Here is a 115,343-nt window from a genome sequence, read left to right as displayed (position 1 = left end):
GATCCTTCGCTGTTGACAAGGGCATTACTGTTCCTTCGATTGGCGAAGAAACATTTTCTTTGCGTGTGCTCATCATCGGCTCTTCTTCTTTGATGTCTTCTACGACCGTATCGTCTTTCCAGAAGACCATCGTGACTACAAAACTAAAGATCATTGCAATCCCAACTGCAACAAATTGACCGATCATGTGGCTGATGTCATTGGTTTCTGTATTGATATGGTTCACGAAGCCAAAGACACCAAGTCCACCCATTACATATCCTTGCGCACCAAACAATGCTGTCACCAATCCACCAATTGCCGCACCAATCATTGAGATCACGAACGGTTTCTTTTTCGGCAAGGTCAATCCATAGATCGCTGGTTCTGTTACACCGAAAAAACCGGAGATAACTGCTGGAATCGCTAATTGTTTCAGCTTCTTGTCTTTCAGCTTGAAGTACATAGCAATTACCACGGCTGTTTGAGCAAAGCTTGCTGAGAATGAAGCTGCCAAGATCGGATCTGCTCCTAAAGTCGACAAATTGATCATTGCCAATGGAATCAAGCTCCAGTGCAGCCCGAAAATAACCAACGGCTGCCAAACAAAACCAACTACCACACTCATCAGGATTGGGGAGAACTCATATAAAGATGTAAAGCCAGCACCGAGAATGTTTGTTGCAAACGTGATAATCGGGCCAATCAATAAGAAGCCGAAAAACATCGAGATCAAAATCGTAAAGAAAGGCACCAAGAAAGTTTGTACGATCTCTGGGATCACTTTCTTTGCAAAGCGCTGCACATATTTGGCAAACCAAATGACCAAAATGACGGGAACCACACTGCTGGTGTAGTTATTCGCAATGATCGGCAAGCCCAACACGCGGATAAAGACAGGGCTTTCAATAATTGTCCCCTGGAATAATGTCATTAACGGCTCACCAGCACCTAAAGCTGTTGCTTGGATCGAAGGGTACACCAAAGCTGCACCGATCGCAATTCCAGTAAATTCGCTGACCTTAAACTTGCGAGCAGCAGTCAAACCAATCAAGATCGGCATGAAATAGAAAATGCTGTCGCCGACCGCCGTCAAGAATACATCGGTCCCCGATCCTGCCTCATATAACTTCAAATACAAGAATAACGCATTGAAGCCTTTCAGCATCCCGCAGGCAGACAAAGCTCCCAAGAACGGCTGGAAACAACCGCTGATCACATCGATCAGTTTATTGAAGACCCCTTGGGTTTCTCCGCCTTCCTCATTGCTGTGTGCACTGATTCCAGCAACTTCTACAACATCCTCATAAACGACCGGTACATGATTTCCAATCACGACCTGATATTGTCCGCCGCTCTTCATGACCGTTACGACGCCTTCCATTTTTTTAAGTACTTCATCGTTGGCTTTTGATTCATCTTTCAATTTGAAACGCAGCCGAGTGATACAGTGGGTCAAGCTATTGATATTTTCTTTGCCGCCGACATTTGCGACAATTTTTTCTGCTAAATCGTGGTATTTTCCCATTAGGGGTTCCTCCTTATTCGTTGCGCGGCCCCGCCTTGTTGACAAGCCGTGCGATATGGATAGTTAAGTACAGCTTTTCATCATTAGACATTTCATAAAGATATTTCTTTTGGATAAATGCAGCAATTTTTTCGACACAATCGTATGCATTTTTGTACTTTCTTTGAATGATCAACAGAAGCTCATCATCCGTCTCATCCTCGTGTTGTTTGTTGCTCATGATTCGTGAAGCGAAAAAACGGAGGTGAGTCGTAAAACGATAAAAATAAACAGAGTCTTCTTCAAATTGAACTTTAAAATAATAACTGGTGATTTGAATGATCTCTTGCATCAGCTCTGTCAATTCATAGACATTATCGTTTTCCGCTTCTGTTTGAGCGTTCACTAAATGCAGTGCAATATTGCCGGCTTCATCTTCGCCTAGATCCAATCGGTACTTCTTGTAGATTTTTTCAACGGCTTTTTTTCCAATTGCAAACTCATCGGGAAAGAATCGTTTGATATCCCACAACAATAAATTGCGGATTCGCACGCCTTCTTTCACCCGTTGAATCGCCGAATACAGGTGATCGGTGATGGAGATATACAGTGAGTCATTCAACGGATTACTCAAGGTTTCCTTGGCGTATTCGATGATCTCACTGGCCAATTCCACATAGGTGATCGGCATCTCTTCTAACAGTTCCTGAAACTTTTGTGATAGATCGCTGTTGGCAAGTCGATATTTCTTATCGATCTTTTCTTCAGAGATCGCATCACCAACTTTTTTTTGAAAGGCTAGACCTCGCCCCATCACTACGATTTCATTGTTTTTTTCATCCGTAGTGATCACAACGTTGTTATTAAGAATTTTTTGAATCTGCATGCAGTGGTTCCTCCGTTCCGCGCGAAACGCTGAAGAAAATAAATTTTCTCTCAGTTAAAATGATAGATGGTTATTGCAACGGCTGTCAACGCTTCTTTAATTCCTCCTTCTTTCAGCACGCAAAAAAACCCGACGAACGCACGACAAATAAAACTTGTCTTACGTCATCAGGTTTAGCTTGTATTGAAACAATCACTATCCATCAGTGGTCTATTGAATTCAAAATAATCTTAACAAATGAAGAAAACGCTGTCAACGCTTTTTTGTAAAATTCATTTACAACTTTTTCAAATTCTCTTCAAAAAAGGAGAAGTCCGAGCTTCGGCTTCTCCTTACAACACTATCCTACAACAGAACCATTCGGCATATCCGCAGGAGCTTCGATCACCTTTAGACTGCCGTCTGGCGCCTCGGCAGACAAAATCATCCCTTGGCTGATTTCACCGCGCATCTTGCGTGGTTTTAAGTTGGCAACGATCACCAGTTTTTTTCCGATCAATGAATCCGGGTTAGCATAAAACTCAGCGATTCCTGACAGAATTTGTCGATCCTGTTTGTCACCAGCATCCAAACGGAATTGCAAAAGTTTATCTGCTCCTTCGACTTTCTTACAGTCGATCACTTCAGCAACTTTTAATTCTACTTTGTCGAACACATCAAATTTGATTTCTTTGTCTTTGACCGATACCAGTTCTGTTTCTTCTGGATTCCAATCAAGGGCTTTTTCTTGCGGTTGACTGCCCTCTGACATTTTTTGCTGGATATAGGCGACTTCCTCATCTAACTCCAGGCGTGGGAAGATCGGTTTGCCTTTTGGAATCACCTTGGTATTTTCTGGAAACTCGCCAAAGTGGATCTTTTCCAATTGCATCAACTCAGGATTCAATCCTAATTGTTCGAAGATTTTTTTCGGTGTTTGTGTCATCACCGGCTGCAGCAGGATCGCAACGATTCGCAGACTTTCAGCCAGATGAACCATTACACTGTCCAACTCTTCTTTTTTCTCTTCGTCTTTTGCCAAGATCCAAGGCTCAGTCTCGTCAATGTATTTATTTGCTCGAGAAATCAAGGCCCACACTTCGCTTAGCGCTGTATTGAATTCCATTTTTTCCATCGCATCACGGTAACGGCTGACAACATTTGCGGCCGTAGTAGACAATTCGCTGTCAAATGGGGTAACTAGCGATTTATATTTTGGCACGACACCATTGCAGTATTTATTGATCATGGCAACGGTCCGATTCAAAAGGTTTCCTAAATCATTGGCCAGATCATAATTCAAGCGGGAGACAAAATCCTCTGGTGTAAAGACGCCGTCAGAACCGAATGGCACAGCCCGCAGCAAATAGTAGCGCAACGCGTCTAAGCCGTACCGTTCGACCAGCATCTCAGGATAAACGACATTTCCCTTAGATTTAGACATTTTCCCGTCCTTCATCATCAGCCAACCATGTCCAAAAATCTTCTTAGGCAGCGGCAAGTCCAGCGCCATCAACATAATCGGCCAATAAATCGTGTGGAAACGCACGATTTCTTTTCCTACCATGTGCACATCTGCCGGCCAATATTTTTGGAACATTGTATCGTCTTCGGACCCATAGCCTAACGCAGTAATATAGTTCGACAATGCATCGATCCACACGTAGACAACGTGTTTCGGATTGGCGTTGACTGGGATCCCCCATGAGAAGGTCGTTCGCGAAACTGCTAAATCTTCTAAGCCTGGTTTGATGAAATTATTGATCATTTCATTCTTGCGGGATTCCGGCTGAATGAATTCTGGATGCTCCTCGTAATAGTTCAATAGACGATCTGCATATTTACTCATCCGGAAGAAGTAAGATTCCTCCCGCACCAATTCGACTTCATGTCCACTAGGAGCCTTTCCGCCGACGACATTGCCCTCTTCGTCGCGATAGACTTCAGCCAACTGTGTTTCCGTGAAGTATTCCTCATCAGAAACCGAATACCAGCCTTCATACTCGCCTAGATAAATATCGCCTTGTTCTAATAATTGGTCAAAAATCTTTTTGACCCCTTCTTGATGGTACTTGTCGGTCGTACGAATGAATTTATCATAACTGATATCCAGTGTTTTCCAAAGTTTCGTGATGTCTGATGCCATCGCATCCACATATTTTTGCGGCTCCACACCTAATTCAGCGGCTTTTTTTTCAATCTTTTGGCCGTGTTCATCGACACCAGTCAGATAAAAGACATCGAATCCCATCAACCGTTTATAGCGAGCGATCGCATCGCAGGCAATCGTTGTGTAAGAATTTCCGATGTGCAGCTTGCCGCTTGGATAGTAGATTGGCGTTGTGATATAAAATGTTTCTTTTTCTGCCATGAGGCTCCTCCTTTTTTTCCCATCGAGTGCTGATTTCCAGCACTTCTTGTTCCAAAATGATTCCTAGCTAGTATACCACAATTTTATATAACGGTAGGAGATTTTTGCAGGTTTCCTTAACGGATTACACCTTCTTTTCTGGCCATTTCTGCTACCTTTAAAGTGATCGCGTCAACGACCGCTTTGTCAAAGACTGAAGGGATGATATAGTCTGATGCCAGCCGTTCTTCTGGCACAGCATCTGCGATCGCGTGAGCAGCAGTTAACTGCATCGCCGGTGTGATCTTCGTTGCCTTTGCAGTTAAGGCTCCTCGAAAGATTCCTGGAAAAGCCAATACATTGTTGATTTGATTAGGAAAGTCGGAACGTCCCGTTCCAACCACTGCAGCACCGCCGGCCAAAGCGTCATGGTAGTTGATTTCCGGCTCTGGATTTGCCATTGAAAAGACAATGCTTTGTGCATTCATTGAAGCAACCATCTCTTTGGTCACTAGATTAGGCGCAGACACGCCAATAAAGACGTCTGCTCCCTCAAAAGCTTCTGCCATCGTCCCTGTAAAGTTTTTGGGCTCGATCATTGACAGAATCTCCTTTTCTACAAACGTTGCATCCTCCATCGACGCATGAAGAGACCCGTGTTTATTAAAGGCAAAAATCGTTTTGATTCCTAAGTCCACCAGCATATGGATGATTGCACTGCCTGCCGCGCCTGTCCCTGAAATGACCACCTTTAATTCTTCTGGCGTTTTCTTCACTAGCTTTAGCGCGTTGATCAGTGCTGCTGTTACAGTGACTGCTGTACCATGCTGATCGTCATGAAAGACTGGGATGTCCAACGCTTCAATCAACGCACGTTCAATTTCGACACAGCGCGGTGCACTGATATCCTCCAAGTTGATGCCGCCAAACGTTGGTGCCAATGCTTTAACGATCTGAACGATTTCTTTCGGATCCTTGGTATCCAAACAGATCGGAACAGCATCAATCCCTGCAAATTCTTTGAACAATAATGCTTTGCCTTCCATGACTGGCAAAGCTGCTTCAGGTCCAATGTCTCCTAGCCCTAATACAGCCGTTCCGTCAGTGACTACAGCCACACTATTGCCTTTCCACGTGTACTTATATGCATTCTCTTTATCCTTCTGGATTTCTCGGCATGGTTCTGCAACACCTGGTGTATAAGCAAGAGATAGATCATGGCGATCATGGACTCTGGCTTTGGATTCTACACCGATTTTCCCCTTCCACTGTTCATGTGCTTGTAACGCCTCTTGATAAATCGTCATGCCTTCTTTCCTCCAATCATTTTTTCAGGTCGTACCCATCGCTCATAGTCATCCTCTGTGACATATCCTAAATTTAATGCGGCTTCTTTTAACGTAGTTCCCTCATTGAACGCCTTCTTGGCAATTTCAGCTCCTTTGTCATATCCGATATGGGTATTTAAAGCCGTCACCAGCATCAATGAGCGTGAAAGTAATTCAGCCATCCGTTCTTCATTCACCTTCAATCCCTTCAAGCATTTCTCTGTAAAGGAATCTAAACTATCGCTTAACAACCGAATGCTTTGTAAAAGATCAAAAGCAATTAACGGCAGGTAGACGTTCAATTCAAAATTTCCTTGTGAAGCCGCGATCCCGATTGCTGTATCATTGCCCATTACCTGTACAGCGACCATCGATAAAGCCTCGCATTGAGTAGGATTCACCTTTCCAGGCATGATTGAGCTTCCCGGTTCATTGGCAGGAATCGTAATCTCTCCTAATCCACTGCGAGGACCGCTAGCTAACCAGCGAATATCATTCGCCATTTTCATACAGTTCGCGGCTAATGCCTTCAACGCCCCGCTGACAAAAACCACTGCATCCCGATTAGCCAACGCATGGAATTTATTGGGATCTCCGATAAAATGGACCCCTGTTTCTTTTTGTAATGCGGACAAAAAGGTTTGCTCATAAGCTTCTGTGGCATTCAACCCGGTGCCAACAGCTGTTCCGCCAATGGCCAATTGCTTCAGCTCTGCCAAGCTGTCAATCAACATACGTTTGTTGTGTTCCAAACCTGCACGCCATCCGCTGATTTCCTGTGAAAAAGTCACTGGTGTGGCATCCTGCAGGTGTGTTCGTCCGATCTTAATGATCGATTGATTCGCCTCTTCCAGTTGCTTCAACGCCACGATCATCTTGTCCAGTTGCGGCAGTAGGTTTTTTTCGATCGCTAAGGTACTGGCAATATGGATTGCCGTTGGAAATACATCGTTTGAGCTTTGCGACATGTTCACATCATCATTGGGATGGATATCGATCCTCTCATTGCTGGCTAAATGGGCAATAACCTCATTGGTATTCATATTGCTTTGTGTCCCGCTGCCGGTTTGCCAAACAACCAAGGGAAACGCTTCCCATTGTGGTTCATCCAGCAATTGCTGGGCAGCACTTTTGATAGCATTGGCCTTTTCTTTCGACAGCTTTCCAGTCTCCTGATTGGCGATTGCCGCCATTTTTTTGACCAAAACCAGCGCTTCCACCAATTCTGGAGGCATCTTCTCCCCGCCAATTTTAAAATTTTGACGACTGCGCTCGGTTTGTGCGCCCCACAAAGCATTGACAGGTACCTCGATCTCCCCCATCGAATCCTTTTCAATTCTAGTTTCTGCCTGATTTTTCTGTTCTTCCAAAATGTCACATCCGTTTCTTGACTATTATGTCCAATTATCGCTCATTTTTCCCCATTTGGGTAGGTTTCTCTTCAAACCCATAAAAAATAGAGGAGAATCGTTCGGATTCTCCTCTATTTCAGGTCAATTAAGAGACGTTTCTTTTACGGCGAATAAACCAAACTGTAAAGGATCCGGCAATTAATAGTAATCCCGCTGAACCATAACTGGTGATTTTTTCACCTGTATTTGGAAAACTCTTTGCTGATGAGGTTGTTCCCTGTTGAACTGTTCTCGTCGTTCCATTAGAGGTTTGACTGTTTCCCCCAGCAGTTCCAGCAGCTCCTGTATTTCCTGTATTTCCTGTGTTTCCTGTATTTCCCTGATCACCCTTATCTCCTTTATCACCTTTGTCTCCATCTTGACCGTCTTTTCCGTCCTCACCATCTTTTCCGTCCTCACCATCTTGACCGTCTTTACCTGGTTCAGGAGTTGGTTTGTTCATTTCGTTAAATTTGGCTTCTGAAATCGGAATGATCCGATCTTGAGGCAGTTCCTCTTTATAATCATTTAAATCCAATTCACCTGGATGAAGTACACGAAGTTTGGTGGCACTCTGTAAATAATTAATCAACACACTGTCCAGAGAAGGCCCTTCTTCACGAGCTCCACCGAGCATGTCATATCCATCACCGCCAGCAGCCAAGAAATCGTTGGTAGCCATATTGTAGGTACGATCCAAGTCAATTTTTTCGAATTTTTCTGTTTCTCGATTATAGATTTCAATTTGCAATACCCGATCACCAACTTGTTCTTCTGTGGACCCTCGTTTATTGGAATCATAATAAAATTTTACAGATTTAGAAATGTGGAGGAATCCTCCATTTGCCCCCAACAAGGGTTGTCCATTTTCATCGGTAATGATTGTTCCATCTTCATTTTTTTGTGCATCAGAACGAACTGAATACTCAAACATCTCTTTAACTTGCGAACCTTTTACTTTGATTTGAGAGATGCTATTTCCAAATGGTAGTACTGCAATAATGTGTCCACGGGTAATCGGTCCCGCTTCTATATCCGCACGAATCCCGCCCCCGTTCATCATTGCGAAATCAGTCGGTTCACTGAATCCTTCTTGTCCGTATGACCACATCGCATCACCAATCAGATTTCCTAAATTGGTCTCTCGAGTACGAACATGTTCTCGTTTTCCATTGAAAAAGACGGAATTGTTCGGTACGACAACTTCGCTATTTGCTTCATCAAATTCATCCTTCGCCATTTGAACAAGCGCTGCAACATTTGGATCTGCCGCATATCCACTGAGACTTGCGTAGGTGTGCAAAACACCTTCATTTTTACTAGGATCAGTAAAATCAATGGTTATTTCTCCTACATTATTTAAATAATTTCCAGTTTGTGCATACAGCACATTCCCGAATTTCTTTTCACTCTCTGTATGAGAATGTCCATCCAAAAAGACAATATTTTTATCTGTATAAGCCTTGTCCAGCTCTTGGGCAACATAGTCCCCACGCCATTTTTCTGGAGTCGTTTCATCGATCCCTAAATGTCCTGCAACCACATATAGGTCAATTCCTTGACTGCTCAACCGATCAATTTCTGATTTTGCAGATTCAAGCGGCTCCTCAAAGGTCACACCCGCTACATTTTTAGGATGGGTCTTGGTTGCTGTTTCCGGAGTAGTCAGCCCAATAATAGCTATCCTTTTTCCGTTTTTATCAACGACTGCAGAAGGTTCAAAGGAACGCTCTCCATCTTTATACGTATTGGCAGATAAAATCGGGAAATCTAATAGTTCTTTATACTCCATTGCGACATCATAACCAAAATCAAATTCATGATTCCCTACAACCATCGCATCATAACCAACTTCGTTCAAAATCTTTGCCATTTGACGTCCTTCAGAATGATTCGAGATCGGTAATCCTTGGAATACATCGCCAACATCAATCGTCAATACTGGAGAAAGCGCCTCTTTTACCGTCTTCAATTTTGCCATCCCTAGCGAACTGTTTCCTGCATTTTCTTCTAATCGACCGTGAATGTCGTTTGTATGCATAATCGTAAATGGCTGTTCATCAACATCCAAAAATTGTCGAATAGCCGTCTTCGTAATTGGAACAACATTCGGGGTTCTTCCATCCGCTGAGGATTGAATAGTTAATTTCCCCTCTTCGACCAGCCTTTTCGCCAAATTGCGCCAAGTTGGATCAAAATTAGTGCCTACAACTTCCCAATTGTCTTCCAATTCCTTTGCCGGATCGAGTGTTCCTTTTTCTCGAATATAATCAACAATCAGTCCGCGCAGCGTTTGCGGATCTGAATTAAATAGCAAACTATCCCCACTCAAAATCCCGGCAGTAACTAACCCTTCATAACGATAATTGTTAATCGCAATCGAATACTCTTTGGTTAGATCTACGGGTTGACCATCGATTGTCGCAGTCACACGTTCACCAATGGGTTTTGAAACATCGATTGAATAGTTTACTCCTGAAAAAATGTCATAGTTGTAAACTCGAATGTCCGGATTGAAGCTCAGTGTTACATCATCTGGTTTGGGAGTATTGTAATAGGCTGCCTGATTCTCCATATATTCAAGCAGTTTTTCTCCTGTGATCTTCGCTTTCACCAAAGTATTTGGATATTTGTATATGTCAAAGACATTCGAATAAGTCAGATTTCCAGCCGGCAATCGACTATCCGCTTTAAATAGAGCAGAAGCAGATAAATCCGCGCCCGTAACTGAACGCTGAACGTTATTGATTAGCGATATCATCGCTGTCGGTTGTAATTGAGCTTCCGGAATGCCTTTAATCTCTTCTTCAGGTAAAAAATCTCCAGTCGCTACACCAATTTTTTCTCCGATAAATGACCGTGTTGTCTCATGATACTCCGCTGTTAGTTCTTTTAAGTCTTGATCTGCTTCATATTGGGTTGTATCTACAATTTTAGAGGCAGCATTTTTCACCACCCAATCATTATTGACTTCTTCTATCTCTAAATCAATTTGCATCATTTCAGTCCCAGTATCTTTCGGACCAGCGATTGGAATCATTTTTCCGTCAGGTCCCTGAACCGTTTCCGCAAATGATCGGTGATCATGGCCTAAAAGATAGGCATCAATTCCCGGCACATTATGAATCACAGTGTCAGCTGCGGCTGCAGGATCAGCATCCTCTCTACCTGCATGAATAGATGCAACGACAAGGTCTGCTCCTTGACTCTCTAATTCCTTCACCGCTTTTTCGGCACCATTTTTTAGGGATTCAAAGGTTAAAGCCGCGACCTTGTCCCCATCCCAATTTGGAATATGGGGTGTTGTCAACCCGATTATCCCTACCTTGATATCCGCAGATCCATCATTGTTAAAATCTAATTCTTTAAGCTTTACGCTATCTACAAAATTATCATTGGTTTCTTTTTTATAGGTATTGGCTGACAAAATCGGGAAGTCTGCCTCGGACCTTATCTTTTCAATCAACGGCAAACCAAAATTAAATTCATGATTGCCTAATACCATCGCATCGTATTTCATATAGTTCATCGCAGCAATCATCGGATGCTTTTGCTCTTTTAACCCTTCTTTTGTGTTATAGAGATCATCCGTCAATATTGTCCCCTGAACCATGTCACCGTTATCAATCAGCACTGTTCCTTGAGGGTTCGCCTTTCTGGCTTCTTTGACTGCAGTACTTACCTGAGCCAATCCAACTTTGGCTTCTTTGTCATCTTCGTAAGAATAGTTCCACAATTGCCCATGAACATCAGACGTACCTAAAACGGTTACTTTATGTGTCGCACGATCGCCGTTTCTAGAACTCTGATTGTTTTCTTCTAATTCTTCTGAAGAGGTTTGACTAATTTCGTTTTTTTCAACCTCCGATGACAGATTCCCTTCCACCGCGTACGTCACCAATGGACCAGTTGTACCCAACAACAACCCAGCAATCATAATCGTTTTACACGCTTTAGATAAGCGCTTCCAAATTTGCTTTTTCACTTTTTACCCTCCTATTTTTAAATATATCAATAGTTTATCAATTTGATGGATAAACAGCTAGTTATTTCAGCTGAAAAATGTCATTATTTTAATTTGAGAACATTATTTTGAATTAAATATATGTTTTTCGTCAAAAAAAAAGAAGAATCGCGAGGATTCTTCTCTAACTATCTCTAATTTATTTCTCACGTGTATCAAAAATAATCGTTACCGGACCATCATTTACCAGAGCGACTGCCATGTCACCGCCAAATTCACCCGTTTCTACGACGACTCCTTGTTCACGGAGCTTTTCATTAAAATATTCATATAACGGAATAGCTGTTTCTGGTCGGGCAGCTTTAATGAAGCTTGGCCGATTGCCCTTTTTTGTATCGGCATACAGAGTAAACTGCGAAACACTTAAAATACTGCCGCCAACATCTTGGATGCTTTGGTTCATCTTTCCATCTGCATCTTCGAATACACGCAGCAAAGGAATCTTCCGAACCAAATAGTCCGCATCCTCTTTCGTGTCGTCTTCATGGATCCCCAACAAGATCATAAACCCTTTGCCGATCTTACCGATAACCGTTTCTTCGATCGTCACTGAAGCTTGACTAACTCGTTGAATCACAGCTCGCATGTCATTATCTCCTTTTACCCTTTTGTTCGTTTTACACTATAGACATCAGGAACCGATTTGATTTTATCTACGATCGAATAGAGATGGTCCAAATTTTGAATTTTTAAGGTCAAACGAATCATGGCCAGCTTGTCTTTGGTCGGCTTAGCTTCAACACTGACTAACTGTTTGGTCATTCCACTCACGATGTTTAGTACATCGTTTAACAGCCCATCGCGATTGAAGCCATAGATTTCCAGATCCGCATTGTAATCCTGCTTTACATTGGAGGTATCTTCCCATTCCACTTCGATCAATCGGTCCTGAATCTCTCTTTGCTTGGTGATATTTGGACAATCGCTTCGGTGGATCGAGATACCGCGACCTTTCGTGATATACCCGACGATGTCATCGCCAGGTACAGGGTTGCAGCAGTGACTGATTCGAATCAGCAGGTTTTCGATCCCTTGAATCACGATACCGCCTTCGTGGCGTACCTTGATCTTTTCTGGTTCTTTCTTTGGCGGATGATTGACTAACTCATCGACAGCTTCTTGCTTTTTCTGCTTCATCTGTTCACGGCGTTCTTTTTCCGTCAATCGATTTGAAAAAGTCAAGGCACTGATTTCTCCAAAACCAATCGAAGCATACAGGTCGTCTTCGTTATGGTAATTGAACTTGTCCAATGCTTTTTGCATATTCTCTTTGGTCAGCACATCTTTTGGTGTAAAGCCCATATCAGAAAGACACTTCAACACCATATCGTGGCCTTTTGTAACGTTCTCTTCACGATCCTGCGTTTTAAAGAAACGTTTGATTTTATTCCGAGCCTTGCTGGTTTTGACCATTTTCAACCAGTCGCGGCTTGGCCCAAATGAATTGGGCGAGGTCATGATTTCAATGATGTCCCCATTTTTCAACTTATAATCCAATTGAACCATCTTGCCGTTTACTTTTGCGCCGGTAGTTTTATTTCCGATATCAGTATGGATACTGTAAGCAAAATCCAATGGACCAGAGCCTTTTGGCAGTTCTGTCACATCGCCTTTTGGCGTGAAGACATAAACCTTATCGCTAAAGATGTCGCCTTTAACACTTTCCATAAATTCAGAAGCGTCGTAGCTTTCATCCTGCAGCTCCAAAATCTCGCGGAACCAGTCCAATTGACGGTTGTCATTGGATTCTTCGGTTTTCTCCGTTTTGCCTTCTTTGTACGCCCAGTGTGCTGCGACCCCGAATTCAGCAATCTGATGCATCTCATGTGTTCGGATCTGAACTTCTACCGGATTGCCGCTAGGTCCGATGATGGTCGTATGCAAAGACTGATACATATTGGCCTTAGGCATAGCGATGTAATCTTTGAAACGTCCCGGCATCGGTTTCCATTTTGTGTGGATCGCTCCTAAAACCGCATAGCAATCCTTGATCGAATCAACGATCACTCGAATCGCCAACAGGTCATAAATCTCGTCAAATTGTTTCTTTTGATCCCGCATTTTTCGATAGATCGAGTAAATGTGTTTCGGACGCCCATAAATGTCGCCTTCGATTTCTAACTCTTTCGTCGCTTTTTTGATTTCTTCCACTGCCTCATTGACATAGGCCACTCGTTGTTCCCGTTTGCTTTGCATCAGGTGCACGATTCGATAATACTGCTTCGGATTCAAATAGCGTAAAGAAGTATCCTCCAGCTCCCATTTGATCCGGCTCATCCCTAAGCGATCTGCCAAAGGTGCATAGATTTCCAAGGTTTCCCGTGCAATTCGACGCTGCTTGTCGTCTCGTAAAAATTTCAATGTCCGCATGTTGTGGAGACGGTCGGCTAATTTAACCATGATCACCCGCAGATCTTGTGCCATGGCTAAAAGCATTTTGCGATGGTTTTCGGCTAACTGCTCTTCATGGGACTTGTATTTGATTTTCCCTAGTTTGGTGACTCCATCAACCAGTGAAGCAACATCATCTCCGAAATCTCGTCTTAACTCTTCCAAAGTGACAGGGGTATCCTCCACTACGTCATGTAAAAATCCTGTTGCTACCGTATGAGGATCCATATGCAGATCTGCCAGAATGCCAGCAACTTGAATTGGGTGGATAATATAAGGCTCTTTTGATTTTCTGATCTGATCCTTGTGGGCTTCAAAAGCATATTCGTAGGCCTTTTTTACAAATGCGACATGCTCATCGCTCATGTATTCAGTTACCAATTTGATCACGTCTGGCCCTGTCAATTCTACCTCTCGTGCCATCTGCATCCTCCTTTATCTAACTTCAACCATAACTTGTTTTTCTGCATTCCTGCTGAACACTCACTTGCTTGCGTGACACAGGGAGTATTGTTTCACTTGTAAAAAAGATGATTGTTTCTATTATACAGACATGTTTAGGGCTTTTCAATGACCGATTTATTCAGCAAATCGTAATAAAATCCTAATGCGCTCATGACATAAAGCGGTGCTGTCTCGGTCCGTAAAATTCGCGGTCCCAACCCGCAAAGAACAGCCCCGGCTTGCTGAAAAGCCGTCACTTCTCGTGGCGACAACCCACCTTCAGGACCAAATAGCACCAGCACTCTGCTGTTTGACTTCATTTTGTGAAGACTCTGGATGAATTGGGCTTGTTCACCCTGTTTGGCTGACTCCTCATAAGCTACTAGGACAGTGTCGTAGGCGGCAAAAAGGTGAATCAGCTCTTTTTCCTTGTCGACAAACTGAATGTCCGGCAGATACTGTCGGTGGGATTGCTCAGCAGCTTCTTGAATGATTTTTTGCAGCCGCTGCTGCTTTTTTTTCTGCTTTTTTCCGTCCCATTTGACGACGGAGGCCTCCGCAGGAAACGCAATAAAATGCTGTGCCCCAAGTTCTGTGGCTTTTTGTACGATCAGTTCGAGTTTTTCACCCTTGGGAAACCCGCTGGCAATGGTCACTTCGATCGGAAGCTCTCTGGCAATCGTTTCTTTTTCCAGTTCTTTTAGTTGGACGGATTCTCCACCAATATTTGTAATTTCGGCTTTGATTGCCACCTGATCTCTGAACACAAGAAAGGCTTGATCTCCAGGGACCATTCGCATTACTCGCACGATGTGATGATGCGCTTCGCCAGTCAACTCCACTACTGGCTGATAGTCTTGATCAATAAAATAGCGCTGCATATTACGCTTCCTCTGGTTTCTTCAATATCATGGCATACCAGTCCTTTTGTTGAAAAATACGATCGATTTCAAATCCTTGTGTCAGGATCTCCTCTAAGATCATGTCCTTTTTATCTTCAATGATGCCTGAAATAATGAAGGTCCCTTTCTGCTTCAACAGGCGCCAGGCATCTGGGATCATCAATGAAATAATATCGGCGAGAATATTGGCAACGATGATATCCGCTTTCGTAGTAACATCCGTCAATAGATTATTGGCAGCTACTTGGATATTTTCCGTTCCTTGATTCATATCCACATTTTCCTGTGCGGAGCGAACAGCGACTTCATCTAAGTCATACGCATAGATTTTTCCGGCACCCATCAGTGAACAAGCAATACTTAAAACACCAGAACCGGTACCGACATCCAGTACCGTCTCTCCGCCGCGAACGACGGTCTCCAATGCTTGCAGAGTTAAGCTGGTCGTCGGATGGGTCCCTGTCCCGAAGGCCATTCCCGGATCTAAGGTGATGATTTTTTCATCTGAATGCTGTGTCTGGTAGTTTTCCCAGCTTGGAACAATCGTTAGATAACGTGTGACACGAACGGGATGATAATACTTTTTCCAAGCCGTCGCCCAATCGCTTTCCTCTACTTCGCTGATAAGAATCTGATTTTCACCAATTTCCAATCCATATTCCGGCAGGCGATCAATTTTGTCTGTGATCGAAGGCAGAATCTCTGGTAAAAAAATCGTTTCAGGGAAGTAGGCCATAACTACTGCCCCTTCCTTAAGCTCAGTAAACATTTCTGGGTCTACTATTTCGCCAAAAGGGTCCTTCTGATAATTTTGAATGTCCAATGCATCCTCGATCGCTACACCTGTCGCTCCGGCCTCCATTAAAATATTGGATACTGCCTCAACGGCTTCACTGGAGGTTATCACCTTTACTTCGTTCCATTTCATTCTTTGGTACTCCTTTTTGCCTAATATTTGGGATAAGGGAAATAGCTTGTTTCTGTCGTATCGATTTTCTTTTTAAATGCGTCATCGAACCAATGCAATTCAAAAACAGCTTCGTCGCTGTCCTCTGCTAAAAAGTCCAGCAGATCACTCTGTCCTTCTTCGATTACTTCACGCAAATAATCTACGACCGCGGTCAATTCCGCTTTCTTCATCCCCTTTTTTCCTTCATAAGGGATCACTGCCAAGTACTCTTCGGTATCGACAACCGATTTTTCTGGATCGTAAAGTAAAATGGCGTCTTCAAATTCGATGATCTCCTCCTCCGAAGCCGTTCCATCAACATCATCTAACTCAATCTGCTGCTTGTTTTCAGCATACAAGCGAAAAGCAATCTCAAAGGTTCGGTTGCGGGTATCCCAAGCGATATTTAGTTCATAATCAGGGATTCTCTTGTTTAAGTACTGGTCTAAATAGTCAATCATGCTTTCTTTTGCCATTTTATTTCCTCCATCCGTGATCGGGATCGATCGCGCTTCTTCGTTGTTTTGAGAGATAGGGATTGCCCTTGACCGTAAATCGCAAGGGGATATCCGTCCAGATTCCTTTATTCGGAATGCCGATTCGGGGTAATTTTTCGACTGTTTTCGGAAGCCTTCGTCGTTCGGGAACGAGGTGTAGTACGCTGGTAAAGATCGAATCCCCGTACAACGCTTTGGAAATTCTTAATGCCTGCACAAGTTTTCCCGGTCCATCACTCAGGGCTGAGCCGGTCTGGCCGTTGCGATTTTGGATCATTTCATCTATGCCCTCCGCTGGTTCCAGCCCCCGGATCATCACACCTTGTGGAATCCCTTCTGGCTGAGTGATGATATTTAAAATCAAATGCGTATGCATCGTATAAAGATAAATCGTCCCAGGTTTTTGATACATAGCTTGGACCCTAGGCGTATTGCGCATTCCAAAGCTGTGGGCAGCCTCATCCTCTGGCCCTAAATAAGCCTCGCAGTCTACGATATAGCCTCCAAGTGTTTGTCCATTGATTTCATGCTCAAGGTACATTCCTAGAAGAAACTCTGCCACTTCCTCAGTCGTATGTTTACTAAAAAAATCGATCACTTCATTCATTTTATTCACCTTTCCTATCATACACAATTATCTGTCCAGATACCACGTTCATCCACCCAGATTCCTATAAATACCTAGAAAAAAATGCTATACTAGAACGTATATTCCCAAAACAATTGCCATGAAGGAGAGGAAAACATGCAGCAACCTTTAGCCTATCGTATGCGTCCCCGCAATTTAGAGGAAGTCGTCGGACAGCAACATTTAGTCGGCCCTGGAAAAATTATTCGCCGAATGGTCGACGCCCGCATGCTTTCTTCGATGATTTTATATGGACCGCCGGGTACAGGCAAAACCAGTATTGCGAGTGCGATCGCCGGTTCGACCAACTATGCGTTTCGTATGCTGAATGCAGCAACTGATACGAAAAAAGACCTGCAGATCGTAGCAGAAGAAGCCAAAATGAGCGGGACAGTGATCCTCCTGCTGGATGAAGTCCATCGTTTAGATAAAACCAAACAGGATTTTCTGCTGCCGCATCTTGAAAGCGGCCGGATCATTATGATCGGGGCAACAACAGAGAATCCTTATATTACGATTAATCCCGCGATCCGCAGCAGGACACAAATTTTTGAAGTAAAGCCATTGACCGAAGAAGATATCCAAGCAGCCGTTGAATCTGCACTGAAAGATCCAGAACGCGGACTAGGGAATTTTCCGATCAAGATCGATGAGGAAGCTTTACGTTTTCTTTCTCAGGCGACAAACGGTGATTTGCGCAGCGCCTTGAATGGCTTGGAGCTGGCTGCTAGATCAACGCCTGAAAATGAGGGGGGCAAGATTCATTTGACCCTTTCGATCATTGAAGAGTGTGTGCAGCGAAAAGCATTGACCCATGATAAAGATGGGGATGCCCATTACGATGTCATCTCTGCGTTTCAAAAATCTGTACGAGGCAGCGACGTGGATGCGGCGTTGCATTATCTAGGTCGGCTGGTGGAGGCTGGAGATCTGCCGATCATTTGCCGGCGGTTGATGGTCATGGGCTATGAAGACATTGGGTTGGCCAATCCGCAAGCGGCCGCTCGAACGGTGCAGGCGGTCCAAGCAGCGGAGAAACTAGGATTTCCGGAGGCCCGTATGCCTTTAGCCAATGCGGTGGTCGATCTTTGCCTGTCGCCAAAATCCAATTCTGCCTATGTAGCACTGGATGCGGCAATCGCAGATATTCGCTTAGGCAAAGCCGGCGAAGTCCCCGATCATTTACGAGACAGTCATTACAAAGGCGCCAAAGAATTGAATCGCGGTATTGGCTATCAGTATCCTCATGATTCAGAGATCGCATGGGTCGATCAGCAGTATTTGCCAGACAAACTAAAAAATGCCCACTACTACGAACCTAAAAAAACCGGAAAATACGAAGAAGCCCTAGGCCAGCAGTATTACCGAATTTTGAAATGGAAAAAGAAAAAATAGGAGCAATTTTTTTTGACAATCGCCCCATTCATCAACTACAATAGTAATACAAGAAAGATGAAATCACTCATCGAACAGAAATGACATACCAGTTCGATTGATTGCGTCTTAATTATGACTATGCTATGATTGAAATGGAAATTCTGTGATGTGCGAGTTGCCTATTACAGTGTTGACCGAACATTTTTATTGATATTTCGGGATCCGTCTTGTGTCAAAGTTGGTAACATGCCTTTTCCTTTGGTAGTTCGATACTTAGACCATGGAACCCACCTGCTTGAATTTGCGGGATCAATACTATCGGGCGAATAACGGCATCGACGGAGTTTTCCATTCTTTTGGATGAAAGCAATTTGCTTATGGCAAATTGCTTTTTATTGTATGGAGGGAAAAAGATGATTCAGATTTTAATGATTGTTATGGCTGTCCTTTTGTTCTTGTGCAGCTATTATTTGCTGCAACGATCAGAGAGCCTGTTTGTGTTGATTGCGAAAACAAAAGACAACCAACGCTTCTTGCGTTACTTTGGTCTATTGTATGCAGCATTTGGTGTGATTGGTCTTTTTATTGCGATCATTGATCACTCGACACCATCCATGATTTATTTGATCATCGTCATCTTGTTTTCCGCTGTCTTCAGCATTCAATTAGCGAAAAAAGCAAAATCTTCTTTATGATAGGATTTTAGGAAAAAATGTTTTAAAATAGAAGTAGAAAAGGAGCTGATACAGATGGAACAACAATATAAAAAAATCATGGTCGCCGTGGACGGATCAAGCGAAGCTGAACTGGCATTTAAAAAAGCAGTCAACGTCGCAAAGCGAAATGATGCAGAATTACTGCTGGCACATGTTATCGACACGCGTGCCTTTCAAACGGTTTCTTCCTTTGACAATGTTCTTGCGGAACAGGCAACAGAAATGGCCAAACAAACGCTTGCAGATTATGAAAACTATGCAAAAGAATCTGGTTGTGCTCACGTTTCAAAAGTGATCGAATATGGCGCACCAAAAATGATGATCGCAATGCAGATCCCAGAAGAAAACAAAATTGATTTGATCATGTTGGGTGCTACTGGGCTGAATGCGGTAGAGCGTCTGTTCATCGGGTCAGTCTCCGAATACGTGATTCGCAATGCCAGCTGCGATGTTTTGATCGTACGTACTGATTTAGACAATCAGCTGCCTGAAGAAAACGAATAACTAAAAAGACCTTGATCTCTAAGGCAATTACTCAACCCAATCGGTATTGAGTAACTTGCTTGGAAATCAAGGCTTTTTTTATTGTCTATTTCATCTTGCTGTTGCATTAGTATCCTATTTTACCTGCAAAATCGTTATGAATGATTGCTGCGCCACTCCACGACAAATCCTAATAAAATACTGCAAATGCATGAGAAAAGAAGAATGTCAAACGTCGGATCCTTGTGAACATATATCCGAACAAGCAGCAGTCCCACAATCAGGAATGCGATGATTCCAATGAGGAACAACGATACATATCGACCCTTCATTTTACTTCGCCTCCCTTTAATTTTATGAACAAAGGGTAAGAGTCATTCTCATTTTAATGATCCACAGCCAACTTTACAAGGCGATCTCGGCCCATATTTTCTTTGTTCGTTAAACTTTTCGGGAAATCGCAGCATGAATGAGTTACAGACTTGTGCCAACAAGGATGCCCAGAAAACTGCACAGCAGCCCAAAGCCATATGTGCCCACCAAATACCGATAAAACATCGCTCGATCTTCTTGAAACAACACAAAAAGTTCAAAATTGTACGTTGAAAAAGTTGTGTATCCTCCCATTACACCCGTGCCTAAAAATAGATAGACATTCTGCGAGAGGTGCACCCCGAAAAAAAGGCCTAAAAGAAAGCTGCCGGTCAAATTGATCAGAAAGGTCGCTTTCGGCAGCCGCTTGGTCCGTGGTTCAAAATAAGTATTCAAAGTAAAACGCAGCATGGCACCTAATGCTGCACCCGTGCCAACTAAAATCGTATTAATCATCCGTCTGCCCTCACTCCACGATGATAAATAACTTCACCTAAGTAGGTCATGGCAATTCCTCCAATAAATGATCCCAGCAAATAAAAAGCAGCAAGCCCCAGCCTGCCATGTTGGATTAATTGCATCGTATCCAAAGCAAAAGAAGAAAAGGTTGTCAGTGCCCCGCAAAAACCCACTCCTATTCCTAAAACAAGGCGGCCGGAAACATCCATATCACTAAGGATATGTTTCACGATCCAGCTGAAAATAAAACAACCGATCAGATTTACGATCATCGTGCCCAGTGGAAAACCGCCAACCTTTGGAATCAGCTCTCCGATCCAGTACCTGGCCGATCCTCCTAAAAAGGCAAAAAGACCGATCACTACATAATCCAACATTTTCGCCATCTCCATCTCATAAATTCTCGTTTACTATAGCTTGTTGCTGCGATTTTCGCAACTGATTACACACAAAACCATCCAATGTATGTTAAACACAGGATGGTCAGTTACAGCTATTTTAACTTTTGATTGATTTGTTCGACATCACGCCGGTATTTTATATAGTATCCACTCCAAATAGCAAAGAAAATCAAAAGAAAGAATAAAGAAGCAAACAGCACTACAATAAATTTTAGCGTAAACCACTGATTGATCACCGCAATCGCCATGAAGGCAAGAAAGCTTCCCCCTAAATGAATCATGGTTCGCAGCAATAATGGAATTTTTTCATATTCATAGATAAGGCTCAATAGCCCGATCACGATAGAAAGCCCGATGAAACTAAATGCCATTGTTCTTATCTCCTGATTAACATACACCATCGAAAAGAAGGTAAATATCCCACAACCGATCCCAATGGATTGGATGATTGTTTTTCCAGCTTTGCCCATTTTTATTCCTCCTAAATGCTCAATCTCTTTTTTAATTCCTCAACAAATCGTCTGGATACGACCACTTTCATTCCGTTTGACAAATGTGCATACAAGTTCCCAGAAAAGGCGATCTCCAGTTTACTGATTTTTCTGATGTTGACCATCGCCGATTTTGAAATCTGTAAAAATTGATCTGCTGACAATTCTTCCTTCAGCGAAGTTAAGGATTGGCGAAAGGTATGCGTATGAGTTGTCGTGTGAAGTGTCAGCATCTTATTGAAAACCTCCGCATAAACGATCTCGTCCTTTTTCAATAAGAGAATCTCGTCCTTTATTTTAACAATCAGTTTCTCTGATTGTTGTGCCGTATCCAATTTTGCTACCACTGCATCAATGGTTTGCTGTTCAGAGGCCCGAATCCAAATTTCAGGTTCCACCCATTTTTCCGCAATTTCTGTTACTATTTTCAATCCCTTCATTTTCCACCTCCACACAGTTATCATAAGGGATTTATTTTCTCTTTGATAGTCATTTTGCCTTTCCGGTCTACAAAATGGCGCATGCGGTAAAAAAAGAGAAGTACTTCTCGTACTCCCCTCCGCTGTGCTTAAATGATTTTGGCACCTAACGTATTCTCAAAGTGTCTCAATGCCCATTCATGACCAGAAGCATCAAAGCTGGCGACTGCAGCCTTCGGAATCACTAAGCGATACCCTAAATTGTATGCATCTACCGCCGTATGCAGAACACAAATGTCTGTGCACACCCCAGTCAAACAAAGCTCCGTGATGCCGCGTTCTCGCAAGCGAATATCCAGATCGGTTCCGCTGAACGCCGAGTAATGCCGCTTATCGATCCAATAAACCGTTTTGTCAGCCTGATTTTCACGGTAGAAATCTGCTAATGCTCCGTACAATTCCCTGCCTGAAGTACCGATCACATTGTGTGGCGGAAACAATCGGTTCTCAGGATGAAATTGATCGCTGGGATCATGACCATCAATAGCAAAAACAACATAGTCGCCTTGTTGAAAATATTGGGTGGTCACTGCGAATAGGGCTTCCTCAATCGCTTGACCCGCTTCACCAGTTGTTAGTTTTCCATCAGTTGCCACAAAGTCATTGGTATAATCAATCGAAATCAATGCACGCATTTCGTTTGAATCTCCTCTCTTAAAAAAATGATCTATTTCAAGACCTTTACAAATTCCATCACCATTTCTGCAGATCGCTTGCCCGCATCATCAATAAACTCGTCAAAGCTTTGAGTGGCCTGATGATCTGCAGTATCGCTGATTGCCCGAACCACTAAGAAAGGAATGTCAAATTGCTGTGCTGTTTGAGCAATCGCAGCTCCCTCCATTTCGCAGGCTAATGCCTCAGGAAAATTAGTTAAGATACTGCGAATTTTTTCTGGATCGTCGATAAAACTGTCCCCTGTCACGATCAGGCCTTTTTTGATCGGCTGATCCGTACGTTCGGCAGCTTTGGCCATCGTATCTACCAAATAACGGCTTGCTTCAAAATACAGTGGCATTCCTCCTGGAAGCTGACCTGGGTGATAGCCAAATCCGGTAGCATCCACATCAAAATAAGCCAACTTCTCTGAAATGACGACATCCCCAACATGAAGACCGTCGCCAATACCGCCGGCAGAACCTGTATTGATCACCATATTTACTCCATATTGCTGGATCAATAAGCTGGTGGTCAACGATGCTGCTACTTTGCCGATCCCAGAACGCACAACGATGACTTCATGTCTTCCCATCGAACCGGAAATAAACAAAGCGCCTGCTCGTTCCCAAGAAAGCGGGGCTTCCAGCTGTTCTCGCAGCATTTTTATTTCCTGGTCCATGGCACCGATAATCCCAATTTTCATGATTGTTTGCTCCTTGTTTTCTTGATTTTTCTTCTTGATTATACCTGCTAAAAAGGCGAGGTACCAGTATGCTTATAGGAAGAAAACCGCCAGCATGACGATCACTAACAATATCCCTACAATCAAAATCGCTTTGTTCAGGAAGGTGTTGCGTTCTCTTTGGCGTTCTTTTTCTCCGCTGCGTGTCTTGCTGATGGGTTTGCTCTTTTTCAGTTCTTTGCGGTACACGTTGCTGATTTCTTTTTGGCGTTGCGCATAGGCCTTGTCAGCATCCAATTTCCGCTGCTGTGCCTCTCGCTCCTGCTCTTCTTTTCGCCTTCTTAATTCGCTTCTTGTCACAAGCGGCGATCGACTCATGTATGATCCTCTCCTTGTTTTGCTTGCATCAGTTCCCAATATTGTACAGCAAAAATCGTTTTTGCATCACAAATTAGACCGTCTAGGATGGCTTGTTTTGCTTCTGCTAATGTCAATTCATACAATTCCAACACTTCATCCTCATCCTGAGGAAGTGGGTGTTCCACTTTTTCTAAATCAGCAGCTGCATAAATGTAAAGTTTTTCATTGGAGAAACCTGGTGATAAATACATTTCGTTGACGTATGTCAAGGTCTCGGCATGGTATCCCGTTTCTTCTTCTAATTCTCTGACCGCTGTTTTGATAGGCTCCTTGCCCTCGCCAGGATCAATTTTTCCTGCAGGGATCTCTAATACAACTTTTTCTAAAGGCTTGCGGAATTGTTTGACCATCACAAGTTTGTTCTCTTTTGTGATTGGAATAATTCCTACGCCCCCATTATGTAAAACTAATTCTCTTTTGGCTGTGCCGCCCATCGGCAAAGCAACATCATCAAGATAAACGTCGATGATTTTTCCTTTGAAAATTTCTGTTCGCTTGATTGTTTTTTCTTCAAAATCACGATATTCCAGCATCTTCTCACCCTTTATTTTTGATGATAACGCGTTGACCGAATAACTTCAACGGACTCAGGACCTATTGTATCATAGAAAATTATTATGTTTTTTCTAAATCTGAAAAATCCATCTTTAGTCCGATACTAAAACTATAGAATTTCATGCTATTATGAGCGTGTAAGGTAATACGTGAATAAATAATGCATTAAAATAAACCCGCTTTACTTACTAGATTAGGAGGATCAACATGCGAAGAAAAATATTCCCAGTAGTGATGGTGCTGATTGGGATCATCTGCTTTTTTGAAGGAGATTTTGGTGACTATCTTGTTTTCTTGCTCCTTGCACTTGGGGTTCGACTTATATACCAAGGAATCAAAGGCCGTCCTCGTACACCACGAAAGGACGTCATGCCTGCTCTAACAAAGGAGAAGGAAGAGTACTATACTGGTTTGGGAATGAGCGAAAGCGAGATCGAACTCTTCCGCGAAACTATGAATATCTCGAAAAAACAGATTACACAGCTACAAACCAACATGAAGCAAAACGCCAAGCTCAAAGCAATCGATTTGCGCCACGACACATTAAAAGCTGCGAAAGCTTTGTTTAAAGAATTGGTGAAAGAACCGACCCGTTTACCTGAAGCGAGTCAATTCTTATACACCCACTTGCCAAATATTGTCGACTTAACAAATAATTATGTGGAAATCAACAATCACGAGGTCAAGTCGAAGGAAGTTTATGGTAAACTGGAGGAAAGTGCACAGATCATTGATCAAATGGCAGCCTTGATTGTAAAGGACTATCAACAATTTGTTTCGAATGACTTGGAAGAGATGGATGTCGAACTTTCCATCGCCCGTCGAAACTTAGACAGTGATCCTGATCTGGCAGAACAATTTAGCGAACAAGAAATCTAGCTTAGCTAGATTTTTTTGAATCAGCACCGATCGCCTTTCCTGTGCTGAGCGGTTCGCGAAACAATCAATACCCTAGAGATGAATTAGGAGGAACAGTGATGGAACCTGAAAAGAAAACTGCAGTCAGTTCAGTCAATGATACGTTGGATGATCTATTAAGCAATCCCTTCGGCACAGACAGCCTGACTCCTGTCCAACAACAAGAGCTCTCTAGCTTGCAGGAGCAAGAGCAAGCCGATCGTCTTGTTGATAAATTGCCAGAAGAACGCCAAGCACAAGCAAGAGAGCTCGCAAAAAAAATTGATGTGAATGATTCACAGGCGGTGATCACCTATGGTGCTACCGCACAAACAAAATTGAGCGAATTTTCTCAATCTATGCTGAATACAGTGTCCGCTCAAGATATCGGACCGATCGGCGATTCATTGAATCAATTGATGTATCGTCTGCAAGAAGCCAACCCGGACGAGTTGCGTGTCGGTGAAGGAAATCTTTTCCAGCGAGTCTTCGGAAAAGTAAAACAATCTATTTATGAAATCACGACGAAATACCAAAAAATCGGTGCTCAAATCGACAAAATCGCTATGAAACTGAACACGGAAAAAGACGGTTTATTGCGTGACAACCAAATGTTGGAGCAGTTGTACACGAAGAACAAGGATTATTTCGATGCCTTGAACATTTACATTGCTGCAGCCGAGCTTAAAATGGAAGAACTGCGCATTGAAACAATTCCGGCGGCAAGTGAAAAGGCCCAAGAAACCGGAGACCAAATGGATGTGCAGATCGTCAACGACTACACACAATTCTTGGATCGTTTGGACAAACGGACTTACGACTTGAAATTGGCGCGTCAAATTACGATCCAGCAAGCACCGCAAATTCGGTTGATTCAAAATACTAATCAGGCATTGGCAGAAAAAATCCAAGCTTCGATCAACACGGCGATTCCATTATGGAAAAACCAAGTGGCGATTGCGTTGACTTTGCTTCGTCAAAAGGATGCTGCGACTGCACAGCGGCAAGTTTCTGAAACGACCAATGATCTATTGAAGAAAAATTCAGAAATGCTGAAGATCTCGACGATCGAAACAGCAAAAGAAAACGAACGCGGCATCGTCGACATCGAAACCTTGCAGCAAACCCAAAACGACCTAGTCGAAACCTTGGAAGAAACGATTCGGATCCAAAAAGAAGGAAAAGAACGTCGCCAAGCAGCAGAGATCGAGATCAATCATATGGAAAACCAATTAAAACAAAAACTGATGGAATTAACGACCAAACGCTAAAATCTGGGAGATTTACTCCCAGGTTTTTTTATTTTTATCGTATGAGTGTATTTTTTGACGATTCACTCTCCTTCTTTTTACAATTAGGTAAAAAGGAGGGTGGCTCTCATGAATCTTAAACCGGATTTTTTAACGAAAGACACACTGATCAACAAGGTCTATAGCAACATGGATCAAACCATTCTTGTTTATGGCGTACTGATTTTTGCGACGCTGATGGCTTCAATCGGGTTAAATTATAATTCTACGACCACCATCATTGGGGCTATGCTGATTTCTCCATTGATGTCAGGTATCAGCGGAATTGGTGTTGGTCTGGGGTTGTCCCTTTCAAAAATGGTCAGAAAGGGAATCGGGATCTTTTTCATTCAATTTGCGATCATTTTAAGTGTTTCTTTCTTATTCTTTTGGCTGACACCGATTAAGGAGCCCACTCCCGAAATCACTTCCCGTACTTCTGCAACGATCTGGGATATTTTGGTAGCAAGTATTGCAGGAGGGGCGCTTACCTTTGCTACTATCCGCGGCAAGGACAACAACGTGATCATCGGAGTCTCAATCGGAACCTCCTTGATTCTGCCTTTGTGTGTCACTGGTTATGGTCTTGCAGGCGGTGATTTTTCGATTGCTGCAGAAGCTGCAAAACTCTTTTTTATCAACGTCTTTCTAATCTTTTTAGTTGTTTCCTTGATCATTTATTTCTTGCACTATGAAAAAGGGACGCGAAAGAAAAAATTACTGGCAATTTTTCTGCTCTCCGTTGTGCTTGCTGGGACACTCGTTTTTTCAACCGTTCAGTCAACTGTGACCGAATATCGAGCAAAGCAATTTGCCGAACATGCGTTGGCAGATTATTACATTTTGTCTCAAGAGATCGAACGAAACCAACGCACCATCCAGCTTACCGTAGTAGGAACACCCCTTCACGACAATCAAGTCCAGCAATTGGAAAATCAATTGACTGATTATCATTTGAACAATTTTGAGTTACGTATTACCGTGCGGTCAAACGAAGATGGTTCGATTGATGCCGCGGAGTTGGCAAAGATCTTGAATCAGCAAAACAAAGGAACCTCTAAATTTTTAGGATTGGAATAATCAAATCAATACCTTCAAAATTGGAGGTATTTTTTTGTTGACTCTCCCCTAACAGCAGGCTCTATTCTTGGTATCGTAAGGGAGGAGAATCAATGAGTATGATTACAGTGAAACAGTTGAATAAACGTTTTGGAGATCAGCAAGTCCTGCAAAATGTAAGCTTGGAAGTAAAGAAAGGGACCGTGTTTGGGTTACTTGGACCGAACGGGGCTGGAAAAACGACACTGATCGAATGCATACTGGGCTTACAACAAGCAGACAGCGGGGAAGCACTGCTCTTTGGGGAATCTGTTCGGAAAAACCGGCAGCGATTATTTGAGCGGATCGGAGTCCAGCTTCAAGCTTCTCACTATCAACCCAATATCAATGTTTATGAGATTTGCCAAGAAATGACGGCCTTGTATCAAGCCCCTTTGGATTACAACGAGTTGCTGGATCGTTTCAACTTGTCCGCGATCAAAAAACAGCGGGTCAACAGCTTATCTGGAGGGCAAAAACAACGTTTGTCCTTGATCTTAGCACTGCTTCCCAATCCGGAAATCGTTTTTTTAGATGAACTAACGACAGGATTGGATACGGAAGCTAGACGAGAGGTTTGGGCCATTTTAAGAGAATTGAAAAAGTCGGGCCTGACGATTTTTCTAACTTCACACTACATGGAAGAGGCCGAACAGCTTTGCGATGAACTTTTATTTCTGAGAAAAGGAAAAGTACTCGAACAGCGACCGCTGAAAATAATTCAACAGGAAAAGAATTTCGTCACACTAGAGGAGTATTACTTAGAAAAGATGGAGGAAACTGCATGAAGAAGTATTGGATTTTTTTAAAAGTGGAGGGCAAATTGGCCATTCGATCAATGGAGGGCATCATTTTCGGGATCGGCATGCCCATCGGGGTCTTGCTGTTGATCACTATGATCTCAGGCACTCAAACCGCCAGTAATAACGGTCATACCTTCTTGCAAAACAGCTTCCCAGCTCTGGCAACTGTCGGCATCTGCGCAACAGCGTTCATGGGTCTGCCGATCACCATCAGTGACTATCGTGACAAAAAGATACTGCGCCACTTCTTTACAACCCCCAGCAGTCCGAGCTTCTTTTTAAGTATTCAATTTATGATTTGCACCATACTTGCTTTTAGTTCCACCTTGGGAGTGACTCTAGTGGCTACCTTGGTTCTAAACTATCAAATGACTGGTTCTTGGGTAGGGTTTATTCTGGTATATCTTTTTGTTTTAATTGCGATGTACAGTATCGGTATGATGATGGCCAGCCTCTGCAAATCAAGTCAACGCGCCCATCTGGTCAGTACGTTGGTTTACTTTCCAATGCTGTTTTTCTCAGGCGCAGTGATTCCTTATGAGATTTTTCCAGATGGACTGCAAAAGGTTGCACAGGTGTTGCCGTTGACCCAAGGCATTCGGCTGTTGAAAATCGTTTCCTTTGAAGACATCCAAGCCGTACCATTACTGCCCTTGATTTATCTGTGTGTCTTGGCATTTATTGGTATACTAGTATCTATCAAAACCTTCAGATGGGAGTAAGGAAATGGAAGAAACGAACGAAACCCTCTATCGCGTGGGATTGTTTTCTCAAATGAATCAGGTGACGATCAAAGCATTGCGGCACTATGATGAAAAAAATCTGTTGAAGCCAAGCTACGTCGATTCTTTGAACGGCTACCGCTACTACAGCTCCAGCCAGTTGCCGGTCCTCCATCAAATCATCGCTCTGCGAAAAATCGGATTCTCTTTGGATGAGATTAAACGAGTTCAAGCGGGGACTGAAAAAAAGACTCTTCTGTCTCAAAAAAAGACCCGAGTGCTGGAAGAAATCTCAGAAAAAATGAAGGAACTGTCAGTGATCGAAAGCTACCTATCAGATAGCGAACAGTTGGTTGATTACGACATTATCGAAAAGTCATTGCCGGAGGTCCTCGTCGTTTCCATGCAAAAAACGTTGAAATCCTATGCTGAACTGGCTGACTACATGCCAGAAATGAGTCAGGAGATGGAACGACTTGGATACGAAACTTTGCATCCAGAATATTGCTTCAATGTTTATTTAGATGGCGAATACAAAGAAGAAGATATCCATGTAGAAATCTGCGAAGCAGTAGTAAAGGAATGTCCTAATGATGATTCGTTTTTGACCTTAAAGAAACTGCCTATGGTCAAGAAGGCGATTTGTACCCTGCACAAGGGCCCTTATGATAAGCTTCCTCTCAGCTATCAGGCGTTGATCCGCTTTGTTGAACAGAACGATTATGAGATTTGCGACATGCCGCGAGAATCTTACATCAACGGAACTTGGAATTGCGATTCCGAAAAAGACTGGCTGACTGAGATCCAGATACCCGTCCGTGCGAAATAAAAAGAAGAGAGGAACGATGCAGAGTCGTCCTCTCTTCTTTATGCTTTCATATAGCCTAAAACGATCCCGCCGAAAATAATCAGCAGACACCCTATCACCACAGAGTACATTTCTTTTTTCGTTTTGCGTTCGCCTAGAATAAAAATGCCACCTAAGGTCGAAATGATAATGCCCATTTGAGACAACGAGAAGCCGATAGCTAGACCGACTTGTTGAACCGTCAGAAGCATACAAATATTTCCAATTCCCCATAGCAATCCAGACAGCATATTGCGCCATACATACCGATCAATTGTTGTTTTCTTAAAAGCAAACAGAGTCGCAGCTCCAACCATTCCAATACTTTGAGGCAAGATAATCGCCAAAGGGTCGAGTCCCGCCCAAGTAATAATGATCGTATATGAAGCATAACCGATCGTAGAAACCAGCAAGGCTCGCAAGCCTTTGCCAAAATCCAGCATTTTATTTTCCGTTGCCACACCCGTCTCATCGTCTTGGCGAGCGGTTAAATAAGCCCCAAAGACCAGCAAGGCGAGTGCGATCAGTCCCAATATAAAATCTCTGGTTTTCGTCCATTCATGGAAAAAAACTGCTCCAGCTATCGTATTAAGCATCAACTGAAAGCCTGTTGACAGTGGAAGCCCGACGGAAACGCCGACTGCCTTCATGCCGTGAAACTGGCCATTTTGTCCCACTGTCCAAAAGACACCTGAAAGAAAACCAATCAGAACAATCCAGCTGTTGATTGTCGGCTGCACCATCAGATACGTTGCCAAAGCAAAAAGAAAAGCCCCCATCGTCATACCTAACGTTTGTTGATTCGCATCTCCGCCAAGCTTGCCGCTGACCAAGGCAATGCTCCCCCAGGCAAACATTGGGACTAGAGCGATTAAAATCGTCATACCGTTCCTTCCTTTCGCTTTATCTGTGCTAGAGTAGCAGAAAAATCACCCGCTTGACAAGTGATTTCTCATGCATTATCGATTTTCTTGGTAATAGCTTAATTGCGGAAAAAAGAGCGTCATCGTCGTTCCCTGTCCTGGTTCAGAAGATGCCGCAATGTCCACACCGAGCTTTTCCGCCAATTTTTTTGCTAGGTACAGCCCTAGTCCTGTGGCATGCTGTTCTGTCAAACGCCCATTTTCTCCAGTGAACCCCTTATCAAAGATACGCCCCATGTCTTCGGCAGGAATGCCTACCCCTTCATCCGTGACAGATAGTGAAATACCCTTGCTTTGTTTTTCGATACCGACATGAATTTCTTTGCCGTCTGGCGTGTATTTGATGGCATTGCTCAACAGTTGACGAAAAATGAACGCAACCCATTTTTCATCTGTCAAAACTTGGGCATCTTCTTCCGAGAGAGACATCTTAAGATTTTTTTGGATAAAATAATTCGCCTGACTTTTGATTACGGGCTGGACAATTTTTTTCAGTGAGACTTCTTGAATCATATAATCATTTACAAATTCGTCTAATCGTGAGTAGTAAAGTACTTGTTCAACATATTCATCGATCTTTTGCAACTCATTCTGCAATAGGATAAACTTCTCATCCTCAATGTCGTATTCGATGGAATGCAAAATCAGATCTACTGCTGCCAGAGGAACCTTGATCTCATGGATCCATGAATCGACATAATCCTTTTGGTCCTTTTGATTGCTGATTACTTGCTGCATCATTTGATGGTGGTCTTGCACCTGCTGATTGATATACATCTGTACCAGCTTTTCTTCTTCACTGTCCGCCTGATCGAGATACTGCTGCAAATGATTCTCTTCCTGCAGCTGAAGCTGCTGGTACCACTCTCTTTTGCGGTAATAATCCAATCCAATAAAAAGCAATAAAAAGAAAAATTGCAGCAGCAGCAAATAAGCAACGTTATCCATAAAGTGACTTAAATCTGGTGTCAGCCAAATCATAAAGACCATTAATCCGCTCAAAACCAGCCATCCAAAAAAGAGAAACAGTTTGTCCTTTAGAAAATTTTTGATCGTCATGGTTCCCTCCTAAGGTACGATATAGCCCTGACCGACTTTGGTTTGAATGAAATCCTCCACACCAGCCTGCTCGATTTTTCTGCGGAGACGGTTGATATTGACTGTCAATGTATTGTCATCGACAAATCGTTCATCATCCCATAAAGCCCGCAATAGTTTTTCACGACTCAAGATTTTTCCGTGCTGTTTCATCAAAATGTACAACAGCCGGTATTCATTTTTGCTTAAATCAATGACTTCTCCGTGGATCTCCATACTGCTATTGTCTAGATTTAATGTCAAATCACCGTGAGTCAATGTTTCGCCACCCTCAATATAGTCGTAAGAGCGACGCAACAGCGCATTGATTTTCGCAACCAGCACATCGACTTGAAACGGTTTAGTAATGTAGTCATCCGCCCCCATGTTCATCGCCATGATCTGATCCATATTGGTATTGCGAGAGGAAATAAATACAATCGGTACTTTGGAGACCTCCCGAATCTGCTGACACCAGTAATAGCCATCAAAAACAGGAAGATTGATGTCCAATAAAACAAGCTGTGGATTTTCTCGTTCAAAATCAGCAAATACTTCATTAAAATCCGTTGTCTGAAAAACGTCAAATTTCCATTTGGCCAGCTCTTCACCAATCAACTGACGAATTACTGCTTCATCTTCAACGATCATAATTTTTGCCAAGGCTATTCCTCCTTTTCCTACAATTAAGTATAAAAATGTCATTTGTCATTCACTTAGTCTTATCCTCTAGTTTATCAAACAAATGCTAAAAAAAGAAAAAGGAGCTCAGGCATCCCTTTTCTTCGTAAAATCAATAAATGATACATTGTCGTCGATGATGCCGCCTTCACCTGCCAAAACGTACGTACTCAAGCGTTCATTCCATCTCAACGTCATCTCTTCTTGCAAGTCTTCTTTGGAGTAGCCCTTGATCCAAAAATCAACTGTGTTCGTTTTGATTTTTTCATCATACCCCTCTTTTGGCATCGCCTCTTCAATGATGTTGATCGAAAACTGAGTTTGCATATGGATCATCGCATGCTGAGAGTACTCTCCTACACCATCTTCAAATGTCAGCAAGACAATCTTATGGCTGTCCAAATGCTGCTCGATTTGATGTTTGGCCCTATCATCTAATTGAATGTACATAAAAAAACCTCCTTGTTGTCCCTATCTTGGAACGAAGGAGGTTAAAAATCAAGCAGTTGCACTTATTGTATCAATGCTTCCAGTTTGGACAAATCAATCCGTCCATCCTGTGCCAATAGCGCATGGAAAACAGGTAGCTGTTTTTGAATTTGCCCTTCCTGATCGTTTTCAACCTGCATCACCAGCAACGGTTCATGCAGACTTAAACGCAGCAACATCCAGCCTTTTCCGTAAGGTTCCGTAACAGAAAAACGGACGCCTTCTTGATTCTCAGGATTTTCAGCAAAACCAGCTTGCTTAGGAAGCGCTGTTCGGAAAGCTTCGATCATGTTGCGCCCGGTTTCTTTGTAATCCTCGCCAGAAATTTCATAACGAACTTCCAACGTCTCGACAGGCTGTGCCAATTCAGCCATCAAATCAGTCAATTCACGGCCTTCTTTTTGCAGTTTTGGCAACAGCATCAAGATTTTGGCAATCACATAAGCCCCATCATCCAAGAAGTAATTTTCTTTGAAAGCCGCGTGACTACTGGTTTCGATCGCCAATTGGCAATCGATTCCTTCTTGATTCAATTCGATCGCCTTGTTGATGACATTACGATACCCGGAAATATAGCGATACTGCTTGCCGCCTTTTTCCTCGATAAATCGTTTCAGATGATCAGAGGTCGGTGAATTGGTTACGATCGTGCTGCCAGGATGCTCCGCAAAGACGATCGCGGCTAAAACAGCAATCAAATTATTACGATTGATGATTTGTCCATCCTTGGACACAATCGCTGAGCGGTCCACATCTGTATCAAAAATCACACCAAGATCCGCATGGTTATCCAGCACGGCCTTTTTGATGCTGGCCATGGCTTCTTTGTTATCTGGATTTGGAATATGGTTCGGGAAATGACCATCTGGCTCTAAAAATTGGGAACCTGTGGTATCAGCGCCCAGCACATCCAAAACTTTGCTGGCGAAATAACCTCCGGCACCGTTTCCTGCATCCACAACGATCTTCATACCGCTTAATGGTTTTTCCTCAGCAGAACCGATTCCTTTTTTGATTTTTTCTACCATGTCTTTGGCGTAAGCAGAGAGTAAATCGGCTTTTTCGACACTTCCCTCTGCTGAGACCTGGGGTTCAGTATGAGATAAAATGTAGGCGATATCTTCTTTTTCAGCACCGCCAGTTTTGCTGAAGATTTTGATGCCATTGAAGTAGTAAGGCAGATGACTCGCTGTCAGCATGATTCCTGCATCACAATTGAACTCTTCAAATTGAGTGGCCATAAACAATGCTGGCGTGGTCGCAATCTCAAAATCCAATACACTGACACCCGCAGCTTGAAACACCTCAATCATCGCTTGCTTCAGCTCAGGACCTGTTAAGCGACTATCGTAGCCGATCCCAATTTTGAAAGGTTTAGCGGTTTCATTTTTTTCCAGCCAATTCATAATTCCATTTGCAATCAGGGCGGCTTCCTCTACACCTAAATTTTTCGTCTTCCCCTCTGCTGTGATAGCGATACCACGAATATCTGAACCATTTTGTAATGTTGTTAATGCCATCGATACGCCTCCTTGAATTTACTTTTAGTTTATTATACCAAAAAAAGAAAGAAAAGGTTTCCCTTTCTCTCTTTTTTCTATCATTATTCCTTCACTTTTTTCGCTGCTTCAACATATTTCTTCGTGATCACTTGTGGACGGGTGATGATCGAACCTACCACTACCGCAAAGCATCCCAAGCGAAAGGCCTGCGTCACCTGCTCTGGCCGATCCGTGTGACCTTCCATGATTACAGGTGTTTTCACCTCATTGATAATCCTTTGCAATAACTCGAAGTCAGGGGTTTCCGTTTTATGAGAATAGTCAGTGTAGCCAGCCAATGTCGTTGAGAGGAGATCAAAGCCCAATTTTTCAGCCTCAAGTGCTTCCTCAATTGTTGATATATCTGCCATAGCCAACCGACCTGCTTTGTGTACAAGTTCCAGTAAATCAGATAATCGTTCATTATTGGGCCGAGTCTGCTTTGTCGCATCCATCGCAATGATCTCAGCTTCCGTCGTCAACAGTTCCTCTACTTCTTTGGCAGTCGCCGTGATATAGACCTTTGAATCCTCATAGTCTCTTTTGACAATTCCTATCACCGGAAGATCAATTTCAGATTTGATCGCCTGAATATCTGCGACCGAATTGGCTCTGATCCCAGCCGCACCTCCCTGTTTAGCTGCCAAAGCCATCTTCGACATAATATACGAACTATGCAGCGGCTCATTTTCTAGTGCCTGACAAGAAACGATAACATTTCCTCTTAATTGTTCTAAATCCATGAGGCAAACCTCCTTCATTTTCATCTCCATGATAACAGAAAAATGTTAGACCAACTTTAACTTTTTAAGATCAAATAACATTAACAGAATATCGTCTCACATAAATCGTTTTACACTATCATCATAGGGATTTACAATGAAAATACGCATTCAGCAGTTCTCGGTTTTTCTAACAGATCCCCCTTCTTCGTGAAGTAGAAAGATTCTATCTCGTTCGAATATGGTCAGATGATGGTACTGGGTCATCATTGTCTTCCTCCTAGTAGTGTTTCTCGACAAACCGATTCTAGTCGGATATTGATTAGGAGTCATTTTTTATGTGTTGCACTTAAAGTGTAAATTCAAGCTCTTAAAAACAGGCAAAGCAACCATGATTCGCTTTAATACCTTAGAAAAAATTTGTTCTGTTTTGAACTGCCATCCCGGAGATATTCTTGGATACGTCAATGAACCATAAATAAAAGAGGCCCTTAAGTTCAACACTTAAAGACCTCTTTTTTCTTTTCATTTAGCTTTTCCCCATTTTTGCTTGAACACCAAGTTTATTCAAAGTTGTTATGATATAATTAAGAAAATTTAAAAAACCCGTTTTATTGATAATAACCAATATAAACTTTTTCTTTAGATCTGTATTCGTAATATAATCTCGTCATGCCATTAAATTTTTTAGGAGGCACAGAAGAAAAGAAATACGTATAAACACTCCTGGGGAAAATTCCATTTTCTTGAATAGTTTGAATGTCTTGCGTATTAGCACCTGGGGAAGTTGCTGCCTGACCTACAATGGGTGAACCAAAAGCTATTATTGTACCCACCAATAGAATCATTTTTTTCATACTATCGCCTCCTATTTCATTAGTTTAAATCATAAAACATAAAATAGGGAAAAAATATCATAATCGACCCGTTTTTTGTCATAATCGGACTTTTTTACATAAGGAGGTAATAATTTATGGGTAGACTACTTATCATATTGGGAATTCTCCCATTATTGTTCTCTACGTTTTTTTTTAAATCAAAGAAAACCATACTCGATTTATTGATTAGTGGAGTATTGATACTTGGTATTTCAATAATTGCTCCCGTTTCAAGCGGAACATTGAAATCAATTATTTTATTCATCGTACTATTTTTTTCTTTTTATCACTCAGAACAAGAACCCCTTACTGCAGGAATATACTCTTGTCTTATTTTTATCAATGATTCCTTAGGTCCGTTCTTTACTAATTTAATCTATCGACATAACCCAGACTCCTTAATACTCTCTTTTTTTATCAGCAGTATGATTACATTAGTTATTGTATTATCTTTTGTAATAGTAGAAAAAAATCTTTTAATAATGTTTCAAAAAAGATATTCAAAATTTCGCATAGTGCCATTGATAATATGTCTTTTTCTTTTTTTCGAAATTCTAAAAGACAAATATTTGATAGAACTAACCACCTCTATTAATGCAAGTGTTTTAGAGAAATTATTATCCGACATTCTCCTAGCTGTCTTTCTTTTCTTAATTGTGATCGTCCTCATGGCGCAGCGCAGTGAACGAATGAAACTCGAAGCCGAAACAAAGAAAGCGCTCTATGAGAGTCAGTTGACTTATTTGCAGTCTATCGAAAAAAATGCTGAGGATGTTCGTAAGTTTAAACATGATTACCAAAATATTCTGCTGAGTATGGAGACTTTTTTGCAGGAAAATCGTTATGAAGAGTTGAAAGACTATTACTACACACAAATTCAGCATAGTTCTCAAAATCTGTTAAAAATGAATACACAGCTCTCTAAATTATCATTGATCCAAAATCTCGCTTTACGCAGTATTTTCTATGTTAAGCTCGGAACGATCGATACCGATAAAATTCGTTTTACCTTAGAGATCGACGAGCAGCTGCATATTGAAAAAACGGAAGAAATTCCGTTGGTTCGTGCTGTTGGAATCATTTTAGACAATGCTTTAGAAGCGTTGCGTGTTTTGGAAGAGGGTGCACTTCAGGTTGCCTTGATTGAAAATCAGGGAAGTCGATTGATCGTTGTTCAGAATACGTGCGCTAAGGATCTTCCGCCTTTGTATAAATTGGAAGAACAAGGTTTTTCAACGAAAGGCAACAATCGAGGCCTTGGCTTGACTAATTTGCGTGAAATCACCACGAATGCTGGTTTCATGGTGGAGACAGAGGTTCTAAATAGCCGATTTAGTCAAAAAATTATTTTTTAGAAAGGATAGGTCCATGCTGAAAGTATTCATATGTGAAGATGAAACGCCATTAAGAGAAACGTACGAAGACTATATTGAAAACCAATTGGTGATCAAAGAGCTGGATGCTCATTTAGTGCTGTCGACAGGAGAACCCAAAAAAATTCTCGATTACTTGCTGAATCATCCTGATACAACCGGCATTTACTTTTTAGACATTGAATTGAATGCGGAAATGGATGGCCTTAGCCTAGCTCGCGAAATCCGAAATTACGACGTATTGGGAAAAATCATTTTCCTAACCACCCATGATGAGCTGGCACCCATTACGTTTCAATACAAAGTGGAGGCCCTTGACTATATCATTAAAGGAGAACTAGAGAAGGTCAAAACATCGATCACTGAGTGTCTAGATACGATTTTTGCCCAGCAAAAGGTTCAGCCGGAAAAAAGAAAGCAGTTCATTATTAAAAATGGCAAGCATGAACGTTATATCGATCATCAAGACATGCTTTTTTTCCAAACCAGTACAGTGCCTCATATGCTCTATCTGCACACGTTGACTGGACGTATTCAATTTTATGGGACAGTCAAAGATTTGATCTCCATCGGCGATAATTTTGTGCGCGTTCATAAATCCGTAGTGGCGAACATGGACAATGTCCGTTCCATCGATAAAGAAAAGCTGAAACTGCTTTTTGTCAACGGTCAAAAATGTGCTTTTTCAAAGAAAAAAATCAAGCTGGTTCGTGATTATTTGGATCAAAAAAAGGAAACATGAGAGACGACTTCATCTCTCATATTTCCTTTTTTTGCATTACATTCACCAAGTGCATATCTTAAAATCCTAACCACTCAACAACACTATTCTCCGAAAAATCAATAAACTCCTCATCTTCTTTGTCATTTGTTTCGTGCAATCGAGTTGTGACAACCTCCTTGATCCTTTCCTCATCCATTGAATGTTCAACAACTTGTGAGACAAGACCTAAACTAACTACTACTCCTGCTGCTATGATTAATTTTTTCATTTTTCTTTTCCTCCTATTGATTAAAATCTTCGTCTTCTGGATCGTTCGTTTCATGCAAATAGGTCGTCACCGTCTCCTTCACAGCTTCTTTATCGATCGAGTGTTCCACGATTTGCGACACCACTCCGAAGCTCAACAAAATTCCCAATCCAATTAATCCTTTTTTCATGCTATTTTCCTCCTACCAATCGGTTTAAAAATGGGATCTTCGCCGTCCGTTCATCAATCAGATTGAATAATTCTGTTAAGACGGCCTTGCAGGTTTGCTTATCTCCAGTCGAAGCAGCTATTGCTTCAGCGATCTGATCCAAATGCTTTCTGCCGGCTTCTTTTAAGTGATTCTCTGCATATTTTTCATAACACTTTAAAACATTCTCACAAGTCTGTTGGCTTTCCCCACTACGCTGCGCAATTCTTTCAATTGTTTTCTGATGATTCATGTTCATTTCAATTTCCTCCTCTTAGTTGTTATCGTCGTTGTAATCTTCGTCTTCTGGATCATTCGTTTCGTGTAAATAAGTTGTCACTGTCTCTTTTACAGCCTCTTTATCCATTGATGACTCTAAAATTTGTGATACGATTCCTAGGCTAAAGATCAATCCCGCTGTTATTAGTAGTTTTTTCATTTTCTTCTCTCCTTAATGAGTAAAATCGATAAACGCTTCGTCTTCTTTGTCTTCAGATTCATGCAAATGTGTTGTAACCCTATGCTTCACAGCTTCTTTATCAATTGACTGCTCTACTAGCTGAGAAACGCATCCCAACCCAATGACTACACTTGCTAAAACGATAATTTTTTTCATGTTGCTTCTCCTTTTCTAGACCGACCGTCAGTCTATAAACATTTATTTTTTAACTCAATCGGGATGATTGAGTTAGTTTATGAATACTTGGATCAGTTGTTCGGTGGTTATTTGTTTGTTCGTCATTTCTTCATTGATTCCTAAGATGCGAAAGATAAACTCCACAAAGGAGATCAATTTCCTTTGGATCATTTCTGGATCATCTTCCAGCATTCGTTCATCTGACAGGGATTGAATGCCAGCAATCAAAAATTGAATACTTTCCAGCGGATACTCCGTTGAGAACTCCCCTGTTTGATTGCCCTCTTCGATCATTTGAGCTAGAACTGGACAAACATATTTGAGTGTTCCCTCTAAAGCCCGTTGTTTCATCAGCGCATTTTCGGTTTGGTGAAACTGTTCCAGCATCTCGCTTTTGCGTTGATTGCCAGCAGCCGATTGCTTATTTAAAAACAGCAATACTTTTTCCAAACTTCCTAAATCTGTTTTTAGCACCTCTTGCGCAATCGATCGATCCTGATCGACTACCCGCATGATAACAGCATCCATCACTTCTTCTTTTGACTTAAAGTAATGATAAAAAGTTCCTTTTGCTATTCCAATTTTCTTTAGAATATCGTTGATGGTTGTCTTTTCATACCCTTTTGTCAAAAAGAATTCTTCAGCAGTATCGATAATTTCAGTTCTTCTTGTTTCATGTTCCTTGACGACGCGCATTTATTTGCCCTTTCTAGACCGACGGTCGGTTTATTTATGAGTTAAGTATATTCCCTGTCGCTTTTAATGTCAACACTTTTTTCAAAAAAGTTTTTATTCACTTTTTCTGTTGTGATTTTAGAGAGAGCCTATCCTTTTGAAGAAAAACATATAGACAATTTTTTCACGTTTTTATATGCTTTTTTGATTTTTATATGATTTTTTCTATTTATCAGCTTCTTTTTATGTATAATAGAATCATATAAAACGTTTTCCGAAACATCTTTATTACACATAAACTTCTCAATGGAGGCATTTCCTTGAAAAACTCATTAGCAAATATTGATAAACGACATCGAGATATTTTAGATATTCTTGAAAAGAAGGAACAAATGACAACGCTTGAATTGGCAGAAGCACTAGATGTTTCCTTGAGTACCATCCGTAGGGATTTGCATTTGTTGGAAGAACAAAATGACATTATTCGCAGGTACGGGTATTGTATCTTTAATTATGAAAATAAAGCGGATGTTGATCATTCTGGTCCTGTCCGAATCAAGCAAGCGATCGCCCGCGAAGCCAGTACCTATGTTCACGACTGCGACACGCTATTTATCAATTCCAGCTCAACCGCACTTAAAACCATCGATTTTTTGCATGCAGAACACTTAACGATCATTACAAACAATTTGAAAATCCATTACTCTCCTCATAAAGCGAATTGCGATTATATTTTAACTGGCGGTGAGATGCGCTTTCCAAAAGAAGCATTGGTAGGAGATGTGGCCATAAACATGGTCAGTTCGATCAATGCAGATGTTTGCATCATCGGCTGCGGCGGGGTCAGCTTGGAAAGTGGTGTGACAACGAATATCATCAATGAGGCTAACATCAATCAATTAATGCTTGAACAAACGCTGAGATGCAAGATTCTTGTAGCCGATCATCGAAAAATCGGTACGACCTCAAAATGTAAAATTGCGGATATCTCGGCCTTTGATTACTTGATCACGGATCGTTTCAGCTCAATTGAAACATTAGAGGAAATACACAAGCTAGGAGTAAAAGTAATTCAAACCAATTAAAGGAGTGTGATTCTTTGGCAAACAAAAAACATCATTTTTTATCAACAACTACCGTTTTTAATTTTTTACTGGTGTATGGACTATCACTCACGATCATTCCCTTTCTCATGGATACTCCACAGGCATTGTTGGTTGGCATGTACAAAATCATTACCTCCTCCAGCAACTTGATCAGTGACTATGTTCATATCGCAGATGCACCAGCCGCTTTTTTGAACAGCGGCTTGCTGACCCTTAGCAGCTTGTTTCTTTTAAGAAAGCATAAGCATCATTTCTGCGGCCTAACTGTTTCTGTCATTATGATGCTTTCTGGCTTTTCCTTTTTCGGTAAAAACATTGTAAACTCGGCACCCATTCTTTTAGGATGTTTGCTGTACTTAAAAATTCACCATTCTGGCAGACAAGATTTGCTAGTGATGGGATTGTTAAGTACCTGTTTGTCTCCAATCGTTAGTATTATCTATACGTCACCGAATCACTTTTTTATTTCCAATCCACTCATCGCGCTTATTGCCGGATCATTGATCGGTTATACGATCCTGCCGATTTTCGATTATTTGAAGGTTCATACGAAAGAACTTAATCTCTACAATATGGGTTTTTCTGCTGGGTTTATTGGAGTGTTGGGCAATTTTGCCACTCGAAACATTTTGTCGATACAAGTGGTTCCTCATGCGCCTTCTTTTGATCATCACCGTGTCTTGCTGTATTTTTTACTTAGTTTATTCACTGTTCCAATCCTGGTCTTTTTGTATACATATAAGAAAAACTACTTTCATCAAAAAGGTCTATTGTTGGATCTGAAAAAAATTGTTCGTTTTTCTTTGTACGGCTATTTAGGAATCGCCTTTACCTTAGTCCTGAGAGTTCCGTTAAGCGGCATTTTGGTCGGATCGATTTTGACGTTTGCCGGATTCAGTATGTACAATTTCAAATTTCGCTACTACTTTTTTCCTGCTGCCGGCGTCCTTTTGAGTGCTCTTCTTTTTTATAGGGATGCTGCTACAACCAATAACATTGTGGTCATGTTGTTTGCCAGCACACTTTCGCCTATGACGCGCAAGTATGGCATGATCACTGGCACTTTTTCAGGAGGACTGTTCTCTTTGATCACACGAAATACACACCATCTGACTGCAGGAATCAACTTATATAATTGCGGGTTCGCAGGGGGAATCACTGTTCTTTTTATGGATTTTATCCGCTTATTATTCTTAAAACATGCAGGACTCAACGCTTATTCACAAAATTTTTATGCTCGTATCATTGCCTTTGAAAAGAGAGTATTGCTTAAATTTTCTCTCATGTTCCAGTCATTTTCTAAGGCAGATTGATCCTTTATCCAAAATAAAAAAGTCATTCAAAGCATTTTGTGCTCTGAATGACTTTTTTACATAAACGAACGCAGCATGGCAATCACATACCTTAACAAACGAAACAGGATGAATAGAATAAACAGATTCCCAAAAATGAAACTGAACAGGTTACCGATTCCTGCTTTTAGGTTGCCTAAACTAAAACGTCTTAGAAAACGCGGCATGCTGCTATACCCATTTCGTCTCAAGCGATACTTTTCTTCATACGTAAGATCCAGCATATCGTAATAAATGATTTGCAGCGGCTGTTGTGCGAAGAAGGTTTTTTCAAAGCCGACCATCATCGTGTATTGCTTGTTGTTTGAGGGTAGATTACGCACGCCATTCTTGTTCACGCGTACATCGTCCTCTTTTGCTAAATAGCTGTATTCATCCTCTTCGATTCGATCGATTTTTACTTCCGGCAGGTTCGCCTGTAGAAAGCGGTCATAAATTTCCGGAAATTTTCCTCGTTGATTGATTAGAAAGCCGATAATTGCTGCCAAAGCGATGATCAAAACGATATTTAAGAAAACAAATTCTTGTGAGAAAAAAGTGTAGAAAGCAATAATCAGCAATGCAAGCCCGACAATCAAAATTCGTTTGTTGTAGTATTTTTGATACATACCTTCTATTGTTCGCCGGTAATAATCAAAATCGTTTTTTACAAAATCCACTGGCAAATGCCTCCTTACTGGATAGAAAAGGCGATTCCTCTGACTGCAGCTGCAGGAGATTCCTCGCCTTGATCTTAAATGTTTTTTGGTACATAAAAGCTGCGGTTATCCATGCCAAAGATGCGTTCAGTGTAGGTTCCTGGTTCTGCATTTTTGACTGCACTGGAGAGCATCTGCATCGAGGCATCGATATTATCGATCTGATGCAGGATTTCTGCTTCCATGATTCGTGGACGAACAGGTGACCCGTATTCTAACAACCCATGATGAGACAAAACCATATGGCGCAAGATGACTACATCTTCATCCGCATCACTGATTTTCAATTCCGCACATGCCTTATTGATCTCTTCATCTACCAACACCAAATGCCCCACTAGATTTCCTACCACTGTGTATTCTGTCGAAGACGGCCCGGTCAATTCCAATACTTTGCCTAAGTCATGTAGAATAATCCCTGCATACAATAATGAAGCATTCAATTGTGGGTATTCCTTTACTAAGGCCTTGCCTAGACGCAGCATCGTCAAAGTATGAAAAGCCAATCCTCCGGCGAAAGCATGATGGTTTCGTTTCGCCGCCGGAAATTCGAAAAATTCTTTTTGGTATTTGTTCAGCAAGAAACGCACAATTCGATTCCAATGTGCATTGGTGATCTCAAACAAGGTTTGATTGATCTCTTCTTCCATGTCTTCCCGGCGAATAGGTGCTCGTTCCATGTAAAGACTAGGATCACTTGGTTCCTCAGGCTTTGTCACCCGCAGATGCAAAATTTTTACTTGCGGATTGCCTTGATAGACTTCGCGTTTGCCGTTCAATGCAACGACCTGACCCGCCTTGAACCTTTTGATTTCTTCTTCAGAGGCATCCCAAAATTTGCCATCAACAGTGCCAGAGGTATCTTGAAATGTAAAGGCAATGAATTTTTTACCGTTTTTGGCCAAACGCACATCTGCATTTTTGATCAGCACGAACATTTCAAACTGTTCATCGACAGTCAATTCTTTAATTTTCTTCATCGTGAAACTCCCTTCAATTCCCAAACTGGTTGGTGAAGCTCTTGGTAATAGCTTACCATTTCTTGGTCAGATGACAAACAGATGATTTGATAATCTTTACTAAATTTTGCAAATAATTCTGCCAGCTGTCTTTTCCGCTGGTGGTCATAATGCAGCCAGCCGTCATCGATCATGATCGGGCACCACGGGTGATTTTTTTGCAGGCTCAAGTAAGCAAACCTGACCGCCATGATTACTTGATCCTTTGTTCCAGTAGATAGACTATAAATGGGTCGTTGATTGACCGTTACGATCCCTTCTGAAAAATCCAGTTGAGCCGCTTCGTGATCCGTTAAAAGCTGAAAATAGCTGCTCGCTTGCCTCATTAATTCTGGTAATTGCTGCTCCGACATTTCAGTGGCGATGTCTTGCAGCAGTTGGCTCTCTAATTTTGCTGCGGTATACTCCTTCAATAACTGATTGATCTCAGCCCGTTGCTGACTCGCCTGCTGATACAAAGCATCTAGGGTTCCATCTGCTTGCATTTGATCGATCTGCAGGCGCAGGCGCTGTTCCTGCTCCTGCAGATGACGCAATTGTCCTAGATGCTCTTGCTGCTGCTCTTTTAACATACGCAATTGTTCGTCGATGGTTCCTAGGGTAGTGTTCTCTGGAAACAACGGCGCAACACTTTCTTCCAAATCTCGTAAGCGCTGCTGCTGCTGAACCAATTTTTGTTGCGCCTGCAAGAAAGCTGGTATTTCTGCCGGATAGCGTATCCCTAAATGTTCATATAATGCTCGATGGTCTGAGATCAGAACCTGCTGCTGTTTTTTCGTTTCATTCATTCGCTGTTGCAAAACGGTATTTTCTTGATACGTTTGAGCGAAGCGGATTTGCTCCATTTCTTTGACGAAACTATCCAAGGCAGCAAATTTGTCATTCAAATTCTTTTCTTGCAGCGGCAGCCATTCATACAAAAATGTAAAAGCTTGCTCTTGTTTTAGCAGTCTTTGCTGGACCTCCTGCTGAGTGTTGCGCCAAGTTTCCCGCTGCTGCAGCTGCTGAAGGTACTGCTGTGCCAATTGGTTATCCTGCTGGACCTCTATTTCCGTCTCTTGCAGCGGAAAATTACGTCGTTGCAATTCTTGCTGGATTTGCTGAAGAGCTCGTTGCTGCTGGTGTTCCAACTGGCTTATTTTAGTCTGCAGCTCCGCAAGCTGCCCTTCGTGAAGATCCAGCAGCCCCAGTTTTTCCTGCCACGTCTCTTTGCTGGTCGCTGGATTTTTTTTTCGCATGCCTACAAATACACTTCCGAGTGCAGCAACAACCGAAAGATAACGCCAAGGAGTCGGCAAGAAAAAGGCTGCCAATAAAGCTGTGATCGTTCCGACTAACCACCAAGGTTTTTGTGTTTGCGTCTGAAAAAGTTCAGGATGCTGCTTTTCATACTGGTTTAATCCCTGTTCGGCTTGATCTCGCTGCTCTTGAATCAGCTGCAGACGAATCAATTGCTCATCCAGCTGTTTACGCACTTGTTTAAGCGGAGCAAACAATGTTTGAATCGCTGATTCTTCAACAAATGGACGCGGCAGATGCTCCGCGCTCCAGATTTTATTCCCAGATTCCTGTTGAGCTAACTGCACAGACAACTGCTGATACTCGTCCAGCAAGCGAATGACAGCAACCTTTTGATCCACTATTCGTTGAATCTGCTCCTGGTTTTCCAAATAAAAATAATATTTGGCGGAATGCTGATCCATTCCACTGTGGCGTTGCAATGCCTGCTGTAATTTTTCCAGCTCTTTGTTCAGCTGCAGGTATTCCTGATAAAATTCCTGCAGTTGTTCTCGCTCCTTCGCGGTTCCCTGCAGGCTCAGATCCGTCTTCTGCAAGGTTTGGTATTCTACATAATTGTTCCAATTCAGGCGTTGCTGCTCCAGTCTTAATTGTTTCTGCTGCGCTTTTTGACTAGCGTCTTCTTGCTGTCGCACTTGCTGCTGCATATTATCTGCCTGACGGACCAACGCTTGAAAATCCGATTCCTGTGCTTCTTTTTGCTGAATTTTTTGCTGCAGGTTTTGCCAGCTTTGCAGGGCAAGATTCAAGGATTGTTTTCTTCCACGCGGTTTATAGATCGTTTCATATTTTTTTTGCAGAATGTTTTTCTTTTCAAATAATTGATTGCTGCCTGACAGTCCCAGAGAGACTAACGCCTCGTGCAGCGCATCTTCTTGTAAAGATTCTAGTTGCTGCAGCTGTTCCTGTTGAAAGGTGAAGACCTGTTGAAACAATTCTTGATTCAATGGATACAAGATGCTTTCCAATAATTCTTCGCCGCCTTGCTGTCCATCCTCTAATTGAACAGCCGCCTTGCCTTTGAGTTTATTTTTGAAACGCTCGACTGTGACCATGCCAAATTTTTCAGTCATCAGTGTTAGTCTTCCTCCGTAGCCGCTGCCGTCCTCCGGAGTATAATCTTGACCCTTTTTTCGTTTGCTTGGAAACCCAAACAGGATCGCTTGGATAAATTGGTAGAGGGTTGATTTTCCAGCTTCATTTAAGCCATAGACAAGTTGATTTCTAGGTTCAAATAGAAATGTCTCCTGCCGCCATTTACCAAAGCCGGTGATCTCTGCCTTTTTAATCCACATTGACTTTCCTCCTCGTCATTTTAATCATCCTGATTCACAAAGAAATCATGTGTTTTTTTAAGGGATTCGTCTGAAGTGTCCTCTAGGCGAAAACGATACGTTTCCTTGATCGTTTGCTTCAGCTCCTCGACCACCTCTTGCTTGAACTGTTCCGTCAGCAAAGGATGGATTAAAGGATTTTGATTCAATTCCTGCACCATCGCCTGAAATATAGCGGGTTCTTCATATGTTGTCAAAAGCTGATCAATCAACGCTTCTTCGACAGCCAAATAAGGTCGTTCCTCGGCCGGATCGGCTGCTGCCAAGCGCCATAAAAAGATATGATCAGGGAGTTCTTCCTGTAGGACCTGACGCAATTCATCTGAGGCGATCTGGTATTTCAATTCTTCCCCTAATGCCTCACCCTCAATGAGTTCAATGTGCAACAATTCGGGCAGTTCACTTTGGACTTGATCTTTTACTACCTGAAACAATTGTGCATTATTGCGTACATGTGCCAAAGACACTCTTTGCTTCTTCCAATGGATCGCCGCAATTTCAATCGGCTCAACAGTCGTTTTGCCTCTGCTGGCTTCGACCAGCTGAACTCCTGCCAGCGTCGTTTCTTTTTGCGTATGTCCCTGAGGTGTTCCTGGATACACGATCCATGGTGTGTTTGATAGAATCTGTGGAACATGGATGTGCCCTAAAGCCCAATAATCATAGCCCTTTTCAACTAATTTGGATATCGTAAATGGCGCATACGGAAAGTGCCCGCCATGATACATCCCAATGTGGAAGACATCGCTGCTTTTTACAGGAAATTGGTGGATCATTTCCTTTTCGATCGTAGGATGCTGAAAACTAAAGCTGCTGATTGCAACTGCCTCTCCATTTTTTGTATGGAACTGCTTCGTTTCAACCCTTTCTTTCGTGAACAGCTCCACATTTTCAGGAAATCGGAACCAATAACGTTCCTCTTGATAATAATCGTGATTGCCAAAATTCATGTACACCGGAATGTTCGCTTGATGCAATCGCGTCATCTCGGAAATGAAAAAGCGTTGTGTTTTTAATGTAGGACGATTTTGATGAAAGGTATCGCCAACGAGCAATACAAAATCAACTGCTTGATTTAACGCTGTATCGACTAGCTTGGTTAACATTTCGTGATTCGCTTTAGACAAATAAGGTTGAAAGCTGCTAGCGATATCAATCAATCCTTCAAAAGAACGATCTAAATGCAGATCTGCCGCATGTAAAAATTTCATAATACTGCCTCCAATCTTACTTATTTTACCATAACAAGGCGAAAGTTTGTTCGTATCGTCCAGGGAAACATGCATTTCTTTTCTCGATTTAAGAAACGATTTGTTCAACTCCTTTAGGTCTTTGGTCTCATTTTATTTCCGAACATCCATGGTATACTATAAAAGTAACTAGTTACTAAAAGGAGCCGTGCAATGGATATTCAACAGCTTATTGAAACGTTCAGTAAAAATCGAGACACGCAGCAACGGGCGATTTTTTCCAGCCTGTTTATTTTAGGAAATCGCCTGCAAACATCCTTTGACAAGCTTGATCCTGTCGTCACCTTAAAACAATTCATGCTGCTGACCATGGTTAAAAATGCGCCAGAAGAGGGATTGACTTTAACTCAGATCGGGGAGCTGTTAGGCAGTTCTCGCCAGACTGCTAAAAAACTAGCCTTGTCTTTAGAAAAGAAGAAGTTGGTCCAGATCCGACAAAGCACCAAAGATAAACGAAAATCGTTGCTCAGCATCACTTCCGATGGATTGAACTATTTTGGCAAAGTTGCTGTTTTGCATACGACTGCTTTGAATCGTTTGTTTGAAAGCTATTCAGAGGAAGAACTCACTCAATTGTTTACTCTATTTATGAAATTGTATGAAGGTGTAGATGCATTGGAACAACTGGAGTTAGAACAAAAAATAGATCCTGAAAAAAGCAGTTAAGCAGAATGGCAGAATACCTAATGTTTTCACCTGTAAGACAAGCTGCCAAAATCCCATCGCATCATGATGCTCGTACAAAAAGAATGGAGACTATCCAAAGCAAACACTCGTTAAAAGAAGCAAGCTATAACGAACCAAACGAGTTTACTAATCAAAAAAACTTTTCCCCCTCTAGCAAACAGTCATAAAAAAGGAGCTGAAACAGCTATGTCTAAATTAGTCACCGGTCTGATTTTCATACTCATTGCTGGGCTGATCATTTTTTTGGCAGCCCACATCTATTCAAAATCGGTCTTGAAAACTGTTTCAATTGCTCAGGTTGACCCGAAAGGATTACCTGATGGCACCTATTCAGGAACAGCTGAAATAAAACCGGTTGTTGCCAAAGTTGACATTACTATCGTCGAAGGAAAGATTTCTGATGTCCAACTTATCGAGCATCAAACCGGCTTAGGTAAAAAGGCCGAAACACTCACTTCTGAAATTATTGAGAAACAATCGCTGCAAGTTGATGCAGTCAGTGGTGCGACAATGAGCAGTCAAGCTATTCTTAAAGCTGCCGAAAACGCACTGACCAACGAACATTAGTCTTTTATCGGAAACTTAAAGAATCTGCTGTTGTGTATGAAGGATTTATTTAGCTTTCGAGTTTGATCGAATGGGAACCCTTTATCGCTCCGATATAATAAGAAACCAGACTGAGGAACTGTTCTCAGTCTGGTTTCTTATTATGTATGATCTTAGGCTTTGATTGGTACAATAATTTTTGTTTGGTAGCTCTCTGGATTTCCTTTGAACAGCTTGCCAGGTCCTTTTACATATTCTTCTCTCCAAGGCGTATCCAGTGTCAAATGGTGCTCTTTGGCATAATCAATGAGTGCCTTGTATGCCTCATGGAGACGATCGTATTCTCCGATATGCGTCGTACACAATGCTTTGCCAGCTGGAAAAGTGGTCATCTTAACGTTATCCGAAGAAAACGTCTTTTTGATCGGAACCCCCAGAGCCATTTTTCCGACCGCTTTGACTTCTTCGTCAAAATACAAACAAAACGGCGCACCATTTGCCCGTCCCTTTACCTCTTGGAACAATTTTCCTGTGTACTTTCCGATATCTTTAAACGTCCCTTCAAAATACCATAACGCAACATTCTTTGCTGGCAATTGTTCGACTGTCATTTGATAGCTCATTTGTTTTCGCTCCCTTGTTTGAGTTTTGTTCAGGAAAGCATCTAGTTGACGAATCAATTCTTGTTGTTTGGTGACTTTTTCTACCAGCTTTTGCCGTTTCTCGACGAGGTATTCGGCTAAATCTGTTTCTTCTAAATCGTAGGCCAGCACTTCCTTCATTTCAGCAATAGTAAAGTCAAATTGCTTCAACAAAAGAATCAGCTCGGCCTTTTCCAGATCATGGACAGCGTAGTAGCGATAGCCGTTTTCACCGCGAGCAGAAGGCTTCAGCAAGCCTTCGTGATCGTAATACCGCAATGTTTTTGCTGTCAGCTTAGATATCTTTGAAAACTCACCGATCGTATACATTCGACCCCTCCTTCTTCTCTACTATAAACCTTCCACTATAGGGGAAGGTCAAGCCCTTAAACAAAGTCGCTGTGCAAATGAAAAACAGCCGCTATTTATGTTGGTCTATCTTGCAAATAGCGGCTGTTTCTTTATGCTTTGATTTCTTCGATCGAGTCCACGATAACCCAATCTGCCATATTGTTTCCTCGAGCATATTGAAACGGTTCGATCGCTTCGATCTGTCCAATTTCATACACTGCTAATCGTTTTTTTCCGTTCCAGCGTTCGAACTGTTTCTGTGAAAGATTCAGCTCTGCTGTGTATCGTTGAAGAAAAGCAAGCGATTCATCTGGAGTCAGCTTCTCACTCTCAATGACTTGGGTGATCTTCCCGCGATGGGTCACCAGCTGTTCACCTCCGGTCTCTAAAAGATACACAGCCTCTCCTATACTGGCACGTCCGCCAAGAGGCAATCGTTTCCCAGCACCACCACGAACGACCATCGATTTTTCTTTGTTTAAAAGCTTCTCAAGCTCTTTGGCCTCCCAATTTAAATAGACGAGGTGCTCTTTTTTCTCAGCTTTTTCTTTCGTTGTGTGTCTCATTTACGTTCACTCCTTCATCTTTTATGGGCAGCCAAATTTCCAAACAAGCCTGATTTTCGATAGAGACATAGGTTTCTAGTTCGGCACCCGACGTCTTAACGTATTTTGTTTGAGGCAGCCACGAATTAAAAATACTTTGCTGCAATCGATGGTAAGCCGCTGAAACGTTCGCTGTCACACGATAATCATAGGGTTCACTGGTAAAAACAACATAGGTCTGTCTAGGAATCTCTAAGATCGTATGCTTATCGATGATACTCTGGTTTAGCACAAAACCAGTAAAATAGTTCAAAAATCCAGATTTTGGTGTTTTAGGATTTCCTACAGCAAAATAAGGTGCTCGATTGGCTCCAAAGAAATTTTTCTTCACCGCACTGCTCTCAGCTAAAGTTCTCAGAGACTGATCCATATAAAACGCTTCCCATTGCTTGCCAGTCTTGTTGAATAGATGTTCATCTAACTCGTACTGCTTCATTCTTCCGATCATTTTGAATCCAGGCAGTCGTTCAATGCGATAGTTCAAAAGATTTCCACCTTCGATTTGAATCTTCAAGCGAATGGGTGGAAAAAAATGAACGTTGGCCTTCGAATCTTTGACTTGACTGGGCGTTTGGTTATGAAATTTGCAAAACGCGCGATGGAAAGCTGACCGATTCGCATAGCCACACTGGTCAGAAATCTCATCGATTGTAAGGTTTCCGTTTTTCAAAAGATCTACCGCTTCTGAAAGTCGCCGATTTCGAACGTAGGTGGAAAAAGAATAGCCCGTTAAATAGGTGAAAAATCGATGGAAGGTGTACTCAGACAGCAGAGCCTGTTTAGCCAGCACTCCTAATGATATCTCTTCAAACAAATGATCCTCAATATAAGAAAGGGTCGCAGCAAATCGTTCAATATCTTTCGGCATAAAAATCTCCTTTATCCTATTAAGAATAGCACATTTGAAAAGACTGGAACCAGCTTTTTCTTGAAGCCCTCCTTTTTCGACACAGGTATCCAGATCTCTCTGACCATATCCTTCCATGTCAGGGCGGCCGAAGTCCTTTCTTCTATCCTTATAGCCTGTATTGAACAAAACCAGTCCACAGAGGAAAGTCTCTATTCGGTTACGATGGCATACTGAGCCTGTCACCGATCAATCCAACCGGCTCACCATCGATCAGCGGCAAGAAAAGCCTACTTCGTTTTGCTTGAATCAAGCTTATCATGCTGACAACAGGATAACCTCTCACATCGCAGACAAAAAAAGAGTCCTTTTGCTTCATTTCAGGCAAATAAAAATCCCTCAACCATCAGATACGATAGGATGGTTGAGAGAAACTCATTTGATTCAACTTATTCAAATTTCTGAGAGTATTCGACATTTTGCAAAGCCGATACTGGTTCAGATAAAGAAAAACGACTGAACATTTTTTGCATTTCCACGATCGTTTCCGGACGCAATGGAAAATCGACGACTAAACCAACAAGTTCTTTAGGGAGTCCATTAATTGAATAGGTTGTGAGTACACAATCATAGTGACAAGCCTTCTTATGTACGGTATTTAAATTCTTATTTAATTCTCTTAAAAGGTGAATGGTATAGTTGCCATACACGTTCGCATAGATTTTTTGCAGCAGACATTCCTCCTCAGACGGATTTAAATCCGATAGAAGCAGAACATTGAGTTGTCTGTCTTTTCCCTCAAAAAGCTGAACAACTTCAGGGAGCGTTGTCAGCAGCAAGTACAGGTAAGCATTTCGGCTGTCCACTTCTTCATTTCTTTGATTTTTCCAAAGGAATTGTTCGATCCATGAATGAAAAGCTTGTGCCGCACACTCATGCTTCGTAGAGAAATCATCGATCAATTGGTTGCGTGCTTCTCTTAAAATACTCAGCGGTGAATACATCGGTTCATAGAGATAAAATTCTTTGGTCAACAATTTGACCAGTCTCATTTTTCGCTCCTCATTGAACGAATGACCAATCAGTTTTTCCAGTTCGTCGATCATTTCGACATGCTCTAAAAACAGGCGCAGATACGTGGGATTCTCTTCACAGGCAATCCTATGATGTTCGTCATTAAGAATCACGATATCCAATGAAAAGCGCCATAAACAATCTTCAAAAAATAGTCTTTTCGGCAAATTTTTAAATTTCTGTCGCAGCTTTCGTTGAAACTCGTTTAACACATATTTATCTGAAAACTTCATAGGTGACAGCCGAAGGGTCTCATTTTCCAAGATATGACCGTTGTTTCCGCGCCAAAGAGCAATATAGACAGAGTAAACAGTCCTTTTGTATTCCATATAAGAATAAGCGACATTGTTTTCTGCAAAAAAACCAAGTATGGTATTTTCGATCAGTGTCTGCTCCTCTTTTTCAATTTTCGGCAGCTGATCATTGATTCCATCGTATTTTTCTAAGAAATACAACAGATAAAACTGCCGAATCATCATTTCATTGCCTTCGATGCGCAATGGCCGATGGGAGAGATGCAACCCGATTTTTTTCAGCATCACACCAATTTTTTTTAAGTATCTTTGAGTATTGGAAAAACTTAAAAACAAGTGATTGGCCAATGCATGAATATTTTCGCAGTCCTCATACAATAACTGTTCAATAATTTGAAATTCAGGCGAACTTTCCAAAATATCCGAATACAACGAACGAATGCTGAAACGTGAGTTTACCTCGACAGTGTAGATTCCCTTCTTCTTATGGATCGTAAAATTTTCCCAGTGACTGTTGATATACTTGATATCACTTAATAAAACCGGTGTCGAACAATTGATCTTGTTTTGCAGCTCTTCAAACGTAACACCTTTTTTGCTGTAGTACAATTCTTCAATCAATAATAAATATCGATGAACACTTGCACCCAATAAACTTCTAAAGTTCATCTTACTCCCTCCCAACTTTTCTTTCCCGAAGGGCTTGCTAGAAAGGAAATCCCCTAATATTTCCCCTTCAACCCTTCCTTCATTTTAACGGAATAAGATAGAAAAGACTTTTTTAACAAATGCTAAAAGTTTGTTATTTATTAACTGGTAAAAGCCAATTAAAACCCTAAAAAAAAGACTTTATATATTACTTTTCAATCAAATTCGTTATTAAATATTTTTGATAAAATCGTTTTTATTTTTTGATTATTCATTAACCATACTTTTTTTTAATAAATTAATTTGTTTGCTCTTTCATTAGAATAATTGATTTCATACCTTTTCGAGCCATTTTTTCCATTGTATTTCCCTTATAAATTCAGAAAGAAAAAAATAAGTGACAGGAAGAAACACTTACGGAGTGTCTCTTCCTGTCACTTAACCTAAAGTTAGTATTGATTATTCTGCTTGCATACGTACTGGCACAGACATGTAAATGTTCTTGATTCGAACGATGTGCTGACTGCAGCATGCCAATTTAGTTGGCTCACCTTTCACACATGATGTGCTGCGTTTTCCTACTAATGTAGCATTGATCATGTTGTCCATTGAAATTCCTTGCGGAGTAACGCTCAAGATTTGTCCTTGACCTTCTTCGATCGACCATCTGTAGTTCGTCACTTTTGCCATGTTACGTCTGATCGCAACGTATTCTGTCAAATTAACTGGAACACGCGGCTGCCAATTCAAAATTGGGTCATACGTATATTCCTCAATCAACGTCGCTTTGCTGCAAGCGCACAATGATGTTCTTTCAGCGTGCAAAGCACTCAGATTGCTTCTAAGATTACGTGAGATTCCTTTAAGTAAGCCGCCACACTCTGCCTTCACATAGCAATTGCGAGCATAAGCACCACTTGCTCCACCTTCAGAGATGATCTGACCTTTGCTAGTGGCAATTACGCTTGAACCTGCCCAAGTTCCAACACTATCATCATTGGTTGCCAATGCATTCACTACTGCTGTACAGTAAGATTTAACATTGCAATCTGCATAAATCCCGTATCTTGGTCCTTCAGCATTCAATTTTCCAGCTTGGATACATAGATCTCTTACGCGAACACCTGCTTCATTTCCGACAGCCTTCAATGTTCCTCTTCCACCACCACAGCCGCCGAACGCGTTAAGTGTTTGTCCAACATTGATTCCGTATTGGCCGCTTTGAGTGATCGCTTGCAACTCACCGTTTCCTTTGACAGTCAAACATCTTGTTGCATAGATCGAATCAATTTGTGCTGGTGTTGTATTTTTTAATACAATCGTTTGGTTTTTTGAACTGTACAGTTCCGTAGAGGCATCTAGTTTCCATTTTCCTCGTTTTGTAACGATGACGTTTTGAGCATTTTCTGTACGAATCTCAGCTGGATAGCCTCCTAAATCAACTCTAGCTGCAAAAGCATCTGCGCCACCCACAAATACCGCTGCGGCAATCCCCAATGCCAACACTGAGCCTTTCAACAAATTCCCCAATTTCATAGTATCTCTCCTTTTTTATTTAGATTTTCCTTACTAGGATTTAATGATAACACTTGTATTTTTTACACTTTTTTCTAAAATTAATTGTTTATTTAACGTTTATGAAAAAAAAGGGGTAAAAAAACATTTTATTTTAAAACTTTTTAAAACAAAACGGGTAAATGACTATCCTAATTGTTTAAGCAGCGATTATTTGCATCAGTACTAACAATTGATTTCAGCAATAACAGGTCTTCGATTTTTTTTGAGTAATTGGCTTTTTTCAAAAAATAGAACCCATACTCGAAAAAATAAAAAACAATTTTCAGTCACCTTTTTCCATCGAATCAATCAACAAACAGCATTAATTTGATCGGATAATAGAAACAACTATTGTTATTTTTATTCAAAAATAATTAAAATTACTCGAGTCCTCTTTGATCATCAGGATTTTCTTCACAAGCCTTTTTACTTCGCTTCAGCTGATTCGTAAGGAAGTATCGGTCAATCACCGCGTTCTGCTGATCTGCCTTTGCCGACTCTGTTGATTTCCACCTGCTTCTTTTGCTTTACAACCGCTCAGCAAGGCAACAGTCGAGGGGGTATACAAGAGAAATAGACCAATTATCATTCTGGTTGATTTGTTCATACACTTTCTCGCGTTTTGTTTGACTAATCGCGTAGGAAAGAGGCTATGACAGTGATGTCATAGCCTCCTTAAAAACCGTATTATCCGTGTGACTGAAACAGCTCTTTCGGTGCTAAACGCTGTTCCCTTTTTATTCTATAAAACGATTGATTTTATTCATCGAACGCCAGACAGCCTCGCTTGCTCCTACTAAAACAACACTTGATAGAGAAACCGAAAAAACAGGCTCCTTGAGTAAAAAAGTCAATCCAAAAAGCAATAAGAGGCTCACTAGTCCAGTGAGCATAGTCAAAAATACGGGCAATCCTTGTTTGATCACTTGCTGTTCGTTGGACCAATCAAATTTAGGATACATTTGATTAAACTTCAATCCGATGACGGCCATGAATAATCCAAAACAAGTTGGCAGCAAAACCAGCAGTACACCCGAAGCAACGTTCAATGAAAAGAAAACACCTAAAACGATACAACCCAACCATATCGCTGGAAGCACGATCAGCAAAGCCAATGCGACTTTTACCTGGTAGATGGTTTTTACAGGAATCGGCAAACTCGCATACTGCCATTGATTTTTTCCTTCCATGCTGATCGAAGCCATCGTGGGTGACCCCATCCCCAAAAACATAGAGACTCCGCATGGCAGCCAAAGCTTTAGCTGTTCCAAGCCAATTTCTGGCGTTAAAATAGTTGTTAATTGGTTCCAAGCAAAAGGCATACTTAATGCAGCGATCAAAAACAAAATTACGCCGATTGCTGAATTCATGACATACAAAGAGCTTGAAAAGTAAAGCCTCGCTTCCTTCAACAGCAAACTAAAGAAGAGCTTCCGTTGTTTTAAACGTTGACGATCCATCGTTCTCGTTTGTCTGTGCAGGCCTAGCTGCGTATTGATCTGTACATAATAACGGCTAATAACTTCCCAAAAAAGGGTCCCCAGCACTAGAGAAACGATCATGAAAGACCCAAGCCAGATCGCATTTCCCGCAAAGCCTTGCCTGATCCATTGAAGCAAAGGGTAATACGTTTCAAGCTTCACCAGCGCTGCTTGAATCATCGCAATCACTTCAGCATTTGTTCGATCGGCTGCTGAAAAAGACCCGACCATTAAGGCAACGATTCCTGCAATACTCAATAAGAGGATCACTAGCTGCTGGTACTTCGTTTTGGAGGCGATCAGCGAAATAATGGTGGTCAAGATCACACCCGTTATCAGTGGAATAACTGGTATAAATGGAATCAGCAAAAGACTCTGGACGATCGGCAGAAAATGCCCTCTATAAATGCTATAAACACCCATCGCTGGCAGCATTGCTGCAGCTGCAAACAGCGCATTCAATGCATACAAGCTGACCATTTTGCTGGCAGCGATCGTTCGTGTGGCAATTGGCAAAGCCAAAAGCGTATCAAAATCCCGAGAGCGAAACAATAAATGACTGCCCTTCAAAAAAGTCACCACTAAACAAATCACGGTGGAAAGGAGAACCATGGTGCCTGGAATATACGTCATGTTCCCTGTCGCTGCTAAAAAAATAGCGATTCCCAGCAAATAGCCGATCATTAACGCCCCAAACAAAACGACTCCCACAATAAAGAGGATTCGCCGCTTTTTATTTTGATGGAGAAACTGCGTAATCCCCATCCCTTTGACCTGCATGCGAACCAATGAACAAAACTTATTCATGGCCCACCACCTTCAAAAAAACTTCCTCCAGTGTTTGTTCGCCTCGAACCTCTTCAGTCGTCCCGCAGCGTTTCAGCTTCCCATGATCGATCAACGCAATTTTATTGCACAAAGTTTCGGCTACCTCTAACACATGGGTAGAAAAAAAGACTGCATTCCCTTTCGCACAATGCGCGTGCAATAGTTGCTTTACATGGTACGTAGCTTCCGGATCAAGGCCTACAAAGGGTTCATCCATCACCAGCAACTTCGGATCATGCACTAAAGCCGCAATGATCGTCAGCTTTTGTTTCATCCCATGTGAATAGCTGCTGATCAGATTCCCCAGCTGATCCATCAGCCCTAAACGTTGACTGAGGGCCTCCACTCGTTCTTGGCGAACAGCAGTCTCGATCTCGAAAATATCGGCGATAAAATTGATGTATTGTTCACCAGTAAGATAGTCATAAAGATCTGGATTATCTGGGAGGTAAGCCAAGCGTTGTTTACATTCAAGCGGGTGTTGTTGGATATCAAAGCCATCAATCAAAATCTTTCCACGGTCAAAGGACAAGGCCCCGACGACCGAACGCAAAGTCGTTGTTTTCCCCGCACCATTGTGTCCAATAAACCCAAAAATATCTCCTGGCTCGACAGTCAAGCTTAATTGATCTACTGCTGTAAAATTTTGTGAATAGGTTTTGGTTAACTCTTCAATCGCTAAAATCGGCATGTTCATCACTTCTTTCTATTTCCCGCCTACCTTAAGTATAGAAAGAACCTAGATAAGAATCAAAAGAGTTGTAGGCAACTAAAACGTTCTAAAATCAACCAGTGCGATACATTGTTGATTTTAGAACGTCTTTTTTTAATGATTCTTTTCGTTCGATCTCGTTAGCTCACAAACCAAGATATATTCTTCCTGATTTTCACCTACGATCTTAAAGCCAACCTTTTGATACATGCGTAAAGCATAATTGTCTTTTTGAACGGCTAGAGAGGTTCTCTGATAGCCGGCTTGTCTTAACTCATCCAACATGGCTTCCATCAGGTCAGTGCCGATTCCTTGTCCGCGGTAGTCCGGCAGCAGCGATATCGCGAATTCGGGGGTTTGGTCATCCACTGTTCCAAAGCCATCGATATTCCTGACCCAAACAGCTCCTATGATCTGGCCATCTCGTTTTGCACACAGACAATGATCGTCGGGAAGCTGTCCAAAATCGTTGATGTATATCCTTACAGAAGGCTGATCAATCTCTGATCTGGGGATTGGTTTTTGCGGATCACGTTGGAAAATCGCCTGATACAGAAATTCTCTCAATAAAGGATATTCCTGTGGATTCATTGCTCTTATGATAGCTTTCATTTTTCTTCCTCCGATTATTCATTCTCTAGATAATCAGATCGCTGTTCCACACATAGGACATCCCCCTTGAGCTTTTTTTCATTTTATCACATTTCTCGCAATTGCTCCTGTTCCTGCAGATAAGTCCTCTGCTCCTCAGTTGAAAGCTTGCGAATTTGTGTTGCCGGAAAGTTCTTAAACTGTGCCTGCTGGTACACTGGTTGAACCCTTGCTGCCGTTCTATTTTGTTTGCTTAGATAGCTTTCAAAAGCTTGCTGCGAATCAAAAATTTTATAGGATTTTCGGCCAGTGCTGCTGATCACTTCGTAAATGCCGCAATTTCTTTGTCGGGTCACATCCGCCGTGCACAAGTACAATTGTGCGGTCTCAGCTGTTCGAAACGGAAATCTCCAGCGGTACACGCCGCTTTTTCATCTGCCTGAATGCAGATACATCGCCCGCAGGCACCACAAATGTACTGCTGATGATTGACTAAACAGTCCTCAGCCTTCCACAAGGGTGGCGTTCGTTTTTGTTCACTGTAACATTCGGGACAAGCCATGCAAGCCCCCTCCTTTCACAAAAAAGCACCCCTTATTCAAGAGATGCCGTACAAAATTTATTTACTGACAACAAATCCGGATTCCGTGACCCAATTATCTGGATTAGGATCTTCGGCTGGGGAAACATGGCTGATGTTGATCATCGGTCCGACGATTTGATACTCGTTTGCTTCGATCCATTCCCCGATCGTTTGAGTAATCTGCGGCATTTGATCGAAGCTTCCGCTAAATGTGACAGAAGCCATTGTGAAAGCCGGAGCCTTTTTAAAATCGGCCGCTTTTGCTTCCGGATACTCGCCCACTACTGCAGCTTGAACCTCAACATCTGCATTTTTTTCGACAAACTCTTTGTCATGAAAAATCGTCATATTTAAAGGCGGCTGTTTGATTTTTGCATTGACTTCCTGCATTCCTTGCTGAAGCTTCATCCACAAATCACCTTCTAAGGTATAATCTGCGAGAGTTCCGCGCACACTTAGGACATTTCTTTCTGCTACTTCTTTGACTACTACATTGTATTTGGTCATTTCAATTCCTTCTTTCATGTGTTGTTTGAGCAAGGAGACCATGCGCTGTTTTTTCAAGAGTTCATCAAGATCCTCCTGCAGCTTTTGCTCCTGCAATGTATAATGCTGTTCTAAAAATGTAAGATCATTGGTTTCAATAATCTCCTTGATGGTCTTCAACGGCAGACCGGTTTGCTGCAGCAATTTGATCTGATTCAGCCGAGAGAGCTGTCCGGCTGAATAATACCGATAATTCGTAAACGTATCGATTGTTTCTGGTTCTAATAAGCCTAATGCGGCATAATGATCCAGTGTACGGACCGTTGTGTTCGATAATTTTGAGAATTCTCCTATTTTAAACATGTTTAATCGCTCCTTAGGGTATGCATTTTTTCGTCCTCGCTAGCTTACTTACAGTATAGAGTCACACGTAACGTGGGAGTCAACAAAAAATAAAAAACTTTTTTGATCTCAGACCAAAAAAGTTTTTTATGGGGGAGTTGCAGAAGACCACTTGCGACTTATTCTTTTTTCATTTTGATCGGATAGCCCAAACCGTTCAACGCAATCGGTGAAAATCGGCTATGTTTGTACCCGACGAATCCCAGATGTTCATATAGTCTTTTAGCATTCGTATTCTTGGACAACACTTCAATATAGTAGTCTTGATAGTCCGACAGCTGGAAGCAATGCTCGATCAGTTTGGTCGCAATTCCTCTTCCTCTCGCTTCTTTTGCTGTAGCAATCACATCCAAGTACAAATCCGTGTCTTTTTCTACTGCCTGACTTTGAAAAATGGCATTCATTTGGGCACAGATCATGCTGCCCTTCACACGCCCGAACAACTCCTTGCACTGTTTCTTGTCGAACTTGATTGGACGCACATTGTTGGTTGCCATCCCTAATACCCCTAATACTTGCTGGTTTTCAACATAAAGCAGCATATAAGATGGATGGAATGCTTTCAAGAATAAGGCACGTAATTTTTCAGCATTCTTCGTAAACGTCATCATATGACCAAAGCCTTCTAAAAAAACCTCGACTGCCTGCCGCTTTTGGCAATCTGTTGCTTTCGCAAATTCAACTAATTGACCGTCTTTCATAGATTCCCTCTCAATTCTACCTGATTGACAGCTGAGCGTATCAGATGATTTGTTCCTTGGCGATCCTTCTTAAAATGAAACGGACTTACTGATTTTTCAGCCCAGCTGCAAACAGACGAGCTGTTTGCGCAATAAATCGTTTCTTTTCTCTAGCAAACTGTTCATTCGTAGAAAAGGCCTGCAAAAATGCAAAGCCGACCATCGCCGAAAAAATGACTTGTGCTGTTTCTTTTGGATCGCTCGTATCATTACCGCCCTTTTCTTTCATCTTACTTAAATAGCTTTCCAGAAATGCCGTGTATGCAGTCGGAATTTTTTGAACATACGGCAGGGTTTCTTGATAAATTTCTTGTGCCCGCAGTCCTAACGAAAAGCGGACGATGTCAGGTGTGACCTGTTGGAAATAATGATCCATGATCGAAGCTAAATCGGCTTCCAGCTCCCCTATAAGCTGTTCAAAAAAAGTCGAATCGATCATTGGTATCCAATCCGCTTCTTTCAACGTCACCAGCAGTAAATCCTTTTTTGAACCAAACTGTCTAAATATGGTCGTCTCGTTCACCTGCGCCTCTTTAGCAATATCTTTTGTCGTCATTGTGCTGTAGCCTTTTTCAATGATCAGCTTCTTGACTGCATTCATAATATTGGTGCGTGTCTGTTTCACTTGTTCCTCCTTGATCCATGGGTGTAATTCCTGAAATGGCCGCACTTCCGCCTCGAACAATCTCTATTCGTTCTGAAAACAAGGGCTTAAGGTCCTTCAGGAATTGGTTATTAATACTTTCCTTTGCTACGCTCTCGATAATCAGCTGATCCTCACTGCGATCGATCACAGAAAATGAATAGTCCCTCTCCAATACTGAAAGAGCATCTGAGCAGGAGCCATTCTCCCACACCTTAATATACATGACCTCTTTTGAGAAAAAATCCTTTTCCGTATAATCCATGACCTCGATCACTTCCACCATATTGCCCAATTGATGTTTCACTTGTTCAAAAGTTCGATCATCGCTCACTACGCTAATGGTCATTCGGGAGGTATCGGCTTTTTCAGTTTCACCCACTGTTAAGCTATTTAAATTATACAATTTTCCCGAAAACAATCCAGCGACTCTTGCCAAAACACCCACTTCATTCTCGACGTAGACACTCAGCCATCTTTTTTTGGTATTACTCTCCATACAAAATCATCTCCTCTAAACTCTGACCGGGTGGAACGATCGGCAGAACCTTTTGCTGGCTCTCAAGGATAAATTCAATGAGAAACGGTCGCTCAACACTCTTTTTGGCTTGTCTCAGTGCCACTTCGATCTGTTTTTCTTCTACCACTCGGACTGCTTCAACTCCGTAGCTATGTGCCAACGCGATAAAGTCCGGAACATAGCTTCTCTCATCTGACAGCAGATCAGTAAATGAGTAGCGCTTGTCATAAAACATTTCTTGCCATTGTCGGACGTTTCCCAAGCAGCCGTTGTTGAAAATACAAATGATGACCGGTATTTTCTCAATGACTGCAGTCGCTAATTCTTGTAGATTCATTTGAAAACCGCCATCTCCAGTTATCACTAAAACATCCTTTTCAGGATTGCCCACTTTGGCCCCTAAAGCTGCTGGAAAACCATAGCCCATCGTTCCTAACCCGCCAGAGGTCAACAGCTCACGCTCTTGATTCACTTGTAAAAACTGTGTGGTCCACAGTTGATTTTGCCCAACATCTGTTACGACGATGGCGGATGAGAAGAGTTGATTGATCGCAGAAAGAATGGCTTCTGGTGTCAGACCCGATTCCGGCATATGGATCGGTTGATCGAGTGCTGCTTGTTTAAGCGTTTTGGTCCATTTCTTGTGAGTCTTTGCTGGAGATTCTTGGTTGATCTGTGCCAAAATGCAGCCTACATCTCCAACCAAGGATAGATCTGTTTCTATATTTTTTCCTATCGCCGCGGGATCAATATCCAGATGAATCACCTTGGCAGAAGAACAAAAGGAAGTGCTGTTGCCAGTCACCCGATCATTCAACCGAGTTCCGATGGCAAACAGGAGATCGCACGTTACCAAAGCTTGATTGGCAGAAAAACTGCCATGAATGCCTGCATTGCCTATATAACATGCATGATCACTGGGCAGTGCCCCTTTTCCCATGATCGTTGTCACAACAGGGAGTCCGTAATCTTCGGCCAATTTACACAGTTGCTGGTAGGCTTTTCCGCGATGAACACCACCGCCTACTAACAAGACGGGGGTTTGTGCTTGATTCAGCCATTCAATGGCTTGTTTAATTTTTTCTCCAGACGTTGTTGTTTGCGGATGGTATCCTCTGATCGCTACCGTTTTTGGATATGCCTCTGTTCCTAATTGCTGTTGAATATTTTTAGGAATATCCACGACCACCACTCCTGGTTTGCCTGTTTGCGCAATCGTGAAGGCTTTTTTGATGACTGTCCCCAATTCCTCTCGCCGTTTTACAGTGACTGCGTATTTTGCAACGGATCGACTGATTCCGACCATGTCCACCTCTTGAAAAGCGTCCTTCCCAATTAAATGAGTGGCTACCTGTCCGGTAAAACAAACCAGCGGGGATGCGTCGTACGCTGCCGTGGCGATACCAGTAATCAAATTAGTGGCCCCAGGACCGCTGGTGACCATACAAACGCCCACTTTGCCAGTTGATCGCGCATACCCATCTGCCGCATGGATCAATCCCTGCTCATGCCGAGGCAGGATCACACGAAATTCCTTTCTCTCATAAAGTGCATCGAACAAATCAATCGCCTGACCGCCAGGGTAAGCAAAACAAACCTCTACCTCTTCTTCGATCAATGCTTTAACGACTAATTCAGCTCCCGAAATCATCCGTTCAACCTCCTATCCCTAAAATGCAAGTAATTACTTGCATTTTAACACATAGACATTCTCTGTCAACGAAAGATTGTACAGTTCGTGCAACACAAAAAAACGAGATCAAAAAAAACATTTTGTCATCGCTTTTTTTATTGGTCTTTGTCTAGACAAACGATTTGAAGCAGAGATCACTCTTTTTACTCACGTCTAATCAGGCTTCATATAACTTTCCGAATCTCCTTCCACCTTCATCGCTTCCCCTTCTCAGTAAAGATGTTTTTACCCCAATTTTTTCCTAGTAGCCTACTCTATCTCTACTTCATTTGAGTAGTATGCACAAATAATTACCAACACTAATTTATTCAATTAGTCGATAAAGCCTACACTAAATACAACAAAAATAAGGGAGTGGATAACATGGCACGATCAATCAAAGACAGTACACCAAAAAAGGACGGCTATCGGATGCCGGGAGAATTTGAAGAGCATGAATGTTCTTGGATTATTTGGCCTGAGCGTACCGATACTTGGCGTGATGGCGGTAAACCGGCACAAAAGGTTTTTGTGGATGTAGTTGAGAAGATGATTCCTTATGAAGAGGTTCGGGTAATTTGTTCAGCGGCACAATATGAGAATGCGCGAGCTCGCTTACCTGAAGAAGTTCGTGTCATTGAAATGTCCACAGATGATTCCTGGGCACAGGACAAAGGACCGTTCTATGTCATCAATGACAAAGGTGATATTCGTGGAGTTGACTGGGGATTCAACGCGTATGGTGGTTTAGATGAAGGATTGTATTTCCCTTGGAAGCTGGACTCTCAGTTTGCTCAAAAATTACTAGAATTAGAAAACATCGATCGTTACGATGCCACTGCAAAATTGATTCTTGAAGGAGGCGCGACCCAGGTAGATGGGGAAGGAACCTTAATTATCACTGAAAACAGTGTCTTCAATGACAACCGCAATCCGGGAATGTCTCGCGATGAAATCGAAGAATTGCTGAAGGAATACATGAACTTAGAAAAGGTGATCTGGCTGAAAGATGGGATGGCCTTTGATGAGACCGATGGACACATCGATGATGTCTGCTTCTTTATCAAGCCTGGAGTCATCGCTCTTTCCTGGACGGACGACGAAGAAAATCCACAATACAAACCATTGAAAGAAGCCTATGATATTTTGAGTCAGGAAACAGATGCGAAGGGACGCAAATTAGAGATCCATAAAGTGCCAATTCCTGAGATTCTTTACATCAGTGAAGAAGAAAATGCTGGCATTGATATCAGTGATACTGCGGCTACGCGTGAAAGCGGCTTGCCGCTAGCGGTCACTTATATCAACAGCTACATGATTAATGGGGCCTTAGTAGTACCGCAATTTAACGATCCTATGGATGAAGTAGCCTGCAAAATGTTCAAGGAATTAATGCCTGATCGGGAAATCGTCCGTATTTGGAGTCGCGAATGGTCTTTGTGCGGCGGCAATATTCACTGCATGACCTTGCAAAAACCGAAACCTTAATCACTTGAGGACGCTGAGAATGCCGTCTGATTCTCAGCGACCTTCTTATGTTGTCACCGCTTTATTCATTAAAGCGACCAGCTGATTTCGGTTTTTACAACAAGTTTTGCGGTAAATATTCGCCGCATGTTTGCGTACGGTATGAACACTAATGTACATTTGCTGACTGATTTCTTCCATACTAGCCTCGGAGCACAACCAACGAACCACCTCTTGCTCCCGCTCAGTTAAATGGAACTTATCCAACGGTTGTTCAGCAGTTTGATCGGATAAAATAGGCAGACCATAAGGATATAACTGAGTCAGCTTAAGAGTAAAGTGCGGCTCTAAAATCGTTAAAAGGGTTAAATCCTGCTGGGTAAAATCACCACGCTTTTGAGAATTAAAAAGATTCAGCGAGCCATAGGGGATGTTTTCTCGTACAAAATTTATCCCGCAGCTGTAATACAGATCCATCGGCTTCAGCCATTGGTTGTACAAAGGGGTTTGCTCTCGCACTTCTTCAGTGACGATTTTTGAATCACAATAAACGACAGAATTTTTATGAAGCGAAAACATCCAGGAAACGTAATCGCCGTAGATAAACGATTCAAAATATTCATTTAATTTTTCCTGGCTGATGGTTAGAGATAATGGATTATAGTAACGTGTCTGGCCTTTTTCAATCCGGGCCATATCAAAAAAGGAACAGTCTGATACAACCAGCTCAGGCAGTTTTTCCAATATGGTCATGCGTAAAGCGTCCATGGAGTCTGTCTGATAGATCGCATAAATAAATGTATTGATTTTCTGCCACACCTCATCAGGAAGCGGTATCATTTTATTCCCTCCGATCGTTTTTCTTGATTATACCATTCTGCAAGCGTTGTGTTGGCTGATCCCTTTGAAAAAATCACTAAAAAAACGAAGGTTTTGCTTCAGTCCATGCAATACCTTGGTACACAGGAAAGGAATGAGTAAACCCATGGAAGAGAAAAAAGTAAGCTTGGTAAAAAGTATTTTGTTTACGATTTGCAGTGTTTTGGTATTGGATTCCTTCGTTGCCTCTTCAGCGATCGGGGTTTCGTCTATTACGATTTGGCTGATTACTACGGTGCTTTTCTTTTTGCCGTATGGTCTGGTTACTGCCGAACTAGGCAGCAATTATCCAGGAGATGGCGGAATTTATTTATGGATCAAGCGGGCCTTTGGAGATAAGGTCGGGGTGTTGAATGGCTGGTTTTACTGGGTAAATGTAGCCTTTTGGATGCCGGCTGTGTTTGTGGCCTTCTCCAGCTGGTTTTCTTATGCATTTATGCCGAACGCCAGCCCTATTTTTTTAGCAGGGTTGGCATTGATCATGTGCTGGTTGATCGTATACATTGGGATCCGCGGAGTGGATCTTTCTGTAACCGTCACCAATATTGCGGCTATTTTTAAAGTAGCGGTTTTGTTGATATTTGGTTTAATGGGGATTCTTTACGCTGTAAAACACGGATCAGCGAATGATTTTTCGGCTGCTTCCTTCATTCCCACGCCAGGAAATACGGTTCGCTATATTTCCGTGATCATTTATAACTTACTAGGCTTTGAGTTGATTGGTTCGATCGGAAATCAAATTGAGAATCCTGGTAAAACGATTCCGAAAATGACTGTCGTTGCAGGTATCGCTATTTCTGCTCTATACATTTTCGGCACCTATGGCGTGTTAGTTGCCGTACCAGCAAATCAGATCGATACGGTTGACGGCTTTTATTACGCTTTGCTGGAACTGTGCAGGGTATTCGGCGAGCTGCAAATGCCTGTCTTTTATATCATTATATTAGTTGCGATGAGCACCTTGATTTCCAACATGGTATCTTGGACCCTCGGAGCCAATGAAGTCTTTATAGCTGCTCGTTTGGATCAGCGAAATCGGTTCTTGAAGCACCGCAGCAAAAAATATGGAACGCCTGATGGATTGTACTACTTTATGGGGATCGTAGCGACTTTTCTGATCATCATCAATTATGCAACGACCGGAGATGCCAATGCTATTTTTTGGACGATCTTTTCGTTCAGTGTGATCATCTTGATGATTCCCTATCTCTTTATGTTTCCGGCAGCAGTCATTTTACGAAAAAAAGATGCAGAGATGTCCCGCATCTATCAAGTGCCTGGTGGGAAAACAGGGTTGATGATTTGTGTAATTTTAGGCGAAGCCTGTTTGCTTTTAAGCATTCTCTTCATGTTCATCACTGCTGATTCCGCTTTTGTGATCGGTACTTATGTAGTCGGAACCCTGATTACCTTTTTGCTGGGTATCTGGCTTTATCGTTCGAAGGAACAAATCCCTGAGGACAGAGAACAGCAGCTGTCAGACAAAATCTAACGAAAAATGAGCAGACAATTCAGCGCTGAATCGTCTGCTCGTTTTCTTTTTTTTAGCTAGTTGGTTGTAAAACAATGATGAATCCATTCTGAAGGCTTGCGACGTGTTTCGAACGCTTTATACCCCTTATGTCCATAAATATAGTCCAGCTTCCATTGCTGTTCTCCGACCGCTTTTTGGTCTAACAACTCTTGCAATGCGTTGCTTCGAGGATCTCCCCACAAATCACACTTGTTCGCAATATACACTAAATCAGTGACCGAGAGCATATAAGCCTGCGGAAACATAATATCCGTAATGTGCGGACTGATCGGTTTTTGATTGGAAAGTCGTTGATAGAAATGATGCTTCAGCATGTACTCCGCCCCCTGATGAATCATCGCTTGCACGGCTGGATCACTCTGACTCGTGTGTTCAGCATAAGCAATCAGTGCCCGTGTTGTTTTGCCAATCCCGATATAACAAGGGACCGATCTCAGACAGCCGCCGTGCTTACAAATCCCTTGATAAGGCCAACGAGTAGTTTTGTTCCGTTCAAACACTTGGTATTCTTTGATCCACGCCAACGCTGCATGAACTTCTGGAGAGTCCGCTTTGCCAAGTCGCGTATAGGCTTCCAACAGCATAGCGTTATAACAAGGAACAATGAAATCCACTTTTCCCGTATAAGAAAACCCTTGCTCTGTGGCCACTTCTTCTGTGACATAATCCAACAGCTTTTTTACATAAGGAAGTCGTTCTGCAAAGGGAATCTCACTGAAGCAGATTAACCGAAAAATCGCAAAAAACCGATTAGATTCCCAATCACGACTTAATTTTTCTACCAAAGCAGATTGGCTGAGTGCTTGGTCAATTTCTGAGTCTGAACCTGTTTTGCCCTGCTCATACGCAATTCTTAACTGCAGCGCTGTATCCATCTCAATCACTCCTTTCCTATACTATACTACATCCAACATTCGCGTATTGATGGTTTATCCGTTTTGTCACAATTCCTCTTATTCTTCTATTATTTAAATTCGATTAGATTAAATTTATTATTATTAAATTTATATCATAAACTGTTATACAGACGTTTCATCTGTTATACAAAATATGTAAATAACGAGAATTATTTTAATAAATCCAAAAAAAGACTGGAAAAACAGCATGCATTTCTGTTATACTCCAGTTACTAAGAAGCGCTTTCTTTCACGGTTTTATTTGCTCTTTATTCTCATTTAAACATTCCAATTGATAATCCCCTTCCAGAAAGTGTGATTAATCAAAGAAATGAGACAGCAAATGAAAGCAGAATATTTTTTGTAAAGCATTTCGTCTTACTATTAATCGATAAGGAGAATTTTTGATGGAAAACAAATTACGCTTTGAACAATGGAACGGGTTTGAAACCGGCAAATGGCAAAATGAAGTAAATACCTTAGACTTCATCAAACGCAATTATACGGAATATACTGGTGACGACAGCTTTTTAGAAGAAGCTGCTCCGAGCACGAAGACTCTATGGGATAAGCTGCAGGAACTATTCGAAGTTCAACACAAAAACAACGGCGTTTACGACATGGACACCAACATCCCAGCAACCATCACTTCTCATGAGCCAGGCTATCTGATCAAAGAAGAAGAAAAAATCGTCGGTTTGCAAACCGATGTCCCATTGAAGCAAGCCTTCATGCCCTTTGGCGGCATCAATATGGCCAACAAAGCTTTAGAATCAAACGGCTATGACGTAGACGATAATATGTCATTCATCTTCAGCAAATGGCGCAAGACCCACAACCAAGGTGTCTTCGATGCTTACACCGACGAAATGCGGTTAGCACGTAAAAACAAAATTATCACTGGTCTGCCAGATGCTTACGGCCGCGGCCGCATCATCGGCGACTACCGGCGAGTAGCTTTATACGGAATCGACTATTTGATGGAACAAAAGATGAAGGACTTGAAATTAGTCGGCAACAAAACCATGACCAACGATATCATTCAATTGCGTGAAGAAGTATCTGAACAATACCGCGCCTTGAAAGACATGAAAGAAATGGCGGCTTCTTACGGCTTTGATATTTCTGCACCAGCAGCAAACGCCAAAGAAGCCATCCAATGGTTATACTTTGGCTACCTGGCAGCTATCAAATCACAAAACGGCGCGGCTATGTCGATCGGCCGTATCTCAGCTTTCTTGGATATTTACATTCAACGCGACTTGGACCGCGGCGTGATTACTGAATTTGAAGCACAAGAATTAATCGACCACTTGATCATGAAATTGCGTATGGTGAAATTTGCCCGTACACCAGAATACAACCAATTGTTCTCTGGATATCCAATTTGGGCGACTTTGTCGATTGCTGGGATGAACATGGATGGTTCTTCATTAGTCACGAAGAATGATTTCCGTATCCTGCACACATTGACGAACATGGGACCTTCACCAGAGCCAAACTTGACTGTTTTGTATTCATCAAAACTGCCAGAAGGCTTTAGGACCTACGCAGCAAAAGTGGCAAAACAAAGCTCTTCGATTCAATTAGAAAATGACGATCTATTGCGTCAATACTGGGGTTCTGACGATGCAGCGATCGCTTGCTGTGTGTCGGCAACGGTTATCGGGAAAGACATGCAATTTTTTGGTGCTCGTGCTAATTTGGCAAAAGCTGTCTTGTACGCCATCAATGGTGGTGTGGATGAAATGACCCACATGCAGGTTGGACCAAAAATGCGCCCAATGGATGGCGACACCTTGGATTACGATACGTTTATTGAGAATTACAAAGACATCATGGATTGGTTAGCTGAATTGTATGTAAACACGTTGAACGTGATTCATTACATGCACGACAAATATGCCTATGAAGCGCCTCAATTGGCTTTGATGGATACTGACTTGAAACGAACCTTCGCAACGGGGATCGCTGGTATTTCTCATGCGGCTGACTCATTGATGGCGATCAAACATGGTAACGTGAAAGTCATCCGTGACGAAAATGGACTTGCCGTGGATTACATTCCGCAAAACGAGTTTCCAACTTACGGAAATGATATTGATGAAGCGGACGCAGAAGCCAACTGGATCTTGGAATACTTCATGGGCCAAATCAAGCGTCAGCATACTTACCGCAACTCAACGCCAACCTTGTCTTTACTGACAATTACTTCAAACGTTGTATACGGTAAAAACACTGGTAACACACCAGACGGACGTCGTGCAGGCAAACCGTTGGCTCCAGGCGCAAACCCAAGCTACCAAGATGGCAAATACTTAGGTGAAAAAAATGGTCTATTGGCCTCTTTGAACTCCACAGCGAAGTTAAACTACTCATGCGCGCAAGATGGTATTTCTGATACCCAAACCATCAATCCAGGTGCACTTGGCCGTTCAGATGACGAAGACATGCAGATCGACAACTTGCGCAATGTCCTTGATGGGTACTTTGACAAAGGCGGTTATCATTTGAACGTCAACGTTTTTGGTCGCGAACTGTTGGAAGAAATGGACAAAGATATCGACAATCCGAAATACGCGAACTTCACCATTCGTGTATCCGGCTACGCGGTTAAATTCCGCGACCTAACACCAGAGCAACGTCGTGACGTAATTTCAAGAACAGACCATAGCTCTCTATAAAAAACAACATCCGCAGGATAAGAACCTTTCTTCCTGCGGATGTTTTCTATGTCTAAAAATATTTTTCCTTCAACAGCTTCTTCATGCGCCTCGAAACCAGACACAGTTCCCCAGTCGTTAACTCCAGCATGCCCTTGTTCAAATTAAACTGCCGGATGTAGTTTTGATTGACTAAAAAGGAACGATGGCAGCGGATGAAGGAATCAGATAATTCTTTCTCCAGATTCGCCAGTTTATGGGTGATCTCTACCACTTGATTGATCGTATGAACCACCACCCGATGACTTTTGCTGGACGTCTCTACGAAAATGATTTCAGAAAAAGGAATCCGCACCAGTTCATCGCCGAATTTCACCTTTAATAAGCCTTCATTGGAGGCCTTCTCTGAGCTAGTCGCTGCCGCCTTCTCCATGACGCTTGCTAAGCAAAGTCCAATGCGGCCAGAAATCGTTTCCGGCTGATCTTTCACGATATAATCCAATGCTTCCAATCGGTATTTGAAGGTCTCAAACGCCAGCTCCTCAAAAGTCGTGACGAATACAATGGAGGCAAAAGGGTCCCTGTGCCGGATCTCCTTCCCCAGCTCGAAGCCGTTGATCGAAGAGCCGACAAGATTAATATCTAAAAAATAGATACTGGAAGTATGATCAATGGATTGCTGCAGCAGCTCTTGTGCTGACTGAGCTTTTAAAGCAACCGTCAGCGGATAATTTTTTTCTTCGATGATCTGCTGGATCAATGCATTTATTTGCTCCCGATAAATTCGTTCATCGTCACAGATGTAAACTTTTTTCATTCTGCTCACCTACATTTGAATTTTTAACACCTGTTGAAACTGTTCCTCCGAAATCACTGTTTTGGTAAAAACATTTGGGTATTTACTCAATATTTTTTGATAGCTGTTCAAACCAAGCCCTCGAGCATTGCCTTTTGTCGAGTAGCCTTCTTGTGTGATCTGAGAAAAATCGCGCGTTCTTCCCAAGTGATTCATGACGATGATCGTCACGGTCTCACTCTCCTGATAGGCAAGGAAATGGACGCTTTTCTCCTCTGCCAACACCTCCTCTTCCATCGCATTGTCCAGCAAAATACCTAAACAACGAACTAAGTCTTCCGAATCCAATGGAAGCGCGGCGATCTCATCGACTACCTCGATGTCCAGCTTGATTTTCTTTTGTTCCATCTGCAGCATCTTTGTCATCAACAAGCTTTTCACTTCAAGTGATTTGATATTGTTCAAAAAATTCAGCTGTTTGATGGTGAAGCTGACGTTTTTATCAAAGGACAGAAACTTTGCCTCCAATAATTCCTGCGCCTCTTTCAGTTTTCCTTCCTTCAACTGGAGGTAAAAGCTGGAAAGGATATTCTTATAATCGTGCTGAAAATGGCGAATGTCCTGCTGTACCTCTTCCAAGACTCGGTTGTAAGCCTGCTGCTGCTCCAGCATTGATTCAGCAAACTTCAGCTTATCCTGGTACAAGCGTATGTAACTGGAAATTCCAATGATTAACCCAAAGCTGAGACCAAAGAAAAGGTAAATACCAAGCAAAAACTGCCTGATCTGAACTCCACCAAATGCCCATTCATAGTAAAAATAGAAATAACTCATTACCACTGCAGTCATCAAAAGGGTATTGATAAAAGTGATCCTGCTGACATTCTTCGTCTGGAAGAGGTGATCGATAATCCGGTGTGCAAGCGTTGTTCTTAAACACAGATTCAGAAAGACACACATCAGCAGCTGCGTAATATAAGCGATGATTCGTGTCAGCAACACCGATATCACTTGCTCGCCAAACAAAGCTTTGCAAATGAAAGGAAATAGCACATCACTGGAAATGGTAAAAGACAGATGCAGACCTGTTAATACTAAACAAACACTGGCAATTTTAATAAATGAATCCGTTGTTGCTCGCCAAATCAGCGGACTAACGACCAGCAGCACCACCAAGATAAAGGAGAGCTTTTCCGCCTTTAATCCGGCAACCACATAGACACCTAGATCAACTATAAAAAACAAAAGACCAAATAAGCAGGTCTTCCAAACCGGCACTTTCATTTTCAGCGCGGTAAAGAAGTTAAAAAAATATCCGCAGAAAATGAACCACAGAGGAAAATTATCTAGTAAAATGAGACCAAATAAAGATTTCATAGGGCGCTCCTTTTTTGTTCTAATTATGACACACTCTTAAATAAAAATTCAACGAGAAAGGAGAATTGGTTGATGAAAAAACTAAGCTACCATGTTTATGCACTACTGACTATTTTATGCTGGTCTATTTCGTATGTTCTTTCGCGGTTCATCATGGATGAATTTTCTGCCCTCTCCATTTCTTTTTTGCGTTACATCGTGGCTTCTGCCGCATTGCTTTTGCTGGCACCGCTTATTAAGCTGAAAAAAATCGATACACGTGATTTAGGATGGTTCCTTTTGACAGGAGCGATCGGCTTTTTTATCTACATGATCGCCTTTAATAAAGGGTTGGAGACGGTCAATGCCGCCACCGGAAGTGTGATTATCGCGATGGTTCCTATGATCTCTTCCATATTGTCTAATTTTATCTACAAGGAAAAACTGACACGTACCCAATGGTTCGCCAGTTTGTTGTCTTTTGTCGGGGTTTTATTAATCACCCTTTTACCTGGAGGGTTCACGATCAATGTTGGATTGATCTGGCTTTTTGGCGCTGCATGTTGTATGAGCTTTTATAACCTGCTCTCCAGAAAATTGGTCAAAAAATACGCAGCGATCCAAGTGACAACCTACAGTATTTTTGCAGGGACCCTTTTGCTGTCTATGTTTTCCGTCAGTTCTTTTCGCCAAGTCCAGCAAGCTTCTTGGTTGTCGCTTTTTTGCATTCTTTTAATGGGGGTCTTCTCCAGTGCAGTCGCCTATGTTTGTTGGGCGAAAGCCTTTGAACGAGCAGAAAATGTGGCTTCTGTCAGTAATTATATGTATTTGACACCGTTCTTCACATCCATTCTAGGCTTCATCGTAATTGACGAGGCTCCCGGCTGGTCCACCGTTTTTGGCGGTCTCTTTGTTTTGTCCGGATTGGTCCTGTTCAACAGCAAGAAAGCAAGCGCACAGGAAACGATTTGGTTTAAACAAGTCTCTGCAGAAGAAACTGAAGACTGTGCTGCCGTCATTCGCGCAAGTTTTGCGACAGTTGCAGAAGAATTCGCATTGACTATCGACAACTGCCCTACGAATGGTGCATTCACTCAAGCATATCATCTGGTTGAGGATCTTGAACGGGGGAAATTGTTGTATGGTGTATTTTATCAGAAGACGCTGATTGGTTTTTTTGAATTGCTGGCTAAACAAAATCAGGAATACGCGTTGGAAAAAGTGGCGATCCTTCCTGAGTATCGGCATCGAGGATACGGCAGCTTAACAATGGTCTATATAAAGGCGTTGGTCAAAGTCAATGGAGGAAAAGCGATCCAGGTCGGCATTATCGAAAAAAATATTCGTCTGAAAAAATGGTATGAGCAGCATGGCTTCATCCATCTGGAAACCAAACAAATCAACAGCCTCCCCTTCGACGTAGGATTGATGAAGCTGGAGATGAACTAATGGGCAAATGACTGTGTATCGCTTGCCTTAATGTTAAGGTTAAGGGGTATGATAGAACCATCTTAAGGAAAGAAGGAATACCCATGCTGAATGAAACCTTTACGTTGTCCAACGGGGTGGCCATCCCTAAAATCGGTTTTGGTACCTGGATGATCGATGATAGCAAAGTTGCCAAAGATGTTCGCGATGCAATCAGTGTCGGCTACCGTCATATTGATACTGCCCAAGCCTACGAAAATGAAGTCGGTGTCGGTGAAGGCATCCGTACCTCCAGCATCGCTCGAGAAGATCTGTTTGTGACGACAAAGCTGGCTGCTGAGATCAAGGATTACGAGAACGCGGTAAAAGCAATCGATGATTCCTTGAACAAATTGAACCTAGAGTTTATTGATTTGATGATCATTCATAGTCCCAAGCCCTGGGCCGATTTTCAAAAAGACGACAATCACTTTTTCGAAGGCAATCTGGAGGCTTGGCGTGCACTGGAAGAAGCCTATGCAGCTGGAAAACTTCGGGCGATCGGCGTTTCAAATTTTGAACAGGTCGATCTAGAAAACCTGCTGACGCATGCGAAAGTAAAACCCATGGTCAATCAAATTTTGGCACACGTCGGACATACGCCATTCAAGTTGATTGACTTTTCGCAAAAAAAGGACATCTTAGTGGAGGCTTATTCGCCAATCGCTCATGGGGAAATGCTGCGCAACGAAGCGATCACTCAGCTGGCCGAAAAATACAATGTTTCGATCCCACAATTGGCGATCCGCTATTGCCTGCAGCTGAATCTGCTGCCGCTGCCGAAAACCGAGAATATCGAACACATGAAAAACAACGCAGATATGTCCTTCACTATTTCTGCTGAGGACATGGAACTTTTGAAAGCCGTCGGCAAGGTTGACTATGGTTCAAATAGTGATATCCCGGTTTTTCGTCGCGCTGCGAATACCTAAATGATTCTCAACGAGGCTGTGACATGACTGTCACAGCCTCTTTTAAAAACTGTATAATCGGTGTGGCTGAAGCAGCTCTTTCGAAGCTAAACGCTTCTATCACAACCTCATTTTTCCGCAAAAAAGCCGTGTCATCACACACGGCTTTAACGCTCACATTGCTAATAAGGCATTTCCTAATTCTTCATCGCAAATCAGTACGTTGATCAGTTTGCCATTGATTGCGCCAAAGGTCGCTCTTGCCCGATTTTTCGAAGCAGCCGCACCGATACTGATCGGCGCAGATCGCAGAGAATCCAACGAACTAGAGATCGGGAACTGGTTGCGGTAGTGGATCTCTTTGCCATCGATGTTGAACGCTCGTCCGATCATCGTTCCGATCGCTCCTTCTGCTATCAGGTCGTTTAGATCCTCATTGTCCAAAATACCAGAAGAAACCAATGTATTGCGGGTCGCTTCGATATTTCCAATCCCACTAAACGCAATGTCCATCTTTCGCCCCAGCGAAATATTCAAATCGATCTGAGGCTGGGCCAGCAATTCCTTTTGCAAAGACTTCGACCCTACAAATGCTGGCGCATTGAAGAAATCATGCTTGCCGTTGACCTTTTGCGCCAACCGAAAAACCAGCTCGTTGCCATCCATCACTGTCCGATTAGGGCCTAAACTGCCTGTCAATTGGACGATTTGAACATTTTTCGTTTCCATCTCAGGAAAATGCTTGACCATTTTTTCTACTGTTACTCCCCAAGAAATGCCCATCAATTTTTCTTCTGTCAGCGTCGTGCTTAAATAATCCGCCGCTGCTTTGCCGACATTGTCCAGATCATACTCATAGTCGCCTAAGGATTTGACCACAATCACTTCAACCAGCTCAAATTTCCTTTTCAGTTCGATCATCAACGCATTGTTTCGCTCAAACGGGGCTTCGATACTGATTTTTACGATGTGTTTCTCCCGAGCTTCCTCCAGCATCCGTGAAATAGACGGCCGCGAAACACCGATAATTTTTGCAATGTCATTTTGGTTCATTCGATCTAAATAATAGAGCTCTGCCACTTTCAACAAAGTCGATATCTCATTTGCCACATTGTCTCCTCCTCAAATCCACAACTGATTGAATGGTCTCCAGTGCCTTGATCACTCCATTTTCGTCATTCGTCGGACAGTGCCATTTGGCGATGGCTTTTAATTCCGGAACTGCATTTCCCATTGCAAACGAATTGGGGAATTGTTCGAATGTCGAAAGGTCATTTTCATTATCTCCTACGACGAAAACGTTATCAACCGCTACATGATAATAATTCGCTAATTCAAGCAAAGCTGCTCCCTTGCTAGTTCCTTTTTTCGAAACTTCCAAAAAGGCTTCATACCCTTGAACACACGAAAAACGATCACCGAATACTTGCAAAAGAGCTTGTTTGTTCTGTTTGATTATATCGGGCTCCTCACAAATAATCAATTTCGAAAAGCGGGGTTGTTTCGGCAATTCTTCAAAACGGCGAACAAACAACGGGTTATGTGTCAACACGCAAAAGATCATGACTGCCGGATTGATCGTCGTAGAGGTTGTATAGACCCCGTGATCAGTCACGCCTGCGACCAGCAGGCCTTTTTCTTCACAAACCGCCAAAACCTCCTGATAATCCGCTCGTGACAACAGTGATTCACACAAGGTTTCCTCCAGTCCCGATTGAATGATCGCTCCATTGACCAATACATGATAGTTCTCCTCAGGAAGGTGCGCGGCTTTTATAAAGGGGTGGATTCCAGAATAGGGTCTTCCTGAACAAAAAACGATTTGCAGCTCAGGGTCTTGACTTATTTCAGTCAAGGCCGCCTGCACCTCAGGGGTCATCGTCCCTTTCTCATCTAATGTCGTTCCATCCAGATCCAGAGCAATCAAGTTCATATGTATGTTCCTTTCAATGTTTGTTTTGTATGTTGAAACCTTGTCAACGATCCAGCCGACAAAAAAGGGCTGGAATTTTGATTCCAGCCCCAAAGTATGTCTTCTTATTTCTCCATGTCCTTCAAAGCTGCCAATGCTTCTTCTAAGAATGTTTCTTCGTCTAATCCGGTCAGCAATCCCACTGAATTGATTTGAGGGATTCCTTCTGCATCTGCTGGATCAATCGGACTAGTGTACGCGATGAGGTCAATATCCCCGTTCGATACAGCCCCCTTGACCATTCCTGGATTGACTTCCTGTATCTCCACCTCATAGCCGTGCTCTTCTAATAATTCAATGATCCTTTCACCAACCATTGCTGAACTGACTGTCCCCGAACCACACACAGATAAAACTTTGATTTCCGCCATTCTTCATCCCCCGCATTCAAATTATTTCTCTTTATTGATAAAACCCTTCCAACCATTATACTACAAAACCAATTCTCTAAAATTCAATTTTTCCTAATACAGCCAATACTTCATCCGCTGTGGCTGCTTGTTCGATCGTTTGTAAATCCTCTTTATTTTGCAAGAAGCCCATCAATTGCCGAAGCAAAGCCAGTTGCTTCTTAGGATGCTCCATTGCCAATGGAAAGAAGATTCGTGTTTGCAGCTTTATTTCCGGACTGCCCATCATCGAAACCTCGATTGGTTCTTTTGTCACTACTACGCCGATTCCTGGACGCAAAACATGTTCCGGGTCCGTATGCGGAATCGCGATGTTGCAGCCGTCAGCCGCTAACCCGGTAGGAAAGACCTTTTCTCTTTCAATCACTGCTTGGGCATAAGTGGGTTTTACGATCCCCGCCTTTTCAAATTCTGTCCCAATCAATCGGATCACTTCTTCAAAGGTCGTAAGCTCCTGATCCAGAAGAATACAATTCTTTTCAACTAATTGATTGTTCGTCACCATGTATCGTCCTCATTTCATCTTTCGTTCGGCTGCAGAACGACTTTGATCTCCGTCCCTGCAATCGCCTCTTCAAACGCTGTCTCCCATTCCTCCAAAGGATAGATTTTGGTGATCAGACGTTCTGCATCGATTTTTCCACGTTCCATCAAATCCAGCGTCAACTGCCAAGTCGAAGGCTTTTGCGACCGCGAACCTAGGATGTTCATTTCTCTTTGTACGATCGAATTAAGATCCAGCTCATTGACATTTTTAGAGAAGACACCCATTTGGATCAAGGTTCCCTTCTGCTTCAAGTAATCAAAGGCATATTTGACAGCCGGTGCAGCTCCCGAACATTCGAAGCAATAATCCGCACCAGTCCCATTTGTAATTTCTTTAACCATAGCTACCGCGTCCTCTGCTTGGGTATCGATGGTATAATCTGCACCCAATTCCTTCGCCGTCGCCAGTCGATCTTTGTCCTGTGTGATGCCCATCACGATCAGAGTAGCACCCACGCTTTTCAATACTTGACTGAGGCACAGACCGATGGGACCCGGACCAATGATTACCGCTACATCTCCAGCTTTGACGTCTGTTTTCTCCATGCTGGCGTGTACCCCGCAGGCAATGGGTTCCGTAATAGAAGCGGCCAATAAACTGATGTTGTCCGACAAGAGATGGACGCTTTCTTCGCGCGTCAAGACATATTCTGCAAAGCTGCCATTAACCTGGCTGCCCAATCCTTTACGATTCAAACATAAATTGTATTCTTTGTTTTGACAAGACACACATTCTCCACAGGTGGCAAATGTAGTCTCACTGGTCACTTGATCTCCGACCTTCACCTTTTCGACCGATGCTCCGACAGCCTCGACGATCCCGGAAAACTCATGCCCTAGGACCAGCGGTGTTTTCAACCGATCGTATTCGCCTTTAAACCCATGAATATCTGTTCCGCAAATCCCTGTGTAGATCACCTTGATCAATACTTGATCCCCGACCGGAATTGGCTTTTGAATCTCTTGAAGTGCCATCTTATTATATCCTGGTGCTGTTTTAACTAGCGCCTTCATGCAACCACCTTTTCTGACGGTTCATCGTTTTTCTCACCTTCCAAGAATGCCCAAACAGCTTGTTTGTTTTTCTTGAACAGGACGTAACTTGCCGCATAGACTGCAACGACTAGGCCCATTAAGAAGTAATTTCCTGATAAGAAGGCCAGGAAAATCAGCGCCATGACTGGATTGTACAAGATCCCGAAGCTGGTGATCATCATGGCACCTTCTGGAATCGCCACACCAACCTGTGAAGCTACCTCTGTAAAGTATGGTGCTGTAAAGGTACAAATATACAAGCCGATCGAGAACCAGATCACTCCAGAAATAATCCCTTTAAAGATATTTCCTTTTGAGACACAAATGATCATTTCAACCATGTACGGCAAGGCAATCAAATCCACCAACGGCAATGTTTCATTTCCTGGCAGAATCATTGCAATCAATACCATGATGGGAATCAGGATCAATCCGGTCATCAACGTAGCCGGTTCCCCATAGCCTACCGCATCGTTGACAGAAAGCATCCATTCTCGACCAGATCCGCTGCCTTTTGCCGTTTTCTTACTCGCATTTGTCAAGCTCGTAAATGCTGAGGCAAAAATACTAGCTACCCGCGGGAACACCGCCATGACTGCGGAAACCGCTAATCCAATGGTAAAAACACTCCCCCAACCATCCAACGTATTCAGACTGCTCAGGTTCCCCATGATCCCGATCAAAAGTCCTAGAAACAATCCTAAAGTAATCGGTTCGCCAAGAAATCCTAATTTTTTCTTCAAGGTTTGCGGATCCCAATTCACTTTTCCGGCACCCAGCTTTTCTAAAATCCAGTTCATAGCGATAGCGTAAGGCACTGCACATACGTGGTGCGGAGCCGTCAACGTGGTTCCAGGCAATTTATAGTAATTTGCCCAACGTTTTGAAATCACTTCGCCTAAAAGCATGACATACAAATTCTGTACGATCATGCAAGCCATTGCCAGCATCATGTTGTCGGTGATCAAATAAATCATCGATCCCCAGACCATGAACGAGTAGTTGTTCCACATGTCACTTGGCATAAAAACATCCGTCCACTTAATTAGGAAGAGTCCCACTTGCAATGCCAGCCCTACGACCAAGAAGATCACGCCGATCTGAGTAGAGTAAGCGATGACTGATGTTGCCTGCCAGCCTGTATCCAGCACCGGCAGCTGAATTCCTGTTTGATCGACCATGTTGTTGATGACTGGTGTGATGATCGGTACGAATGAATTGACGATCAAGTTAAACCCTGTCAACCCGATTCCAGCATTCAATGCTGACTGAAATGCTTTCTTAGGAGTAACTTTTAAAAACAAAGCGACAATAAAAAGCATGACCGGTACAACAACTGCAGCTCCAAAAGAATTCAAGATATTTTGTAATAATTCCACGATGCTTCCTCCTTGTTTTGAAATTTATTTCAATATTTAGAACTTATGTACATTATGTCATAGCACCATTTCGCTGTCAACATGTTTTTGCAACCGATTACAAAGACAATTTAATGGTTATTTATTTTAAATAGTTAAACAAGTGGATAGAAATAAAAAAACTATAATATTGACATTTGTTCTATATAGTGAAATAATGTGAATGAAAAAAATGAATGGAGGTTATACTATGCTTGAAGAGCTAAAAAAACTCGTCTGCACTGAAAACAAAGCACTGCCAAAAAATGGGTTGGTTCTTTGGACCAGTGGAAATGTCAGCGCCCGCGATCCAGAGACCGGCTTTGTGGTTATAAAACCCAGCGGCATCCATTTTGAAGATTTGACCCCTGAGAAGATGATCGTCGTCGATTTGGATGGTGCTGTCATCGATGGAGAGTTAAAGCCTTCTGTAGACACAGAGTCTCATCTTTACGTTTATCGAGAATGTCCAGATGTCTTTGGTATCACTCACACCCACTCTCCTTACGCAACAGCTTTTTCGATCATCGGTGAAGCACTGCCGATCTATACGACCACTTCAGCTGCCGTATTCGGCAATGCGATCCCCATCTCGGAGATTGCAGCAGTCGGTGAAAAAGCGATCGGAGCCGAAATCACCCGATGCTACCAAGAAACTCGATGCCCGGCCATCCTATTAAAGAACCATGGCATCTTTACTGTTGGAAAATCCGCAACCAGTTCGTTGAAAGCCGCAGTTATTTTAGAAGAAACGGCGCAAAGTGTTTACTTCGCCAGAACAATGAACCCAACGATCCAGCCATTGAATCAAGAATATGTCACTGAAGTCTATGACTTTTACCAAAACCATTATGGTCAATAAATCACGTTAACGATTGAAAGGAGTTTTACCATGTCTCACAGAAAAACAATCGAAGAAGTTCAGCAGGCCGCCCATCATATTCGCAAACATGTATTGCGCTTAACGATTGAACGAAACGGCTGCTATTTGTCGCAAGCCTGTTCAGCAGCAGAGCTGCTGTCTACAATGTATTTACGCGTATTGAATCTCACTGAAAGCCGAGCGCCAAAGCTGCCAGAAGCATTTCCCGGCACTCCTTCTAAGGATAACATGGACTACATCCAAGGAGCTGAGTACCACGGAGAATTGAAAGCGCCTTACGACCGTTTCTTTATTTCTCCGGCTCATTATGCCGCACCTGTTTACGCGGCCCTGATCGAAGCAGGCCGTTTGTCCCCAGATTCTCTTGAAATGTTTAATCGCGATGGGTATTCAATGGAGATGATCGGTGCCAATCACACTCCCGGCTTTGAAAACGCTGCCGGAACATTGGATCAAGCGATCAGCGTTGCTGGCGGGACTGCCCACGCCCGGAAATTGCGCGGCGAACAAGGGACCATTTATGTCATGATGTCTGACGGAGAAATGCAGGAGGGCCAGCTTTGGGAAGCCATTCAAGCAGCAGCCTTCTATAAATTAGACAATTTGGTCTTATTGGTAGATGTTAATGGGCAACAGGTAGAAGGAACCACAGATGATACGATGAAGATCGAACCTTTGGCACAGCGCTTCACGGCATTCGGTGCTAAAACGGTTGAGGTCAACGGCCATGACATCCAAGCCATCGAAGACGCCACTCAGCAAGGTGAAAAGGATAAACCTTTAGTCATCCTCTGCTACACCGATCCAACACAAGGCATTCCATACCTGAACGAACGTCGCCCGATTTTACACTTTGTTCGTTTAAAAGCTGGAGAAGAATACGACAAATATGTAAAATTCTACAACGAAATGTAGATCTCAGGAGGGAAACGAGTTATGAAAATCGAATCGAATGTACATTCAGATAACATGATCAAATTTGCAAAAGAAAATGAGGATGTTTTAGTCTTGTCCGCCGATCTTGGCACCTCTTGTGAAGTAAAAGAGTTTGCCCAGGTGCTTCCGGAAAAATATTTGTCCATGGGCATTGCCGAGCAAAACATGCTGAGCTGGGCTGCAGGATTGGCTCGCGAAGGCTTCCGGCCGTTCCTTCATACATTTGCTGTCTTTTTATACCGCCGGCCCTTGGATCAGCTGGAAATGTCCATTGCCTATCCAAATCTTCCCGTATCCTTGTTAGGCTTCGTTCCTGGGATCACTACTCCTGGCGGCGTCACGCATCAATCCATCGAAGACGTGGGGATTCTGCGGACACTTCCGAATATGACGATTTTTGATTGCGGAGATGCCACGGACGTAGAATCAGCGCTGGATATCTGTAAGGAAGTCAATGGTCCGATCTATGTGCGAATGCTTCGTGGTCAAATGCCGCGCTTGTTTGATCCTAAGCAGCCTACTCAATTCAATAAAGGCCGGGTTGTCTCAGAAGGGACCGATGTCGCCTTGTTTTCCAGCAGTATTTGTACGGAAGAGGCCATCCGGGCTACGCAATGGCTGGAGAAAAAAGGCATTTCTGTTCAGCACGTCCATATCACGACCCTAAAACCTTTCACCGATCCATTGGTCGTCGAATCCATCGAAAAAGTAACACACGGTGTGGTCACGATGGAAAATCACGTAACAACTGGCGGATTAGGCACAGCAGTCGGAGAAGTCATGCTGGAGCACCAGCTGCATAAGCAATTGGTCAAAGTCGGCATCAATGACGAATGGACCCACGGCGCATCGAAACCTTATTTGATGAAAAAATACGGCCTAGATGCAGAATCTCTGATTCATGCTGTTGAAAAGGTGTTAGGTAAAAAACTGGATTTCAAAGAAGAAGAATTAGAGGAGATCCGATTAGAAGATTACGATCGTGTGTAGCAAAAAGGGTTGCAGAGAGACTTCTCCGCAACCCTTTTTATTGAATCAAGGTCGTGCATATTCCTGTATCTAAATATTCATTTATGGCAGTGCTCAGCAAGAAAGGCGACTTCGGGATCGCATCCACGGTATCGCCTGCCAGATGTGGAGTGATCGTCAAATTGTTTAAACGCAACAATGGATCGTCTGCTTGGATCGGCTCCTCCCACGTGACATCGATCGCCGCGCCAGCGATACGCTGTTCTGCCAACATCTGAACGAAATCCTCCTTGACCAGAATCTCCGGGCGAGCTGTATTGATCAAATAGGCGCTGGGTTTCATTAAAGAGAGCAATGTTTGATCGATCAAGTTCATTGTTTCTGGCACGACACGCAGATGCAAAGAAACAATGTCAGCTCTCCGAAACAGCTCCTCTAAACCAACGAGCTGTAACGAAATCCCGGCTCCTTTCAACTCCTGCGGATCGACAAATGGGTCGTACGCAAGAACGATCACGCCAAGATGATTCAGGTGTTTGGCTACCAGCTTCCCAATGTGCCCTAGTCCAACCAACCCGACAACATGTTCTGACAGCGTCGTTCGAAATGAATCATTAGGAAATGCTTTGGGCCAATTTCCGTTTTTCACCTGCTCGTGAGACAAAGCAATATTTCGCGTCACCGCATACATCAACCCGATCGTAAATTCAGCCACAGCTTCAGCATTGCGAATCACATGAAGAACCGGAATCCCTCGCTCCTTTGCTGCCGACATGGCGAGATGCTCCAATCCGCCGCGACAGGTCCCAATCAGTTTTAAGTTGGGAGCCGCTTGAATCATTTTTTTCGAGACAGGAGAAATGTGAACGAGCAAATACTCTGCTGTTGCCAGCTCCTCAAGAATGCCGTCACAAATCTCAACTTTCTCCGGTCCCTCAAGCTCTATCTGTTTGATCCTTTTTTGAAATTCTGATTTCGTCAGCTCTGCACCCCACTGAAATTCGACAATCTCTATTTTCCCGAGCAGATGCAGCTCTTCTGCTGCTTTACGCAGTGTTTTTGAAGAAACAAATGCATCACCGACTACCACGACTTTACTCATTTTCTGCCTCCTTGAGCAGTGACTCCGCTAACCCTGCATCCACAAACAAATAATCAATGCAGCCCCCTTGCAAAGCACCTTTGACTACCTTCTGTTTTTCCGTACCAACCGCAATACAGACCTTGTTTGGGGTCTTTTTCACTTGTTCGAGGGTGATGCCGATTCTTCGTTCCGAAATTCCAGTATCCACGCCTCTTCCTAGATCATCGATGAAATTTCCAGCGATATCGCCGACGATCCCTTGCTCTGTCAATCGCAGAAATTCCTCTTCGCCGAAATAGCCGGCCTTCACGATAATCGCTTCTTTGCTGATTTCACCCACACTAAAAACTACCGTGTCCAATCGATCATACAACGATAAAACCTGTTTAATGTGGCGGTCATTTTTTAGAGCCTGTGCTACTTCTTTTGTTTCTAAAATAGACGGTACCGGTAGCTGAAACCATTCACTCTGGTAGCAATTGGCGAAATTAGTGATGATCGCTTCGCTGTTGGTCTGCATGCTGTTTAAGGCTCCGCCGCCAGTGATTTGAGTGATAATAGCACCCTTTTTTGCTGTTCCAGTACAATGCTTAGACAGGTGGAACAGGGTTCTTCCCCACGAAAAGCCCGTCACACTTTGCGGCTGGATCAGCCTTTCCAAACAGCTGGAAAATTGTTTGGCCATCTCCTCGACGATCAAAGTCGTTTGTGTGGTTTGGGAGTCATAGACGAACACTTCTTTCAGCCCGTAGCGCTGCTGCAGTCTGTCTTCCATCCTCGTTTTGTAGCTTATTGGAAATGCCAACTCTACTTTGATATAGCCTTCTGACTTGGCCTTTTTCAATAAGCGCGAGACTGTCGGTTTAGACAATTGCAGTTCTTTCGCGATCTCCGCTTGACTCTGATCAAAATAATAATAGCGTTCCGCTACTTGTTTCATCACTTCCAGCTGATTTTGTTTCATCCTCAAGAACGCTCCTTATTCTTTTACTTGCCCGTATGATTGAAAGGCGGTTTTCATCCGTTCCATTTCATCGTCTGGAAGCACGACTGCACCACCAAGCAATGTCGCACCGATATGCAGACCCGCCAAACGTTCAATTTCTACAGCAGTTGAAAAAGCGGTCTGAATATCCTTTCCACAGGTCAAAAGCCCATGGTTAGCCAAAAAACAAGCGTATCGATCCTTCATCGCTTCAAAAGATGCTTCCGCAAGTTCTCTCGTTCCAAAAGTGGCGTATTCCGAACAGCGAACATTGTTTCCGCCGGCCAAGGCAATCATGTAATTCGTTGCCGGCAGCTCTTTGCGGCAGGTTGCGAGAATCGTACTACATGTAGAATGCGCATGGACGACCGCTCCGATCTCCTCACCTCTTTTTTGGTAGTAGATCAAATGCATTTGCCATTCACTCGACGGCTTTCTTTCTCCTTCAACCACATTACCGGTCAAATCCATCAAAACGACATCCCGTCCAGTTGTTTCAGCATAATCGATCCCGCTTGGACTGATTGCCATCAGCTGCGTATTTGGGTCAAAAATACTGACATTTCCCCCAGTTCCGCTTGTTAATCCGCTGTCGATCAGCTTTTTTCCGTAATCGACGATCTGCTGCTTGATTGTTTCTAGCATCGAATCCCTCCTGTTTTTGAAATTAATTTCACACAAAGAAATTAATTTCTTTTACTGAGCATAACACAATGCTTTGGCAGCGTCTACATCTATTCCATCCGATATCAAAAAATCACTGAACTCTGGCAAGAATTCAGTGATTGTCGCTTTTATCCTAATACTTTTTTCACCAGTTCGAGTAATTCCTCCACATCCTCCGGCCTTGTTTCTCCTGTCGTCGAATCAATGATCGAACTGTAGACATGCGGAATGATTTTTTTTACGCCTGCAGTGACAGCAATCTGAAGAATCGCTTCGATATTTTCCAGATCGATGCCTCCGGTCGGCTCAAGATAAAAATCCTGTGCAGCACACGCCTCAGCTACTGCCTGATATTCCTCTAAATGTGCCAAGCCTTTCATAGGAAAATACTTGATGGAGCTGCCTCCCATGTCTTTCAGCAAATTGATCGCTGTTTCGATAGGAACGATGCCTTCAGGTGCTTGTGCGCTTAAGGGTCCGGTCGCAATGTTGACGAATCCGACCTTTCCAGTTGGTGAGACTAACCCATTGATAAGCGTCTCGTTTTGACCAAGCAATGCCCGGGAAGTGCCCACACCAGTGAAGACCTGATTGACATGCTGCGGTTGAAGTACGGCAGAGATACGGGAAACCATGGCGCTTTGATTCGGATCACCCGCTCCCAACCCTACAGATAATGCGTTGTTGGTTGCTGCTTGGTATTTTTTCATATCCTCGATTGCTTCTTGATCGTTTGCATAGTTTTTTGACAGCACGCCTAAGATCACATGACCTTCTGCAGCTTCATAGCAGGCTTTCGCATTATCGACTGAATTAGCTAAAACATTCAAGCAAATACGATCTGCAAAAAAATTGGGTGTTAATGACATACGTTCTCTCCTTCATTCATGATATCCTGCAACCGTGAAACGATTTTTGTCATTTCTGTTTCGTTGACCGAGCGGACATCAAATTCAATGATGCCCTTGTTGGCCTGATATTCCCGTGTATAAATGGCCGGATCCGCATTTTTCAGCTCCGCTATGATCGCCGGAGCCGTTTTTTTACCAACTGCTTTGACACTTGCTCGATAGATGTCCCGACCGGCACCATCTTGAACGATCACAGCCTCTAACCCCGGGATTAGGTTGACTGTTGAGACAAACGGCAGCAAGCGCTGTTTCATCGCTTCTCCCGATTCCTTTTCCTGAGCCAAATAGTCAATGACTGCTTGGGTAAAGCCCAACACATTGTCTTTTCCGATCTTCATCGCTCTTGCGATCCCTTTTCCTTGCAAACGGACCCAGTCGATGTAAGCTTTTTTGCCGATGACCAGCCCTGCGCTAGGACCTTCGATTGCCTTTGCACCAGAATAGATCACCAGATCTGCTCCTGCTTGAGTGTACTTGAAAAGATCCTCTTCAGCAGCCGCATCTACGATTAATGGAATCTGATGTTTTTGAGCTACAGCAACCGCCTCTTCAACATTTAACATGCTTTTTTGTACAGTATGGTGACTTTTGATATATAAGATCGCCGCAGTATTGGGCGTGACCAGCATGTCCAGGTGCTCGCCTGTGCACATATTGGCATAACCGGCCTCGACAACTGTTCCGCCGCCTTGATTCACCATAACCTCGACAGGTGTTCCATAATCCACATTGTGACCTTTAGGAAGAAGAATCTCACGTTTTGTGATTGTTTCAGTGTATGGATGGTATGCATGGTACAAGCTGCCCTCTCCGATGACTGCTGCAACAGATTGAGCAATTCCCGCAGAAGCCGAAGAAACGATTTGAGCATCCTCTGTTTTCAGCAGGTTTGCTAAATAAGCCCCCGTTTGAATCATCAGTTCACTCATTTCAAAAAAATGTTCTCCACCAAAACGCTGGGCTTCCATCACACGTTCAGATACCTTGGAGACTCCCAAGATCGTCATCCTGCCTGAAGCATTGATGACCTCTTTTAAACCAAATGTTTCGTAACCAATCATGTCTGCACCTTCAATTATTTATAATAGTCCAAAGAAAGAGGCGATGATACTAATCACAACGATCGTCCCGATGATGATGCCGTATCTTGGTCCCTTCTTCACCATAAAGAAATAAATCGCAAATACAGCAGTCAGCGGCAGCAAGCCTCGAACGATCTGATCAAAAATGTCCTGTAAAACAATCGTTGCACCACCAGGAACCACGAACTTCATCGGGCTCGAGATATTGACGTAGCTGGCGCTCAACGCCCCCATCATCATCATTCCCAATACATTGGCTGCGTAGATCACCTGCTTGATTTTTCCATCCTTCAACAAGCTTAAGATCGAATTTCTCCCCAACGTATAGGATTTGTTGATCAGCATCCAGCTGATATACATCGTGACCGCGGTATAGATGATGATCGGCCCGATTCCGCCGATCGCATTGCCGTTTGAAGCCATCGGAATGAAAATCGAGATAATCAACGGCATTACGGCTGCCCAAATGATCGAATCACCAATTCCAGCCAAAGGGCCCATCAATCCCGTTTTGATCGAGGTGATCGCTGTATCGGTAATCGCAGCACCGTTGGATTTTTCCTCTTCCATTGCAATAACGATCCCTTGAATCGATGAACCGATCGTTCCTTCGGTATTAAAAAAGTTCAAATGGCGTTTCAGCGCTTCTCGTTGTGCTTCTTCGTCATCCGCATATAATTTTTTGATTGCCGGGATCATAGAAGCACAGAACACCAAGCTTTGCAGACGTTCGTAAGAATTGGACAGCTCACAGCCTAACTGATAGATCCAAAAGGAGCGAGACAGTTCTTTTTTCGTGATTTTCTTTTGTTCCAATTGCTGTTCGTTTTGTTCAGTCATCTGTTCCATTATGCAGCCGCCTCCTCTTCCAATGCTTTGTTTCTAACCAAGAATGCTACACAGATCCCAATGATTGCGACAGCCATCACTTCTGCTCCAAAATAAACCACTGCCACAAAGCCGATCAAAAAGTACGGGATCAAATGCTTCTTGCCGATCACCATGATCGTTAGTGCAAATCCTAGTGCCGGCAAAATCCCGCCCATCACTTCAAAACCGTGCATCAGCCAGCCGGGGATCACATCCAAAATCTGATTGACGATCGATTGCCCAAAGTAGTTGGCCGCAAATACAAGAGGAAAGCGAATAACAAAACCGGCAATTGCAGGATACAAGAACGCGGCACGATAAATCCCTGAATAATTTAAGTCCTCTGCATATTTGTCTGCCATGTGCACCCATGTGGCATTGATCGTACGGCGAAGCTGATCCATAAAGACACCTAATACGCCAAACGGAACTGCCAGTGCAATCGCGGCCTCTGCATTCATCCCAACCCCTAATGCAATCGGAATAGCAATCGCTGAAGCCAATGCTGGATCACTCGGCACATTTCCGCCTGGTGTAGAAGTAACCCCTAAGTACACTAATTGAATCCCTGCTCCAATAACCATTGCTTCTGCCAGTTTTCCGGTCACCGCACCAGCGATCAAAGCTGCCGAAAGCGGCTGAGACAGCATGCCGGAGAAGGTATAACCAAAACGCAGCCGTGCAAACCAATAATAGAGCCCCATTACAATTGAAACACCTAAAACACCCATCGTTTCTCCACTCCTTTATAATGTTTTGTATTTTTCGATCAATTTCTGAATCGGCACTGGATTTTCTTCAGGAATCGCTTGGAAGTAAACGTGGATCGAGCGATCTAAAAGAGCCTCCAAAATAGCCACATCCTCTTCAGATAAATTGATGTTTTTAACTACATTTTTGCGGTTTGGTCCACCGCCTAGCCCGCCCACTTGGATTCCTTCGGTCACGATCTCTTCTTCGACCATGGCCTTCAATGTCGGAAGGTCGGGAACTAAAAACAATACTTTGGTCTTTTTGCTTTCTGCTTCTTCTTTCCAATACCCCTTAACCGACTCGATGCCCTTGATGATCACCTCAACCCCCGGAGGAGCCGCCATCAAATAGATGCTCTGTAAAAATTCATCTTGCTCCAGCTCATCGCTCACCACCAAAATTTCGTTGGCTCCAGATTGCTGCAGCCATTTTGTGACCACCTGCCCGTGGATCAAGCGGCTGTCTACTCTAGTTAATACGATTTTTGACATCTTTCTTCATTCCTTTTCCTTAATGAATTTTTGGCAATTCCAATACCTGACAGCTGTCTACAACTGCTTTTCTGATTTCTACCGCACTTTCTTTCGTGAAGCCGCCTTCCGATTGCTTCATGACCGCTTCCAGCAGCATCGACGCACACAATCCGGAAATAGCGATGATCGCATAATCCTTGGATAGTCTCAATGCCACATTGCTGGGTGTACCTCCCTTAATATCCGTCAGAACTAATAAATGCTCTGACCATTCCAGCTGCTCGATCTGAGCTTTGACTCTGTCCATATAATCGTTTAGTGAGTCTTCCGCCTGTAAAGCCACCTCGTGAACATCATCGATCTCACCTACAATCATCCGGACACTTTTTAACAGCTCTTGGCCCCACCCGTTATGGGTTAAGATCAAGATCGGTTCCTTTTCCATAAATACCCTCCTCGCTCTTCACTTCATCCTTTTATAAAGCAACTACTGTGCCAAAAAAATAGCCCCCTCAAAAAGGGCTATTTCATCGGATTTATACATTGACCTCAAACAACAGTTCATAGATATATTTCATTTCCAGCGGCGGAATGATGACATTGTATGACACTTCGATCGGTCGGAAGGCCATTTTTATGACAGATGCCATCTCCGGCAGCTCACGATATGACAGTTCATAGGAGGTATGGTCATACTCCGGGTGTTGAATCTGTCGTTCGATCATACAAGCACAATGGATAATAAAGCGCAGCAAGCGTTTTTCATCGCTTTTTGTCTTCGTCTGCAGACAGATGTCGGAATAAATTTTTGACAGCTCAATCGTGATGCTCTTCGGATTAAGGATCGTTAAGAGATCCGTGATCGCTTCGATCGACAACCCTTGAATATACTTAGCCGAAACCTTTTGCAGTACTGCTTGGTTTTTCTCTTGTGTCAGATCGAACCCCAGCATTTGGAAAACCAGCTTGATCCCCTGATCAGAAAGCAGATTGTCTAAGGAAACAAACGGTATATCGGGAATCTCCGTCTTCACCGTACCAATGATCCCCACCAGCTTCTCATCCTCATGAACGAAGGAGTGAAGCCGCTCAATATCCTCCAGCTCCTTTTTCTCCAAAGTCATGATTCGAACATTGGTCAACAATTCCTGCGGGAAGGTGTTTAACAGCAGCCGCTCGATTTTTAAAGCTGTTCCCAACCCAGTCAAACATGAAATGATCAATACCTTAGAATCTTCAAAATTGCCTTTGCGGCAAATCAACGCCTTATGATTTTTCTCCTTTAATACAGGCAGCAAATAGTCAAAATCGGTCGAATCGTAAATGACTTCTCTGGCAACCTCCAGCAAGCTTAATAGATTGATGTTGCTGATCAGCAATACCTCCATCTGAAATTCTTTGCTGAGCACATTGCCAAAATAAACCAAAGAGCCAATATCCACCATCAGGATCAATTTGCTGTACTGGTTTTTCTGAACAAGAAAACGGACCTTATCCAGGGTTTCCTCCACTGATTGGTTGATCGGCATGTTGACAGAACGCATCAGACTGGTAGAAAACAGCACATTGGTGTACTCTACCATGCTTGAGGCGGTGGCACTCCCGTGGGCAACCACGATGATCCCGCATTTCTCATCCAGCTCATAGCGTCGATCATTGGATTTCAACCTTCGAATAAACAAATCATAAAAAATGATCTCGGTATTCGGCAGCTGCAGACCAAAATGCTGCTCGATAAAGCGTACGATCCGTTCTGCCAGCTGATAATTTTCGATCTTACCGGAAAACATGTTCTTCGTCAGATCAAAAAAATCCTGATTAATCTGAGCGGAATAGAAAATGCTCGAATACACATGCGCGGCCAACACATCCTTCAGCTTATCTGGGACAAATATCGCTACCTCTTGTTCGATATACTGCAGCACTTCATTTACTTGCAGATAAAACTGTTCATCGAGCAGCTCTTCACTCGGCTGATTGAAGAGGTCCATGTCGTAAAGCTGATCGACCTTGTTCTGCATCATCGCTACCGCATCTTTGGCGGAAATATTGACCTTCTTCAAATCCGCGTACTCTTTCAGCAGAAAATTGTAAAATCGATCATTTTGCTTGTCCTCGATCTTCATCAGCTGATCAATACTAGAATAGAAATAATCGTAGTGGATGGTGATGCCCTTGCTGGGAACAAACTCATTAAAGACTACCAAGTCTTTTGTGTTCACGTCGTTCTCATCAAAGTTTTCTGACGGCAGCTCGACTGACAATCGAGTTGTTTCGATATCGATCGCATCTAAGTAGGCCTGAGCGCAAATAAACTGGATCTCCGATTTCAATTCTCCCACATTGGCACGGTAATTGGAAAAAGTAAGATGTTTCAATGCATCGTACGAAAGAAATAGATCCTTTTGGATGCCTTGACTTTCTTCTAGAAAAAAGGTCAGGATCAATTGGATTTTTTCCTTGATCGACCGTTCCTCCAGACTCGGAATCGCCAACGTAACAGGAATCCTTCGTAAAAAGGTCTTCAAAAACGTCTTTTCTAATTCCTCGGTCGTCGCAAAGATAAATTTGATGGCAACATGCCGTTGTTTTTCAGCCTCTCCCATGCGCGTAAAGTACCCTTTATCCAGCAAGGTAAACAGTTTCTCCTGCCCTTCACTAGTCAGTCGATGAACTTCATCGAGAAAAAAGAATCCGCCATCAGCCAACTCCACCAGCCCTTGATGGTCGTTGTCTGCTCCTGTGAAGCTGCCTTTCTTGTATCCGAAAAGATGCGAAGTCAAGAGCTCCGGATTATTGAAATACTCGGCACAGTTGAAATAAATAAAGGGGACTTTTTGCTGTGTCTTGGCTTCGTAAAATTGATGCAAGTGCTCAGCCAGCAAGGTTTTCCCCACACCGGATTCTCCTGTCAGCATGATATTCAAGCCCTTAGGCGGATACAGGACAGCGGCCTTCAGTTTCTTGATACAATCCTTCAGACTCCCGTCATGCCCGATCACCTTGGAAAAAGGATTTAATTTGGAATCACGCAAATGACGCTGCTGCCTTTCTGCCGCCTGTGCCAACTCCTGCTGAAGTGTCTCCAATGATTTGTACTCATCTACTTGGGGTGCGTGCAGGAAAACCCTTTCCAGTTCCTCTCTCGAAAAGTACAGCACCGGTCGAGATTTTATTTTGACGACTTTTTGCTCTCTCGTCAACTTGGTCAGATCCTCACTGACGGCCGTTCGGGTATAGCCGGTCTTTAGACAGATCTCCTTGACCGTACACCCCACGAGCGTTTTGCTTCCTAACGGATACTCTTGGTGAAACTGAGTCAAGCACTCAAAAATATCATCGATCCTCATATCTTTTCTCCTTTGAGTTATTAGCTTGTTTGTACCATCTCTAGACAAAGAAAGCAATAGGCCGTTGTCTATAAAAGAAAAAAAGCCCAACAGACAAGAGACTGCCTGCTGGACTCTGAATTCGATTAGCCTTCGTATAATTCACGTATTGGCGCCATGATGATCCGGTTCAGATCGTTGATGATCGTACTGAATTGTTGTTCCTTAGACATCAGTTCATTGATGGCTGCTTCTTGTTGAACCTTTGTTGCTAAGTCTTGCGCTTTATCCGCGTCTTCATCTGAAAAGTCTTCACCGCGCATTTGTTTTTCTTGCAGGCTTTGCTGGAACGCTTGGAAATCCTTAAACAAAGCATACGCTGTTTCGTTTTTCTTTAATTCCGCAAAAGCTTCTTCCAAAGCTTGGAATTCTGGTAATTGGCGAACTTCACGTTCTAAACCATTTGCTGTGTCGTAGATGTTGTTTGCCATTGATATCCCTCTTTTTCTATAAAGTTACTGCTTCATTGTAACACGTTTGAAAACGAGTTCAAAGCTTAATTTCCTTGCTGCAGCCGATCTCTTAATCGATTGAGTCCTTCTTTGGCTTTTTCACCAAATTGCTGCAGTCCTTCCTTGGCCTTTTCACCAAACCCGTTCAGGCCCTCACTGGCTTTATCTCCGATTTTCTTCAACTCTTCTTGCCACTGCTCCTGCTCATCGGTCTGTCCGAATTCATCTGCAGCTACGACCTGTCCGCCAGTTGCATAAGCATCCGCGACATTGAAGGAAGACTGTTGAACGTTCGGCAGGATCGCCTCCGCCTCCGCCTTGAAGACCTGTCCAACCTCTTCCCCGCTGGTCCCGCTCAAATAATGGCTCTCACTGGTTTCTTCAAAGCCTAACCAGGTAGAGATCACGATATTGGGTGTATACCCCACGATCCATTGGTCATTGACCTTACTAGCATCGAAGTTGGTTTCTGTCGTTCCGGTTTTCCCTGCCATAGTGTATCCGTAAGGAGCAGCAGGTACAGCCGTTCCGTTCGAGAAGGTCCCCAGCAGCATACTGGTCATGCTGTCTGCCACTTCTTTTGAGATGACCTGTTCGTATTTAGGGTTGCTGTTGTCTTTGATGACTGCCCCTGTGGAGTCGATGATCTTCGTAATAAGATGCGGCTGATAGACTCGTCCTTCATTGGCAAAGGCACCGTAAGCAGCAGCCATTTGCATTGGCGAAGTTCCCTTTTCCAGACCGCCCAATGCAAGACCATAGTATTTATCTGATTTTTCGAGTGGAATACCGAAATCCTGAGCTTTATTGAAGCCTTTGTTCAATCCGATCTCATGCAGCAGCCATACTGCTGGCAAGTTCAAGCTTTGGGCAACAGCTTGATACATCGGTACTTCCCCCTGGTAAGTCCCATCATAGTTCTTCGCTTCGTAGTAGGACTGCGGCGTATCCTGTAAAATACTGTCCGGTTTATAGCCGGATTCCAGTGCAGGTGCATACACACTCAACGGCTTCATCGTCGAACCTGGCGAACGCTGCATCTGTGTTGCAAAGTTGAACCCGCGGAATACATGCTCCCCACGACGACCCACCAAGGCTTCAACACCTCCTGTTTTAGGATTCAACGCAACAGAAGCGGATTGCGGCATTTCACCATCGGCAGCATTCTCAGGGAAATTATAATTATTGGTATAAACAGCTTCCATTTGCTGCTGATACACTTGGTTCAAGGACGTATAGATCTTGTAGCCTCTGTTCAGCAGATCCTTTTCATCCAGTCCATACCGATCCACCGCTTCATCAATGACCGCATCAAAGTAGAAGGGATACTTGTAGCCCGCATCGCCAGATGAATACGTATCATTCAGCAATGAACCTAAGTCCACCTGTGCTTCCTGCTGCTCCTGTGCCTGGTCAATCTTTCCATTGTCGACCATGACACTCAATACGGTATTTCGGCGATTGGTCGCGTTCTCCAAGTTATCGATAGGATTATAGATGCTTGGGCCTTTCAGCATACCTGCGATCGTAGCGGCCTCGCCTAGGGTCACTTGACTGGCATCAGCACCAAAATATTTGTGTGCCGCATCTTGTACACCCCAGACCCCATTACCAAAATACGCATTGTTTAAATACATGGTCAAAATTTCGTCTTTGCTGTATTTCTTTTCGATTTCGATCGCCATGAACAGCTCTTTGGCTTTCCGTTCCAAGGTCTGATCAAGACTAAGATACGCATTTTTTGCCAACTGCTGCGTGATGGTACTTCCGCCGCCAGTAATGCGGCCTCGGACGACCCGTCCTAGAGCAGCACGGGCGATTCCTTTGATATCAAAGCCATGATGCTCATAAAAGCGGCGATCCTCTGTAGAGACTACCGCATCTTTGAGATAAGGAGAAATTTGTTCTCCCTCTACATACGTTCCCTTCTGGCCGAACAGTGTTCCCGCTTTTTCGTTTTTCTGATCATAGACTTCTGTTGATTGCTTCAAGCTCGCCTGCAGGGTTTCCACATTGACCGATTTTGCTAAAATATAAAGATAAATGCTCATCACTAATACGGCCACTAACGTCAACAGCAGCAAAATTTTATTGATATGGTATTTTTTCCAAACGCGTTTTCGGGCATGGTGAAATCGAATCAAATAAGGTTTGACCCATGTCCAGAATTTTACAAGATTCGTTTTGATCTTGCGCCATAATTCTTGAAAATCCATTTTCTGATCTCCATTCTTTTTAAATCAGACCTAGTGTATCACAGTCCCGTCAATCATGCTTAGGGCTCTAGACCGATAACAGTTTGCCATATTCTAGCATGACTTCTCAAGGAAAACCTGATTTTTTTCTTAAATATCTGTTAATTCGCACATTGCAGCCCAGCAAACGCACAGGCAGTCAAAAAAGCTTTTTGCTTTTTAGTCAAACCTGTTACAATAAGCTTCTAGGAAGTGAAAATGATGAAGTTTACAATGACCCTCCCTGCTGATGCACCAGCGAAAACGGTGAAAGAGTTATTGGAGGAAGACTGGCTGGTGCCTCGAAAGGTACGCCATTTTATTCGTACTCGAAAAGGGCTCTTAGTTAACGGACAGCCTCGTCATTTCCAAGAGCTGGTTCAAGGAAATGACCAAATCACTGTGATTTTAGAAGCAACTGATTATCCGGTGCGCCAAATCTTGTCTGGTGATCCAAGACAAATAGCGGTGCTTTACGAAGACGAGCATCTGATCATCGTCAATAAGCCTGCTGGAATGAAGACCCATCCCAATCAGCCTGATGAAAAGGATACGCTGCTGAATCATCTAGCTGCTTATTTGGCCCCTTCGGCAGAGCCGCACGTTGTCCACCGATTAGACAAAGAAACCAGCGGGGCGATCCTGTTCGCAAAAAACCCCTTCGTCCTGCCCATTTTAGGCCGAATGCTGGAGCAAAAAACGATTTTTCGCCGCTATCAGGCGGTCGTACACGGAGAATTGAACACTGACCACACGATCACCAAAAAAATAGGACGGGATCGGCATGATCGCCGCAAACGGCGGATCGATCAGAAACATGGCAAGGCTGCCGTCACCCATGTGACTGTGGCAAAACACTTGGGAAAAAGCACCGCAGTTTTTTGTCGATTAGAGACGGGACGAACGCATCAAATACGTGTCCACTTAGCCAGCATCGGGCACCCGCTAGCAGGCGACCCCCTTTATAGTCAAAAGGCTTCCGGGCGTTTGATGCTGCATGCGTTTGAATTGCAGCTCGTTCACCCCTTTACAAAAGAAACGATCCAGGTAATCGCACAGCCTAGTTTGTGGTAAGCAACGCTCCGTTGCGCCAATCCTAATGGGAAGCAACGAATTGGTTCATCAAATCAACTAGCTTTTTTTCAAGAGGATGAGATACAATGAAGGTAGCACTAGGAACGGAAATCAAAAACAGTGCGTAAAAAGGGCTTACCCAACAAGAACTGGCAGAACAGCTGAAAATTTCCCGCCAGACAGTGTCCAAGTGGGAGTTGGATAAGAGCTATCCTGATTTAGAATTGCTGGTGGGAATGAGCCAGCTCTTTGAGACCAGTGTCGATCACTTATTAGGCCTTGAAGAGGCTACCGAAACACAAAAACGTTCCATCCTTGATTTCTTTTTCCAGCGCAAATCAGAAGAGGTCTATCACCCCTCGGAAAAGGAGCGAAAACGAATGAAAAAGGTTTGTTTTGTCATGTACGTCAGTCAAGGATTGAATTGGGTCAACGCTTCTCCTTATGGTGGAAACTTTGGACAAGTGCAGTTGATTAAACAATTAAAAGAAGAATTGTCACCGTACTACGATCTTTCCTTCGACCCGACAACTATGGAAGAAGAACCCGATTTGCTGGTTATCCCTGAACGGTTTAAACATTGGAGCGAAAAAAATGCCGGCAACTACCTGATTTTGCCAATGATGCTTCTCTTTCAAAAGGATTATCCCGCGATCAAACAACGAATCGATGATTACTTCGAAGAGACGCAAAAAGGAGCCTGAGCTCCTTTTTTTGTTTTATTAGATACTGCATAAAAAAGAGACCCTTTGCAGAGTCTCGAAAATGTTAATTTTAATACCAGCCGTTTGACAACCAGAATGATTGAGCTGCTTCCCATGAACCGTAACGAGAAGATACATATTGATCTGCTACACGTTCTTGGTTTTCTGGTGAGTAATCACCGTTTAAATACGCAGCGCTTAATTGGTAACGTCCGATGTATTGACCGTTTGTTGCTGAGTAAGAACCGCCTGATTCTTTTTGCGCAATCCATTCTTTTGCAGATGAGCCAACAGGTGCTTGATAAGCAGGTGCTGCTGGTTGTTCCGCAGCTGGCGCTTGTTGGACAGGTTGTGCTGGTTGTTCTGCAACCGGTGCTGCTTCTTGAACAGGTGCCGCTTGTTCAACGGGCGCTGTTTCTGCAGCTTTTGGAGCTACTTCTTCAACTGGAGCCGCTGGAGCTGGTTGTACTTGTTCAACGGGTGCTGCTTCTTGAACAGGTGCTGCTTCAACTTTTCCTTCTTTATCGATCGTCAACTCTTGACCAGCATAGATTTTATCGATGTCTTCGATGTTGTTGTCTTTAGCAATAACCTTAATTAGGCTGTTGTCTCCAACAAATTTGTGAGAGATCTTTGATAACGTGTCGCCTGCTTCTACAGTGTACTTTTCAGCTGCGTGTGCATCCGTTGCACCGAAAGCTAATCCAGTACCTGCTGCCAATAGTGAACTAAATAAAAAAGTTTTTCCTAGTTTCATTATGTTTTGTTCCTCCAAATAGGTTTCTGCGTCTTTTCAACTACGAAAGTAACTTTATCATGCTTTCATGTTTCATGGGTAAAAATCCCATGACATTTCGTTACAATCCGATGTGAAAATGTAACAAAAGAAATACTGTCATGACACTTTCAAAATCTATCTAAACGTTGATGCATAAGGGTTTTGATTAAAACGACGGTTTTATATGCGCTTTCAAACTTCGCAATATTTTCATATTCTTGTAAAAAAAATGAAATATAGATTGTCGTTTTAATCGATTTCACTAAAGAAAATGGATCATTTCATGAAAAAACGAGACATGTTTTTCTTCAACAATGTCTCGTTTTTCCTATTTGATATGAAGCAATCGTCGCCATTTTTGTGCTTTGTTCGTTCCAACCAGTTTATCGACCATTCGAATCTTCAACGTCAAAAAGCCATACATCCCACTGGCCATTGCCGCGGTAATCAGACAAATACTGAAGGCCTGCCAACGATTTGCCGGGTCCAGCCAGAGATAGCAGATTTGTTTGACTAGAAATGTGAGCGCCGCGATCAGTACGGTGATCACACTGATCAGCAGCAGCCGTCGCAAAACCAGCTTGTAGTTGATGCGTGCTTCTTTTTTGATTTTCCAAAAGGACAACGCACAGGACAAGCTCAGGCCGATGATCGAGGCACTATGGGGACCGTAAATCTCTAAAAGCTCAATCAACGGCAGCTGCAGAATGCCTTTTAATACCAAACCAGCCAGCGTAAAATAAACAGCTAGTGCCATTTGACCAAAACTTTGCATCAAGACCGATGTGACGATAAAAAGACTTAACGCCGCCGCCATCAGCAGTGCTTCGATCAGCACTCGACTGCCCAACGGATTTGCTTGATACAAAAAGGTATTCAGCGGGTAAGCCAATAAAATCATCCAGCTGCCCAATGGAACCAGTACGTAAAAGCTTCGCTGCAGGGCATTGCTGACTAGACGGGTCGCTTCTGGAAACTGCTTGTTGGCCGCACGTTTTGTCAGCAACGGAATCTTTTTCAGTCCTATTGTACTGACCACCGCAGCGAGAAGCAGAACGAATGGTTCGGTATTTGCCCGAAACAGCGCGAAAAGTGTCATCAGCTGATCCGCACTATAGTTGGTATGTGCTGCCATCGTTCGAATAAAGGTCAATTGGTCGATCAACGGATACACAAACACACTGATACTAAGCAGCATGCAAGGAATTGCTTCTTTTAAGGCCTCCAGCAGCAGCTCTCCTGTAGAAATCTCTACTTTATTTAAACTGATAGGCAGCTGCACTTCTACTTTTTCCCGATCCTTTTTCAAATACAGCAGCAAAACCACCAAACTGCCTAATAATCCGATAAATGAAGCAAACGCTGCCTGATGAACTGCTGTTAAGAAATCGCCGGTAAAAACTTTCAAGATTGTAAAAGCGCTGATGACCCAATAAAGCGACTGCAGCAGTTTGTCTACGACAGAAGAGAAACTGAGCAGCGGCTGGTCGTTATTGCCTTGAGCGTACCCTCGGATAACACTGATGCAGGGAAAAAGTGCCATAGTTGGACTCATCCAACGAATCGTGGATGCCAATGCTGGTCCAGCTCCGGCGGCTTCCGCAAACAGTGGCGCTAAGAAAAGCAATAATGCACTGAAAACGATACCTAGCCCGACACTGGCCTGTATCCCTCGAACAAACAAACGGTGAGCGACCTGATATTCACTGATCGAGCGGTACTTGGCGACCTGCTTAGCAACGGCATTGGGCAATCCCATCGTTGATAGCAGCATAAATAAGGTCAGTACTGTATAAGCCATCTGGATCAATCCATTGGCTGCATTTCCTCGTTCTTCCATCCAGGCATACCAAGGGATGAGCACGAGAAGTCCCATAAAACGTGAAAAAACGCTTCCTACAGACAACCAGGAAGAGCCTTGAATCAACTTTTCATGATGCGTATCCTTCATTTGGAGCGGCTTTCTTCGATAATCCATATGATCCTGCTTTCTTTATCAGCATTTGTTTTCATTGTAAAAGGAAATCTGTCTCGTGACAATCTCTTTTTTCCGACAGGCACACTTTGGCTATGCTATAATAGCCTAGATCAGATTGTAACGGAGGTCCGTCCATGACATTAACTTTATCACAAATCCAAAGCCTGCTTGAACAGGAACACTTATTAAGAGAATTCATCACCCCGGCAAAATGGTCGTTGACCGCGCCTTTTGAAAAAGAATTCTCTCAGCTGTCTTACGATTCCCGAAAGGCTGATGCTGACACCTTGTTCTTTTGCAAAGGCAATCACTTTAAACAAAGCTATTTGGAACAAGCTCTGGAACAAGGCTTGCACGTGTATATCGCTGAACAGCCTTTTGAGGTCGATGCAGATTTAGCGATCATTGTCCACGATATTCGACGGACATTGGCAGTGCTGAGTATGGCCTTTTACGATTACCCGCAGGAAAAGCTGCAGATTATCGGTATCACGGGGACTAAAGGAAAAACCACAACCGCTTATTTTGTCAAAGAAATCCTGGAGCGGGCGACAACCCATAAAACAGCCATGTTCTCGACTGTCCAAACAACCGTGGACGGAGTGAACTTTTTTAAGTCAAAACTGACGACACCTGAATCACTGGAGCTTTATGAAATGATGCATCAAGCCGTCCAAAATGGTATGACTCACTTGGTCATGGAAGTTTCTTCTCAGGCATACAAGGTCGAGCGAGTCTACAAGCTGTTGTTCGATGTTGGCATCTTCTTAAATATCTCTCCCGATCATATCGGGCCGATCGAGCATCCGACCTTTGAAGACTATTTTTATTGCAAGCGACAATTGATCACGCATTCCAAACAGCTGATCATCCAAAATGAGACCGATCATTTGGATTTATTGCTGGAAATTGCGTTGACTCACAACATTCCAGTCACCACTTACGGAAATGCTGGAGCAGATTATTTTGTAGAAACGTTGGAACATCCTTTGCAATTCTGCTTGTCTGATACGAAGGCTTCCGAAAAAGCGGTTGAGAAATATGAAATACGTTTGGCCGGCCATTTCAATCAGGAGAATGCTGCGGCAGCTTTACTGGCCAGCAGACTGGTCGGTGCTGATCCTGTCAGCATCCAAACTGGATTGAAAGAAGCCTTGGTCCCTGGCCGCATGAATCTGCTGCTGAAAGAGAACGGGGCACACATTTACGTCGATTATGCTCATAATTACTTGAGCATGAAGAGCATCCTCTCTTTTGCCAAAGATAACCATCCTGATGGGACGGTGACCGTTGTGACAGGTTCCACTGGAAACAAAGCAGAGTCTCGGCGTGAAGGTCTGGGCCAAGCGATCGGCGAATATGCCGACGCTGCTGTTTTGACAATCGATGATTCGAACTTCGAGGATCCGAAAAAAATTGCTGAAGAAATCCACGCAGCCATCAACAATGATCACGTAAGCGTCAGCTATGATTTCGATCGAAAGCATGCGATCGAAACCTTATTGGCCCAAGCTGGTCCAAAGGATGCCATCGTCTTAGCCGGCAAAGGGACAGACACGTACATGACCGTCAATGGAGAAGATCTGCCTTACGAAGGCGATTATGCTATCGTTCAACAGTATCTAGCCTCTCATTGATTCAACTCACGACAAAAAGCGGCACGCCCTCTATCTAGGAGAGCGTGCCGCTTCTTCAGTTGAACAGCCGAGTTCGAGAGTGGTTCAAAAGACTTATTGAGACAACCCTTCTGCGATATTGTCTAAATTCCATTTCATCATCGCATAGTAGCTGTCGCCCTCTTCACCTTCTTCAGCAACAGAGTCTGTAAAGACGGTTGAATAGATCGGAATGCCGGTGTCTTTAGAAACCGACTGCATCGGTCGTTCATTGACACTGCTTTCGACAAATAAGGCAGGAACTTCACTGTCTCTCAACTCCTGCACCAAATGCTTGATTTGATCAGGGGTACCTTCTTCTTCCGTGTTGATCTCCCAAATGTAGTCGCTGGGAATACCATAGGCAGCAGAGAAATACTTGAAGCTGCCTTCACTGGTCACGATTCGCTTTTTCTCTTCTGGGATCGCTGCAAATTTCTCCTTGGCTTCGGCATCTAGTTTGCTTAGTTTCTCTACATAGTCCGCTAGATTTTCTTGATAAAACGCTGCATTGTCCGGATCTTTAGCAGACAACTGCTTCTCGATATTCTGTGCATAGATGATCCCGTTCTCCAGATTCAGCCACGCATGGGGATCTTCTTTTCCAGCTTCCGTTTGGCCTTCCAAGTAGATCACGTCCACGCCGTCGCTGGCAGCAAAATAGTCTTGGTCTTTTTTCTTGTCGGCATTGTTGACCAATTTCGTAAACCAAGCATTCCCGCCAGTTTCCAAATTGATGCCATTGTAAAAAATCACATCTGCTTGTGTCGTCTTTTGAATATCCTCTGGCAAAGGTTCATACTCATGCGGATTTTTCCCGACTGGCACGATGCTGTGCAAGTTGATACGATCTTGCCCAATCGTTTCGGTCATGTCAGCCAAAATCGAATTGGTAACAACCACTTGCAGTCTCTCATCCTCCGCATCATTAGAAGCGGAATTAGTAGAACAAGCCGCTAATCCAAACAAAGCGAGACCTGCAAAAAGAGCTCCTTGAATTATTTTTTTCATTGATTTACAACCTTCCTTCTTAAAAAATGTTGTTTCGGTGAAACAAAAAAGCTGATGATAAAAAAGCTGGTCGCTGTCAACACGATCGATGACCCTACAGCAAGGTTGTAGGTGTAGCCGATAAACAACCCAACCAAGGAAGAAAGTGCGCCTAAAGCCGCAGATAAAATCATCATGGCTTTCAAGCTGTTGGTATACAAGTAGGCCGTTGCTGCCGGCGTAATTAACAGGGCAACAATCAAGATCGTTCCCACACTTTGCATCGCAGTCACAGCTACCAGCGTCAGTAAGATCATTAACAAATAATGGTAAAAATTGACTTTCATCCCCAGCGCCTTGGCCATGAGAGGATCAAAAGAAGTAATCAGCAGTTCCTTGAAAAAGAGGAGAATCACTGCCAATACAACGACAGACACACCGATCGTGATCCATTTGTCGAGATCCTGAACGGCCAAAATATTCCCAAACAAAATATGAAACAGGTCCGTTGAACTATTGGCTACTCCGATCAATATGACCCCCAGCGCCAAAAACGAACTGAAGGTGATTCCGATCGCCGTGTCTCCCTTAACGACACTGTTGCTCTTGATAAAGGTGATCAATATTGAGGCAAAAATACCGAATGTGATTGCGCCAATAAAAAAGTTGATTCCTAAAATATACGAAATGGCCACTCCGGGTAAAACAGCATGTGAGATCGCATCGCCCATCAAAGACATTCCTCTTAAAATGATAAAACAGCCTACTATACCGGAAATGATTCCAATCACCAATGCAGTGATCAGGGCATTTTGCAAGAAATGAAACTCTTGCAATCCCTGTATAAAGTTGCTTAACATGTCATTCCTCCTATCTCACGAATTACATCGCCTGTTCTGTATTCCGCAGCTTTTCCTGAAACGGTCCGCTTTGAAAGGCAGATTCGGCATCTTGTCCAATAAAAATCGTTTCGCCGTACGCATGAATCAAATTCCGCTTGCAGAAGGTCTCTCTTGTTTTTCCCGCTGCAATCAGCTGTTTGTTCAGTAAGATCACCTGGTCAAAGTATTGCTCCACACGTCCTAAATCATGATGAACGATCAATATCGTCTTTCCTTCTGCCTTCAATTGCTGCAAGGTTTGCATGATGATTCCCTCACTGACAGAATCAATCCCTACAAAGGGTTCATCCAGAAAAATATACTCTGCTTGCTGGACAAGGCAGCGGGCTACCAAAACACGCTGGAATTGTCCGCCAGACAATTCACTAATTTGGCGATTACTGTAGTCAGACAGTCCCACCTGCTCCAGCGCGTGAGCGACATCCTGCCAATTTTTCTTTTTTAGTCGTTTGAATAAACCGACTGCTGGGTACGTCCCTAAAGAGACACACTCCTTGACCGTGATCGGGAAAGTAAAATCGATCGCACTCTTTTGCTCCACGTAAGCAATCGACGATAAGACTTTCTCAGAGGGCTGTCCATCGATCAGTGTAGCTCCCTTGTGTGGAATGACCGACAAAATGGCCTTCAGCAGGGTCGACTTTCCAGCACCATTGGGACCAATGATTCCTGTGATGGTTGGACCTTCTAATACGAAATCAATATCCTTCAAAGCAACGACTTGGTTGTTGTAGGAGACACTTAATTGTTTACATTCAATCATGTAGTTCACCTCTTTAAAATTATACAGCCTATCCTTTTTATATTTTTAGGCTAACCTAAAATAAAAAGAAAGTCAACTATTTAATTTAGGCATACCTAATTATGTTCTTAACAAATAGGTCATCCGGCAGATCCTAATTAGCTAAGTTTCTTTGCCTAATCAACAAAAAAAGCCTTGAAAACCAATACCTGGTTTTCAAGACTTTCAAACGGACAATCCTTTTAATTCGCCACGATGTTGACCAATTTATTTGGAACAACGATCACCTTGCGAACCGTTTTTCCGTCGATATTGCGTTGGATCAGTTCATCCGCCATAGCAATCTTTTCCATCTCTTCTTTAGCTAGATCGATTGGAACGATCGCCTTCGAACGGACTTTGCCGTTGACTTGCAGGATGACTTCAATTTCATTTTCAACTAGAGCTGCTTCATCATAGACTGGCCACGCAACATAAGAAATGCTTTCTTCATGCCCTAGGATCTGCCACAGCTCTTCACCAAGATGCGGTGCGATCGGTGCCAGTAATTGGACAAATCCTTCAATGTATTCATACGTCAGTGCATCAACCTTGTAGGCTTCATTGACGAAGACCATCAGCTGGGAAATGGCTGTGTTAAAGTGCAGATTTTCAATATCTTCAGTCACTTTCTTCACGGTCTGGTTATAAACCTTCGTCAGCTTGCCATCATTGAAGGTCGTGATATGGTCACGCATTTTTCCATCTTGATCCACGATCAGGCGCCAAACACGATCCAAGAACTTCCGGCTGCCCTCCAGCCCGCTTTCGCTCCAAGGAATCGCTGCATCCAGAGGGCCCATAAACATTTCATAGGTCCGCAAGGTATCGGCACCATATTTTTGGATCACGTCATCTGGATTGATGACATTCTTTAAGGACTTGCTCATTTTTGCCGGTCCTTCTTCTAATTCTTCGCCCGTTTCGACGTTGAACCAGCCGCCATCCCGTTTTTCTACCATGTTTGTCGGAACGAGAGCTCCTCGACTATCACGGTAGCTTTGCCCCAAGATCATCCCTTGATTGTACAGCTTTTGGAAGGGTTCCTTCGTTGGTACTACGCCGATATCATAGAGGAACTTATGCCAGAAGCGAGCATAAAGCAAATGCAAGACGGCATGTTCCGCACCGCCGATATAAAGATCGACTGGCATCCAGCGTTCCAATTTCTCAAAATCCGCCAACGTTTCTTTGTTGTGCGGATCGATAAAGCGCAAGAAATACCAAGAGCTTCCAGCCCATTGCGGCATCGTATTGGTTTCACGGCGACCCTTCATCCCCGTCTTTGGATCGACCACGTTAACCCATTCATCGATATTGGCAAGTGGAGATTCGCCGGTTCCGCTAGGTTGAATGTTTTCGGTTTTCGGCAAGACCAACGGCAACTCGTAATCTGGCACCAATCCGGTCGTTCCATCTTCCCAATGAATCACAGGGATCGGTTCTCCCCAATAGCGCTGACGTGAGAACAGCCAGTCTCTCAATCGATAGCTAACTTCCTTTTTACCGCAATTGTGTTCTTCCAGCCAAGCGACCATGTTATCGATTCCGTCTTGCTTATTCAACCCATTCAAGAAATCAGAATTGATATGCTCCCCATCCCCAGTGAAGGCTTCGTTTTCAACATCTCCGCCAGCCAAAACTGGAACGATCTCCAGTCCAAAAGTTTTCGCAAATTCATAATCGCGCTCATCATGGGCAGGTACCGCCATGATTGCTCCGGTTCCATAGGATGACAATACGTAATCCGCGATCCAAATCGGGATCTCTTTGCCGTTCACCGGATTAATTGCGTAGGCGCCTGTGAAGACACCGGTTTTCTCCTTTGCCAGATCTGTACGGTTCAACTCAGATTTTTTAGCGGCCTCTTCGATATAGGCATCAACAGCGGCCTTGTGTTCCGGTGTTGTGATCTCTTGGACTAAGCCTAATTCAGGAGCCATCACTGCATAGGTCGCTCCAAACAAAGTATCTGGACGTGTTGTGAAGACCGTGAATGTTTCCTCACGATTGGCGATCTTGAAGGTCACATTGGCACCGATCGAGCGGCCGATCCAATTGCGCTGCATTTCTTTGATGTTTTCCGGCCAGTCGACTTCTTCCAAGTCATCCAGCAAACGGTCCGCATAGGCTGTGATCTTCAACATCCACTGACGCATCGGTTTGCGCACGACATCGTACCCGCCACGCTCGCTCTTGCCGTCGATCACTTCTTCGTTTGAAATCACGGTTCCCAACTCGGGTACCCAGTTGACTGGTACTTCGGCTTCGTAAGCCAATCCTTTTTCGTACATTTGTTCAAAGATCCATTGTGTCCATTTGTAGTATTCAGGATCTGTCGTATTGATCTCCCGATTCCAATCATAGCTGAAGCCTAAAGAATTGATTTGACGCTTAAAGGTTTCGATATTTTTTTTCGTAAATTCCGCAGGGTCATTCCCAGTATCCAGCGCATATTGCTCTGCGGGCAGGCCAAAAGCATCCCAGCCCATTGGATGCAGCACATTGAACCCTTGTGCGCGTTTCATCCGGGAAATGATATCTGTTGCGGTATATCCCTCTGGGTGTCCTACATGCAACCCTTGTCCAGATGGGTAAGGAAACATATCCAGTGCATAAAAATTGGGTTGGTTTGGGTCGTCATGGGTATTGAAGGTGTTGTGTTTTGCCCAATATTTTTGCCATCTTTTTTCAATCACCTTATGATCGTAACTCACTCTTTTTCCTCCTATATGTCGGTTATTTGTATACAGTTTATCATTGAACAGCGATACAGCCCTGCTGCTGCAGAACCTCAAGAAAAAAAGCCCTATAGGAACTTCACTCCTATAGGACGTTATCAACGTGGTACCACCTATCTTTATCCGAAACGCTCGGACCTCAAAAAGATAACGGCTGTCTGGCCGGATCACGAATGACCTGCTCCAAGGTAAGTTCAAAGGTTCGCATACACACTCCCAGCTGCCGTGTGCTCTCTGAAATGCCAAAGCTTTTACTACTCCTCATCGTTGCATCGATATTCAAGTAGTTTCATCTTAGCAGATTCATTCGGGAAATTCAATTTAATTCGCTTTAAGAATGCGCAAAAAAGATTGAGCTGACCGGGCAACATGATATAATAGATTGCGTTTAGAAAGGAACGATTATGAAGAATAAATTGTACATGCAGACTGCTGGAAGTTTTACTTTGCTTTTATTTGCTGCTTTGGCTTATATTCTGCGCTTTTATCCCGATACACTTGCCGGCTTTGATCGAGCGGTCATTGAGACGGTTCATCGCCTGTCTCCTGGAATGAACAGCTTTTTTCTGTGGATCACTAAATTTGCGAATCCTTTGACAATCGTCATTTTAACTGTTGTATTTTTAACTTTATTTTGGCTCAATCGGCAAAAGATTACTGCACTCTGGTTTGCGATCAGCATGGCAGGGATCAGCGGTGCTGTCAACCATCTGTTGAAGCTGTTTTTCCACCGTGCAAGACCGACGATCCTGCCTCACATGGTTACAGAACACAGCTTTAGTTTTCCTAGCGGCCATTCGACTGCCAGCATGTTGATTTTCGGTACGTTGATACTGGTGGCGGAATTGTTTGTGGGAAACAAGACTGGACGAAGGATCCTCCAAGTACTGCTAGGTCTTTTGATCCTTGCTATCGGTGTCAGCCGGGTCTACTTAGGGGTCCATTATCCAACTGATGTGCTGGCTGGCTTTCTTTTGGGGAGCAGCTGGCTGTTGCTGACATATCCTTACTACCGGCAGTATAAGCTAGTCTATGACATGAAACAAATTCAGAAAAAAAGATCATAAATCGAGGCGAACCCATGTTTTTATATTCAGAAGATCCCACCAAACGATATCATTCGTGGAATTATGCTCTGCGTCAGGAGTTTGGTGGAAAAATTTTTAAAGTTCCGGTCGATGGCGGCTTTGACTGCCCAAATCGAGATGGAACAGTGGCACACGGCGGCTGCACCTTTTGCAGTGTCTCTGGGTCTGGCGACATGATCGTGGCGCCAAACGAAGCACTGCCGGTTCAATTTCAAAAGGAAATCGACATGATGCATCAGAAGTGGCCGGCAGTCGATCAGTACATCGTCTATTTTCAAAATTTCACTAATACTCATGCCCCAGTGGAAATCATCAGGGAACGCTTCGAGCAAGTGGTCAATTTACCTGGCGTCGTAGGCTTGTCCGTTGGTACACGTCCAGACTGTCTGCCTTCTGAGGTCGTCGACTATTTGGCCGAATTGAATCAGCGTTTGTATTTGTGGGTCGAACTAGGGCTGCAAACCACCTATGAACAAACCAGTGAACAAATCAATCGCGCCCATGATTATCCGACCTATGTCGATGCTGTGGCCCGGCTGCGGCAGCATAACATCAATGTCTGCACTCATTTGATCAACGGCCTTCCTGGAGAATCACTGGACATGATGCGGGAGAATGTTCGCCGTACCCTTCTAGATTCTGACATTCAGGGCATCAAGCTTCATCTGCTTCATCTGATGCGAAACACAAAGATGTTAAGAGATTACGCCGAGGGTCGGCTGCAGCTGATGAGCAAGCAGGACTATGTATCTGTGGTATGCGACCAGCTGGAAATGATTCCTCAGGAGATCATCATCCATCGGTTGACAGGAGATGCCCCTTGGGATGCGCTGGTGGGCCCAATGTGGAGCCTCAAAAAATGGGAAGTGTTGAATGCCATCGATCAAGAATTGCTCCACAGAGATTCCTACCAGGGAAAATTCAATATACGGGAGAAAACGCATGCTGCAAACCGCTTTACAATTTAGCCATACCTTGCTGCAGGAGGTCGTACAGCAAGGTGACCAAGTGATCGATGCCACAATCGGCAACGGTTATGACACTCGCTTTCTTGCCGAATTAGTAGGCGAAACAGGCCATGTCTACGGTTATGATGTACAAGAACAAGCACGTCAAGCAACCATAGACAGACTTGGTGATTTAATAGATCGTACAACTCTCCATCTCTCGGGTCATCAAACCATCGACGCTACGATCCCTGTGGATCTGCCGATTCAAGCAGCTATTTTCAATCTAGGCTACTTGCCGAAAAGCAACAAGCAGATCATCACTTTGCCGGAAACGACTCAGATCGCCATGGAGGCCATTCTTGAGCGGTTAACTGCTGGTGGCAGAATGGTAATCGTCATCTATTATGGCCACGATGGCGGAGAGAAAGAGAAGCATCAAGTACTCCATTACTGCAAAACACTTCCTCAAGAACAATTTAGTGTGTTGAGCTATCAATTTATCAATCAAAGAGGCAACCCGCCGATCTTGATTTGTGTAGAAAAAAAATAGAGCAAAGACGGAGCATTTACTCCGTCTTTGCTCTATTTTCGTCAAACATCCACTCTAACGCACGTTGGATCCATTGATCCCAAAAGACCCAATTGTGTTCGCCGGGCCCTTCCTCAAAAGTAACCGCTGGTAAGACAGCCTGCATCTTCTTCGCCACATACTGATTAGCCGGATACAAGAAGTCCTCTGTCCCGCAGGCCAAGAAAAAGCGCGGTTTCGGCTGACTACTTTTGACAAGTTCCTCAAGCATTACCAGCGGATCATTTTTCGAGCCCTTGATTTCTCCGATAGGTCCAAAGATTCCTTCCCAGTACGCTGCTTTTCGTGTAGCCAGCAGACCTTCTACACTGTCAAAAGAAAGTGCCCCAGACAAGGAAGCGATTGCCGCAAAATCGTTTGGTTTCTTTAACCCTAATTTCATCGCTCCATATCCGCCCATCGACAAACCGGCAGCAAATGTCTGTTCTCGCTTATGCGTGATCTGAGGAAACAGCTCATGTACGATCATCGGCAGTTCCTCTGCGACAAATGTCCAATAATTCATGTCATAGGTGGTATCTGTATAAAAACCTAAATCAGTCGAAGGCATCACTACAGCCAACTGATATTTGGCCGCATACCGTTCGATCGAGGTCCGACGAGCCCAGACGCTATGGTTTCCCCCCATGCCATGCAGCAAATACAATACCGGCACGTCCTCTGACTTCCCTGTCGTTTCCGTCCCAATTTTTTTATGCGTCGTTTGTGGAAGCAGAAAATTGATGGAAACTTCCATTTCTAAGACATTCGAATAGACACTCGCTTGTAAAAAAGCCATTTCGGTTCCTCCTTTTGTTCAAGTGTACCATTTTTTCGTTTCTTGCCAACCAATACTAAACATTCACTCGTCAGTGGTTGGTCCTGCAGTGAAGCAAAAAAGAGACGCTAAAAAACGTCTCTCCGATCAATTAGCCCTGTATACTCTTTTTCAGAGCCTCTGCTTTATCCGTCTTCTCCCAAGGAAGCTCAATATCTGTTCGGCCAAAATGACCGTAGGCAGCCGTTTGTTGATAGATCGGCCGCTGTAAATCCAGCATCTTGATGATTCCGGCAGGACGCAGATCAAACTGTTCACGAATTGCTTCGATCAATTTTTCTTCGGAAACCTCAGCCGTCTCAAACGTGTTGATAGAAATCGAAACAGGCTGAGCCACGCCGATCGCATACGCCAATTGCACCTCTACCTTGTCTGCTAAACCTGCTGCAACAATATTTTTTGCGATGTATCGGGCAGCGTAAGAGGCAGATCGATCAACCTTCGTCGCGTCTTTGCCTGAAAAAGCGCCGCCGCCATGACGTGAATAGCCGCCATAGGTATCCACAATAATTTTTCGTCCCGTTAACCCAGCATCGCCTTGCGGTCCGCCAATCACGAAACGGCCCGTTGGATTGATAAAGTAGCGGGTTTTCTCATCCAAAAGCTCCGCAGGGATCACCGCCCGAATCACTTTATCCATCACCACTTTGCGAATGGTTTCGTTGTCCGCTGATTCAGCATGCTGCGTGCTGATAACAACCGTGTCCACACGCAATGGTTTATCCTGTTCATCGTACTCAACGGTTACCTGAGATTTCGCATCAGGTCGCAGAAAATCAACTTCCTCAGATTTCCTCAAATCAGCAAGTCGCTTGACCAATTTGTGACTCAATGAAATCGGCAGCGGCATCAACTCAGGCGTTTCATTGACCGCAAAGCCGAACATCAAACCTTGGTCACCAGCACCAATTTCATCCAAGTCCGTCTCTTTACCTCGAATCTCCAGTGCTTGATCCACACCCTGAGCAATATCGGGAGACTGCTCATCGATTGCGACCAGCACAGCGACATTGTCTCCGTCAAATCCAAATTTTGAGCGAGTATAACCTATTTGTTTGATCGTACTGCGAACAACTTTTTGAATATCTACATAGGCAGTCGTAGATATTTCACCAAACACTAACACTAAGCCAGTAGTAACGGAAGTCTCACAAGCAACACGAGCTTGTGGGTCCTTTGCTAAAATCGCATCGAGGATCGCATCGCTGATTTGATCAGCCACTTTATCCGGATGCCCTTCTGAAACGGATTCAGAAGTAAATAATCGACGTTCTTTCATTTTTCCTATTCCCCCTAATATTTATTCGGTTACAAGGCATCTCTGGAGTCCTCCAGAGCCTATCGGGAACCTGCAACGAACTGATTATACCAGAAAACGCGCGAAAGTCACACTTTATCGTGATTAAACTCGAAAACACAAAAAAAGAGATGATCCATCATCTCTTTAAGCAATGACCCGTACGGGAATCGAACCCGTGTTACCGCCGTGAAAGGGCGGTGTCTTAACCGCTTGACCAACGGGCCTTTATTAAAAAACGGAGAAGGAGGGATTTGAACCCTCGCGCCGGTTTCCCGACCTACACCCTTAGCAGGGGCGCCTCTTCAGCCACTTGAGTACTTCCCCAAAAAACCAAAAATGATTTTTAATGGGCCTAAATGGACTCGAACCATCGACCTCACGCTTATCAGGCGTGCGCTCTAACCAGCTGAGCTATAGGCCCCTCATAAAAACTAAAGCGGGTGACGAGAATCGAACTCGCGACAACAGCTTGGAAGGCTGTGGTTTTACCACTAAACTACACCCGCAGCAGTGATATGGCGCGGGACAGAATCGAACTGCCGACACATGGAGCTTCAATCCATTGCTCTACCAACTGAGCTACCGAGCCAAAAGCGGTCCCGACGGGATTTGAACCCGCGATCTCCTGCGTGACAGGCAGGCATGTTAACCCCTACACCACGGAACCAGTTTTTTAGTTTTTACAATTGCGGGAGCAGGATTTGAACCTACGACCTTCGGGTTATGAGCCCGACGAGCTACCAGACTGCTCCATCCCGCGATAATAGTATTTTTGCCTCTACCTGTTTAAACAAATAGCTGCGAAAGGAGGATAAGGGATTCGAACCCTTGCACGGTTTTACCCGCCTGACGGTTTTCAAGACCGTTCCCTTCAGCCGGACTTGGGTAATCCTCCATAAAAAAAGTGACCCGTACGGGATTCGAACCCGTGTTACCGCCGTGAAAGGGCGGTGTCTTAACCGCTTGACCAACGGGCCTAAATTGTACCAATGGGCCTAAATGGACTCGAACCATCGACCTCACGCTTATCAGGCGTGCGCTCTAACCAGCTGAGCTATAGGCCCCTCATAAAAACTAAAGCGGGTGACGAGAATCGAACTCGCGACAACAGCTTGGAAGGCTGTGGTTTTACCACTAAACTACACCCGCGTGGCGGTCCCGACGGGATTTGAACCCGCGATCTCCTGCGTGACAGGCAGGCATGTTAACCCCTACACCACGGAACCAGTTTTTTAGTTTTTACAATTGCGGGAGCAGGATTTGAACCTACGACCTTCGGGTTATGAGCCCGACGAGCTACCAGACTGCTCCATCCCGCGATAATAGTATTTTTGCCTCTATCTGTTTAAACAAATAGCTGCGAAAGGAGGATAAGGGATTCGAACCCTTGCACGGTTTTACCCGCCTGACGGTTTTCAAGACCGTTCCCTTCAGCCGGACTTGGGTAATCCTCCATAAAAGAGTCACAATGGACCTTGTAGGACTCGAACCTACGACCGGACGGTTATGAGCCGTCTGCTCTAACCAACTGAGCTAAAGGTCCTGGCTCGAAAAAATCGCGGCGGAGGGGATCGAACCCCCGACCTCCCGGGTATGAACCGGACGCTCTAGCCAGCTGAGCTACACCGCGTAATTAAAATACTCATATTAAAAATGGAGCCTAGCGGGATCGAACCGCTGACCTCCTGCGTGCAAAGCAGGCGCTCTCCCAGCTGAGCTAAGGCCCCATCACTTTTAATATAATCGGGAAGACAGGATTCGAACCTGCGACACCTTGGTCCCAAACCAAGTACTCTACCAAGCTGAGCTACTTCCCGAAACGCGCCCAAGAGGAGTCGAACCCCTAACCTTTTGATCCGTAGTCAAACACTCT

General features: G+C 43.3%; 111 protein-coding genes, 18 tRNA genes, 1 other RNA gene, 2 pseudogenes, 1 riboswitch and 1 other annotated feature (1 of these 134 running past the window's edge). Of the genes and pseudogenes, 31 read left to right on the top strand and 101 right to left on the bottom strand.

All coding sequences use genetic code 11. The features are described 5' to 3' along the window. The 12 genes and pseudogenes from NRIC_RS05670 to NRIC_RS05615 form a co-directional block, all read right to left on the bottom strand. Positions 1-1,507 carry the 5' portion of a beta-glucoside-specific PTS transporter subunit IIABC gene (locus tag NRIC_RS05670; protein ID WP_146621722.1) on the bottom strand. The gene continues 392 nt to the left of window position 1, outside the view, so only the first 1,507 of its 1,899 coding nucleotides appear in the window; its start codon is at positions 1,505-1,507; the stop codon falls past the left edge of the window. 13 nt (positions 1,508-1,520) lie between these two features. Then, on the bottom strand, positions 1,521-2,372 hold the full coding sequence (gene licT / locus NRIC_RS05665; protein WP_146621721.1) for a BglG family transcription antiterminator LicT: 852 nt from the start codon (positions 2,370-2,372) through the stop codon (positions 1,521-1,523). A gap of 340 nt (positions 2,373-2,712) precedes the next feature. Further along, positions 2,713-4,728, bottom strand: a pseudogene (gene metG, locus NRIC_RS05660) (methionine--tRNA ligase); the annotation flags it as partial. Positions 4,729-4,838: 110 nt separating this feature from the next. Then, positions 4,839-6,008: an NAD(P)-dependent malic enzyme gene (locus NRIC_RS05655; protein ID WP_146621719.1), complete on the bottom strand. Its 1,170-nt coding sequence runs from the start codon at positions 6,006-6,008 to the stop codon at positions 4,839-4,841. Beyond that, positions 6,005-7,399 (bottom strand): class II fumarate hydratase, encoded by a 1,395-nt coding sequence (gene fumC, locus NRIC_RS05650; protein WP_227873747.1) that lies wholly within the window; start codon positions 7,397-7,399, stop codon positions 6,005-6,007. The genes NRIC_RS05655 and fumC overlap by 4 nt, the downstream gene beginning before the upstream one ends. A gap of 127 nt (positions 7,400-7,526) precedes the next feature. Continuing rightward, complete coding sequence (locus NRIC_RS05645) at positions 7,527-11,405, bottom strand: 5'-nucleotidase C-terminal domain-containing protein (protein ID WP_227873746.1); 3,879 nt, start codon at positions 11,403-11,405, stop codon at positions 7,527-7,529. 178 nt (positions 11,406-11,583) lie between these two features. Then, positions 11,584-12,030, bottom strand: coding sequence for a D-aminoacyl-tRNA deacylase (gene dtd / locus NRIC_RS05640; RefSeq protein WP_146621718.1), 447 nt, complete (start codon positions 12,028-12,030; stop codon positions 11,584-11,586). A 14-nt stretch (positions 12,031-12,044) separates the two neighbouring features. Beyond that, entirely contained in the window at positions 12,045-14,258 is a 2,214-nt protein-coding gene (locus tag NRIC_RS05635) for a RelA/SpoT family protein (RefSeq protein WP_146621717.1), read from the bottom strand. A 134-nt stretch (positions 14,259-14,392) separates the two neighbouring features. After that, complete coding sequence (locus tag NRIC_RS05630) at positions 14,393-15,160, bottom strand: 16S rRNA (uracil(1498)-N(3))-methyltransferase (RefSeq protein ID WP_146621716.1); 768 nt, start codon at positions 15,158-15,160, stop codon at positions 14,393-14,395. A 1-nt stretch (position 15,161) separates the two neighbouring features. Then, a complete protein-coding gene (prmA, locus tag NRIC_RS05625) occupies positions 15,162-16,109 on the bottom strand; it encodes a 50S ribosomal protein L11 methyltransferase (RefSeq protein WP_146621715.1) in 948 nt (315 codons plus the stop codon). 20 nt (positions 16,110-16,129) lie between these two features. Then, positions 16,130-16,606, bottom strand: coding sequence for a DUF3013 family protein (locus tag NRIC_RS05620; RefSeq protein ID WP_146621714.1), 477 nt, complete (start codon positions 16,604-16,606; stop codon positions 16,130-16,132). Position 16,607: 1 nt separating this feature from the next. Further along, the gene (locus NRIC_RS05615; RefSeq protein WP_146621713.1) at positions 16,608-17,234 is read right to left on the bottom strand and encodes a DNA-3-methyladenine glycosylase; all 627 of its coding nucleotides are present in this window, start codon (positions 17,232-17,234) and stop codon (positions 16,608-16,610) included. Positions 17,235-17,372: 138 nt separating this feature from the next. Here NRIC_RS05615 and NRIC_RS05610 point away from each other — a divergent pair, with 138 nt between their 5' ends. The 4 genes from NRIC_RS05610 (at position 17,373) to NRIC_RS05595 (ending at position 19,852) form a co-directional block, all read left to right on the top strand. After that, the gene (locus NRIC_RS05610; RefSeq protein ID WP_146621712.1) at positions 17,373-18,650 is read left to right on the top strand and encodes a replication-associated recombination protein A; all 1,278 of its coding nucleotides are present in this window, start codon (positions 17,373-17,375) and stop codon (positions 18,648-18,650) included. 137 nt (positions 18,651-18,787) lie between these two features. Continuing rightward, positions 18,788-18,981: non-coding RNA, 6S RNA (gene ssrS, locus NRIC_RS05605), on the top strand. 64 nt (positions 18,982-19,045) lie between these two features. After that, entirely contained in the window at positions 19,046-19,327 is a 282-nt protein-coding gene (locus tag NRIC_RS05600; RefSeq protein WP_146621711.1) for a hypothetical protein, read from the top strand. 54 nt (positions 19,328-19,381) lie between these two features. Next, complete coding sequence (locus NRIC_RS05595) at positions 19,382-19,852, top strand: universal stress protein (RefSeq protein WP_146621710.1); 471 nt, start codon at positions 19,382-19,384, stop codon at positions 19,850-19,852. Between the two features lie 134 nt (positions 19,853-19,986). On the opposite strand, the gene NRIC_RS19255 is transcribed toward NRIC_RS05595, so the two are convergent. The 9 genes from NRIC_RS19255 to NRIC_RS05555 form a co-directional block, all read right to left on the bottom strand. Continuing rightward, on the bottom strand, positions 19,987-20,163 hold the full coding sequence (locus tag NRIC_RS19255; protein ID WP_175580012.1) for a hypothetical protein: 177 nt from the start codon (positions 20,161-20,163) through the stop codon (positions 19,987-19,989). A gap of 142 nt (positions 20,164-20,305) precedes the next feature. Then, positions 20,306-20,659 carry a fluoride efflux transporter FluC gene (locus NRIC_RS05590; RefSeq protein ID WP_146621709.1) on the bottom strand — a complete coding sequence of 118 codons (354 nt, stop codon included), beginning with the start codon at positions 20,657-20,659 and terminating at the stop codon, positions 20,306-20,308. Then, complete coding sequence (crcB, locus tag NRIC_RS05585) at positions 20,656-21,039, bottom strand: fluoride efflux transporter CrcB (RefSeq protein WP_146621800.1); 384 nt, start codon at positions 21,037-21,039, stop codon at positions 20,656-20,658. The genes NRIC_RS05590 and crcB overlap by 4 nt, the downstream gene beginning before the upstream one ends. A gap of 116 nt (positions 21,040-21,155) precedes the next feature. After that, entirely contained in the window at positions 21,156-21,533 is a 378-nt protein-coding gene (locus NRIC_RS05580) for a DUF3021 domain-containing protein (RefSeq protein ID WP_146621708.1), read from the bottom strand. An 11-nt stretch (positions 21,534-21,544) separates the two neighbouring features. Continuing rightward, a complete protein-coding gene (locus NRIC_RS05575) occupies positions 21,545-21,994 on the bottom strand; it encodes a LytTR family DNA-binding domain-containing protein (RefSeq protein ID WP_146621707.1) in 450 nt (149 codons plus the stop codon). Between the two features lie 128 nt (positions 21,995-22,122). Beyond that, a complete protein-coding gene (locus NRIC_RS05570) occupies positions 22,123-22,668 on the bottom strand; it encodes a cysteine hydrolase family protein (protein ID WP_146621706.1) in 546 nt (181 codons plus the stop codon). Positions 22,669-22,700: 32 nt separating this feature from the next. Continuing rightward, entirely contained in the window at positions 22,701-23,396 is a 696-nt protein-coding gene (locus tag NRIC_RS05565) for a 5'-methylthioadenosine/adenosylhomocysteine nucleosidase (RefSeq protein WP_146621705.1), read from the bottom strand. A 72-nt stretch (positions 23,397-23,468) separates the two neighbouring features. Further along, positions 23,469-23,753 (bottom strand): cell wall synthase accessory phosphoprotein MacP, encoded by a 285-nt coding sequence (gene macP / locus NRIC_RS05560; protein WP_146621704.1) that lies wholly within the window; start codon positions 23,751-23,753, stop codon positions 23,469-23,471. Beyond that, complete coding sequence (locus NRIC_RS05555) at positions 23,750-24,328, bottom strand: NUDIX hydrolase (RefSeq protein ID WP_146621703.1); 579 nt, start codon at positions 24,326-24,328, stop codon at positions 23,750-23,752. Before NRIC_RS05555 ends, macP begins: the two co-directional genes overlap by 4 nt. A gap of 229 nt (positions 24,329-24,557) precedes the next feature. On the opposite strand from NRIC_RS05555, the gene NRIC_RS05550 reads away from it, so the two are divergent. The 6 genes from NRIC_RS05550 to NRIC_RS05525 all read left to right on the top strand — a co-directional run bounded on the left by NRIC_RS05550 (position 24,558) and on the right by NRIC_RS05525 (position 29,988). After that, positions 24,558-25,229 carry a 5-bromo-4-chloroindolyl phosphate hydrolysis family protein gene (locus NRIC_RS05550; RefSeq protein WP_146621702.1) on the top strand — a complete coding sequence of 224 codons (672 nt, stop codon included), beginning with the start codon at positions 24,558-24,560 and terminating at the stop codon, positions 25,227-25,229. A 98-nt stretch (positions 25,230-25,327) separates the two neighbouring features. Then, positions 25,328-26,518 (top strand): toxic anion resistance protein, encoded by a 1,191-nt coding sequence (locus NRIC_RS05545; protein ID WP_146621701.1) that lies wholly within the window; start codon positions 25,328-25,330, stop codon positions 26,516-26,518. A gap of 108 nt (positions 26,519-26,626) precedes the next feature. After that, positions 26,627-27,616 carry a DUF389 domain-containing protein gene (locus tag NRIC_RS05540; RefSeq protein ID WP_146621700.1) on the top strand — a complete coding sequence of 330 codons (990 nt, stop codon included), beginning with the start codon at positions 26,627-26,629 and terminating at the stop codon, positions 27,614-27,616. Positions 27,617-27,708: 92 nt separating this feature from the next. Continuing rightward, on the top strand, positions 27,709-28,422 hold the full coding sequence (locus NRIC_RS05535; protein ID WP_146621699.1) for an ABC transporter ATP-binding protein: 714 nt from the start codon (positions 27,709-27,711) through the stop codon (positions 28,420-28,422). Then, positions 28,419-29,159, top strand: a complete 741-nt coding sequence (locus NRIC_RS05530) for an ABC transporter permease (protein ID WP_146621698.1) — start codon at positions 28,419-28,421, stop codon at positions 29,157-29,159. The genes NRIC_RS05535 and NRIC_RS05530 overlap by 4 nt, the downstream gene beginning before the upstream one ends. Before the next feature lie 4 nt (positions 29,160-29,163). Beyond that, entirely contained in the window at positions 29,164-29,988 is an 825-nt protein-coding gene (locus tag NRIC_RS05525; protein WP_146621697.1) for a MerR family transcriptional regulator, read from the top strand. A gap of 38 nt (positions 29,989-30,026) precedes the next feature. Here NRIC_RS05525 and NRIC_RS05520 read toward each other — a convergent pair whose 3' ends face one another. The 6 genes from NRIC_RS05520 to NRIC_RS05495 form a co-directional block, all read right to left on the bottom strand. Continuing rightward, entirely contained in the window at positions 30,027-30,890 is an 864-nt protein-coding gene (locus tag NRIC_RS05520; RefSeq protein WP_146621696.1) for a GRP family sugar transporter, read from the bottom strand. Positions 30,891-30,965: 75 nt separating this feature from the next. After that, a complete protein-coding gene (gene sapS / locus NRIC_RS05515; protein WP_146621695.1) occupies positions 30,966-31,988 on the bottom strand; it encodes a two-component system sensor histidine kinase SapS in 1,023 nt (340 codons plus the stop codon). A gap of 9 nt (positions 31,989-31,997) precedes the next feature. Then, on the bottom strand, positions 31,998-32,669 hold the full coding sequence (gene sapR, locus NRIC_RS05510; RefSeq protein ID WP_146621694.1) for a two-component system response regulator SapR: 672 nt from the start codon (positions 32,667-32,669) through the stop codon (positions 31,998-32,000). A gap of 105 nt (positions 32,670-32,774) precedes the next feature. After that, the gene (locus NRIC_RS05505; protein WP_146621693.1) at positions 32,775-33,137 is read right to left on the bottom strand and encodes an iron-sulfur cluster biosynthesis family protein; all 363 of its coding nucleotides are present in this window, start codon (positions 33,135-33,137) and stop codon (positions 32,775-32,777) included. A 62-nt stretch (positions 33,138-33,199) separates the two neighbouring features. After that, positions 33,200-34,696, bottom strand: a complete 1,497-nt coding sequence (locus tag NRIC_RS05500) for a phosphohexomutase domain-containing protein (RefSeq protein WP_146621692.1) — start codon at positions 34,694-34,696, stop codon at positions 33,200-33,202. A gap of 83 nt (positions 34,697-34,779) precedes the next feature. Next, a complete protein-coding gene (locus NRIC_RS05495; RefSeq protein ID WP_146621691.1) occupies positions 34,780-35,460 on the bottom strand; it encodes an N-acetylmannosamine-6-phosphate 2-epimerase in 681 nt (226 codons plus the stop codon). A 319-nt stretch (positions 35,461-35,779) separates the two neighbouring features. Here NRIC_RS05495 and NRIC_RS19500 point away from each other — a divergent pair, with 319 nt between their 5' ends. Continuing rightward, positions 35,780-35,917: a helix-turn-helix domain-containing protein gene (locus NRIC_RS19500; protein WP_373862069.1), complete on the top strand. Its 138-nt coding sequence runs from the start codon at positions 35,780-35,782 to the stop codon at positions 35,915-35,917. A gap of 133 nt (positions 35,918-36,050) precedes the next feature. Here the strand turns inward: NRIC_RS19500 and NRIC_RS05485 are convergent, their stop codons facing one another. Further along, complete coding sequence (locus tag NRIC_RS05485) at positions 36,051-36,296, bottom strand: hypothetical protein (protein ID WP_146621690.1); 246 nt, start codon at positions 36,294-36,296, stop codon at positions 36,051-36,053. A gap of 590 nt (positions 36,297-36,886) precedes the next feature. Between NRIC_RS05485 and NRIC_RS19250 the strand changes: the two genes are divergently transcribed. Together NRIC_RS19250 and NRIC_RS05475 are read left to right on the top strand one after the other, a co-directional pair. Next, entirely contained in the window at positions 36,887-37,672 is a 786-nt protein-coding gene (locus NRIC_RS19250) for a sensor histidine kinase (protein WP_175580011.1), read from the top strand. A gap of 13 nt (positions 37,673-37,685) precedes the next feature. After that, entirely contained in the window at positions 37,686-38,432 is a 747-nt protein-coding gene (locus NRIC_RS05475; RefSeq protein WP_146621688.1) for a LytR/AlgR family response regulator transcription factor, read from the top strand. Between the two features lie 58 nt (positions 38,433-38,490). Here the strand turns inward: NRIC_RS05475 and NRIC_RS19245 are convergent, their stop codons facing one another. The 6 genes from NRIC_RS19245 to NRIC_RS05455 all read right to left on the bottom strand — a co-directional run bounded on the left by NRIC_RS19245 (position 38,491) and on the right by NRIC_RS05455 (position 40,202). Next, positions 38,491-38,682, bottom strand: coding sequence for a hypothetical protein (locus NRIC_RS19245; protein ID WP_175580010.1), 192 nt, complete (start codon positions 38,680-38,682; stop codon positions 38,491-38,493). 13 nt (positions 38,683-38,695) lie between these two features. Further along, entirely contained in the window at positions 38,696-38,851 is a 156-nt protein-coding gene (locus NRIC_RS19240) for a hypothetical protein (RefSeq protein ID WP_175580009.1), read from the bottom strand. Position 38,852: 1 nt separating this feature from the next. Continuing rightward, on the bottom strand, positions 38,853-39,128 hold the full coding sequence (locus tag NRIC_RS05465) for a hypothetical protein (protein WP_146621687.1): 276 nt from the start codon (positions 39,126-39,128) through the stop codon (positions 38,853-38,855). A 15-nt stretch (positions 39,129-39,143) separates the two neighbouring features. Then, on the bottom strand, positions 39,144-39,308 hold the full coding sequence (locus NRIC_RS19235; protein WP_175580008.1) for a hypothetical protein: 165 nt from the start codon (positions 39,306-39,308) through the stop codon (positions 39,144-39,146). A 12-nt stretch (positions 39,309-39,320) separates the two neighbouring features. Further along, positions 39,321-39,485: a DUF945 domain-containing protein gene (locus NRIC_RS05460; RefSeq protein WP_146621686.1), complete on the bottom strand. Its 165-nt coding sequence runs from the start codon at positions 39,483-39,485 to the stop codon at positions 39,321-39,323. 72 nt (positions 39,486-39,557) lie between these two features. After that, a complete protein-coding gene (locus NRIC_RS05455) occupies positions 39,558-40,202 on the bottom strand; it encodes a TetR/AcrR family transcriptional regulator (RefSeq protein WP_146621685.1) in 645 nt (214 codons plus the stop codon). A 299-nt stretch (positions 40,203-40,501) separates the two neighbouring features. On the opposite strand from NRIC_RS05455, the gene NRIC_RS05450 reads away from it, so the two are divergent. Next, a complete protein-coding gene (locus NRIC_RS05450; RefSeq protein WP_146621684.1) occupies positions 40,502-41,266 on the top strand; it encodes a DeoR/GlpR family DNA-binding transcription regulator in 765 nt (254 codons plus the stop codon). Positions 41,267-41,280: 14 nt separating this feature from the next. Next, positions 41,281-42,600, top strand: coding sequence for a DUF1576 domain-containing protein (locus NRIC_RS05445; protein ID WP_227873745.1), 1,320 nt, complete (start codon positions 41,281-41,283; stop codon positions 42,598-42,600). 56 nt (positions 42,601-42,656) lie between these two features. Here NRIC_RS05445 and NRIC_RS05440 read toward each other — a convergent pair whose 3' ends face one another. The 4 genes from NRIC_RS05440 to NRIC_RS05425 form a co-directional block, all read right to left on the bottom strand. Next, the gene (locus NRIC_RS05440; RefSeq protein WP_146621683.1) at positions 42,657-43,298 is read right to left on the bottom strand and encodes a hypothetical protein; all 642 of its coding nucleotides are present in this window, start codon (positions 43,296-43,298) and stop codon (positions 42,657-42,659) included. A gap of 74 nt (positions 43,299-43,372) precedes the next feature. Then, complete coding sequence (locus NRIC_RS05435; RefSeq protein ID WP_146621682.1) at positions 43,373-44,317, bottom strand: 3'-5' exoribonuclease YhaM family protein; 945 nt, start codon at positions 44,315-44,317, stop codon at positions 43,373-43,375. Further along, entirely contained in the window at positions 44,314-46,950 is a 2,637-nt protein-coding gene (locus tag NRIC_RS05430; RefSeq protein WP_146621681.1) for an ATP-binding protein, read from the bottom strand. The genes NRIC_RS05435 and NRIC_RS05430 overlap by 4 nt, the downstream gene beginning before the upstream one ends. 20 nt (positions 46,951-46,970) lie before the next feature. Then, positions 46,971-48,200: a DNA repair exonuclease gene (locus NRIC_RS05425; RefSeq protein WP_146621680.1), complete on the bottom strand. Its 1,230-nt coding sequence runs from the start codon at positions 48,198-48,200 to the stop codon at positions 46,971-46,973. Between the two features lie 192 nt (positions 48,201-48,392). Between NRIC_RS05425 and NRIC_RS05420 the strand changes: the two genes are divergently transcribed. Both NRIC_RS05420 and NRIC_RS05415 read left to right on the top strand, forming a co-directional pair. After that, positions 48,393-48,905, top strand: a complete 513-nt coding sequence (locus tag NRIC_RS05420; protein ID WP_146621679.1) for a MarR family winged helix-turn-helix transcriptional regulator — start codon at positions 48,393-48,395, stop codon at positions 48,903-48,905. A 207-nt stretch (positions 48,906-49,112) separates the two neighbouring features. Further along, complete coding sequence (locus NRIC_RS05415; protein WP_146621678.1) at positions 49,113-49,493, top strand: FMN-binding protein; 381 nt, start codon at positions 49,113-49,115, stop codon at positions 49,491-49,493. A 152-nt stretch (positions 49,494-49,645) separates the two neighbouring features. Here NRIC_RS05415 and NRIC_RS05410 read toward each other — a convergent pair whose 3' ends face one another. The 15 genes from NRIC_RS05410 to ilvB all read right to left on the bottom strand — a co-directional run bounded on the left by NRIC_RS05410 (position 49,646) and on the right by ilvB (position 64,086). Then, the gene (locus NRIC_RS05410) at positions 49,646-50,443 is read right to left on the bottom strand and encodes a MerR family transcriptional regulator (RefSeq protein ID WP_146621677.1); all 798 of its coding nucleotides are present in this window, start codon (positions 50,441-50,443) and stop codon (positions 49,646-49,648) included. A 131-nt stretch (positions 50,444-50,574) separates the two neighbouring features. Next, entirely contained in the window at positions 50,575-51,030 is a 456-nt protein-coding gene (locus NRIC_RS05405) for a hypothetical protein (RefSeq protein ID WP_146621676.1), read from the bottom strand. Then, positions 51,002-51,937: an AraC family transcriptional regulator gene (locus NRIC_RS05400; RefSeq protein ID WP_146621675.1), complete on the bottom strand. Its 936-nt coding sequence runs from the start codon at positions 51,935-51,937 to the stop codon at positions 51,002-51,004. Before NRIC_RS05400 ends, NRIC_RS05405 begins: the two co-directional genes overlap by 29 nt. A gap of 428 nt (positions 51,938-52,365) precedes the next feature. Further along, positions 52,366-53,913: an AcpB/EbpR/MafR family transcriptional regulator gene (locus tag NRIC_RS05395; protein WP_146621674.1), complete on the bottom strand. Its 1,548-nt coding sequence runs from the start codon at positions 53,911-53,913 to the stop codon at positions 52,366-52,368. 438 nt (positions 53,914-54,351) lie between these two features. Further along, positions 54,352-55,428 carry a hypothetical protein gene (locus NRIC_RS05390; RefSeq protein ID WP_146621673.1) on the bottom strand — a complete coding sequence of 359 codons (1,077 nt, stop codon included), beginning with the start codon at positions 55,426-55,428 and terminating at the stop codon, positions 54,352-54,354. A 758-nt stretch (positions 55,429-56,186) separates the two neighbouring features. After that, positions 56,187-57,737: a hypothetical protein gene (locus tag NRIC_RS05385; RefSeq protein ID WP_146621672.1), complete on the bottom strand. Its 1,551-nt coding sequence runs from the start codon at positions 57,735-57,737 to the stop codon at positions 56,187-56,189. Further along, positions 57,730-58,443, bottom strand: coding sequence for an ABC transporter ATP-binding protein (locus NRIC_RS05380; RefSeq protein ID WP_227873749.1), 714 nt, complete (start codon positions 58,441-58,443; stop codon positions 57,730-57,732). Before NRIC_RS05380 ends, NRIC_RS05385 begins: the two co-directional genes overlap by 8 nt. A gap of 141 nt (positions 58,444-58,584) precedes the next feature. Beyond that, a complete protein-coding gene (locus tag NRIC_RS05375; RefSeq protein ID WP_146621670.1) occupies positions 58,585-59,082 on the bottom strand; it encodes a GNAT family N-acetyltransferase in 498 nt (165 codons plus the stop codon). A gap of 86 nt (positions 59,083-59,168) precedes the next feature. Next, positions 59,169-59,417: a hypothetical protein gene (locus NRIC_RS19495; RefSeq protein ID WP_227873744.1), complete on the bottom strand. Its 249-nt coding sequence runs from the start codon at positions 59,415-59,417 to the stop codon at positions 59,169-59,171. Beyond that, complete coding sequence (locus NRIC_RS19490; RefSeq protein ID WP_227873743.1) at positions 59,414-59,623, bottom strand: hypothetical protein; 210 nt, start codon at positions 59,621-59,623, stop codon at positions 59,414-59,416. Before NRIC_RS19490 ends, NRIC_RS19495 begins: the two co-directional genes overlap by 4 nt. 57 nt (positions 59,624-59,680) lie before the next feature. After that, positions 59,681-60,493 carry a MerR family transcriptional regulator gene (locus NRIC_RS05365; protein ID WP_146621669.1) on the bottom strand — a complete coding sequence of 271 codons (813 nt, stop codon included), beginning with the start codon at positions 60,491-60,493 and terminating at the stop codon, positions 59,681-59,683. Between the two features lie 158 nt (positions 60,494-60,651). Then, a complete protein-coding gene (locus NRIC_RS05360; RefSeq protein ID WP_146621668.1) occupies positions 60,652-61,233 on the bottom strand; it encodes a GNAT family N-acetyltransferase in 582 nt (193 codons plus the stop codon). Between the two features lie 85 nt (positions 61,234-61,318). Further along, positions 61,319-61,897 carry a TetR/AcrR family transcriptional regulator gene (locus tag NRIC_RS05355; RefSeq protein ID WP_146621667.1) on the bottom strand — a complete coding sequence of 193 codons (579 nt, stop codon included), beginning with the start codon at positions 61,895-61,897 and terminating at the stop codon, positions 61,319-61,321. Continuing rightward, a complete protein-coding gene (gene ilvN, locus NRIC_RS05350) occupies positions 61,845-62,414 on the bottom strand; it encodes an acetolactate synthase small subunit (RefSeq protein WP_146621666.1) in 570 nt (189 codons plus the stop codon). Before ilvN ends, NRIC_RS05355 begins: the two co-directional genes overlap by 53 nt. Next, positions 62,404-64,086 carry a biosynthetic-type acetolactate synthase large subunit gene (ilvB, locus tag NRIC_RS05345; protein ID WP_146621665.1) on the bottom strand — a complete coding sequence of 561 codons (1,683 nt, stop codon included), beginning with the start codon at positions 64,084-64,086 and terminating at the stop codon, positions 62,404-62,406. Before ilvB ends, ilvN begins: the two co-directional genes overlap by 11 nt. Positions 64,087-64,491: 405 nt before the next feature. Between ilvB and aguA the strand changes: the two genes are divergently transcribed. After that, positions 64,492-65,595 (top strand): agmatine deiminase, encoded by a 1,104-nt coding sequence (gene aguA / locus NRIC_RS05340; protein ID WP_146621664.1) that lies wholly within the window; start codon positions 64,492-64,494, stop codon positions 65,593-65,595. A 45-nt stretch (positions 65,596-65,640) separates the two neighbouring features. Here aguA and NRIC_RS05335 read toward each other — a convergent pair whose 3' ends face one another. Beyond that, positions 65,641-66,414, bottom strand: a complete 774-nt coding sequence (locus NRIC_RS05335; RefSeq protein WP_146621663.1) for a helix-turn-helix transcriptional regulator — start codon at positions 66,412-66,414, stop codon at positions 65,641-65,643. A gap of 145 nt (positions 66,415-66,559) precedes the next feature. Here NRIC_RS05335 and NRIC_RS05330 point away from each other — a divergent pair, with 145 nt between their 5' ends. Beyond that, positions 66,560-67,945, top strand: a complete 1,386-nt coding sequence (locus NRIC_RS05330) for an APC family permease (protein WP_146621662.1) — start codon at positions 66,560-66,562, stop codon at positions 67,943-67,945. A gap of 56 nt (positions 67,946-68,001) precedes the next feature. On the opposite strand, the gene NRIC_RS05325 is transcribed toward NRIC_RS05330, so the two are convergent. Beyond that, positions 68,002-68,862 (bottom strand): hypothetical protein, encoded by an 861-nt coding sequence (locus NRIC_RS05325; RefSeq protein WP_146621661.1) that lies wholly within the window; start codon positions 68,860-68,862, stop codon positions 68,002-68,004. Positions 68,863-69,290: 428 nt separating this feature from the next. Between NRIC_RS05325 and pflB the strand changes: the two genes are divergently transcribed. Further along, complete coding sequence (gene pflB / locus NRIC_RS05320; protein ID WP_146621660.1) at positions 69,291-71,567, top strand: formate C-acetyltransferase; 2,277 nt, start codon at positions 69,291-69,293, stop codon at positions 71,565-71,567. 52 nt (positions 71,568-71,619) lie between these two features. Here the strand turns inward: pflB and NRIC_RS05315 are convergent, their stop codons facing one another. Beyond that, on the bottom strand, positions 71,620-72,363 hold the full coding sequence (locus tag NRIC_RS05315; RefSeq protein WP_146621659.1) for a LytR/AlgR family response regulator transcription factor: 744 nt from the start codon (positions 72,361-72,363) through the stop codon (positions 71,620-71,622). A 9-nt stretch (positions 72,364-72,372) separates the two neighbouring features. Next, positions 72,373-73,719 (bottom strand): sensor histidine kinase, encoded by a 1,347-nt coding sequence (locus tag NRIC_RS05310; RefSeq protein ID WP_146621658.1) that lies wholly within the window; start codon positions 73,717-73,719, stop codon positions 72,373-72,375. 72 nt (positions 73,720-73,791) lie between these two features. On the opposite strand from NRIC_RS05310, the gene NRIC_RS05305 reads away from it, so the two are divergent. Beyond that, complete coding sequence (locus NRIC_RS05305; RefSeq protein ID WP_146621657.1) at positions 73,792-75,147, top strand: GNAT family N-acetyltransferase; 1,356 nt, start codon at positions 73,792-73,794, stop codon at positions 75,145-75,147. An 83-nt stretch (positions 75,148-75,230) separates the two neighbouring features. Beyond that, the gene (locus NRIC_RS05300; protein WP_146621656.1) at positions 75,231-76,097 is read left to right on the top strand and encodes an aldo/keto reductase; all 867 of its coding nucleotides are present in this window, start codon (positions 75,231-75,233) and stop codon (positions 76,095-76,097) included. A gap of 153 nt (positions 76,098-76,250) precedes the next feature. On the opposite strand, the gene NRIC_RS05295 is transcribed toward NRIC_RS05300, so the two are convergent. The 6 genes from NRIC_RS05295 to NRIC_RS05270 form a co-directional block, all read right to left on the bottom strand. Continuing rightward, a complete protein-coding gene (locus NRIC_RS05295; RefSeq protein WP_146621655.1) occupies positions 76,251-77,186 on the bottom strand; it encodes a sugar-binding transcriptional regulator in 936 nt (311 codons plus the stop codon). Continuing rightward, complete coding sequence (locus NRIC_RS05290; RefSeq protein WP_146621654.1) at positions 77,176-78,009, bottom strand: Cof-type HAD-IIB family hydrolase; 834 nt, start codon at positions 78,007-78,009, stop codon at positions 77,176-77,178. The genes NRIC_RS05295 and NRIC_RS05290 overlap by 11 nt, the downstream gene beginning before the upstream one ends. Before the next feature lie 104 nt (positions 78,010-78,113). Next, positions 78,114-78,419 (bottom strand): PTS sugar transporter subunit IIB, encoded by a 306-nt coding sequence (locus NRIC_RS05285; RefSeq protein ID WP_146621653.1) that lies wholly within the window; start codon positions 78,417-78,419, stop codon positions 78,114-78,116. Between the two features lie 76 nt (positions 78,420-78,495). After that, on the bottom strand, positions 78,496-78,963 hold the full coding sequence (locus tag NRIC_RS05280; RefSeq protein ID WP_146621652.1) for a PTS sugar transporter subunit IIA: 468 nt from the start codon (positions 78,961-78,963) through the stop codon (positions 78,496-78,498). Between the two features lie 14 nt (positions 78,964-78,977). Further along, the gene (locus tag NRIC_RS05275; protein ID WP_146621651.1) at positions 78,978-80,018 is read right to left on the bottom strand and encodes a zinc-binding dehydrogenase; all 1,041 of its coding nucleotides are present in this window, start codon (positions 80,016-80,018) and stop codon (positions 78,978-78,980) included. Then, entirely contained in the window at positions 80,015-81,418 is a 1,404-nt protein-coding gene (locus NRIC_RS05270) for a PTS galactitol transporter subunit IIC (protein WP_146621650.1), read from the bottom strand. The genes NRIC_RS05275 and NRIC_RS05270 overlap by 4 nt, the downstream gene beginning before the upstream one ends. A gap of 229 nt (positions 81,419-81,647) precedes the next feature. On the opposite strand from NRIC_RS05270, the gene NRIC_RS05265 reads away from it, so the two are divergent. Genes NRIC_RS05265 through NRIC_RS05255 form a run of 3 tightly spaced genes read left to right on the top strand, consistent with a single transcriptional unit; the run spans position 81,648 to position 84,245 of the window. Further along, positions 81,648-82,298 (top strand): L-ribulose-5-phosphate 4-epimerase, encoded by a 651-nt coding sequence (locus tag NRIC_RS05265; RefSeq protein ID WP_146621649.1) that lies wholly within the window; start codon positions 81,648-81,650, stop codon positions 82,296-82,298. Positions 82,299-82,328: 30 nt separating this feature from the next. Then, a complete protein-coding gene (locus NRIC_RS05260; protein ID WP_146621648.1) occupies positions 82,329-83,234 on the top strand; it encodes a transketolase in 906 nt (301 codons plus the stop codon). A gap of 21 nt (positions 83,235-83,255) precedes the next feature. Further along, complete coding sequence (locus tag NRIC_RS05255; RefSeq protein ID WP_146621647.1) at positions 83,256-84,245, top strand: transketolase family protein; 990 nt, start codon at positions 83,256-83,258, stop codon at positions 84,243-84,245. Between the two features lie 37 nt (positions 84,246-84,282). Here NRIC_RS05255 and NRIC_RS05250 read toward each other — a convergent pair whose 3' ends face one another. The 12 genes from NRIC_RS05250 to NRIC_RS05195 form a co-directional block, all read right to left on the bottom strand. Continuing rightward, a complete protein-coding gene (locus NRIC_RS05250) occupies positions 84,283-85,326 on the bottom strand; it encodes a 2-hydroxyacid dehydrogenase (RefSeq protein ID WP_146621646.1) in 1,044 nt (347 codons plus the stop codon). Next, the gene (locus NRIC_RS05245; RefSeq protein WP_146621645.1) at positions 85,319-86,272 is read right to left on the bottom strand and encodes a sugar-binding transcriptional regulator; all 954 of its coding nucleotides are present in this window, start codon (positions 86,270-86,272) and stop codon (positions 85,319-85,321) included. The genes NRIC_RS05250 and NRIC_RS05245 overlap by 8 nt, the downstream gene beginning before the upstream one ends. Before the next feature lie 15 nt (positions 86,273-86,287). Next, complete coding sequence (locus NRIC_RS05240; protein WP_146621644.1) at positions 86,288-86,938, bottom strand: L-fuculose-phosphate aldolase; 651 nt, start codon at positions 86,936-86,938, stop codon at positions 86,288-86,290. Positions 86,939-87,087: 149 nt separating this feature from the next. Further along, positions 87,088-87,828 carry a 2-dehydro-3-deoxy-phosphogluconate aldolase gene (dagF, locus tag NRIC_RS05235; RefSeq protein WP_146621643.1) on the bottom strand — a complete coding sequence of 247 codons (741 nt, stop codon included), beginning with the start codon at positions 87,826-87,828 and terminating at the stop codon, positions 87,088-87,090. Further along, entirely contained in the window at positions 87,819-88,931 is a 1,113-nt protein-coding gene (locus tag NRIC_RS05230; protein WP_146621642.1) for a DgaE family pyridoxal phosphate-dependent ammonia lyase, read from the bottom strand. The genes dagF and NRIC_RS05230 overlap by 10 nt, the downstream gene beginning before the upstream one ends. Before the next feature lie 18 nt (positions 88,932-88,949). Then, entirely contained in the window at positions 88,950-89,801 is an 852-nt protein-coding gene (locus NRIC_RS05225) for a PTS system mannose/fructose/sorbose family transporter subunit IID (RefSeq protein ID WP_175580007.1), read from the bottom strand. Next, positions 89,801-90,553: a PTS mannose/fructose/sorbose/N-acetylgalactosamine transporter subunit IIC gene (locus tag NRIC_RS05220; RefSeq protein ID WP_146621641.1), complete on the bottom strand. Its 753-nt coding sequence runs from the start codon at positions 90,551-90,553 to the stop codon at positions 89,801-89,803. Before NRIC_RS05220 ends, NRIC_RS05225 begins: the two co-directional genes overlap by 1 nt. A 15-nt stretch (positions 90,554-90,568) precedes the next feature. Further along, complete coding sequence (locus tag NRIC_RS05215) at positions 90,569-91,066, bottom strand: PTS sugar transporter subunit IIB (RefSeq protein ID WP_146621640.1); 498 nt, start codon at positions 91,064-91,066, stop codon at positions 90,569-90,571. Between the two features lie 19 nt (positions 91,067-91,085). Beyond that, on the bottom strand, positions 91,086-91,493 hold the full coding sequence (locus tag NRIC_RS05210) for a PTS sugar transporter subunit IIA (RefSeq protein ID WP_146621639.1): 408 nt from the start codon (positions 91,491-91,493) through the stop codon (positions 91,086-91,088). Positions 91,494-91,584: 91 nt separating this feature from the next. Further along, positions 91,585-94,398: a sigma 54-interacting transcriptional regulator gene (locus NRIC_RS05205; RefSeq protein WP_146621638.1), complete on the bottom strand. Its 2,814-nt coding sequence runs from the start codon at positions 94,396-94,398 to the stop codon at positions 91,585-91,587. Between the two features lie 125 nt (positions 94,399-94,523). Beyond that, positions 94,524-94,868, bottom strand: a complete 345-nt coding sequence (locus tag NRIC_RS05200) for a YlbF/YmcA family competence regulator (protein ID WP_146621637.1) — start codon at positions 94,866-94,868, stop codon at positions 94,524-94,526. A 65-nt stretch (positions 94,869-94,933) separates the two neighbouring features. Beyond that, on the bottom strand, positions 94,934-97,105 hold the full coding sequence (locus tag NRIC_RS05195; protein WP_146621636.1) for a PBP1A family penicillin-binding protein: 2,172 nt from the start codon (positions 97,103-97,105) through the stop codon (positions 94,934-94,936). A gap of 240 nt (positions 97,106-97,345) precedes the next feature. Here NRIC_RS05195 and NRIC_RS05190 point away from each other — a divergent pair, with 240 nt between their 5' ends. Beyond that, positions 97,346-98,197 carry an RluA family pseudouridine synthase gene (locus NRIC_RS05190; RefSeq protein WP_146621796.1) on the top strand — a complete coding sequence of 284 codons (852 nt, stop codon included), beginning with the start codon at positions 97,346-97,348 and terminating at the stop codon, positions 98,195-98,197. Between the two features lie 140 nt (positions 98,198-98,337). Then, positions 98,338-98,901: pseudogene (locus NRIC_RS05185) on the top strand (helix-turn-helix transcriptional regulator); the annotation flags it as partial. Between the two features lie 70 nt (positions 98,902-98,971). Here the strand turns inward: NRIC_RS05185 and apf are convergent. Beyond that, positions 98,972-99,658, bottom strand: a complete 687-nt coding sequence (apf, locus tag NRIC_RS05180; RefSeq protein WP_146621634.1) for an aggregation-promoting factor — start codon at positions 99,656-99,658, stop codon at positions 98,972-98,974. 349 nt (positions 99,659-100,007) lie between these two features. Further along, positions 100,008-101,657, bottom strand: a complete 1,650-nt coding sequence (locus NRIC_RS05175) for an oligosaccharide flippase family protein (protein ID WP_146621633.1) — start codon at positions 101,655-101,657, stop codon at positions 100,008-100,010. Positions 101,658-101,791: 134 nt separating this feature from the next. Here NRIC_RS05175 and NRIC_RS05170 point away from each other — a divergent pair, with 134 nt between their 5' ends. Beyond that, positions 101,792-103,294 (top strand): UDP-N-acetylmuramoyl-L-alanyl-D-glutamate--L-lysine ligase, encoded by a 1,503-nt coding sequence (locus NRIC_RS05170; RefSeq protein ID WP_146621632.1) that lies wholly within the window; start codon positions 101,792-101,794, stop codon positions 103,292-103,294. A gap of 93 nt (positions 103,295-103,387) precedes the next feature. On the opposite strand, the gene NRIC_RS05165 is transcribed toward NRIC_RS05170, so the two are convergent. The 4 genes from NRIC_RS05165 to leuS all read right to left on the bottom strand — a co-directional run bounded on the left by NRIC_RS05165 (position 103,388) and on the right by leuS (position 108,702). Further along, positions 103,388-104,323, bottom strand: coding sequence for a metal ABC transporter substrate-binding protein (locus tag NRIC_RS05165; RefSeq protein WP_146621631.1), 936 nt, complete (start codon positions 104,321-104,323; stop codon positions 103,388-103,390). Then, positions 104,320-105,162 (bottom strand): metal ABC transporter permease, encoded by an 843-nt coding sequence (locus NRIC_RS05160; protein WP_146621630.1) that lies wholly within the window; start codon positions 105,160-105,162, stop codon positions 104,320-104,322. Before NRIC_RS05160 ends, NRIC_RS05165 begins: the two co-directional genes overlap by 4 nt. Before the next feature lie 22 nt (positions 105,163-105,184). After that, a complete protein-coding gene (locus NRIC_RS05155; protein ID WP_146621629.1) occupies positions 105,185-105,967 on the bottom strand; it encodes a metal ABC transporter ATP-binding protein in 783 nt (260 codons plus the stop codon). A gap of 221 nt (positions 105,968-106,188) precedes the next feature. Continuing rightward, positions 106,189-108,702: a leucine--tRNA ligase gene (leuS, locus tag NRIC_RS05150; RefSeq protein ID WP_146621628.1), complete on the bottom strand. Its 2,514-nt coding sequence runs from the start codon at positions 108,700-108,702 to the stop codon at positions 106,189-106,191. A 109-nt stretch (positions 108,703-108,811) separates the two neighbouring features. Continuing rightward, positions 108,812-109,003: a binding site (T-box leader), on the bottom strand. A gap of 127 nt (positions 109,004-109,130) precedes the next feature. Between leuS and NRIC_RS05145 the strand changes: the two genes are divergently transcribed. The 3 genes from NRIC_RS05145 to mnmM are packed head-to-tail and all read left to right on the top strand — an operon-like array spanning position 109,131 to position 111,314. Next, complete coding sequence (locus NRIC_RS05145; RefSeq protein ID WP_146621627.1) at positions 109,131-109,793, top strand: phosphatase PAP2 family protein; 663 nt, start codon at positions 109,131-109,133, stop codon at positions 109,791-109,793. Between the two features lie 14 nt (positions 109,794-109,807). After that, positions 109,808-110,782 (top strand): tRNA modification radical SAM protein MnmL/YtqA, encoded by a 975-nt coding sequence (gene mnmL, locus NRIC_RS05140; RefSeq protein ID WP_146621626.1) that lies wholly within the window; start codon positions 109,808-109,810, stop codon positions 110,780-110,782. Then, positions 110,757-111,314, top strand: a complete 558-nt coding sequence (mnmM, locus tag NRIC_RS05135) for a tRNA 5-(aminomethyl)-2-thiouridylate-methyltransferase MnmM (RefSeq protein WP_146621625.1) — start codon at positions 110,757-110,759, stop codon at positions 111,312-111,314. Before mnmL ends, mnmM begins: the two co-directional genes overlap by 26 nt. Positions 111,315-111,330: 16 nt before the next feature. Here mnmM and NRIC_RS05130 read toward each other — a convergent pair whose 3' ends face one another. From NRIC_RS05130 to NRIC_RS05035, 20 genes are all read right to left on the bottom strand, one after another. Beyond that, complete coding sequence (locus NRIC_RS05130; RefSeq protein WP_146621624.1) at positions 111,331-112,131, bottom strand: alpha/beta hydrolase; 801 nt, start codon at positions 112,129-112,131, stop codon at positions 111,331-111,333. A 130-nt stretch (positions 112,132-112,261) separates the two neighbouring features. Continuing rightward, positions 112,262-113,449, bottom strand: coding sequence for a methionine adenosyltransferase (gene metK, locus NRIC_RS05125; protein WP_146621623.1), 1,188 nt, complete (start codon positions 113,447-113,449; stop codon positions 112,262-112,264). After that, positions 113,447-113,530, bottom strand: a riboswitch (SMK box riboswitch). Its footprint overlaps the gene before it by 3 nt. A 92-nt stretch (positions 113,531-113,622) precedes the next feature. Further along, a tRNA-Glu gene (locus NRIC_RS05120) sits at positions 113,623-113,694 on the bottom strand. Positions 113,695-113,706: 12 nt separating this feature from the next. Beyond that, positions 113,707-113,794, bottom strand: a tRNA-Ser gene (locus NRIC_RS05115). A gap of 23 nt (positions 113,795-113,817) precedes the next feature. After that, positions 113,818-113,891: transfer RNA gene (locus NRIC_RS05110), tRNA-Ile, on the bottom strand. 14 nt (positions 113,892-113,905) lie between these two features. Beyond that, positions 113,906-113,976, bottom strand: a tRNA-Gly gene (locus NRIC_RS05105). 10 nt (positions 113,977-113,986) lie between these two features. Then, positions 113,987-114,059: transfer RNA gene (locus tag NRIC_RS05100), tRNA-Phe, on the bottom strand. Positions 114,060-114,064: 5 nt separating this feature from the next. Next, positions 114,065-114,137 (bottom strand) — tRNA-Asp (locus NRIC_RS05095). 19 nt (positions 114,138-114,156) lie between these two features. Next, positions 114,157-114,230, bottom strand: a tRNA-Met gene (locus NRIC_RS05090). Positions 114,231-114,275: 45 nt separating this feature from the next. Then, positions 114,276-114,365, bottom strand: a tRNA-Ser gene (locus NRIC_RS05085). Between the two features lie 10 nt (positions 114,366-114,375). Then, positions 114,376-114,447, bottom strand: a tRNA-Glu gene (locus NRIC_RS05080). A 13-nt stretch (positions 114,448-114,460) separates the two neighbouring features. Then, positions 114,461-114,534 (bottom strand) — tRNA-Ile (locus NRIC_RS05075). Positions 114,535-114,548: 14 nt separating this feature from the next. Further along, positions 114,549-114,619, bottom strand: a tRNA-Gly gene (locus tag NRIC_RS05070). 1 nt (position 114,620) lies between these two features. Further along, positions 114,621-114,696 (bottom strand) — tRNA-Asp (locus NRIC_RS05065). 19 nt (positions 114,697-114,715) lie between these two features. Further along, a tRNA-Met gene (locus NRIC_RS05060) sits at positions 114,716-114,789 on the bottom strand. Positions 114,790-114,834: 45 nt separating this feature from the next. Further along, positions 114,835-114,924, bottom strand: a tRNA-Ser gene (locus tag NRIC_RS05055). Between the two features lie 15 nt (positions 114,925-114,939). Then, positions 114,940-115,013, bottom strand: a tRNA-Ile gene (locus NRIC_RS05050). A 13-nt stretch (positions 115,014-115,026) separates the two neighbouring features. Continuing rightward, a tRNA-Met gene (locus tag NRIC_RS05045) sits at positions 115,027-115,100 on the bottom strand. 24 nt (positions 115,101-115,124) lie between these two features. Beyond that, positions 115,125-115,197, bottom strand: a tRNA-Ala gene (locus tag NRIC_RS05040). 16 nt (positions 115,198-115,213) lie between these two features. After that, positions 115,214-115,287, bottom strand: a tRNA-Pro gene (locus tag NRIC_RS05035). Positions 115,288-115,343 lie beyond the last annotated feature (56 nt).

Source organism: Enterococcus florum (genome assembly GCF_004309355.1).
GTDB classification, from domain to species: domain Bacteria; phylum Bacillota; class Bacilli; order Lactobacillales; family Enterococcaceae; genus Enterococcus_A; species Enterococcus_A florum.
The sequence above is the reverse complement of the archived record's forward strand: the minus strand, read 5'-3'. Positions and strand labels throughout refer to the sequence as shown.

What these genes read in the sequence shown, in the direction of transcription:
- NRIC_RS05335 (WP_146621663.1), bottom strand. Translation starts at nt 66,414, where the DNA reads ATGATACCGCTTCCTGATGAGGTGTGGCAGAAAATCAATACATTTATT.
- NRIC_RS05265 (WP_146621649.1), top strand. Translation starts at nt 81,648, where the DNA reads ATGCTTGAAGAGCTAAAAAAACTCGTCTGCACTGAAAACAAAGCACTG.
- NRIC_RS05530 (WP_146621698.1), top strand. Translation starts at nt 28,419, where the DNA reads ATGAAGAAGTATTGGATTTTTTTAAAAGTGGAGGGCAAATTGGCCATT.
- NRIC_RS05455 (WP_146621685.1), bottom strand. Translation starts at nt 40,202, where the DNA reads ATGCGCGTCGTCAAGGAACATGAAACAAGAAGAACTGAAATTATCGAT.
- NRIC_RS05620 (WP_146621714.1), bottom strand. Translation starts at nt 16,606, where the DNA reads ATGGCAAAAGAAAGCATGATTGACTATTTAGACCAGTACTTAAACAAG.
- NRIC_RS05385 (WP_146621672.1), bottom strand. Translation starts at nt 57,737, where the DNA reads ATGAATAAGTTTTGTTCATTGGTTCGCATGCAGGTCAAAGGGATGGGG.
- NRIC_RS05520 (WP_146621696.1), bottom strand. Translation starts at nt 30,890, where the DNA reads ATGACGATTTTAATCGCTCTAGTCCCAATGTTTGCCTGGGGGAGCATT.
- NRIC_RS19245 (WP_175580010.1), bottom strand. Translation starts at nt 38,682, where the DNA reads ATGAAAAAATTAATCATAGCAGCAGGAGTAGTAGTTAGTTTAGGTCTT.
- NRIC_RS05610 (WP_146621712.1), top strand. Translation starts at nt 17,373, where the DNA reads ATGCAGCAACCTTTAGCCTATCGTATGCGTCCCCGCAATTTAGAGGAA.
- ilvB (WP_146621665.1), bottom strand. Translation starts at nt 64,086, where the DNA reads ATGATTTCGGGAGCTGAATTAGTCGTTAAAGCATTGATCGAAGAAGAG.
- NRIC_RS05190 (WP_146621796.1), top strand. Translation starts at nt 97,346, where the DNA reads ATGAAGTTTACAATGACCCTCCCTGCTGATGCACCAGCGAAAACGGTG.
- aguA (WP_146621664.1), top strand. Translation starts at nt 64,492, where the DNA reads ATGGCACGATCAATCAAAGACAGTACACCAAAAAAGGACGGCTATCGG.
- ilvN (WP_146621666.1), bottom strand. Translation starts at nt 62,414, where the DNA reads ATGGAGAGTAATACCAAAAAAAGATGGCTGAGTGTCTACGTCGAGAAT.
- NRIC_RS05315 (WP_146621659.1), bottom strand. Translation starts at nt 72,363, where the DNA reads ATGAAAAAAGTTTACATCTGTGACGATGAACGAATTTATCGGGAGCAA.
- NRIC_RS05225 (WP_175580007.1), bottom strand. Translation starts at nt 89,801, where the DNA reads ATGGAACAGATGACTGAACAAAACGAACAGCAATTGGAACAAAAGAAA.
- NRIC_RS05635 (WP_146621717.1), bottom strand. Translation starts at nt 14,258, where the DNA reads ATGGCACGAGAGGTAGAATTGACAGGGCCAGACGTGATCAAATTGGTA.
- NRIC_RS05595 (WP_146621710.1), top strand. Translation starts at nt 19,382, where the DNA reads ATGGAACAACAATATAAAAAAATCATGGTCGCCGTGGACGGATCAAGC.
- NRIC_RS05575 (WP_146621707.1), bottom strand. Translation starts at nt 21,994, where the DNA reads ATGAAGGGATTGAAAATAGTAACAGAAATTGCGGAAAAATGGGTGGAA.
- NRIC_RS05555 (WP_146621703.1), bottom strand. Translation starts at nt 24,328, where the DNA reads ATGCTGGAATATCGTGATTTTGAAGAAAAAACAATCAAGCGAACAGAA.
- dagF (WP_146621643.1), bottom strand. Translation starts at nt 87,828, where the DNA reads ATGTCATTAACACCCAATTTTTTTGCAGATCGTATTTGCTTGAATGTT.
- NRIC_RS19240 (WP_175580009.1), bottom strand. Translation starts at nt 38,851, where the DNA reads ATGAAAAAAGGATTAATTGGATTGGGAATTTTGTTGAGCTTCGGAGTG.
- NRIC_RS05535 (WP_146621699.1), top strand. Translation starts at nt 27,709, where the DNA reads ATGAGTATGATTACAGTGAAACAGTTGAATAAACGTTTTGGAGATCAG.
- NRIC_RS05565 (WP_146621705.1), bottom strand. Translation starts at nt 23,396, where the DNA reads ATGAAAATTGGGATTATCGGTGCCATGGACCAGGAAATAAAAATGCTG.
- licT (WP_146621721.1), bottom strand. Translation starts at nt 2,372, where the DNA reads ATGCAGATTCAAAAAATTCTTAATAACAACGTTGTGATCACTACGGAT.
- NRIC_RS05205 (WP_146621638.1), bottom strand. Translation starts at nt 94,398, where the DNA reads ATGAGGATCGATGATATTTTTGAGTGCTTGACTCAGTTTCACCAAGAG.
- NRIC_RS05420 (WP_146621679.1), top strand. Translation starts at nt 48,393, where the DNA reads ATGGATATTCAACAGCTTATTGAAACGTTCAGTAAAAATCGAGACACG.
- NRIC_RS05415 (WP_146621678.1), top strand. Translation starts at nt 49,113, where the DNA reads ATGTCTAAATTAGTCACCGGTCTGATTTTCATACTCATTGCTGGGCTG.
- NRIC_RS05300 (WP_146621656.1), top strand. Translation starts at nt 75,231, where the DNA reads ATGCTGAATGAAACCTTTACGTTGTCCAACGGGGTGGCCATCCCTAAA.
- mnmM (WP_146621625.1), top strand. Translation starts at nt 110,757, where the DNA reads ATGCTGCAAACCGCTTTACAATTTAGCCATACCTTGCTGCAGGAGGTC.
- mnmL (WP_146621626.1), top strand. Translation starts at nt 109,808, where the DNA reads ATGTTTTTATATTCAGAAGATCCCACCAAACGATATCATTCGTGGAAT.
- NRIC_RS05395 (WP_146621674.1), bottom strand. Translation starts at nt 53,913, where the DNA reads ATGAACTTTAGAAGTTTATTGGGTGCAAGTGTTCATCGATATTTATTA.
- NRIC_RS05230 (WP_146621642.1), bottom strand. Translation starts at nt 88,931, where the DNA reads ATGATTGGTTACGAAACATTTGGTTTAAAAGAGGTCATCAATGCTTCA.
- NRIC_RS05325 (WP_146621661.1), bottom strand. Translation starts at nt 68,862, where the DNA reads ATGGATACAGCGCTGCAGTTAAGAATTGCGTATGAGCAGGGCAAAACA.
- crcB (WP_146621800.1), bottom strand. Translation starts at nt 21,039, where the DNA reads ATGTTGGATTATGTAGTGATCGGTCTTTTTGCCTTTTTAGGAGGATCG.
- NRIC_RS05255 (WP_146621647.1), top strand. Translation starts at nt 83,256, where the DNA reads ATGAAAATCGAATCGAATGTACATTCAGATAACATGATCAAATTTGCA.
- NRIC_RS05365 (WP_146621669.1), bottom strand. Translation starts at nt 60,493, where the DNA reads ATGTTTAAAATAGGAGAATTCTCAAAATTATCGAACACAACGGTCCGT.
- NRIC_RS05360 (WP_146621668.1), bottom strand. Translation starts at nt 61,233, where the DNA reads ATGAAAGACGGTCAATTAGTTGAATTTGCGAAAGCAACAGATTGCCAA.
- NRIC_RS05240 (WP_146621644.1), bottom strand. Translation starts at nt 86,938, where the DNA reads ATGCTAGAAACAATCAAGCAGCAGATCGTCGATTACGGAAAAAAGCTG.
- NRIC_RS05390 (WP_146621673.1), bottom strand. Translation starts at nt 55,428, where the DNA reads ATGAAATTGGGGAATTTGTTGAAAGGCTCAGTGTTGGCATTGGGGATT.
- NRIC_RS05590 (WP_146621709.1), bottom strand. Translation starts at nt 20,659, where the DNA reads ATGATTAATACGATTTTAGTTGGCACGGGTGCAGCATTAGGTGCCATG.
- macP (WP_146621704.1), bottom strand. Translation starts at nt 23,753, where the DNA reads ATGAGTCGATCGCCGCTTGTGACAAGAAGCGAATTAAGAAGGCGAAAA.
- NRIC_RS05280 (WP_146621652.1), bottom strand. Translation starts at nt 78,963, where the DNA reads ATGGTGACGAACAATCAATTAGTTGAAAAGAATTGTATTCTTCTGGAT.
- NRIC_RS05550 (WP_146621702.1), top strand. Translation starts at nt 24,558, where the DNA reads ATGCGAAGAAAAATATTCCCAGTAGTGATGGTGCTGATTGGGATCATC.
- NRIC_RS05145 (WP_146621627.1), top strand. Translation starts at nt 109,131, where the DNA reads ATGAAGAATAAATTGTACATGCAGACTGCTGGAAGTTTTACTTTGCTT.
- NRIC_RS19255 (WP_175580012.1), bottom strand. Translation starts at nt 20,163, where the DNA reads ATGAAGGGTCGATATGTATCGTTGTTCCTCATTGGAATCATCGCATTC.
- NRIC_RS19490 (WP_227873743.1), bottom strand. Translation starts at nt 59,623, where the DNA reads ATGGCTTGTCCCGAATGTTACAGTGAACAAAAACGAACGCCACCCTTG.
- NRIC_RS05505 (WP_146621693.1), bottom strand. Translation starts at nt 33,137, where the DNA reads ATGTACATTCAATTAGATGATAGGGCCAAACATCAAATCGAGCAGCAT.
- NRIC_RS05475 (WP_146621688.1), top strand. Translation starts at nt 37,686, where the DNA reads ATGCTGAAAGTATTCATATGTGAAGATGAAACGCCATTAAGAGAAACG.
- NRIC_RS05430 (WP_146621681.1), bottom strand. Translation starts at nt 46,950, where the DNA reads ATGTGGATTAAAAAGGCAGAGATCACCGGCTTTGGTAAATGGCGGCAG.
- NRIC_RS05400 (WP_146621675.1), bottom strand. Translation starts at nt 51,937, where the DNA reads ATGCCGAAAGATATTGAACGATTTGCTGCGACCCTTTCTTATATTGAG.
- NRIC_RS05275 (WP_146621651.1), bottom strand. Translation starts at nt 80,018, where the DNA reads ATGAAGGCGCTAGTTAAAACAGCACCAGGATATAATAAGATGGCACTT.
- NRIC_RS05500 (WP_146621692.1), bottom strand. Translation starts at nt 34,696, where the DNA reads ATGGCATTAACAACATTACAAAATGGTTCAGATATTCGTGGTATCGCT.
- prmA (WP_146621715.1), bottom strand. Translation starts at nt 16,109, where the DNA reads ATGAAATGGAACGAAGTAAAGGTGATAACCTCCAGTGAAGCCGTTGAG.
- NRIC_RS05615 (WP_146621713.1), bottom strand. Translation starts at nt 17,234, where the DNA reads ATGAATGAAGTGATCGATTTTTTTAGTAAACATACGACTGAGGAAGTG.
- NRIC_RS05460 (WP_146621686.1), bottom strand. Translation starts at nt 39,485, where the DNA reads ATGAAAAAAATTATCGTTTTAGCAAGTGTAGTCATTGGGTTGGGATGC.
- NRIC_RS05290 (WP_146621654.1), bottom strand. Translation starts at nt 78,009, where the DNA reads ATGAACTTGATTGCTCTGGATCTGGATGGAACGACATTAGATGAGAAA.
- NRIC_RS05260 (WP_146621648.1), top strand. Translation starts at nt 82,329, where the DNA reads ATGTCTCACAGAAAAACAATCGAAGAAGTTCAGCAGGCCGCCCATCAT.
- NRIC_RS05175 (WP_146621633.1), bottom strand. Translation starts at nt 101,657, where the DNA reads ATGGATTATCGAAGAAAGCCGCTCCAAATGAAGGATACGCATCATGAA.
- NRIC_RS05405 (WP_146621676.1), bottom strand. Translation starts at nt 51,030, where the DNA reads ATGAGACACACAACGAAAGAAAAAGCTGAGAAAAAAGAGCACCTCGTC.
- NRIC_RS05130 (WP_146621624.1), bottom strand. Translation starts at nt 112,131, where the DNA reads ATGGCTTTTTTACAAGCGAGTGTCTATTCGAATGTCTTAGAAATGGAA.
- NRIC_RS05410 (WP_146621677.1), bottom strand. Translation starts at nt 50,443, where the DNA reads ATGTATACGATCGGTGAGTTTTCAAAGATATCTAAGCTGACAGCAAAA.
- NRIC_RS05570 (WP_146621706.1), bottom strand. Translation starts at nt 22,668, where the DNA reads ATGCGTGCATTGATTTCGATTGATTATACCAATGACTTTGTGGCAACT.
- NRIC_RS19235 (WP_175580008.1), bottom strand. Translation starts at nt 39,308, where the DNA reads ATGAAAAAACTACTAATAACAGCGGGATTGATCTTTAGCCTAGGAATC.
- NRIC_RS05465 (WP_146621687.1), bottom strand. Translation starts at nt 39,128, where the DNA reads ATGAACATGAATCATCAGAAAACAATTGAAAGAATTGCGCAGCGTAGT.
- NRIC_RS05630 (WP_146621716.1), bottom strand. Translation starts at nt 15,160, where the DNA reads ATGCAGCGCTATTTTATTGATCAAGACTATCAGCCAGTAGTGGAGTTG.
- NRIC_RS05580 (WP_146621708.1), bottom strand. Translation starts at nt 21,533, where the DNA reads ATGGGCAAAGCTGGAAAAACAATCATCCAATCCATTGGGATCGGTTGT.
- NRIC_RS05545 (WP_146621701.1), top strand. Translation starts at nt 25,328, where the DNA reads ATGGAACCTGAAAAGAAAACTGCAGTCAGTTCAGTCAATGATACGTTG.
- NRIC_RS05155 (WP_146621629.1), bottom strand. Translation starts at nt 105,967, where the DNA reads ATGATTGAATGTAAACAATTAAGTGTCTCCTACAACAACCAAGTCGTT.
- NRIC_RS05285 (WP_146621653.1), bottom strand. Translation starts at nt 78,419, where the DNA reads ATGGCGGAAATCAAAGTTTTATCTGTGTGTGGTTCGGGGACAGTCAGT.
- NRIC_RS05165 (WP_146621631.1), bottom strand. Translation starts at nt 104,323, where the DNA reads ATGAAAAAAATAATTCAAGGAGCTCTTTTTGCAGGTCTCGCTTTGTTT.
- NRIC_RS05330 (WP_146621662.1), top strand. Translation starts at nt 66,560, where the DNA reads ATGGAAGAGAAAAAAGTAAGCTTGGTAAAAAGTATTTTGTTTACGATT.
- NRIC_RS05425 (WP_146621680.1), bottom strand. Translation starts at nt 48,200, where the DNA reads ATGAAATTTTTACATGCGGCAGATCTGCATTTAGATCGTTCTTTTGAA.
- NRIC_RS05210 (WP_146621639.1), bottom strand. Translation starts at nt 91,493, where the DNA reads ATGGAAAAGGAACCGATCTTGATCTTAACCCATAACGGGTGGGGCCAA.
- NRIC_RS05435 (WP_146621682.1), bottom strand. Translation starts at nt 44,317, where the DNA reads ATGAAGAAAATTAAAGAATTGACTGTCGATGAACAGTTTGAAATGTTC.
- NRIC_RS05215 (WP_146621640.1), bottom strand. Translation starts at nt 91,066, where the DNA reads ATGTCAAAAATCGTATTAACTAGAGTAGACAGCCGCTTGATCCACGGG.
- NRIC_RS05305 (WP_146621657.1), top strand. Translation starts at nt 73,792, where the DNA reads ATGAAAAAACTAAGCTACCATGTTTATGCACTACTGACTATTTTATGC.
- NRIC_RS05160 (WP_146621630.1), bottom strand. Translation starts at nt 105,162, where the DNA reads ATGTTAAGCAACTTTATACAGGGATTGCAAGAGTTTCATTTCTTGCAA.
- NRIC_RS05485 (WP_146621690.1), bottom strand. Translation starts at nt 36,296, where the DNA reads ATGAAAAAAATGATTCTATTGGTGGGTACAATAATAGCTTTTGGTTCA.
- pflB (WP_146621660.1), top strand. Translation starts at nt 69,291, where the DNA reads ATGGAAAACAAATTACGCTTTGAACAATGGAACGGGTTTGAAACCGGC.
- NRIC_RS05245 (WP_146621645.1), bottom strand. Translation starts at nt 86,272, where the DNA reads ATGAAACAAAATCAGCTGGAAGTGATGAAACAAGTAGCGGAACGCTAT.
- dtd (WP_146621718.1), bottom strand. Translation starts at nt 12,030, where the DNA reads ATGCGAGCTGTGATTCAACGAGTTAGTCAAGCTTCAGTGACGATCGAA.
- NRIC_RS05600 (WP_146621711.1), top strand. Translation starts at nt 19,046, where the DNA reads ATGATTCAGATTTTAATGATTGTTATGGCTGTCCTTTTGTTCTTGTGC.
- apf (WP_146621634.1), bottom strand. Translation starts at nt 99,658, where the DNA reads ATGAAACTAGGAAAAACTTTTTTATTTAGTTCACTATTGGCAGCAGGT.
- NRIC_RS05375 (WP_146621670.1), bottom strand. Translation starts at nt 59,082, where the DNA reads ATGAAAGCTATCATAAGAGCAATGAATCCACAGGAATATCCTTTATTG.
- NRIC_RS05200 (WP_146621637.1), bottom strand. Translation starts at nt 94,868, where the DNA reads ATGGCAAACAACATCTACGACACAGCAAATGGTTTAGAACGTGAAGTT.
- sapS (WP_146621695.1), bottom strand. Translation starts at nt 31,988, where the DNA reads ATGACGATCAAAAATTTTCTAAAGGACAAACTGTTTCTCTTTTTTGGA.
- NRIC_RS05540 (WP_146621700.1), top strand. Translation starts at nt 26,627, where the DNA reads ATGAATCTTAAACCGGATTTTTTAACGAAAGACACACTGATCAACAAG.
- NRIC_RS05170 (WP_146621632.1), top strand. Translation starts at nt 101,792, where the DNA reads ATGACATTAACTTTATCACAAATCCAAAGCCTGCTTGAACAGGAACAC.
- NRIC_RS05310 (WP_146621658.1), bottom strand. Translation starts at nt 73,719, where the DNA reads ATGAAATCTTTATTTGGTCTCATTTTACTAGATAATTTTCCTCTGTGG.
- NRIC_RS05655 (WP_146621719.1), bottom strand. Translation starts at nt 6,008, where the DNA reads ATGACGATTTATCAAGAGGCGTTACAAGCACATGAACAGTGGAAGGGG.
- metK (WP_146621623.1), bottom strand. Translation starts at nt 113,449, where the DNA reads ATGAAAGAACGTCGATTATTTACTTCTGAATCCGTTTCAGAAGGGCAT.
- NRIC_RS05195 (WP_146621636.1), bottom strand. Translation starts at nt 97,105, where the DNA reads ATGGATTTTCAAGAATTATGGCGCAAGATCAAAACGAATCTTGTAAAA.
- NRIC_RS05250 (WP_146621646.1), bottom strand. Translation starts at nt 85,326, where the DNA reads ATGAGTAAAGTCGTGGTAGTCGGTGATGCATTTGTTTCTTCAAAAACA.
- NRIC_RS05495 (WP_146621691.1), bottom strand. Translation starts at nt 35,460, where the DNA reads ATGGATTTAGAACAATTAAGAGGAAATGTTATCGTTTCTTGTCAGGCA.
- NRIC_RS05525 (WP_146621697.1), top strand. Translation starts at nt 29,164, where the DNA reads ATGGAAGAAACGAACGAAACCCTCTATCGCGTGGGATTGTTTTCTCAA.
- NRIC_RS05220 (WP_146621641.1), bottom strand. Translation starts at nt 90,553, where the DNA reads ATGGGTGTTTTAGGTGTTTCAATTGTAATGGGGCTCTATTATTGGTTT.